The organism is Pseudomonas sp. IT-P260 (genome assembly GCF_949768395.1).
GTDB lineage: Bacteria > Pseudomonadota > Gammaproteobacteria > Pseudomonadales > Pseudomonadaceae > Aquipseudomonas > Aquipseudomonas parakoreensis.
Genome location: NZ_CATKPO010000005.1, coordinates 56,883 through 144,451, shown reverse-complemented (window position 1 = coordinate 144,451; position 87,569 = coordinate 56,883). Strand labels below are relative to the sequence as shown.

Sequence of the window (87,569 nt, the reverse complement as noted above, 5' to 3'; positions counted from 1 at the left end):
CATGCGGCTTCGCCGCATGGCGCTACGCGCCTACCCCCTGATGGACACCTCCGCTCGGCCTGCCGAAGGGGCAAAAAATCAAAAGCCAAGTCAAGATCAAAAGCCAGAGCCAGAGCCAGATCAAAAGATCGCAGCCTTCGGCAGCTCCTACATGGGATTGGGTGTTTTCAGTTGGTGATTGGTCGGCTGTCAGGCCGCCATCGCTGGCAAGCCAGCTCCCACAGTGGGATCGGGTGTCATCAGTTAGAGATTGGTCGGCTGGCAGGCCGCCATCGCTGGCAAGCCAGCTCCCACAGTGGGATCGGGTGTCATCAGTTAGAGATTGGTCGGCTGTCAGGCCGCCATCGCCAGCAGGCTCGCTCCCACAATTTTATTCGTGCACACCCCATGCGGCGAAGCCGCCCCACTCAACACAATGAGCGTTAGCTCGAGTACCGCTTTTGATCTGAGGGCCCGTCGGCAGGCTGAGTGGAGGGATTTATCCGGGGGTGGGAGCGCAGCGACCGTTTGGCGCAGCCAAACACAGCAAGAGGAGGTGCAGCGAAGCAAACCGTAGGCGCTGCCCCCCCCGGATGAATCCCGCAGCGAAGGAACCCGAGCCTAAGCGAGGGCCGAACGTCAGGGTAAAGCCTTTTGGGTTACCTTTTCGGCGTTTGGAAAAGGTGACCCGCCGTAAGGGCGGAACCCTAAGCAGCCGTTACCGCAGCAACGGATATTCACCCAAAAAACCAAACGATAAATAACAAAAAGGCGCCCGAAGGCGCCCTCTTGATCCCAGCCGTCAGGCCATCTCAGCCGTAGTCTCGAAGTCAAACGTCAACTCACCATCCTTGATGTCGATGTGTACCACACCGCCATGCTCGGCCAGCTCGCCAAACAGAATCTCCTCCGCCAGCGGACGCTTGATCTTGTCCTGGATCAGACGCGCCATCGGACGTGCGCCCATCGCCGAGTCGTAACCACCGGCCGCCAGCCAACTGCGCGCCGCATCGGTAACCTCCAGCAACACACGCTTGTCTTCCAGCTGCGCCTGCAGTTCGGTAAGGAACTTGTCCACCACACTTTTGATGACCTCATGGCTGAGGCGACCAAACTGGATAATGGTGTCCAGACGGTTACGGAACTCCGGCGTAAAGCTCTTCTTGATCACTTCCATCGCATCGGACGAGTGGTCCTGATGAGTGAAACCGATCGAAGCCCGCGCTGCCGTCTCGGCGCCGGCGTTGGTGGTCATGATGATGATCACGTTGCGGAAGTCCGCCTTGCGCCCGTTGTTGTCGGTGAGCGTACCGTGATCCATCACCTGCAACAGCAGGTTGAAGACTTCCGGATGCGCCTTTTCGATTTCATCGAGCAGCAACACGCAGTGCGGCTGCTTGGTGATCGCTTCGGTCAACAGACCGCCCTGATCAAAGCCGACATAGCCTGGAGGCGCACCGATCAGACGCGATACGGTGTGGCGCTCCATGTACTCGGACATGTCGAAGCGCACCAGTTCGATCCCCAACGCCTTGGCCAGTTGCCGCGCGGCCTCGGTCTTACCGACACCGGTAGGACCGGCGAACAGGAACGAACCCACTGGCTTGTCCGGCGACTTGAGGCCGGCGCGGGACAGCTTGATCGCGGTCGACAGCGAATCGATCGCCGCGTCCTGACCAAATACCGTCAGCTTCAGGTCACGCTCCAGATTGCGCAGCAGTTCCTTGTCGGAGCTGGTGACATGCTTCGGCGGAATCCGCGCGATTTTCGCCACGATGTCTTCAACCTGTGGCACGTCAATGCGCTTCACGCGCTTGTCGGCCGGCTGCAGACGCTGGTAGGCGCCCGCTTCGTCGATCACGTCGATGGCCTTGTCCGGCATGTGCCGGTCATTGATATAACGCGATGCCAGTTCAGCAGCGGCGCGCAACGACTCATCGCTGTATTCGATGTTGTGGTGCTGCTCGAAACGCCCCTTCAGGCCGCGCAGGATACCGATAGTGTCTTCCACCGACGGCTCGACGACATCGACTTTCTGGAAGCGTCGGGCCAGCGCACGATCCTTCTCGAAGATGCCGCGAAATTCCTGGAACGTGGTCGAGCCGATGCAGCGAATGTCGCCAGACGACAGCAGCGGCTTGAGCAGGTTCGAGGCATCCATCACGCCACCGGACGCGGCACCCGCACCGATGATGGTGTGGATCTCGTCGATGAACAGGATCGCCTGCGGACGTTTTTTCAGTTCATTGAGCAGCGCCTTGAAGCGCTTCTCGAAATCACCGCGATACTTGGTGCCCGCGAGCAGAGCACCGAGATCGAGCGAATAGACGACACTGTTGGCCAGCAAATCCGGCACCTGGTTGTCGACAATGCGCTTGGCCAGGCCTTCGGCAATCGCGGTTTTACCCACGCCTGCCTCGCCCACCAGCAGCGGATTGTTCTTGCGTCGACGCGCGAGAATCTGCGCGACACGCTCGACTTCCGTCTCACGACCGACCAGCGGATCGATCCGGCCCTGGCGCGCAAGTTCGTTGAGATTGCTGGCATAAGCATCCAGCGGATTGCCTGAAGAAGAAGACTCACCGCCCTCGTCGTCCTGCATATCTTGTTCACCTTCAGAGTGATCGCCATGCCCCGGCACCTTGGAGATGCCATGGGCGATATAGTTGACGACATCAATGCGCGCAACGCTCTGCTGTTTCAGCAGGAACACGGCCTGACTCTCTTGCTCACTGAAGATTGCAACCAGCACGTTGGCGCCAGTCACTTCGCGTTTGCCCGAGCTCTGTACATGAAAAACAGCACGTTGCAGCACACGCTGGAAGCCCAGGGTTGGCTGGGTTTCGCGATCTTCGTCGTGGACGGGGATCAATGGCGTGGTTGAGTCGATGAACTCCTGCAGGTCGTGCTTGAGTTTGTCGAGGTTTGCGCCGCAGGCACGCAATACGGTGGCGGCAGCCTCATTGTCCAATAGGGCCAGCAGCAGGTGTTCGACGGTCATGAATTCATGACGCTTCGAACGAGCCTCCTTGAAGGCAAGATTGAGGGTGACTTCGAGCTCGCGGTTTAACATAGCTTCACCTCATACCCAAGTGGTCGGCGATTAACCGTCCTTCTCGATTTCACAGAGTAGCGGATGCTGGCTTTCCCTGGCGTACTGGTTGACCTGCATGGCCTTTGTCTCGGCGATGTCGCGGGTAAACACTCCACATACTGCCCGTCCTTCTGTGTGAACGGCCAGCATGACCTTGGTCGCCAGCTCGCGATTCAGGTTAAAAAACACCTCGAGCACTTCGACGACGAAATCCATCGGTGTGTAGTCATCGTTGAACAAAACCACCTTGTACATCGGCGGCGCCTGTAACGCAGGCTTTGCTTCCTGAACAGCAACGCCTGCCGAATCGTCGTCGTGCTCCTGTGGAAGATCCTTTTGGAGAAGCGGGCGATCCTGATTGAATGTTAGTCGAATCTGGCTGATTGCATGCATGGAAAGAAAGGTTCGTCAGTTGTGCAAATACAGTGGTGGGGGCGGCTGTACACCTTTTCAACTCCGACTGCCCGGTCACCTTGACTATCGGGAAAACGGTGTTACAACCAATAGAGCCCACAGTGGGTAAAAAAGATCCGCGGAGTCAATCTTTTTAACGGATTCGATTGCGGATGAATTGGATGATACTCCAGCGATGGAGACTGTTGCAGAGGGATTTGAGCATGGCTGTCGGCAAGGTGAAATGGTTCAACAATGCCAAGGGGTTCGGTTTCATTAACACCGACTCCCGCGAGGGGAAGGACGAGGATGGCAAGGACATCGATTTCTTTGCCCACTACTCCGCCATTGAAATGGACGGGTACAAAACCCTAAAAGCCGGGCAAATCGTCAAATTCGAGATCGTGCAAGGGCCCAAAGGCCTGCACGCCACAAAAATTCAGAATGTCGAGGCCGCAAAAGATAGTGTCTCGACAGCCACTCACCACCAATCCGTGACCAGCTGAAGCCACCCGAACACCTGCCAGAAAACAAACCGCCCGGCTCGATCACTCGAGCCGGGCGGTTTTGTTGCGACTGCCGTTCTTACATGTGCTTGACGATCGCCTCACCGAAGCCCGAAGAAGACACCAGCGTGGCGCCTTCCATCAGACGTTCGAAGTCGTAAGTCACGGTTTTGGCCTTGATGGCGCCATTGGTGCCCTTGATGATCAGGTCAGCCGCTTCGGTCCAGCCCAGATGACGCAGCATCATCTCGGCCGACAGAATCACCGAGCCCGGGTTGACCTGGTCCTTGCCGGCGTACTTCGGCGCGGTACCGTGGGTCGCCTCGAACATGGCCACGGTGTCGGACAGGTTGGCGCCCGGCGCAATACCGATACCACCCACTTCAGCCGCCAGGGCATCGGAGAGGTAGTCACCGTTAAGGTTCAGCGTGGCGATCACATCGTATTCGGCCGGACGCAGCAGGATCTGCTGGAGCATGGCGTCGGCGATGGCATCCTTGACGATGACTTCACGGCCGGTTTTCGGGTTCTTGAATTTCATCCATGGGCCGCCATCGAGCAGCTCGGCGCCGAACTCTTCCTTCGCCACCTCGTAACCCCAGTCCTTGAAGGCACCTTCGGTGAATTTCATGATGTTGCCCTTGTGCACGATGGTCAGCGACTTGCGATCGTTGTCCACCACGTATTGCAGGGCCTTGCGCACCAGACGTTTGGTGCCTTCCTTGGAAACAGGCTTGATGCCGATACCGCAATCCTGGTCGAAACGGATCTTGGTGACGCCCATTTCTTCTTTCAGAAACTTGATGACCTTGGTGGCCTCAGGGGAGCCGGCCTTCCACTCGATGCCGGCATAGATGTCTTCGGAGTTCTCGCGGAAGATCACCATGTCGACGTCGCCAGGCTTTTTCACCGGGCTCGGTACGCCTTCGAACCACACCACAGGACGCAGGCAGACATAGAGATCGAGCTGCTGGCGCAGGGCAACGTTGAGGGAGCGGATGCCGCCACCGACCGGGGTGGTCAGCGGGCCCTTGATGGAGACCACGTAATCCTTGACGGCGTCCAGGGTTTCCTGGGGCAGCCAGGTATCCTGGTCATAGACCTGAGTCGCTTTTTCGCCAGCATAAACCTCCATCCAGGAAATCTTGCGCTTGCCCCCGTAGGCCTTGGCCACGGCAGCATCAACCACTTTGATCATCACCGGGCTGACGTCGACGCCAATGCCGTCACCTTCAATGAAGGGGATGATCGGGTTATCAGGAACATTGAGAGAATGGTCTGCATTGACGGTGATTTTGTCGCCGACGGCTGGAACCTGAATCTTCTTGTAACCCATGCTGAACTCCATTGTTTGGATTGAACATCTGGCTTGGTTCGAGCGTAACCCAGTTAAATCAACACGCAAACCCTCTGTTCACGACGCGGGCACATCTGGTTTCGTACAAGCCTGAAAGCAAAGGGAAAAGCGCCAAACTCAAGCATTCCCGGCGACTCTACGCCCCACCCCGCCCTGCGACCTTTAGACCAATGGACGAGACCGGTTGCATATGAACCATCGGCAGATTGCCAGCTACCTATGTATAATGCCGCCCGCTGACCAAAGGGTCACGACGGCTGGCCTCTCTAGCACGAGACTTTCCGCCTGATTGGTCGGGTTGTTACCGCAGCCTGACTGCTTGACGCTCAACGATGCACCCAACATCACCGCGAAGATTCTCGACATTCGGTTCATGGATGACTTTGAACGAACGCGCTTACCCGGCGCCCCTCGAGTTTCTGCGCACGCTTTAGCAAAGAAGAGAGAGTTAATCCGAATATGCCCACCCGCTCGAAGATCATCTATACCTTCACCGACGAAGCTCCAGCCCTCGCCACCTATTCCCTGCTGCCGATCATCGAGGCTTACACCGCCTCGGCCGATATCGCCGTGGAAACCCGCGATATCTCTCTTGCAGCACGCATCCTGGCCAGCTTCCCCGAGCAACTGGGCGACAAAGCCGTAGCCGACCACCTCGCCGAACTGGGCGCCCTGGCCGTTACGCCTGAAGCCAACATCATCAAGCTGCCGAACATCAGTGCTTCGGTACCTCAGCTGCAAGCGGCAATCAAAGAGCTGCAAGCCCAGGGTTACAACCTGCCGGACTACCCGGAAACCGTGACCAACGACGCCGAAAAAGAAGCCAAGGCGCGTTACGACAAGGTCAAGGGCAGCGCCGTGAACCCGGTTCTGCGTGAAGGCAACTCCGACCGCCGCGCCCCGCTGTCGGTCAAGAACTACGCGCGCAAGCACCCGCACAAGATGGGCGCTTGGGCCAAAGACTCCAAGTCCCACGTCGCTCACATGAGCACCGGCGATTTCTACGGCAGCGAAAAAGCTGCCCTGATCGACGCCGCTGACGCTGTGAAGATCGAGCTGATCGCCAAAGACGGCACCGCCACCGTCCTGAAAGAAAAAACCAGCGTTCAGGCCGGCGAGATCCTCGACTGCGCCGTGATGAGCAAAAACGCCCTGCGTGCGTTCATCGCTGCTGAAATCGACAGCGCCAAGGCGCAAGGCGTACTGCTCTCGGTGCACCTGAAAGCGACCATGATGAAGGTCTCTGACCCGATCATGTTCGGCCAGATTGTTGCCGAGTTCTATAAAGACGCCCTGACCAAGCACGCTGACGTGCTGGCCCAGATCGGCTTCAACCTGAACAACGGCATTGGCGATCTGTACGCGCGCATCAAGGCCCTGCCGGCCGAGCAGCAAGCGCAGATCGAAGCCGATATCGCAGCGGTCTACGCCGCGCGTCCGTCGCTGGCGATGGTCAATTCCGACAAGGGCATCACCAACCTGCACGTGCCGAGCGACGTTATCGTCGACGCCTCGATGCCGGCGATGATCCGTGACTCCGGCAAGATGTGGGGCACCGACGGTCAACTGCACGACACCAAGGCAGTGATCCCGGATCGTTGCTACGCCACCATCTACCAGGCCGTGATCGAAGATTGCAAAGCCAACGGCGCGTTCGATCCGACCACCATGGGCAGCGTGCCAAACGTTGGCCTGATGGCGAAAAAAGCCGAAGAGTACGGCTCGCACGACAAGACGTTCCAGATCAAGGCTGACGGCGTGGTTCGCGTCACCGACAGCAAGGGCAACCTGCTGATGGAACAGGCTGTTGAAGCCGGCGACATCTTCCGCATGTGCCAGACCAAAGACGCGCCGATTCAGGACTGGGTCAAACTGGCCGTCAACCGTGCTCGCGCCAGCAGCACCCCGGCGATCTTCTGGCTGGACCCGATGCGCGCCCACGACGGCGTGGTCATCGAGAAGGTTCAGGCGTACCTGAAGGATCACGACACCAGCGGTCTGGACATCCAGATCATGGCGCCGGTCGACGCCATGAAGTACACCCTGCAGCGCACCCGCGAAGGCAAGGACACCATTTCGGTGACCGGCAACGTCCTGCGCGACTACCTGACCGACCTGTTCCCGATCATGGAACTGGGCACCAGCGCCAAGATGCTGTCGATCGTGCCGCTGATGAACGGCGGTGGCCTGTTCGAAACCGGCGCCGGTGGTTCGGCGCCGAAGCACGTGCAGCAACTGGTTGAAGAGAACTTCCTGCGTTGGGACTCGCTGGGCGAATTCCTCGCGCTGGCAGCGTCCCTTGAGCATTTGGGTGTGAACTACAACAACCCGAAAGCACTGGTTCTGTCGAAAACCCTGGATCAGGCCACCGGTCAGTTCCTCGACAACAACAAGTCGCCATCGCGCAAGGTCGGCAACATCGACAACCGCGGCAGCCACTTCTACCTGGCGCTGTACTGGGCTCAGGCCCTGGCCGCCCAGACCGAAGACGCTGCACTGCAAGCGCAGTTCGCGACCCTGGCCAAAACCCTGACCGAGAACGAGGCGACCATCGTTGCCGAGCTCAACGCCGTGCAGGGCAAGCCAGTGGACATCGGTGGTTACTACCACGCCGACGCCGAGCTGATCAGCAAGGCCATGCGCCCAAGCGCAACCTTCAACGCGGCGATTGCTGCGCTGGTTTAAGGTTGTAAGGGAACATCACAAACCCCGGCCCTGCGCCGGGGTTTGTGTTTCCAGAATTCACAAAATCCCCCGTGGGAGCGAGCCTGCTCGCGAATGCGGTTTATCATTCACCACCTTCGTTGACTGACCCACCGCTTTCGCGAGCAGGCTCGCTCCCACAGTTGACCGCACTACCGTCGAGGACACTCTATGGAATGGCTCCCCCACATCACCGTCGCCACCATCGTCGAAGACAATGGCCGCTTCCTGATGGTCGAAGAACACAAGGCCGGGCGTAACGTGCTCAACCAGCCCGCCGGCCATCTCGACCCGGACGAAACCCTGATCGACGCCGCCATCCGCGAAACCCTCGAGGAAACCGGCTGGGACGTCGAACCCACCGGCGTGATCGGGATTTACCTGTACACCGCGCCGAGCAACGGCGTGACTTACCAGCGCGTGTGCTTCAGCGCCAAAGCGGTGAAACACCACCCGGACTATCAACTCGACGACGGCATCGTCGGCGCCAAGTGGTTGACCCGTAGCGAATTAATCGCTCAACGCGACAACTGGCGCAGCGAGCTGATCATCCGCTGCATCGACGACTATCTGGCCGGCCATCACTTCAGTCTCGAACTGATCCGCCCTTCTCTTTAGCCTTGAGGCCGTGAGCCTGCTAGAATCGCGTCCTTTTTCAAGACACTCATTGAATCCCTATGCGTGATCCAGCCCCTTCTGACACATCCAAGAAGCGCGTCATTGTCGGCATGTCCGGCGGCGTGGACTCTTCCGTTTCCGCTCTCCTGCTGATCGAGCAGGGTTACGAGGTGGAAGGCCTGTTCATGAAGAACTGGGAAGAAGACGACGGAACGGAATACTGCACCGCCATGGATGACCTGGCGGATGCCCAGGCCGTGTGCGACAAGATCGGCATCAAGCTGCACACCGCCAACTTCGCCGCCGAGTACTGGGACAACGTGTTCGAGCACTTCCTCGCCGAATACAAGGCCGGTCGCACGCCGAACCCGGACATCCTGTGCAACCGCGAGATCAAGTTCAAGGCATTCCTCGACTACGCCATGATGCTTGGCGCCGATCTGATCGCCACCGGCCACTACGTGCGCCGTCGCGACATCGATGGCCGCACTGAACTGCTCAAGGGCCTCGATCCGAACAAGGATCAGAGCTATTTCCTGCACGCCGTCGGCGGCGAACAGATCGCCAAGACCCTGTTCCCGGTCGGCGAACTGGAAAAACCCGAAGTGCGTGCGATTGCCGAAAAATACGAACTGGCGACCGCCAAGAAGAAAGATTCCACCGGAATCTGCTTCATCGGTGAACGACGCTTCAGCGATTTCCTCAAGCAATACCTGCCAGCGCAACCGGGCGAGATCAAGACCACCGAAGGCGAAGTCATCGGCCGTCACCACGGCTTGATGTACCACACCATCGGTCAGCGTCAGGGCCTGGGTATCGGCGGCCTGAAAGATGCCGGCGACGAGCCGTGGTACGTGTTGCGCAAGGATCTGGACACCAACGAGCTGATCGTCGGTCAGGGCAACAACCATCCGTGGCTGTTCTCCAGCGCCCTGCTCGCTTCGGAAATCTACTGGGTCAATCCGATCGACCTGAGCCAGCCACTGCGCCTCACCGCCAAAGTGCGTTATCGCCAGAGCGATCAGGCCTGCACCCTGGAAAAAACCGCCAGCGGCTACCGCGCCGTGTTCGACGAACCGCAACGTGCGGTAACCCCGGGTCAGTCCGTGGTGTTCTATGACGGTGAAATCTGCCTCGGTGGCGGCGTGATCGAAGTTGCCGAGCCGTGGAGCGGCCAGGCATGAGCCCGACTCAGGAGCAACTGACGGCGCTGGGCGGGGTGTTTCTCGCCGCGGTGCTGGTCGACCGCATCGCCAAGACCGGCCAGACCAGCGAGGCCGGCCTGAGCTGCATGCTCGGCAGCCTGCTGGTACGCGACCCGAAAGACACACTGGATGTGTACGGCGGCGACGACCTCAATCTGCGCGAGGGTTATCGGGCATTGATCGGCGCCCTCGAGCGCGACCCGAGCACCCTGCAGCGCGAGCCGCTGCGCTACGCCCTGTCGATGCTCGGCCTTGAGCGGCAACTGGCCAAGCGTGACGACATGCTCGACACCATCGGCAAGCGCTTGCCGCAGATCCAGTCACAGGTCGAACACTTCGGCCCGGCCCACGAAAACGTGATCGCGGCTTGCGGTGCGCTGTATCAGGACACCCTGAGCACCCTGCGCCAGCGGATTCAGGTGCATGGCGACATGCGCAACCTGCAACAACCGAGCAATGCCTCGAAAATCCGCGCCCTGCTGCTGGCCGGCATCCGTTCGGCACGCCTGTGGCGCCAGCTCGGCGGCCATCGCTGGCAGTTGGTGATCAGCCGGCGCAAGCTGCTTAAAGAGCTCTATCCGTTGATGCGCAGCGAGTAAATCGTCGCGCAATAAAAGTTTTGTAGTCTGTAGCGCGTAATACGCCGGTCAGTTGGCAACGGACCGGCGGATTTTTTCATGTATGATACGCGCCCCATTTCGTTGCCCGACTGTCCGAGAACACCCCATGCAGCTCTCTTCGCTCACTGCGGTTTCCCCTGTTGACGGCCGCTACGCCGGCAAAACCCAGGCCCTGCGCCCGATTTTCAGCGAGTACGGCCTGATCCGTGCCCGCGTCCTGGTTGAAGTGCGCTGGCTCCAGCGCCTGGCCGCCCACGCCGGTATCCCGGAAGTGCCAGCCTTCTCCGCCGAGGCCAACGCCGTTCTCAATGAACTGGCTGAAAACTTCTCGCTGGAGCACGCCGAGCGCGTCAAAGAGATCGAGCGCACCACCAACCACGACGTCAAGGCGATCGAATACCTGCTCAAGGAGCAGGCGGCCAAACTGCCGGAACTGGCCAAGGTCAGCGAGTTCATTCACTTCGCCTGCACCAGTGAAGACATCAACAACCTGTCCCACGCCCTGATGCTGCGCGAAGGCCGTGACGACGTGATGCTGCCGCTGATGCGTCAGACTGCCAACGCCATCCGCGAACTGGCAATCCGTTTCGCCGACGTGCCGATGCTGTCGCGCACTCACGGCCAGCCGGCCTCCCCGACCACACTGGGCAAAGAACTGGCGAACGTGGTTTACCGTCTCGAGCGCCAGATCGCTCAAGTCGCTGCCGTGCCACTGCTGGGCAAGATCAACGGCGCCGTGGGCAACTACAACGCACACCTGTCGGCTTACCCGCAGATCGACTGGGAAGCCAACGCCCGCGCGTTCATCGAAGACGAGCTGGGTCTGGGCTTCAACCCGTACACCACACAGATCGAACCGCACGACTACATCGCCGAACTGTTTGACGCCATTGCGCGCTTCAACACCATCCTGATCGACTTTGACCGTGACATCTGGGGCTACATCTCCCTGGGTTACTTCAAGCAGCGCACCATCGCTGGCGAAATCGGTTCGTCGACCATGCCGCACAAGGTCAACCCGATCGACTTCGAAAACTCCGAAGGCAACCTGGGCATCGCCAACGCACTGTTCCAGCACCTGGCGAGCAAACTGCCGATCTCCCGCTGGCAGCGCGACCTGACCGACTCCACCGTACTGCGCAACCTTGGCGTGGGCTTTGCTCACAGCGTGATTGCCTACGAAGCCAGCCTCAAAGGCATCAGCAAACTCGAGCTCAACGCCGACAAGATTGCTGCCGATCTGGACGCTTGCTGGGAAGTATTGGCCGAGCCGATCCAGACCGTAATGCGCCGCTACAACATCGAAAACCCGTACGAGAAGCTGAAAGAACTGACCCGCGGCAAGGGCATCAGCCCTGAAGCGCTGCAGACTTTCATCGACGGCCTGGACATGCCAGCCGAAGCGAAAGCCGAGCTGAAACAGCTGACCCCGGCCAACTACATCGGCAACGCTGTGGCGCAAGCAAAACGCATCTGATTCACCGCTTGACCCGTTTGAGACGCCCGGCCGCGCCGGGCGTTTTTATTCCCGTCTGAAAAATGCTTTTTTTCAATAGGTTACACATGAATCCTGATACTCCTCTTCAACTTCTGGGCGGTCTTACGGCGCGCGAATTCATGCGCGATTACTGGCAGAAAAAGCCGCTGCTGATCCGTCAGGCCATCCCTGACTTCGAAAGCCCGATCGACGCCGACGAACTGGCCGGCCTGGCCCTGGAAGAAGAGGTCGAGTCGCGCCTGGTGATCGAACACGGCGAGCGCCCGTGGGAGCTGCGTCGCGGCCCGTTCGCCGAAGACGAATTCAGCAAACTGCCGGAAAAAGAGTGGACTTTGCTCGTTCAGGCCGTTGATCAATTCGTCCCGGAAGTCAGCGAACTGCTGGAAAACTTCCGCTTCCTGCCGAGCTGGCGCGTCGATGACGTGATGATCAGCTTCGCCGCCCCGGGTGGCAGCGTCGGTCCGCACTTCGATAACTACGACGTGTTCCTGCTGCAAGGCCACGGCAAGCGCAACTGGAAGATCGGCCAGATGTGCGACTCCGAAAGCCCGCTGCTGCAACATGCGGATCTGCGCATCCTCGCCGAATTCCACGAAACCGAAGAATGGGTGCTGGAACCGGGCGACATGCTCTATCTGCCACCGCGTCTGGCCCATTGCGGCGTCGCCGTGGACAACTGCATGACCTACTCGGTCGGCTTCCGCGCGCCGAGCGCTTCTGAAGTGCTGACCCATTTCACTGACTTCCTCAGCCAGTTCCTGACTGACGAAGAACGCTACACCGACGCCGATGCGAAACCGGTCAGCGATGATCCGCATCAGATCCAGCACGACGCACTCGGCCGCCTGAAAAGCCTGCTCGCCGAGCACATGAGCGACGAGCGTCTGCTGCTGACCTGGTTCGGCCAGTACATGACCGAACCGCGCTACCCGGAACTGGTGGTCGGTCCGGAAGACGTTGAAGAAGACGACTTCCTCAACGCGCTGCAGGACGGCGCAGTGCTGATCCGCAACCCGAGCGCGCGCCTGGCCTGGTCGGAAGTCGATGACGATCTGCTGCTTTTCGCCAGCGGTCAGAGCCGTTACCTGCCGGGCAAGCTGCGCGAGCTGTTGAAGATGATCTGCGCCGCCGATGCGCTGCACGTCGACAACCTCGGCGAATGGCTGAACGACGAAGACGGTCGCGGCCTGCTGTGTGAGCTGGTCAAACAGGGCAGCCTGGGATTTGCCGATGAATAAGATTCGCGTACGTGTCGCAGACTGGCAAAAGGACAACGCCGAGATCCGGCGCATTCGTGAAACGGTGTTCATCGCCGAACAATCGGTGCCACCCGAGCTTGAATGGGACGCCGATGACGCGACCGCCGTGCATTTTCTGGCGTTCGAAGGTGACTTTCCGATCGGTACCGCGCGCCTGCTGCCCGACGGGCACATTGGCCGGGTGTCGGTACTGAAGGACTGGCGCGGGATGAAGGTGGGTGATGCGCTGATGCAGGCGGTCATCGCCGAAGCCGAAGCCCGCGGCCTGCAGCAGCAAATGCTCAGCGCGCAGGTGCAGGCCACGGCGTTCTATGAGCGCCTGGGCTTTAGCCTGGTCAGTGAGGAATTCCTCGAAGCCGGGATTCCGCATGTCGATATGGTTCGGCATTCGGCTTGAGTTGCAGTGATTCTGTGATCTCCGGAGATTTTGTGGTTTCTGGAGATCCTGTGATCTCTGGAGATCCTGTTATCTCTGGGGATTTTGTGATCTCTGGAGATCCTGTGGCGAGGGGATTTATCCCCGATGGGTCGCGGAGCGGCCCCAAAATTTCAGGTCTGCTTCGCAGCCCATCGGGGATAAATCCCCTCACCACAAAGGCCCTTGAGCGCCCTCTCAAAACGCCCCGCCATTTTCGGATGCCGGGGCGTTTTGCTGTCTACGATTCAACTTGCCCCACCCCGGGCCGACAAACTGGCACTATCAAGCCTTTCGAAAGCGGAGATAACGGACATGTCCCTACGCACCCTGCTCACCACCCTGCTGCTCGGCTGCAGTTTTTCGGTGATGGCAGCCACAGAAATCGTGCCCCTCAATTACCGCACTAGCGCCGATATGCTGCCCATGGCGCAGGACTTCATCGGCAAGGACGGCCAGGTCAGCGCCTATGGCAATCAACTGATCATCAAAGCCGAGCCGGACAAGATCCAGGAACTCAAGGCGCTGATCACTCAACTCGACACTGCGCCCAAACGCCTGCTGATCACGGTCGATACCAATGAAAACAACGACCGTGGCGATGAAGGCTACTCGGTCAACGGCGCCCAGCCGAACCAGACCCGCATCATCAGCCGCAGCACCGCCAGCCGTGATGGCGGCGTGCAACAGGTGCAAGCCACCGACGGCATGCCGGCGCTGATTCAAGTCGGTCAAAGTGTGCCGATCACCAGCAGCCAGACCAACTCCTACGGCGATTACAGCAGCCAGACGCAATACCGCAACGTCACCCAGGGTTTCTACGTGACCGCGAGCGTCACCGGCGACATCGTTCACCTGGCAATCAGTACCAACCGTGACCGCATGAGCCAGGAACGTCCCGATGTAGTGAACGTGCAAAGTACCGACACAACGGTCAGCGGACGCTTGGGCGAATGGATCACTCTCGCTGGGGTGAATCGCCAGACTCAGGCCGACAAACAGGGGCTGACCCGCAGCTACTCGACTCAAGGCCGGGATGACATGACCTTGAGGGTGAAAGTCGACGCCCTGGACTAAAGCACCGAAAACTGACTGATTAGTCGTATTAGACGAAAGATGTAGTGCTTGAAAAAAAGCACTACAAAACGTTTGACGAGCCAAAAAAGCGAAGGCATGATGGCCTCGCTCCCGCTAATCAGAGGCCCTGGCAAGGGCCTTCGAAGCGACGTCCGCACCTACCCCGCGAACCGCTTCGTGTCTGTACCGCCCACAAGGTGTGTTTGACGAGGTTGCCGACTGGAACGAAGTTGTCCCGAGGGACGGAAGCGTAATTAGGTAACCCGGCTTCACGCTGTAGAACGTATAAAGGCCCACGACGCCCGAATGCGCCCGCAGTCCGCCACTACCTGCTCACTTCCCCTCGAGCCCATCGTTCATCCCGTCGCCTACCCCGCCGAACCCGACCTGACCGCCTAAGCTTCTGGTCAGCGAGCGCAGGAATTTTCCACCGCAGAACAACTTTTCATAAAGACGCGACGAGGTTTATCTCCATGGCACTGACACGCGAACAGCAAATTGCAGCCCTTGAAAAAGACTGGGCTGAAAACCCGCGCTGGAAAGGCGTGACTCGCACTTACTCCGCTGCTGACGTCGTCCGTCTGCGTGGCTCGGTTCAACCTGAGCACACCCTTGCAAAAATGGGCGCCGAGAAGCTGTGGAACCTGGTGACTCAGGGTGCCAAGCCGTCCTTCCGCCCAGAGAAAGATTTCGTCAACTGCATGGGCGCCCTCACCGGCGGCCAGGCTGTTCAGCAGGTCAAGGCCGGTATCCAGGCGATCTACCTGTCGGGCTGGCAGGTGGCTGCAGACAACAACTCCGCAGAATCGATGTACCCGGACCAGTCGCTGTACCCGGTGGACTCGGTGCCAACCGTGGTCAAGCGCATCAACAACTCGTTCCGTCGCGCTGACCAGATCCAGTGGAAAGCCGGCAAGAACCCGGGCGACGAAGGCTATATCGACTACTTCGCGCCGATCGTGGCTGACGCCGAAGCCGGTTTCGGCGGCGTACTGAACGCCTACGAACTGATGAAGAGCATGATCGAAGCAGGCGCCGCCGGCGTGCACTTCGAAGACCAACTGGCTTCCGTGAAGAAGTGCGGCCACATGGGCGGCAAGGTGCTGGTTCCAACTCAGGAAGCCGTGCAGAAGCTGACCGCTGCTCGTCTGGCTGCCGACGTTGCCGGTGTACCGACCATTATCCTGGCCCGTACCGACGCCAACGCTGCCGACCTGCTGACTTCCGACTGCGACCCGTACGACCAGCCGTTCGTGACTGGCACCCGTACCCAGGAAGGCTTCTACAAGGTTCGCGCCGGTCTGGACCAGGCCATCGCCCGTGGCCTGGCCTACGCACCGTACGCCGACCTGATCTGGTGCGAAACCGCCAAGCCGGACCTGGAAGAAGCCCGTCGCTTCGCCGAAGCGATCAAAAAGGAATACCCGGACCAGATCCTGTCGTACAACTGCTCGCCTTCCTTCAACTGGAAGAAAAACCTGGACGACGCGACCATCGCCAAGTTCCAGCGCGAACTGTCCGCCATGGGTTACAAGCACCAGTTCATCACCCTGGCCGGCATTCACAACATGTGGCACAGCATGTTCAACCTGGCGCACGACTACGCCCGCAACGACATGACTGCCTACGTGAAGCTGCAGGAGCAGGAATTCGCTGACGCCGCCAAGGGCTACACCTTCGTGGCTCACCAGCAGGAAGTGGGCACCGGCTACTTCGACGACATGACCACCGTAATCCAGGGCGGCACGTCCTCGGTCACCGCGCTGACCGGTTCGACCGAAGAAGAACAGTTCCACTGATTCGACTTCACTGAGCAAACGGCCTTTGCGGATCGTATAAAAAGCTAACCGCAAAGCCGCAAGACTGACGCCCCGACTGGTTCGGGGCGTTTTTTTGCCCGCAGAATTCCACCGCCCGCCCTGTAGGAGCTGCCGCAGGCTGCGATTTTTTGATCTTGTCTTTTAAAAGCAAAGTCAAAAGATCGCAGCCTGCGGCAGCTCCTACAATGGGTAGATCCTGCAACGACCCTTGTGGGAGCGAGCCTGCTCGCGAAAGCGTATTGTCAGCCTGCACATGCGGCGACTGACCCACCGCATTCGCGAGCAGGCTCGCTCCCACAGGTTTCATCTTCAGCCCGCGAGACAAAACATTGACCCAGAGCGGTATAGACGTCACAAAAATCAGCTAAAACGCTCGCCACCGCTACTTGCAGTAACGGGCATATAAGACAACTTTCTGTTTACTGCACCGCTAAACAGTTACAAAACCACTCCAAACGATATTAATTATCATTTATCGACAACTATGTTCGTTACATTTCCTACAAAACATAATTGGCAGAATCCCGGCTAATGCCCGCAACGCATGGCCTGCAGGGCATCGGAGGTTCGCTATGTCCTTATTCCAATAAATAATTTCGCTATAGGAATTTTACTTGCCGGGTGTTTAGCCATAAAATCAGCGCGATTGATTGCTGCGACATATCGTCACTGCCTATTTCTTTATCAAGCTCAGAGACCTTTGCTCTCTGTTAAGGATTACCAGCATGCCCGAAGCGACAGGACTCATGGCCCACAACTGGGGCTTTGCCATTTTCCTTCTGGGTGTCGTCGGCCTGTGTGCCTTCATGCTTGGCGTCTCCAGCCTCCTCGGGTCAAAAGCCTGGGGCCGCAGCAAAAACGAACCGTTCGAGTCCGGCATGCTACCTACAGGTGGCGCCCGCTTGCGGCTCTCAGCCAAATTCTATCTGGTCGCGATGCTGTTCGTGATCTTCGATATCGAAGCCCTCTTTCTCTTTGCATGGTCTGTGTCCGTCCGCGAAAGCGGCTGGACCGGATTCGTCGAAGCTCTCGTTTTCATAGCAATTCTGTTGGCAGGTCTTGTCTACCTGTTCCGAGTGGGCGCCCTTGACTGGGCTCCGGAAGCTCGTCGCAAGCGGCAGGCGAAGCTGAAACAATGAGGCTTTGGCAATGCAATACAATCTCACCAGAATCGACCCCGATGCTCCTAACGAGCAGTATCCGATTGGCGAACGGGAAACCGTTTCCGATCCGTTAGAGGATCAAGTCCACAAAAACATTTTCATGGGCAAGCTCGAAGACGTGCTGAGTGGCGCGGTCAACTGGGGGCGTAAAAACTCCCTGTGGCCGTACAACTTCGGCCTTTCGTGCTGCTACGTGGAAATGACCACCGCCTTCACGGCGCCCCACGACATCGCGCGCTTTGGCGCCGAAGTTATCCGGGCATCACCGCGTCAGGCCGACTTCATGGTTATCGCCGGTACCTGCTTCATCAAGATGGCGCCGATCATTCAGCGTCTCTACGAGCAGATGCTCGAACCGAAGTGGGTGATCTCCATGGGTTCGTGCGCCAACTCCGGTGGCATGTACGACATCTACTCCGTGGTTCAAGGGGTGGACAAGTTCCTGCCCGTTGACGTCTACGTACCTGGCTGCCCGCCTCGTCCAGAAGCATTCCTTCAAGGCTTGATGCTGTTGCAGGAATCGATTGGACAGGAGCGTCGTCCGCTTTCCTGGGTCGTTGGCGACCAAGGCGTTTATCGCGCCGACATGCCTTCGCAAAAGGAACAGCGCCGCGAACAGCGAATCGCAGTCACCAACCTGCGCAGCCCTGACGAAGTCTGATCCAGTCTGTTTCAAAGAAACGAGAAGCTGGCTTCATTCTTTACGTTGACCGAAAGCGAAAAAATAACCATGACTACAGGCAGCGCTCTGTACATCCCGCCTTATAAGGCAGACGACCAGGATGTGGTCGTCGAATTGAACAACCGTTTTGGCGCCGAAGCGTTCACCGCTCAGTCGACCCGCACCGGCATGCCGGTGCTGTGGGTGGCGCGCGCCAGACTCGTCGAAGTCCTGACCTTCCTGCGCAACCTGCCCAAGCCGTACGTCATGCTCTATGACCTGCACGGCGTGGACGAGCGTCTGCGCACCAAGCGTCAAGGGCTGCCAAGCGGCGCCGACTTCACCGTGTTCTATCACCTCATGTCGCTTGAGCGTAATAGTGACGTGATGATCAAAGTCGCCTTGTCCGAAAGCGACCTGAGCTTGCCGACCGTCACCAGCATCTGGCCGAACGCCAACTGGTACGAGCGTGAAGTCTGGGACATGTACGGCATCGACTTCAAAGGCCACCCGCACCTGTCGCGCATCATGATGCCGCCGACCTGGGAAGGTCACCCGCTGCGCAAGGACTTCCCGGCGCGCGCCACCGAATTCGATCCGTTCAGCCTCAACCTCGCCAAGCAACAGCTTGAGGAAGAAGCCGCGCGCTTCCGTCCTGAAGACTGGGGCATGAAGCGTTCCGGGGCCAACGAGGACTACATGTTCCTCAACCTGGGTCCGAACCACCCTTCGGCGCACGGTGCGTTCCGCATCATTCTGCAGCTGGACGGTGAAGAGATCGTCGACTGCGTGCCGGACATCGGTTACCACCACCGTGGCGCCGAGAAGATGGCCGAGCGTCAGTCCTGGCACAGTTTCATCCCGTACACCGACCGTATCGACTACCTCGGCGGCGTGATGAACAACCTGCCGTACGTGCTCTCGGTCGAGAAGCTGGCCGGTATCAAGGTGCCGGAGAAGGTCGACGTCATCCGCATCATGATGGCCGAGTTCTTCCGGATCACCAGCCACCTGCTGTTCCTGGGTACCTACATCCAGGACGTCGGCGCCATGACTCCGGTGTTCTTCACCTTCACCGACCGCCAGAAGGCGTACACGGTGATCGAAGCCATCACCGGTTTCCGTCTGCACCCGGCCTGGTACCGCATCGGCGGCGTCGCCCACGACCTGCCACGCGGCTGGGAAAAACTGGTGAAAGACTTCGTTGAATGGCTGCCAAAGCGCCTCGACGAATACACCAAGGCCGCCCTGCAGAACAGCATTCTCAAGGGTCGTACCATCGGCGTTGCCCAGTACAACACCAAAGAGGCGCTGGAATGGGGCGTCACCGGTGCCGGCCTGCGTTCCACCGGTTGCGACTTCGACCTGCGTAAAGCGCGTCCATACTCCGGCTACGAGAACTTCGAGTTCGAAGTGCCGCTGGCTGCCAACGGCGATGCCTACGACCGCTGCATGGTGCGCGTCGAAGAGATGCGCCAGAGCGTCAAGATCATCGATCAGTGCCTGCGCAACATGCCGGAAGGCCCGTACAAGGCGGATCACCCGCTGACCACGCCGCCGCCGAAAGAGCGCACGCTGCAGCACATCGAAACCCTGATCACGCACTTCCTGCAGGTTTCGTGGGGCCCGGTCATGCCGGCCAACGAATCCTTCCAGATGATCGAAGCGACCAAGGGCATCAACAGTTATTACCTGACGAGCGACGGCGGCACCATGAGCTACCGTACCCGGATCCGTACTCCGAGCTTCGCGCATCTGCAACAGATCCCTTCGGTGATCAAAGGCAGCATGGTCGCGGACTTGATTGCGTACCTGGGTAGTATCGACTTCGTTATGGCCGACGTGGACCGCTAAGCATGAACAGCACGCTTATCCAGACAGACCGTTTCACCTTGAGTGAAACCGAGCGCTCGGCCATCGAGCACGAGCTGCATCACTACGAAGACCCGCGCGCGGCGTCGATCGAAGCCCTGAAGATCGTTCAGAAAGAACGCGGCTGGGTGCCGGATGGCGCCCTGTACGCGATCGGCGAGATCCTCGGCATCCCGGCCAGCGACGTTGAAGGTGTGGCGACGTTCTACAGCCAGATCTTCCGTCAGCCGGTCGGCCGCCACATCATTCGCGTCTGCGACAGCATGGTCTGCTACATCGGCGGCCACGAGTCGGTGGTCAGCGAGATCCAGAGCAATCTGGGCATCGGCCTGGGTCAGACCACCGCCGACGGTCGTTTCACCCTGCTGCCGGTCTGCTGCCTCGGCAACTGCGACAAGGCACCGGCGCTGATGATCGACGACGACACCTTTGGCGACGTACAGCCTGCCGGCGTGGCCAAACTGCTCGAGGGCTACGTATGACCCTGACATCTTTTGGTCCTGCCAACCGCATCAAGCGTTCGGCCGAGACTCACCCGCTGACCTGGCGCCTGCGTGACGACGGCGAAGCCGTATGGCTCGACGAATACCAGGCCAAGAACGGCTACGCCGCTGCGCGCAAAGCCTTCGCCGACATGGCCCAGGACGACATCGTCCAGACCGTGAAAGACGCCGGCCTCAAAGGTCGCGGCGGTGCAGGCTTCCCCACTGGCGTGAAGTGGGGCCTGATGCCCAAGGACGAATCCATCAACATCCGCTACCTGCTGTGCAACGCGGATGAAATGGAGCCGAACACCTGGAAAGACCGCATGCTGATGGAGCAACTGCCCCATCTGCTGATCGAAGGCATGCTGATCAGTGCCCGCGCACTGAAAACCTACCGTGGCTACATCTTCCTGCGTGGCGAGTACACCACCGCCGCCAAGCACTTGAATCGTGCCGTGGAAGAAGCCAAGGCTGCGGGCCTGCTGGGCAAGAACATTCTGGGCAGCGGTTTCGATTTCGAACTGTTCGTCCACACCGGCGCCGGACGTTACATCTGCGGTGAAGAAACCGCACTGATCAACTCCCTCGAAGGCCGCCGCGCCAACCCGCGCTCCAAGCCGCCCTTCCCTGCCGCTGTCGGCGTGTGGGGCAAGCCGACCTGCGTGAACAACGTCGAAACCCTGTGCAACGTGCCGGCGATCATTGCCGACGGCGTTGACTGGTACAAATCGTTGGCCCGCGAAGGCAGCGAAGACATGGGCACCAAGCTCATGGGCTTCTCCGGCAAGGTCAAGAACCCTGGCCTGTGGGAACTGCCGTTCGGCGTTACCGGCCGCGAGCTGTTCGAAGACTACGCCGGCGGCATGCGCGACGGTTACAAGCTCAAGGCCTGGCAGCCAGGTGGCGCCGGTACCGGTTTCCTGTTGCCAGAACACCTCGACGCACAAATGTACGCCGGCGGCATCGCCAAAGTGGGCACCCGGATGGGTACCGGCCTGGCGATGGCGGTGGACGACAGCGTCAACATGGTCTCCCTGCTGCGCAACATGGAGCAGTTCTTCGCCCGCGAATCCTGCGGCTTCTGCACCCCGTGCCGTGATGGCTTGCCATGGAGCGTCAAGCTCTTGATGGCCATCGAAGAAGGCCGCGGTCAGCCAGGCGACATCGAGACCCTGCTGGGTCTGGTCGGCTTCCTCGGCCCAGGCAAGACCTTCTGTGCTCACGCACCGGGTGCCGTGGAGCCGTTGGGCAGTGCCATCAAATACTTCCGTCCAGAGTTCGAAGCCGGTATTGCGCCTGCAAGCGCCGCCGTCCCGCCTCTGGCAAGGCCGATCGTAGTCGGCGCGTAAACGCTTAAAAAGGCGAAGGGTCCGTGCCCTTCGCCTTTCGTCCGATGACGCCTTTCGGGGCTGACTGGATTCGGACGGATAACAAGATTCCATTAGCCACGCCCGCTGACACCGGGCCAACGAAGACCTTTGAACCATGGCCACTATCCACGTAGACGGCAAAGCGCTCGAAGTCGACGGGGCAGACAACCTGTTACAGGCATGTCTGTCGCTGGGCCTCGACATCCCTTATTTCTGCTGGCACCCCGCGCTTGGTAGCGTCGGGGCCTGCCGCCAGTGCGCGGTCAAGCAGTACACCGACGAGAACGACACCCGTGGTCGCATCGTCATGTCCTGCATGACGCCTGCCACCGACAACACCTGGATCTCCATCGACGATGAAGAATCCAAGGCGTTCCGCGCCAGCGTTGTCGAATGGCTGATGACCAACCACCCGCACGACTGCCCTGTGTGCGAGGAAGGCGGTCACTGCCACCTGCAAGACATGACGGTGATGACCGGCCACAACGAGCGCCGTTATCGCTTCACCAAACGCACCCACCAGAACCAGCAACTGGGCCCGTTCATTTCCCACGAAATGAACCGCTGCATCGCCTGCTACCGCTGCGTGCGTTTCTACAAGGATTACGCCGGCGGCACCGACCTCGGTGTATTCGGCGCCCACGACAACGTGTACTTCGGTCGCGTCGAAGACGGCACCCTCGAAAGCGAGTTCTCCGGCAACCTCACCGAGGTCTGCCCGACCGGTGTGTTCACCGACAAGACGCACTCCGAGCGCTACAACCGTAAATGGGACATGCAGTTCTCGCCGAGCATCTGCCACGGCTGCTCCAGCGGTTGCAACATCTCCCCGGGCGAGCGTTACGGCGAACTGCGTCGCATCGAAAACCGTTTCAACGGTTCGGTGAACCAGTATTTCCTGTGCGACCGTGGCCGTTTCGGTTATGGCTACGTCAACCGCACTGATCGTCCACGTCAGCCGCTGCTGGCCGACGGCACCAAGCTGAGCGTCGACGCTGCGCTGGATAAAGCCGCTGACCTGCTGCGCGGGCGCAACATCGTCGGTATCGGTTCGCCGCGGGCCAGCCTCGAAAGCAACTACGCACTGCGCGAGCTGGTCGGCGCCGAGCACTTCTACTCCGGTATCGAAGCTTCCGAACTGGAACGCATCCGCCTGGTCCTGCAAGTGCTCAAAGACAGCCCGTTGCCCGTGCCGAACATGCGCGACATCGAAGACCACGACGCCGTGTTCGTCCTCGGTGAAGACCTGACCCAGACCGCCGCCCGTATGGCGCTGGCCCTGCGTCAGTCGGTCAAGGGCAAGGCCGAAGACATGGCCGAAGCCATGCGCGTTCAGCCATGGCTCGACGCTGCGGTGAAGAACATCGGTCAGCACGCACTGAACCCGCTGTTCATTGCCAGCCTGGCCGAAACCAAGCTCGACGACATTGCCGAAGAATGCGTTCACGCCGCTCCGGATGACCTGGCACGCCTCGGTTTCGCCGTGGCTCACGCGCTGGACGCCAGCGCCCCGGCCGTTGAAGGTCTGGACGCCGAAGCCCTTGAACTGGCCAAGCGCATCGCCGACGCCCTGCTCGCGGCCAAGCGTCCGCTGATCATCGCCGGTACTTCGCTGGGTTCCAAAGCCTTGATCGAAGCCGCGGCGAACATCGCCAAAGCCCTGAAGCTGCGCGAGAAGAACGGTTCGATCAGCCTGATCGTGCCGGAAGCCAACAGCCTCGGCCTGGCCATGCTCGGTGGCGAATCGGTCGACGCGGCGCTGCAAGCCGTGATCGATGGCAAGGCCGACGCCATCGTCGTGCTGGAAAACGATCTGTACACCCGCACCTCGAAAGCCAAGGTCGATGCCGCGCTGAACGCTGCGAAAGTAGTGATCGTTGCCGACCACCAGAAAACCGCCACCACCGATCGCGCGCAACTGGTCCTGCCAGCGGCGAGCTTCGCGGAAGGCGACGGTACGCTGGTCAGCCAGGAAGGCCGCGCCCAGCGCTTCTTCCAGGTTTTCGATCCGCAATACATGGATGCGAGCATCCTGGTTCACGAAGGCTGGCGCTGGCTGCACGCCCTGCGCTCGACCCTGCTGAACCAGCCGATCGACTGGACGCAACTCGACCACGTCACTGCTGCCGTGGCGTCGAGCACCGAGCAACTGGCGCGTATCGTCGATGCCGCGCCGTCTGCCGCGTTCCGCATCAAGGGTCTGAAACTGGCGCGTGAGCCGCTGCGTTATTCCGGTCGCACCGCGATGCGCGCCGACATCAGCGTTCACGAACCGCGAACCCCGCAAGACAAAGACACCGCGTTCGCCTTCTCCATGGAAGGTTACTCGGGCTCGGCCGAACCGCGTCAGCAGGTGCCATTCGCCTGGTCGCCGGGCTGGAACTCGCCGCAAGCCTGGAACAAGTTCCAGGACGAAGTCGGTGGTCACCTGCGTGCTGGCGACCCGGGCACTCGCCTGATCGAAAGCACCGGTGATTCGCTGAACTGGTTCGCTGCCGCACCGCGTGCGTTCAACCCGGCACCGGGCACCTGGCAAGCCGTGCCGTTCTATCACCTGTTCGGCAGCGACGAAAACTCGTCGAAAGCCGCGCCGGTACAAGAACGCATCCCGGCTCCGTACGTGGCGCTGGCCAAATCCGAAGCGGATCGCCTGGGTGTCAACGACGGTGCTCTGCTGAGCCTGAACGTGGCCGGCCAGACCCTGCGTCTGCCGCTGCGCATCAATGAAGAACTGGGCGCTGGTCTGGTGGCCTTGCCTGCGGGCATCGCCGGCATTCCACCGGCATTCGCCGGCCTGTCCGTCGACGGTCTGCAGGAGGCAGCGCAATGACCTGGTTCACCCCTGAAGTGATCGATGTGATCCTGACGGTCATCAAAGCCATCGTGATTCTGCTGGCCGTTGTGGTCGCGGGCGCGTTGCTCAGCTTTGTCGAACGTCGCCTGCTGGGCTGGTGGCAAGACCGTTACGGTCCGAATCGCGTTGGCCCGTTCGGCATGTTCCAGATCGCCGCCGACATGCTGAAGATGTTCTTCAAGGAAGACTGGACCCCGCCGTTTGCCGACAAGGTGATCTTCACCCTGGCACCGGTGGTGGCCATGTCCGCCCTGCTGATCGCCTTCGCGATCATCCCGATCACCCCGACCTGGGGCGTGGCGGATCTGAACATCGGCCTGCTGTTCTTCTTCGCCATGGCCGGTCTGTCGGTCTACGCGGTGCTGTTCGCCGGCTGGTCGAGCAACAACAAGTTCGCCCTGCTCGGCAGCTTGCGTGCTTCGGCGCAGACCGTGTCCTACGAAGTGTTCATGGGCCTGGCCCTGATGGGCATCGTGGTGCAGGTCGGCTCGTTCAACATGCGCGACATCGTCGAGTACCAGGCGCAGAACCTGTGGTTCATCATTCCGCAGTTCTTCGGCTTCTGTACCTTCTTCATCGCTGGCGTCGCCGTGACTCACCGTCACCCGTTCGACCAGCCGGAAGCGGAACAGGAACTGGCCGACGGTTACCACATTGAATACGCCGGTATGAAATGGGGCATGTTCTTCGTCGGTGAATACATCGGCATCATCCTGATCTCGGCGCTGCTGGTCACCCTGTTCTTCGGTGGCTGGCACGGTCCGTTCGGCATCCTGCCGCAACTGTCCTTCGTCTGGTTCGCACTGAAGACCGCGTTCTTCATCATGCTGTTCATCCTGCTGCGCGCATCGATCCCGCGTCCGCGTTATGACCAGGTGATGGATTTCAGCTGGAAATTCTGCCTGCCACTGACCCTGATCAATTTGCTGATAACCGCTGCGGTTGTGTTGTGGAACACACCTGCGGTTGCGGTTCAGTGAGGATTTGACCCATGTTCAAATATATTGGCGACATCGTTAAGGGTACCGGTACCCAGTTGCGCAGCCTGGTCATGGTCTTCGGCCATGGCTTTCGCAAGCGCGACACCCTGCAATACCCGGAAGAGCCGGTCTACCTGCCACCACGCTACCGTGGTCGCATCGTCCTGACCCGTGACCCCGATGGCGAAGAACGTTGCGTAGCCTGCAACCTGTGCGCCGTGGCTTGCCCGGTAGGTTGCATCTCGCTGCAGAAAGCTGAAACCGAAGACGGTCGCTGGTACCCGGACTTCTTCCGTATCAACTTCTCGCGCTGCATTTTCTGCGGTCTCTGCGAGGAAGCCTGTCCGACCACCGCGATCCAGCTGACGCCGGATTTCGAGATGGCCGAGTTCAAACGTCAGGACCTGGTGTACGAGAAAGAAGATCTTTTGATCTCCGGCCCCGGCAAAAACCCTGATTACAACTTCTATCGTGTTGCAGGTATGGCAATCGCTGGCAAGCCGAAAGGCTCCGCGCAGAACGAAGCCGAACCGATCAACGTGAAGAGCTTGCTGCCTTAAGGAAGAACGATGGAATTCGCTTTCTATTTCGCATCGGGTATCGCGGTTGTGTCCACGCTTCGTGTGGTCACCAACACCAACCCTGTGCACGCCCTGCTCTACCTGATCATCTCGTTGATCGCCGTGGCCATGACCTTCTTCGCCCTCGGCGCGCCGTTCGCCGGCGTGCTGGAAGTGATCGCCTACGCCGGCGCCATCATGGTGCTGTTCGTGTTCGTGGTGATGATGCTGAACCTGGGTCCCGCCTCGGTTCAGCAGGAACGCAGCTGGCTCAAGCCCGGCATCTGGGCAGGACCGGTGATTCTCGCCGCCCTGCTGCTGGCCGAACTGCTGTATGTGCTGTTCGCTCACCAGAGCGGTCAGGCCATCGGCCACACCACCGTCGATGCAAAAGCCGTGGGCGTCAGCCTGTTCGGCCCGTATCTGCTGGTGGTCGAACTCGCCTCGATGCTGCTGCTCGCCGCAGCCGTCACGGCGTTCCATTTGGGCCGTAACGAGGCGAAGGAGTAAGACATGCCTGCTATCCCTCTCGAGCATGGATTGGCCGTTGCCGGCATCCTGTTCTGCCTTGGTCTGGTCGGCCTGATGGTCCGCCGCAACATTTTGTTCGTGTTGATGAGTCTGGAAGTGATGATGAACGCCTCTGCCCTGGCCTTCATCGTCGCTGGCGCCCGCTGGGCGCAACCGGATGGACAGATCATGTTCATCCTGGTGATCAGCCTGGCAGCCGCCGAAGCCAGTATTGGCCTGGCGATCCTGCTGCAACTGTATCGCCGCTTCCACACGCTCGATATCGACGCTGCCAGTGAGATGCGCGGATGAACCTAATCTTTCTGACTTTTGTATTCCCTCTGATCGGTTTCCTGCTGCTGTCGTTCTCCCGTGGACGCTGGTCGGAAAACCTCTCGGCGCTGATCGGCGTGGGTTCCATTGGCTTGTCGGCGATTGTCGCCGCCTACGTCATCTGGCAATTCAACGTCGCGCCTCCCGAGGGCGGTCACTACACGCTGGTGCTGTGGAAGTGGATGGCGGTCGAAGGTTTCAAGCCTGACTTCGCCCTCTACATCGACGGCCTGTCGATCACCATGCTCGGCGTGGTGGTGGGCGTGGGTTTCCTGATCCACCTGTTCGCGTCCTGGTACATGCGCGGCGAAGCGGGTTACTCGCGCTTCTTCTCGTACACCAACCTGTTTATCGCCAGCATGCTGTTCCTGGTGCTCGGCGATAACCTGTTGTTCCTGTACTTCGGCTGGGAAGGCGTGGGCCTGTGCTCGTACCTGTTGATCGGTTTCTACTACAGCAACCGCAACAACGGTAACGCCGCACTCAAGGCCTTCATCGTGACCCGGATCGGCGACGTGTTCATGGCCATCGGCCTGTTCATCCTGTTCCAGCAAGTGGGCACGCTGAACATCCAGGAACTGCTGGTGCTGGCACCGCAGAAATTCCAGGCCGGCGACTTCTGGATCACCCTGGCGACCCTGATGCTGCTGGGTGGTGCGGTCGGTAAATCGGCGCAACTGCCGCTGCAAACCTGGCTCGCGGACGCGATGGCCGGTCCGACCCCGGTATCGGCACTGATCCACGCTGCAACCATGGTGACCGCCGGTGTCTACCTGATCGCCCGTACCCACGGTCTGTTCACCCTGGCGCCGGAAATCCTTCACCTGGTCGGCATCGTTGGCGGTGTGACGCTGGTTCTCGCAGGTTTCGCCGCCCTGGTACAGACCGACATCAAACGTATCCTCGCCTACTCGACCATGAGCCAGATCGGCTACATGTTCCTGGCGCTGGGCGTGGGTGCTTGGGATGGCGCGATTTTCCACCTGATGACCCACGCCTTCTTCAAGGCCCTGCTGTTCCTTGCTTCCGGTGCGGTGATCGTTGCCTGCCACCACGAGCAGAACATCTTCAAGATGGGCGGTCTGTGGAAAAAACTGCCACTGGCCTACGCCAGCTTCATCGTCGGTGGTGCTGCACTGGCCGCCCTGCCACTGGTCACCGCAGGCTTCTACTCCAAGGACGAAATCCTTTGGGAAGCGTTCGCCAGCGGCAACCACGGTCTGCTTTACGCCGGTCTGGTCGGTGCGTTCATGACGTCGCTGTACACCTTCCGCCTGATCTTCATCACGTTCCACGGTGAAGCCAAGACCGAAGCCCACGCCGGTCACGGCATCGCTCACTGGCTGCCGCTGTCGGTGCTGATCGTGCTGTCGACTTTCGTCGGCGCGATGATCGTACCGCCGCTGCACGGCGTACTGCCGGAGAGCGTCGGCCATGCCGGTGGCGAAGCCAAGCACAGTCTGGAAATCGCCTCGGGCGCCATCGCTCTGGCCGGTATCCTGCTGGCGGCCCTGCTGTTCCTCGGCAAGCGTCGCTTCGTGACCGCGATCGCCAACAGCGGCATCGGCCGTTTCCTTTCGGCCTGGTGGTTCGCTGCCTGGGGCTTCGACTGGATCTACGACAAACTGTTCGTCAAGCCGTACCTTGCGATCAGCCATGTACTGCGCAGAGACCCGCTCGACCAGACCATCGGTCTGATCCCGCGTATGGCCAAAGGCGGTCACACCGCCCTGAGCCGCACCGAGACCGGTCAACTGCGTTGGTATGCCGCCTCGATGGCTGCTGGTGCCGTGCTGGTGATCGGCGCCATCGTGCTGGTAGCGGTCTGATATGAACCTTGCGAATTTGCGAAAGGAAACGAGCCCGTCATGATTCTGCCTTGGCTAATCCTGATCCCCTTCATCGGCGGCCTGCTGTGCTGGATGGGTGAGCGCTTCGGCGCTACCCTCCCCCGCTGGATTGCGCTGTTGACCATGACCCTGGAACTCGCCCTCGGCCTCTGGCTGTGGGCCCACGGTGACTATTCATTTGCGCCGGCGCCTGGCGCCGATCCGACCTGGGCGCTTGAGTTCAAGCACGTCTGGATCCAGCGCTTTGGCATCAACGTGCACCTGGCTCTCGACGGCCTGTCGCTGTTGATGATCCTGCTGACCGGTCTGCTGGGTATCCTCTCGGTACTCTGCTCGTGGAAAGAGATTCAACGTCACGTTGGCTTCTTCCACCTGAACCTGATGTGGATCCTGGGCGGCGTTGTCGGCGTGTTCCTCGCCCTCGACCTGTTCATGTTCTTCTTCTTCTGGGAAATGATGCTGGTGCCGATGTACTTCCTCATCGCGCTCTGGGGTCACAGTTCTTCGGACGGCAAGAAAACCCGGATCTACGCGGCGACCAAGTTCTTCATCTTCACTCAGGCTTCCGGCCTGATCATGCTGGTGGCGATCCTCGGTCTGGTGCTGGTCAACTTCAACAACACTGGCGTGATTACCTTCAACTACGCCGACCTGTTGAAGACCAAGATGTCGATGACCACCGAGTACATCCTGATGCTCGGCTTCTTCATCGCCTTCGCGGTCAAGCTGCCAGTCGTACCGTTCCATTCTTGGCTGCCTGACGCGCACGCCCAGGCGCCGACTGCCGGTTCCGTCGACCTCGCCGGTATCCTGCTGAAAACCGCGGCCTACGGCCTGCTGCGTTTCGCCCTGCCGCTGTTCCCGAACGCCTCGGCCGAGTTCGCGCCGATCGCCATGACCCTCGGTCTGATCGGGATCTTCTACGGTGCATTCCTGGCGTTCGCGCAAACCGACATCAAGCGTCTGATCGCCTTCTCTTCCGTTTCCCACATGGGCTTCGTGTTGATCGGCATCTACTCCGGCAGCCAGCTGGCGTTGCAAGGCGCAGTGATCCAGATGCTCGCGCACGGTCTGTCGGCGGCAGCACTGTTTATCCTCAGCGGTCAACTGTACGAGCGTCTGCACACTCGTGACATGCGTGAGATGGGCGGTCTGTGGTCGCGTATCGCGTACCTGCCGGCGATCAGCCTGTTCTTCGCAGCCGCCTCTCTGGGTCTGCCGGGTACCGGTAACTTCGTCGGCGAGTTCCTGATCCTGATCGGTACGTTCGCCAGTGCGCCATGGATCACCGCGATTGCCACCTCCGGTCTGGTGTTCGGTTCGGTCTACTCGCTGATCATGATCCACCGTGCCTACTTCGGTCCGTCGAAATCGGATTCGATCCTGCACGGCATGGACGGTCGCGAACTGACCATGGTGCTGGGCCTTGCGGCGCTGCTGATTTACCTCGGCGTCTACCCGCAACCGTTCCTCGACACTTCCGCCGCCACGATGCATGGCGTGCAGCAGTGGCTCGGCACCGCCTTCACTCAACTCGCTTCGGCCCGGTAAGAGCGCTATGGAATTCACGATTCAACACTTTATTGCGCTTGCGCCACTGTTGATCACCAGCCTCACCATTATCGTGGTGATGCTGGCAATCGCCTGGCGCCGCAACCACTCGCAGACCTTCCTGATCTCGGTCGCCGGTCTGAACCTGGCCTTGCTGTCGATCCTGCCAGCCCTGAAAGTCGCGCCTCTGGCCGTGACGCCATTGCTGCAAGTCGACACCTTCGCCTGCCTGTACATGGCGCTGATCCTGGTCGCCACCCTCGCCTGTGTAACCCTCGCCCATGCCTACCTCGGCGATGGCGGCTCGGGTTACCCGGGCAACCGTGAAGAACTGTACCTGCTGATCCTGATGGCCGCCGCCGGTGGTCTGGTTCTGGTCAGCGCGCAGCACCTGGCCGGTTTGTTCATTGGCCTGGAACTGCTGTCGGTGCCGGTCTACGGTCTGGTGGCTTACGCCTTCTTCAACAAGCGTTCGCTGGAAGCCGGTATCAAGTACATGGTGCTGTCGGCCGCCGGTTCCGCGTTCCTGTTGTTCGGCATGGCCCTGCTCTACGCTGATGCCGGCACCCTGAGCTTCAACGGTATCGGTCAGGCACTGGCTACCACCAACCTGCCGAGCTCGCTGGCTCAGTTGGGTCTGGGCATGATGCTGATCGGTCTGGCGTTCAAGCTGTCGCTGGTACCGTTCCACCTGTGGACCCCGGACGTGTACGAAGGTGCTCCGGCGCCGGTGGCCGCGTTCCTCGCCACGGCGTCGAAGGTTGCCGTGTTCGCGGTGATGGTGCGTCTATTCCAGATCTCCCCTGCCGCGAGCAGTGGCGTGCTGAGCGACGTACTGACCGTCATCGCCATCGCCTCGATCCTGTTCGGTAACCTGCTGGCCCTGACCCAAAGCAACCTCAAGCGTCTGCTCGGTTACTCGTCCATCGCACACTTCGGCTACCTGCTGATCGCGCTGGTGGCGAGCAAGGGTCTGGCGGTGGAAGCCATCGGCGTGTATCTCGTGACTTATGTGATCACCAGCCTCGGCGCGTTCGGCGTGATCACCCTGATGTCCTCGCCGTACAACGGCCGTGACGCCGACGCGCTGTACGAATACCGCGGCCTGTTCTGGCGCCGTCCGTACCTGACCGCCGTCCTGACCGTGATGATGCTGTCCCTGGCCGGTATCCCGCTGACCGCGGGCTTCATCGGCAAGTTCTACATCATCGCCACCGGTGTCGAGTCGCACCAATGGTGGCTGGTCGGTTCCCTGGTACTGGGCAGCGCCATCGGCGTGTTCTACTACCTGCGCGTGATGGTCACCCTGTACCTGATCGAACCGAACCTGCGCCGCCACGACGCCCAGCTGCACTGGGAACAGAAGGCAGGCGGCGTGATGCTGCTGGCCATCGCCGTGGTTGCGTTCTTCCTCGGTGTGTACCCGCAGCCATTGCTTACGCTGGTTCAGCAGGCAGGTCTGGCGGGCTGATATCCGGCTGGCTGCACATGAAAACGGCACCTTCGGGTGCCGTTTTTGTTTTTGCGGGAATCAACATCAAAAGATCGCAGCCTTCGGCAGCTCCTACATTGGGATGGTATGCGGTCTGTAGGAGCTGCCGAAGGCTGCGATCTTTTGACTTATAACGCTCTCCCCTTTCTAGGAATTTGCCTGCAAAGCGGTGAGCAATGGCTGACATTCTGCAGAAGGTAATTGCGGTTAAATTTGAGGATCACCTATCAAGTGGAGATCTACGAACCATGAAGCGTGATATTTTTTCAGAGTTGATGGATGGCCTTGATGCGATAGCCGAAGAACGCCAAGGCAAAATTACCTTGAAGAAGACGCGTGTAAAACGGATCGGCGACACGAAGGGCAAACTCATACTTCCCGCCGAAACTGATGCCTCTCTATCACACGGTTTGCTGGATACCTTCGAACGATAAAAAGCTACATCTGCTCTCATGTGATCTATCAGACTCACTCAACCCACTGTGGGAGCGAGCCTGATCCGGGCGGCGTTCCGACGAAGGCGTCGGCACATCCCCATCTTCAGTGCCTGACACTCCGCTTTCGCGAGCAGGCTCGCTCCCACAGGTTTATGTGGCGTTCACTCAATCCATATAACCACATGACGAAATTGTAATTCCCCCATCACCTTGGCGTTATCCGCAGCCTGCAACGATGTGACCCGGCGACCAATGCCGGCGGGCCCTGCCCCGCCGAACAATAAAACCACGCCGACGCACGTTCCCGTTCTGCCGAACCCAAGGAGTGTTTGATGGTTAACAATACAAAAATGTCGATGGCCGCTTTAGCGGTGGTAGTCGGCGCCGGGCCGTCCATGGTGTTTGCAGAAGACAAGCCTGAGGGCTTTGTTGAAGGCAGCAGCCTGACGGTGCTCAACCGCAACTTCTACTTCAATCGTGATCATCGCAACGGCCAGTCCAGCCCCACCGGCAACGGTTACTCCGAGGCCTGGGCGCATGCGGTGATCAGCAAGTTCGAATCCGGTTTTACCCAAGGCACCGTCGGGGTCGGGGTCGATGCGTTTGCCATGATCGGCTTGAAACTCGACACCGGTGACGGCCGCAACGGCGGGCGCAGTTCGTTCGATGTGCTGCCAGTCAACAGTGACGGCCAGGCGCGGGATGAATACACCAAGATCGGTGGCGCCGCGAAAGTGCGGGCGTTCGACACGGTGATCAAGGTCGGGGATGTGTTTCCGGCCAACCCGGTGGTGGCGGCCGGTGACTCACGCTTGCTGCCGGAAAGCTTTCGCGGCGTGACGGCGACCAACACCAGCATCGACGGTCTGTCGATTCAGGGCGGACGGCTGCATGCGATGAGCCAGCCGGTGTCCAGCGACATGCGCGAGAACTTCGCCACGTTTTACGCCGGTCCGGTCAACTCGCCGTGGATCGCTTATGGCGGTGGCGATTATGTGCTGAACAAGAACCTCAGTTTCAGCTTGTACTCCAGCCGCCTCAAGGACGCCTGGAACCAGTATTACGCCGGCACCGCCTGGACCTATCCGCTGGCGGACGACCTGTCGCTGTTCGGGGGTCTGAACTATTACAAAGCGGTCGACGAAGGCAAACAACTGCTCGGCCAGTTCGACAACAACATCTGGAGCGGCCGCGTCGGGGTGAAACTCGGTGCGCACTCCGTCGCCCTCTCCCACCAGCGCAACAACGGCAACGACGACTTCGACTACCTGCGTCAGTCCGACTCGATCTTCCTCGACAACTCGATCCAGTACAGTGACTTCAACTCGCCGAAAGAACGTTCGTGGATGGTGCGCTACGACCTCGACATGAGCACTTACGGCATACCCGGTCTGTCGTTCATGACCCGTTACGCGCGCGGCACCGACGCCGATTATTCCAACGCCAACGCCGTGTACATGCGCCGCGATGCCGACGGCAATCCGCTGACCGACCAGAAACGCTGGGAGCGTGACGTGGAAGTCAAATACGTGGTGCAGAGCGGTTCGATGAAAGACCTGTCGCTGCGTCTGCGCCAAGCCACCACTCGCGCCACGGCATTCGAGTCGGACCTGGACGAAGTGCGAGTGATCGTCGAATACCCGCTGGCGATTCTCTGAGTTTCCCCGAGCAACACCATTCACCTTTAGAAGCTCCTTGCTCCTTTGGTCAGAGGTGAATTTTTTGGCGCCCTTCGGGGCGCCTTTTTTATCCCGTCCGAAACACACTCCTGCAGGAGCTGCCGCAGGCTGCGATCCCTTGATTTTGGTTTTTCAGATCAAGAACAAAAGATCGCAGCCTTCGGCAGCGCCTACAGAAGACATTGGTCAGGCGCTGGGTTCGACGTTATCCAGCGCTTTGTTCACCGCCAGTTCACCAAGCATGACCACCTGCGCAATCCCCAGCAGCGTCTTGCGATGCGTGCCCTCCAGCAACGCGGCGAAATCACCGAGCATCACCGTGGCCGAGGCCAGGGATTCGCAGGCGTTGGCCAGCAGGGATTCGGTGTCGGCGTTGGGGTTGACCAGGAACAGCGCGTTGGCGGTGTAAGGCGTGGCCATGATGGGCGCTGCGGGCTTGAGGTAGTAGTCGAGGGCGCGGTCGGCGGCTTCGTGGAGTTTGTGGGTGTCGATGGCGGCGTAGGGGGATGTTGGATCGGGGTCTGCAGGCGTGTCTGTTTCGGGCGGATTCGGTGTTGGCTTTTTCATAATGTTTTACTCAGCTTGACGGTGGAGCTGACCCTTTCGGTTCCACGCGAAAGGGTGGCAGCTGTACGCAGGTTGGAACCCGGGCAACTGAGCAAAACCCGACAGACTCGAAGTCTCCCGCGCACAGCCGCCATAACGGAGTGCACACATGAAAGTGCGCAAGCATACGTCATGAACGGTGCGATTTGCTTCAGTTAAGCCGAGGGGTTCCAATCCCGATCGCTGATTTGGCAGCGACCCACACAGGCTAGAGAGCGGACGTCCGAGGGACAACCTGAAAACATTGTGGGAAGGTTCTGCTTTGCCCACACAACCTTAAACATCCCGAATTGAAATACCGATCGTGATACTGAAAATGTACCCCGTGCAGGAGCTGCCGCAGGCTGCGATCTTTTGACTTTGATTTTAAGATCAAGATCAAAAGATCGCAGCCTTCGGCAGCTCCTACAGGGATCCGGTGCTGTTTAGCCACCACTGTTGCGGCACACGCCGGCCACGCTGTACTTGAGGGTGTTGAGTTGCCCTTGCGAGTCTTCGTAGGTCATGGCTGTGGGTACTACCGAGCAAGCCGGCTGCGGCTTCACCACGCTGACGATTTTCACCACGTCCAGCTTCATCCCGTATTCATATTCCTTGACCACCGGCGGCGCTTTGCCCTGCTCGGCGGCGTATTGCTCCATGGCTTTGGCGTTGGCGCTGAAGGCACGCTCGAAAGTGCGGTCACCGCCGCCTTCGGCCATGACCAGAGAAGACATCGTCATGACACCGGCGAACGCGATCAACTTGCGTATTTTCATATCCATTTCCTTCCCTTCCAGGCATAAAAAAGCCCAGCATCGATGCGCGATGACGGGCTTGATCAAGTGCTGTCGCTTACAGGCTCTTGCGGTTGTCGACTGCTTTTTCATTGACCACCACCGGGTTGCCGGCGGCTTTTTCCTTGGCCACGAACAGCTCCATGGAACGATCATTGTTGGTCATCATCCGGTCGAACGTGCGGTCGCCGCCACCTTCAGCCATGACCAGGGAAGACATCGCCAACGCCACCACAAAAGCACCCATCTGTACGATTTTCATTGTTGATTCCTCGTTTAAGTAACTGACGGGATCAAGGTAACAAGACGTACCTTTCGTGACGGTGGCGGAGGAATTACAGATTCGTAATGTCGAAAATGCGGCAACCACACACCAATTTCAGGACTGAGAAATATCTTGTGGCGAGGGGATTTATCCCCGATGGGCCGCGCAGCGGCCCCGCTCTTTATCCAAAAAAGCGGGCTTGCTGCGCAGCCCCATCGGGGATAAATCCCCTCGCCACAAAGGTAGTGCTGTTCTACCGGATGGGCACTACGTCCTCATCCCGGCGATGGGCGATCTGATACAGCGCCGGCAAGATCAGCAGCGTGAGAATCGTCGAGGACAGAATCCCGCCGATCACCACCGTCGCCAGCGGCCGCTGCACTTCAGCACCGGTGCCGGTCGCAAGGGCCATTGGAATGAAACCCAACGACGCCACCAACGCCGTCATCAATACCGGCCGCAACCGCGTGAGCGCGCCGACATTGATCGCCTCGGCCAACGACCTTCCTTCCTCACGCAAATTGCGAATGAACGCGATCATCACCAACCCGTTGAGCACCGCCACCCCGGACAGCGCAATAAACCCGACGCCTGCCGAAATCGACAACGGAATATCCCGCAGCCACAACGCCATCACCCCACCGGTCAACGCAAACGGTATCCCGGTAAACACCAGCAAGCCGTCCTTCAGATTGTTGAACATCATGAACAACAGCCCGAATACCAGCAGCAACGCCACCGGCACGACTATCTGCAAGCGCTTGGCCGCCGATTGCAGTTGCTCGAACTGCCCGCCCCAACGGGTCCAGTAACCGGCCGGCACCTGCACATCACGTTCGATCACCTCACCAGCCTCGCTGACGAACGAACCGATATCGCGCCCGCGCACGTTGGCGCTGACGATCACCAGGCGCTTGCCGTTTTCGCGGCTGACCTGATTCGGCCCGAGCACCAGATCGAGGCTGGCGACATCCTTGAGCGCGATAAAACCGATCTGATTCGCCGCACCGCTCAACGCCGGCACCGGAATCAGCAACGCCGACAAGCCGTCGATGTCCTTGCGCATGGCGTCGGACAAACGCACCACCATGTCGAAACGCCGATCACCCTCATATAACGTCCCGGCCTGACGCCCGCCTACAGCGACGGCGATGGTGTCCTGCACATCACCGACGTTGAGCCCGTAACGCGCCGCCTTGTCGCGGTCGATATTGATGGTCAACACCGGCAACCCGGTGGTCTGCTCGACCTTCACTTCAGCGGCGCCGTTGACCTTTTGCATTACCGCCGCGATCTTCGCCGCCGTGGCGTTGAGCACGTCCATGTCATCGCCGAACACTTTCACCGCGACATCGCTACGCACACCGGAGATCAGTTCGTTGAAGCGCAACTGGATCGGCTGCGACAGTTCATAGTTGCTGCCCGGCAGCGTCGCGGCAGCGGCTTGCAGCTCGGCCATCAGGGTTTCGCGGGACTTGCCTGGGTCAGGCCATTGCTCCTTGGGTTTGAGCATTACGTAGCTGTCGGAAATATTCGGCGGCATCGGATCGGAAGCGATTTCCGCCGTGCCGGTGCGAGCGAACACCCGTTCAACCTCCGGCACTTTGGCCAGGATCAGCGTCTCCAAACGCTGCTGCATGTCCACCGATTGCGTCAGGCTGGTGCCCGGTACGCGCAACGCTTGCAGGGCGAAATCGCCTTCACTGAGGCTCGGCACAAACTCGCTGCCCATGCGACTGGTGAGTACGCCGCTGAGCAAGATCACCCCCAACGCCGCGCCCACGGCCACCGCGCGATGCGCCATGACCCAGGCCAGCGCTGGCGCATAAATACGACGCGCACCGCGCATCACCGCACCCTCTTCTTCCTTGACCTTGCCGGTGACAAACAGTGCAATCGCCGCCGGGACGAAGGTCACCGACAGCAGCATCGCACCGAGCAGCGCGATGACCACGGTGAGCGCCATCGGGTGGAACATTTTCCCTTCGACGCCACTCAGGGCGAAGATCGGCAGGTACACCACCATGATGATCAACTGACCGAAAATCAGCGGGCGCCGCGCCTCTTTCGCGGCGGCGAACACTTCCTTGAAACGCTCGGCACGGCTCAACAAACGCCCGTGATGTTGCTGCGCATGCGCCAACCGGCGCAGGGTGTTTTCGACGATCACCACCGCGCCGTCAACGATGATGCCGAAGTCCAGCGCGCCGAGGCTCATCAGGTTGGCGCTGACCTTGTTGCTGAACATGCCGGTGAAGGTGAACAGCATCGACAGCGGAATCACCATCGCGGTAATCAGCGCAGCGCGAATGTTGCCGAGGAACAGGAACAGAATCGCGATCACCAGAATCGCGCCTTCGATCAGGTTCTTTTTCACCGTGGCGATGGCTTTGTCGACCAGGTGCGTGCGGTCGTACACCGGCACGGCGATCACGCCTTGCGGCAGGGATTTATTGATCTGTTCGAGCTTGCTGGCCACCGCTTGCGAGACGGTGCGGCTGTTCTCGCCGATCAACATGAACACCGTGCCGAGCACCACTTCACGACCGTTTTCGGTGGCCGCACCGCTGCGCAACTCACGGCCGATTTCCACCGTGGCGACGTTCTTCACCCGGATCGGCGTGCCGTCGACATTGGCCATGACGATGTTGGCGATGTCCTCGGTGCTCGCCACTTGCCCCGGCGCACGGATCAGCAACTGCTCGCCGCTGCGCTCGATGTACCCGGCGCCAACGTTGGCATTGTTGCGCTCAAGCGCAGTGATCAGATCGGTGAGGGTGAGCTTGTACGCGGCGAGGCGTTTCGGATCCGGCGCGATCTGGTATTCCTTGGCAAACCCGCCGATGGTGTTGATCTCGGCAACACCCGGCACATTGCGCAATTGCGGCTTGATGATCCAGTCCTGAATCACCCGCAGATCGGTCGGCGTGTACGCTGTGCCGTCGTCCTTCAACGCGCCTTCCTTCGCCTCCACCGTCCACAGAAAAATCTCGCCGAGGCCAGTGGAAATCGGCCCCATCAGCGCTTCCGCGCCTTCGGGCAATTGCTCCCTGGCGATCTGCAGGCGCTCATTGACCAGTTGGCGGGCGAAGAACAGGTCGGTGCCGTCCTTGAAGATCACCGTGACCTGCGACAGCCCGGAGCGCGACAGCGAACGAGTCTGCTCCAGCGCCGGCAAGCCGGCCATCGCGGTTTCAATCGGGAAAGTGATGCGCTGCTCGGTTTCCAGCGGCGAGAACCCGGCGGCGCCGGTGTTGATCTGCACCTGGACATTGGTGATGTCGGGCACGGCATCAATCGGCAGTTTCTGATAACTGGCGATACCGAGGCCGGCCATGAGCAGAACGGCGAGCAGCACGATGATGCGCTGCTCGATGGCAAACTGGATCAGGCGTTCGAACATGGGAACCTTCCAGAATTAATGACTGTGCTCGGCCGAGGCTTTGCCCAGCTCCGACTTGAGAACGAAGCTGCCGGCACTGGCGACTTGCACGCCCGGTTCCAGCCCTTGGGTGACTTCCACGTGGCCAGCGGCGCGGCTGCCCAGTTCCACCGCCTGCGCCTTGAAGCCGTCGTCGGTACGCACGAACACCGTGGGTTTGTCCTCGACGGTCTGGATCGCGGTTTCCGGCACGGCGACTTTGGCCTGGCGGCTCTCGGTGGCGACCCGCGCGGTGACGAACAGCCCCGGTCGCCACGAGCCTTGCGGGTTTTCCAGGGTCACGCGCACGGTCGCGGTGCGGGTCTGTTCGCCGAGCAGACTGCCGACGTAAGCCACGCTGCCGCTCACTTCTGCCTTCAGTTCAGGCGCGCTGACGGTGACCGGTTTGCCCACCTGCACCTGGGTCAGGTCCTTGGGCGAAACGCCGAAGGTCACCCACACGCGGGACAAATCCGACAGGGTGAACGCGGCGGTGGTTTCATCGACCACCTCGCCCGGCGTCAGGTGTTTTTCCACCACCACGCCGTCGAATGGCGCGCGCAGTTCGTAGCGATTGCCGCCGGTAGCGACCACGCTGCCGCTGAGCACGCTGATTTTCTGCCGGGCGTTGTTCATGGCGATTTCCGCTTCTTCCAACGCTTGCTTTGCCTGGAGGAAATCCTGTTCGGCGGAGATCTTGTCCTGCCAGAGCTTTTTCTCGCGCTCGTAGGTGGTACGTGCCAACGCCAAGCGACGTTGCGCGGCGGCCTGCTCGCTACGCTGATCGGAGATCTGTTGACTGGCGATCACCGCCAGCAACTGGCCCTTCTTCACCGCTTGCCCGAGGTTGACCGCCACCGACTCGACCACCCCCGGCACGCGGGGCACCACGTGCGCCGTGCGGTCCTCGTCGAAGCGCACTTCGCCGGGAAACGACAAGCCGAGACTGATGCTTTGCGCCCGCGCTTCGACCAGTTGAATGCCTGCGGCGGCGATCTGCTCGGTGCTCAATTCAATGTGGCCTTCTTCGGCCTGTTCGCCTTCGGCGGCAGCGCCCTCCTCGGCGTGGACAGCATGTTCGGAAGCCTCATCGGCATGCGCGTCGATGTTGCTCGTGGCCGGCCACATCGAACCGATGCCAATACCCAGCGCCAGAGTCGCCACCGCGACCACCATCAGTTTTTTATCCATGGAAACTCCTCTGCGCCGTGCCATCGCGCAGTTGTCTGAAAGTGAAATTCAAGGGCTGACGCTGAGGTCGCCGAAGATCCGTTCGAGGCGCACGCGGGCGTCGGTCGCCTCGCTGACGGCCTGGATGTATTGGCCACGCGCGGCAATCAGGGTGCGCTGCGCGTCGAGCACGTCGAGGAAGCCGAACTTGCCCATTTCGAAACCACGGGTGGCGCTGTCCACCGCACTTTGTGCGGCAGGCAGGATGGTCTGGTTGAGCGCGTTGACTTCGCCGTTGGCGGTCTGCCATTGCTCAAGGCTGGTCTGGACTTCAGTGCGCAAACGCAGCTCGGTGGCGTTGCGCAGATCCCGCGCCTGATCGCTGCGGCGTGCGGCGGCGAGCACGTTGCCCTGATTGCGGTTGAACAGCGGAATCGGCATCGACAGCCCGACCACGTTGACCCGTTCGCGCTCAGTTTCGCTGTACTGGCTGCCGATGCTGACGGTCAGATCGGGAATGCGCTGGGACTTTTCCAGGCCCAATGAGGCTTCGCGTTGATCGATCTGCAGTTTCGCCAGACGCAGCTCGGCGGTCTGGTTCAGACGCTCGAGCAAGCGGCCGGGCGGCGGCAGCGTGGCGAGGTTTTGCGTGGCGGCTTGCACGTTGGTCGAGGTCGGCAACGGTGCGCCCATGACTTGCGCCAGTTGCTGATAGGCGTTGGCCTGATCGCGCTCGGCGCGGCTCACCTCCAGGCGCACGTCCGAGAGCTGGACCTGTGCCCGGGTGCCTTCGACCGGCGACGATTTACCGGCCTCGATCCGCCCTTGGGCCACGCGCAAACCGTGCTCGGCCAGTTGCAGTGACTGACGCGACAGCTGCAAGCGTTGCTGCGCGGTTTGCGCACTGTTGAACGCCTGAATCACATCGGCGCGCAAGGCATTGCGCTTGCGCTCCAGCTCGATGCTGGCAGCGTCCTGCGCGCGGCTGGCAACATCGATCCGCGCTGCGCGTTTACCGCCCAGCTCAATCGGCTGACTGAGCATCAGCGTGGTGGTGCGCGAGTCGCGCCGGGTGTCTTCGGCTTCCCACGACACTTCGGGGTTTGGAATCAGGCCAGCCTGTTGGCGATCGCCCTCGGCAATGCCGATTTCCCACTGCGCGGCGGCGAGATCGGGGTTGCCGGCGAAGGCACTTTGCAGCGCCTGATCAAGCGTCAGGGTCGAGGCGCTGGCAAGGCTGCTGCACGCCAACCACAAGAGGCCGCTGGCAGTTATGTTCAGGCGTGATCGCGCCGTCAGTTTTATTAAACCGGGCAATTGGAAGACTTCCTTTATTCAAGAATCTTTGATGCCGCCACGGTAGGGTTTTGAACTTATCGTCAAGGTGACTGGAACATTACAAATCCGTTATCAACGGTTAGCGAAAGTTGTTTTGCTCTAGGATGCGAAGTGCAAACGGCGTTGTCGTAATACATCGAAACACACGCACGGGTTATCTGCCAAACAGCACTTGCCGAAATCGAAGTCTCGGAAATTTGCTTTTTTAGCTGCGACAGGGTGTCGCGCAACGCCGGTTTAAAGGCTCCGCTCGTTGACCCTGTAGCCACTTCAGCCTTTACCGTGCCTGGCATCAAGTGATTGAAACGTACGCAAGGCCCTACAAAAACAACAACTTTCCCGACCGCCTTAATTAAACATCCATTAAATGAAAGTGGTGAAAGATCATGCGAATCCTTGTCGTCGAGGACGAGCTTAAAGCTGCCGAATACTTGCATCAGGGTTTGACCGAAAGTGGTTATATCGTTGACCACGCCGCCACCGGTGCCGATGGCTTGCATCTGGCGCAACAGCAGACGTACGACCTGATCATTCTCGACGTGAACTTGCCGGAACTGGACGGCTGGGGCGTCCTGGAACAACTGCGCCGCACCCACTCGACGCGGGTGATGATGCTTACCGCGCGCGGGCGGCTGGCGGACAAGATTCGTGGTCTGGACCTGGGCGCCGACGACTATCTGGTCAAGCCGTTCGAGTTTCCCGAACTGCTGGCGCGGGTCCGCACCTTGATGCGTCGCAGTGAAAACATCCCAGTGCCACAGGTGTTGAAAGTCGCTGATCTCGAACTGGATCCGGGCCGGCATCGGGCTTTTCGTGGCAAGCAGCGCATCGACCTGACCACCAAGGAGTTCGCCCTGCTGCACTTGCTGATGCGCCAGTCCGGCGAGGTGCTGACGCGCACACAAATCATCTCGCTGGTGTGGGACATGAATTTCGACTGCGACACCAACGTGGTCGAAGTCTCGATCCGGCGTTTGCGGGCGAAGATCGACGACCCGTTCGCCAACAAGCTGATCCACACCCTGCGCGGTGTCGGCTACGTGCTGGAGGCGCGGGAATGAAGCCGGCCAGCCTGTCGATGCGCCTCGGGTTGACGGTGAGTATTCTCGGCGCGCTGTTGGTGGTGTTTCTGGCGATCCTTGCGTATTTCGCCTTGACCCATGAGCTCAATGCCCTGTCCCGCGACAGCCTGCAAAAGAAGATGGCGCAGGTGGAGCACAGCCTGTCGCTGTACGTCGACGCCAATGAAGTCAGCGGCAAACCGCACATTCTGCTCGATCAGGTCATGGGCCATGACAACCTGACGCTGACGATTTATGACCATTCGAACCTGCGTTCGCCGCTGCTCAAATCCGGCTCGGGACTCACCGATCCACGGGTGGAACTCAGAGCGGTTCGCGGGACCACCGATCAACTGACCTACAGCGACAGCAGCGATGCCGAAGGCGCGCGGTTCCTCACCGCGTCGAAGCTGATTCGCCTCAAGGACGGCAGCAGCGTGCCGGTGCTGCTGTCGATGGACAACGCGCATGATCAAGCGCTGCTCAGTGCTTATCTGCGCTCGACGCTGATCGCGTTGCCGTTGCTGCTGATGTTCATCGGCCTCACAGCCTGGGGCGCGGTGCAGCGCGGACTGGCGCCGCTGCGCGAGTTTCGCAAAGTGGCGGCGATGGTTTCGACTCAGGATCTGGAACATCGGCTGTCGGTGGTCAACATGCCGCAGGAGCTGAGCGAACTGGCGCAGGGCATCAACTTCATGCTGCACCGCCTCGATGCCGGGGTGCAGCAGTTGTCACAGTTCTCCGATGACCTGGCGCACGAGCTGCGCACACCGATCAACAACCTGATGGGCAAGGCCCAGGTGACGCTGTCCCGCGAGCGTACGACCGAGGAGTACAAGGACGTGCTGGTGTCCTGCACCGAGGAGCTGGAGCGCGTGGCGCGGATTGTCTCGGACATGCTGTTTCTGGCGCAGGTCAGTCATCCGTCGGCACTGGCGCCGTTTGAAGCGGTGGCGCTGGAGGCGGAAGCGGCGAAGGTTGCGGAGATGTTTTCGCTGGCGGCGCAGGACAAGCAGATTCACTTGAATGTTGTGGGCAGCGCCTCGGTGTTGGGCGACCGGTTGATGATTCAGCGGGCGATTTCCAACCTGCTGTCCAATGCGCTGCGTCATTGCCCGAGCGGTAAAACCATCACCTTGCTGATCGAGCAAGGCGCGACGCAGACGTCACTGCTGGTGAGCAATCCCGGCGTCGGCATCGAAGCACAGCATCTGCCGCACTTGTTCGACCGCTTCTACCGCGTCGACAGCGCCCGCTCGCGCTCGCAGGGCAGCACCGGGCTGGGCCTGGCAATCGTGCGCTCGATCATGAGCCTGCATCAGGGTGTGGCGCAGGTGAAGAGCTTGCCCGGCGTCATGACCGTATTCCGCCTCGGTTTTCCTGCGGCGGCACCCAAGGCCCCATCGCTTGCAGGCAAGCTCCCACAGTGATTTGCGGTGTACCCGGGCCTGACGCCATGCTTGATACCAAGCATGAAGCTGGCATTGACCGGTGTCCTGTAGGAGCTGCCGCAGGCTGCGATCTTTTGCCTTAGCCTTTGAAGATCAGAATCAAAAGATCGCAGCCTGCGGCAGCTCCTACAGGGATCGGGGTGTTTTTGAGTTTTTTGGACGACACGCAAACTTGTGGGAGCTGGCTTGCCAGCGATGACGGCGGGTCAGTCACATCCTTATTTTTTTGACACACCGCTATCGCTGGCAAGCCAGCTCCCACAGTGAATCGCGGTGTACCCGGGCCTGACGCCACGCTTGATACCTTTGAAGAAATTCAAGCATGAAGCTGGCATTGACCGATGTCCCTGTAGTAGCTGCCGCAGGCTGCGATCTTTTGCTTTGGCCTTTGAAGATCAGGATCAAAAGATCGCAGCCTGCGGCAGCTCCTACAGGGATCGGGGTGTTTTTAAGTTTTGTGGACACCACGAAAACCTTTGAGAACTTGCCTGCAAGCGATGGCGGCAGGTCATTCACATCCTTGTTATTTGACACACCGCTATCGCTGGCAAGCCAGCTCCCACAAGAGTTTGTGGTGTGCCCGGATTGTGTAAGCAACACAGAACCCTGTGGGAGCGTGGCTTGCCCGCGATAGCGGTAGATCAGGCAACAAAAAAAACGGCACCTTACAGTGCCGTTTGCTTTTCACACATCAACCATCACTTGCGCGCATCCGCCCACGATTTCAGCAGTTCGTTGTAGCTCACGGTCTCGCCCTTCGGCTTCTCGTTGGCCAGTTTCGGTTTCGGTGCGCCCGGTTGGTCGAACCAGTATTGCGCGTCGCGTTCCGGGTTCATTTTCGGGGCGCACGTGGCTTGCGCTTTGGAGCGTTCCAGACGCGTCATGATCGCGTCCTGATCCTTGGCCAGGCCATCCAGCGCCTGTTGCGGAGTCTTCTCGCCGCTGGCCGCTTCGGCGATGTGGCTCCACCACAATTGCGCCAGGCGCGGATAGTCCGGCACGTTGGTCCCGGTCGGGGTCCATTGCACACGGGCCGGGCTGCGGTAGAACTCGACCAGACCGCCGAGTTTCGGCGCCAGATCGGTCATCGCCTGCGAGTTGATGTCCGACTCGCGGATCGGCGTCAGGCCGACGATGGTTTTCTTCAGCGACACGGTTTTCGAGGTGACGAATTGCGCGTAGAGCCACGCCGCCAGCTTCTGTTTCTCCGGCGTGGATTTCATGAACGTCCACGAACCCACATCCTGATAGCCGAGTTTCATGCCCTCTTCCCAATACGGCCCGCGCGGCGACGGCGCCATGCGCCATTTCGGCGTGCCGTCGGCGTTGACCACCGGCAGGCCCGGTTTGGTCATGTCGGCTGTGAACGCGGTGTACCAGAAAATCTGCTGAGCAATGTTGCCTTGCGACGGCACCGGGCCGGACTCGGAGAAAGTCATGCCCGCCGCTTCCGGTGGCGCGTACTTCTTCAGCCAGTCGACATACTTGGTGGTGGCGAACACCGCCGCCGGGCCGTTGGTGTCGCCGCCGCGGGTCACGCTGGAACCGACCGGATGGCAGTCTTCGACGCGAATCCCCCACTCGTCCACCGGCAGACCGTTAGGCAAGCCCTTGTCGCCGCCACCGGCCATGGAGAACCAGGCATCGGTGAAACGCCAGCCCAGCGACGGATCTTTCTTGCCGTAGTCCATGTGCCCGTAGACGCGTTTGCCGTCGATTTCCTTTACGTCTTCGCTGAAGAATTTGGCGATGTCTTCATAGGCCGACCAGTTCACCGGCACGCCGAGTTCGTAGCCGTACTTTTCCTTGAACTTGGCTTTCAGGTCGGCCCGTTCGAACCAGTCGGCGCGGAACCAGTACAGGTTGGCGAACTGCTGATCGGGCAACTGATAAATCTTGCCGTCCGGCGCGGTGGTGAACGAGATGCCGATGAAGTCCTTGATGTCGAGGGTCGGCGAGGTGAAGTTCTTGCCTTCGTTGGCCATCAGGTCGGTGATCGATTCGGTCTTGCCGTAGCGAAAGTGCGTACCGATCAGGTCCGAGTCGTTGACCCAGCCGTCGTAGATGTTCTTGTCCGACTGCATCACCGTCTGCATTTTTTCCACCACATCGCCTTCTTGCAGCAGGTCGTGGGTGAGTTTGATCCCGGTGATTTCGCTGAACGCCTTGGCCAGCACCTTGGACTCGTATTCGTGGGTGGTCAGGGTCTCGGAAACCACTTTGATTTCCATGCCGCGAAACGGCTCGGCGGCCTTGATGAACCACTTCAGTTCTTCGAGCTGCTGATCCGCCGTCAGGGTTGACGGTTTGAATTCGCTGCCGATCCACTTTTTCGCAGCGTCTTCGTAGGCATCGGCCCAGGCCGAAGCGCTCAAACCGCTGAGTGCGAGCATGGCTGCCAATGAAATGCTATGTCGCAGCTTATTGTTTTTATCGAACATAGAGACCTCCAGTTAGAGTTTCGGAGCACGATTGCCGAGCGACTCGACTAGCCCCAGCGCATCACAACCAACAGCCACACCAGAGACAGCGCGGACGCCACCCAGATGCTCCAGTCGGTGACGCCGATTACCAGCAGATGCAGGTAGGCGCTGCCGAGAAGACCGATGAACAAGCGATCGCCACGGGTGGTGGCAATCGGCAGAAAACCGCGGCGCAGGATGCTCGGCGAGCGCAGTTCCCAGGTGGTCATGCCCACCAGCAACAGGCCGATGGCAATAAAGAACCCCGCCGTGGGGGTGGTCCAGCTCATCCATTCCATCATGCGTTCCTCAGACCCGACCCAGGGCAAAGCCCTTGGCCACGTGGTTGCGAACAAACCAGATCACCAGCATGCCCGGCAGGATGGTCAAGACCCCCGCCGCTGCCAGCACGCCCCAGTCGATGCCCGAGGCCGACACGGTGCGCGTCATCACCGCCGCAATCGGCTTGGCGTTGACCGACGTCAGCGTGCGCGCCAGCAGCAGTTCGACCCAGGAAAACATGAAGCAGAAGAACGCCGTGACGCCGATCCCGGAGCCGATCAGCGGGATGAAAATCTTCACGAAGAACTTGGGAAAACTGTAGCCGTCGATGTACGCGGTTTCGTCGATTTCTTTCGGCACCCCGGACATGAAGCCCTCAAGAATCCACACCGCCAGCGGCACGTTGAACAGACAGTGCGCGAGTGCCACGGCGATGTGCGTATCGAACAGCCCGATCGACGAATACAACTGAAAGAACGGCAACAGAAACACCGCCGGCGGCGCCATGCGGTTGGTCAGCAGCCAGAAGAACAGGTGCTTGTCGCCAAGAAAGCGATAGCGCGAAAACGCGTACGCCGCCGGCAACGCCACGCTCAGCGAGATCACCGTGTTCAGGCTGACGTAATACAGCGAATTGAGATAACCGGTGTACCAGCTCGGGTCGGTGAAAATCACCTTGTAGTTGTGCCAGGTGAAATCCTGCGGAAACAGGGTCAACCCGCCGAGAATTTCGGTGTTGCTCTTGAACGACATATTCAGCAGCCAGTAGATCGGCACCAGCAGAAACAGGATGTACACCAGCAACGGAATCAGCTTTCTTTTGTGCATGGCCGGGCCCTCAGCGATTGGCGTCGGAATGGGTCATGGCGGTGTAGAACAGCCACGAGACCAGCAGGATGATCAGGAAATACACCAGCGAAAACGCCGCTGCCGGGCCCAGATCGAATTGGCCGACCGCCATCTGCGTCAAGGTCTGACTGAGGAAGGTCGTGGCATTACCCGGCCCGCCGCCGGTGAGCACGAACGGCTCGGTGTAGATCATGAAACTGTCCATGAAGCGCAGCATCACCGCGATCAGCAGCACGCTTTTCAGCTTGGGCAACTGGATGTGCCTGAACACTGCCCAGGCCGAGGCGCGGTCGATGCGCGCCGCCTGGTAGTACACGTCAGGAATCGCCCGCAACCCGGAGAAGCACAGCAGTGCCACCAGCGAAGTCCAGTGCCAGACGTCCATCACCAGCACCGTGACCCAGGCGTCCATGGTGTTGGCCGCGTAGTTGTAACTGATGCCCAGCGCATTCAGGCTCGAACCGAGCAGACCGATGTCGGCGCGACCGAAGATCTGCCAGATGGTGCCGACCACGTTCCACGGGATCAGCAGCGGAATCGCCAGGATGATCAGCACCACTGACGACCAGCGGCCCTTGGTCGGCATGGTCAGGGCGACGGCAATACCCAGCGGGATTTCGATCAACAGTACGCAGGCCGAGTAAATGAACTGGCGCAGCAGCGAGTCATGCAGACGCGGATCGAGCAGCACCTGCTTGTACCAATCAGCGCCGACGAAGTAGCGGCTGGACTGGTCGAAAATGTCCTGCACCGAATAGTTGACCACGGTCATCATCGGGATCACCGCACTGAACGCCACCAGCAGAAATACCGGCAACACCAGCCACCAGGCCTTGTTGTTCTGCACCTTGTTCATGGCTGCACCTCGGTAGAGTCGGTGTCTTCAAGAAGAAACTCGTCGGCGTAGACCATCAGCCACTGCGCCGGAAAACTGATGTACGCGGTGCCCTGCGGCACCGGTTTGTCTTCGGCCAGACGCACCTTCAACGGCGCGCCGTCGAGGTCGAGGGTGAGGATCTTGTAGGTACCCAGGTCTTCGACGTGAACCACCCGCGCCTGCATCGCCTCGTCAAACGGCTCATCCCAGACATGGATGAACTCGGGGCGGATGCCGACCTTCAGATTTTTCCACTGGCCGTGTTCGATATGCCGTTGCAAGGCGTCGGATAACGGCAGGTGCGTGGAGGCGAAACCGACCCCGCCCGGCTGCGGCTGCACCTCGATCAGGTTCATCCCCGGGCTGCCGATGAAGTAGCCGACAAAGGTGTGGCTCGGCCGCTCGAACAATTCCCGCGGGGTGCCGAACTGCACGATCTGGCCGCCGTACATCACCGCGATCTTGTCGGCGAAGGTCGAGGCCTCCAGTTGATCGTGGGTGACGTAGACCATGGTGATGTTGAACTGCTCGTGGATCTGCTTGAGCTTGCGCCGCAGCTTCCACTTCAGGTGCGGGTCGATCACCGTCAGCGGCTCGTCGAAGAGGATTGCCGAGACGTCGTCACGCACCAGGCCACGGCCCATGGAGACTTTCTGCTTTTCGTCAGCGGTGAGGTTGCGCGCCTTCTTGCTCAGCAAGTTTTGCAGGTCGAGGACTTCGGCGATTTCCTGCACCTTGCTGTGCACTTTCGCCTCGGCCATGCCCTGATTTCTCAGAGGGAAAGCCAGGTTATCGAACACGGTCATGGTGTCGTAGACCACCGGGAACTGGAACACCTGGGCGATGTTGCGCTTCTCCGGGGTCAGGTCATTGACCGCTTTGCCGTCGAACAGCACATGCCCCTGCGAGGGGCTGAGCAGGCCGGAAATGATGTTGAGCAAGGTCGATTTGCCGCAACCCGAAGGGCCGAGCAAGGCATACGCGCCGCCCTGCTCCCAAATGTGGTCCATCTCGCGGATCGCGTAATCGTCAGGCCCGCTCGGCTGCTTGCTGTAGCTGTGGGCCAGGTGCTGCAAACGGATTTCGGCCATCAGGCAACCCTCGCGACACGCCGGCCCGGTGCCTGCACCAGACGGCCCTGCGCATCGAACACGAACAGTTTGTGGGTCGGGATGTAAATGCGGATCGGCGCATCGACGTCGTATTCGTGCACCCCGGGCAGGTGCAGTACCAGCAGGAAATGTTCGTTGCGTACGTGCAGGAAGGTTTCCGAGCCGCTGATCTCCGCCACTTCGACGGTGACCGCCAGTTCCAGATCGTCATCGTTGCTCGGCACCAGCGAAATGTGGCTGGGGCGCACGCCGAAGCGGAATTCGCCCTCGCCCACCGGCCGTAGATCGACGTTCAACGGGAAGTGCACGAAGTTGGCAAAGCTGACTTCGTTGCCGGCAATGCGCCCGGGCATCAGGTTGATCGGCGGTTCGGAGAACAACTCCGCTGCCAGCACGGTTTGCGGCTGGTGATACACCGAAGTCGACGGGCCGCTCTGGATCACCCGGCCTTCGTGAAGAATGGTCGTGGTGCCGCCCAAGGCCAACGCTTCGTTGGGCTCGGTGGTGGCGTAGATCGCGATGGTGTGGCGGGCCTTGAACAGTTCGCGCATTTCCTGACGCAATTCTTCGCGCAGCTTGTAGTCGAGGTTGACCAGCGGCTCGTCGAACAGGATCAGTTCGGCATCCTTGACCAGCGCCCGGGCCATCGCCGTGCGCTGCTGCTGACCGCCGGACAGCTCCAGCGGATGGCGCTGCAGGAACTTCTCGATGCGCAGCATCCGTGCGGTTTCCTGCACCTTGCTGTGGATGATGTCCTTGGCGACACCGGCCTGACGCAGCGGCGAGGCGATGTTCTCGAACACGGTCATGGTCGGGTAATTGATGAACTGCTGATAGACCATCGACACGTTGCGCAGGCGCACTGGGCGCTGAGTGACGTCGACGCCGTTCATCAGGACGCGGCCGCTGTCGGGCTTGTCCAGGCCGGCCATCAAACGCATCAGGCTGGTCTTGCCGGACAGCGTGCGGCCGAGCAGAACGTTGAAGGATCCGGGTTCGAAGGTCAGGCAGGCATCGTCGATCCAGGTCTGGCCCTCGACGGTACGGCTGACGTGCTCCAGGGTGAGTGACATGGCTCGGCCTTTTTTATTATTGGAGTCAAGCGACCTGTGCAGCAGAGCGACATTCGTGCCAGAAATGGCAAGTGGTTGATTTATCGTGAAAAGCGCCAAAAACACGGGGAATGGGCGTTCATTGCTGAACACATTTGAACAGTTGGGCGATTGACAATGAACAATTGTGAACAACACTCTATGAACGATTTTTGCCCGATCTTGAATGCGATAGAGATCCCCTGTGGGAGCGAGCCTGCTCGCGAAAGTGGTGTGTCAGTCGATGCAATGGTGTCTGATAGACCGCTTTCGCGAGCAGGCTCGCTCCCACAGGGGGATCTGTGTTTTGCTCAGGATTTGGGTTCATAACAACAATAAAAAACGCTGCATCAGAGGCCCACCACCATGGCCGCACCTGCTCCGCCGCTGTCCCATGACGCGATTGTCCAGACCTCTTGGCAACGTTGCCGCGCCTTCGGCCTCGACCATCAAAGTGCCCCGGCCTTCGACCAACTGCCTGCCGCCGGCATTGCGCAATTGCTCGAACGTCACCACTCACTGGTGCAAACCACCCATCAGGAAGTCCTGCCGTACTATGAGAACATCCTGAGCAACTCCAATTGCCTGATCATGCTCGCCGACCACCACGGCCAGGTGCTGACATCGTGGGGCACCCAGCGCTTTATCGAGCCGAACCTGGCCCGGGGCTTTCGCGCCGGGGCGAGCTGGATGGAACGCTGCAGCGGCACCAATGCCATCGGCACCGCGCTGGCCTGCGAGCAAGCGGTGCACATCGAGCACGATGAACACTTCCTCAAGGCCAACCGCTTCATGACCGGTTCTGCCGCGCCGATTTTCGATGCCGAGCGCAAGGTCATCGCCGTGCTTGACGTGTCCAGCGACAGCTACCTGCCGCCCTCGCACACCTTGGGCATGGTCAAGATGATGAGCCAGACCGTGGAGAACCGTCTGATTCTCAACCTGTTCCACGGTCAGCACTTTCAACTGACCTTCAACACCGGGTTGAACAACCTCGACAGTCAATGGGCCGGTTTGCTGATTTTCGATGAGAGCGGTCAAGTGCTGTCAGCCAATCGTCGCGCGGACAATCTGCTTGGCGTGCGCCTGTCGCGGGTCAGCGTCGAAAGCCTGTTCAACGTGTCGCTGCTGGAGCTGCTGAATCAGCCGGACGGCTTGCCGTTTGCCTTGCAGACCTCAGGGCGCAACCGTTTCCAGTGCCTGTTGAAGCGACCGCAACAGGCGCCGATTCAGCCTCGGGTATTTGCCGAACCGAAAACGGCGCCGATCAAAGCGCCAGGCGTGATCAGCCTTAACTCTCTGCATTTTGGTGACAGCCGCGTAGAAAAAGCCGTGCGCCAGGCCGAACGCCTGCTGGAGAAAGACATTCCGCTGCTGATCCACGGCGAAACCGGGGTCGGCAAGGAAGTCTTCGTCAAAGCCCTGCACCAAGCCAGCTCACGCAGCAAACAGGCATTTATCGCCGTCAACTGCGCGGCGATCCCCGCCGAACTGGTGGAATCAGAACTGTTCGGCTATGAAAAAGGCGCGTTCACCGGCGCCAACCAGAAAGGCAGCATCGGCCTGATCCGCAAAGCCGACAAAGGCACGCTGTTCCTCGACGAAATCGGTGACATGCCGTTGCCGACTCAGGCGCGGTTGTTGCGGGTGTTGCAGGAGCGCTGCGTACAACCGGTGGGCAGCAGCGAGTTGTTCCCGGTGGATCTGCGGATCATCTCGGCGACCAACCGCTCTTTGCGCGAACAAGTGCAACTGGGGCGGTTTCGCGAGGACTTGTACTACCGAATTGGCGGTTTGACACTGGAACTGCCGCCGCTCAGAGAGCGCAGTGATAAAGAGGCGCTGTTCAAACGCCTGTGGGAGCAGCATCGCGAACCGGCACAATGGGCCGGGCTCAGCCGCGAAGTGCTGGAGCTGTTCGAGCGGCACCCGTGGCCGGGCAATCTGCGTCAGGTCAGCAGTGTGATGCAGGTAGCGCTGGCAATGGCCGAGGAGCAACCGGTGCGGCCGGAGCATCTGCCGGATGATTTTTTTGTCGATCTGGAGATGGAGCCGGTGGAGAGCGTGCAGCCGCTGGGGCTGGATCTGAATGATGTGGAGGCGTTGAACCGGGAGTTGAAAGCGGCCGGGGGGAATATTTCGCACCTGGCGCGGCGGTTGGGGGTGAGTCGGAATACGCTGTACAAGCGGTTGCGGCAGGCTGAATGACAACTCAGCCTTGAGGGCCTCTTCGCGAGCAGGCTCGCTCCCACAGGGGATTCGTATCGTGCACGGAAAACGGACATGACGAAAGTCCACTGTGGGAGCGAGCCTGCTCGCGAAGGCGTTAGCCCGGTCAACACTGGTCCTGAGGAAGAAAAAACAAAACCCGCACAAGGCGGGTTTTGTCTGTCACAGGTCAGGCAATCAATCAGCCAGACGCCAGGTCGTGCCGCCCTTGCCGTCTTCCAGCACCACGCCCATGGCGGTGAGCTGGTCGCGGATGCGGTCGGATTCGGCCCAGTCCTTGCCGGCGCGTGCCGCCAGACGTGCAGCAATCAGCGCGTCGACTTCAGCCGCATCGACACGCCCTTCGGCGCCCGCTTGCAGGAAGTCATCGGCTTCCAGCTGCAACACGCCCAGCACGCTCGCCAGTTCTTTCAGACGTGCCGCCAGACCGGCCGCCGCGTCGAGATCGCTCTCGCGCAGACGGTTGATCTCGCGCACCATCTCGAACAGCACCGCGCAGGCTTCCGGCGTGCCGAAGTCGTCGTTCATCACCGTGGTGAAACGCTCGACGAAGGCTTCGCCGCCAGCCGGGGCAACACTCGGCAAGCCTTTCAACGCGTGGTAGAAACGCTCGAGTGCGCCCTTGGCGTCCTTGAGGTTGTCTTCCGAGTAGTTGATCGCGCTGCGGTAGTGGCTCGACACCAGTAGGTAACGCACGACTTCCGGGTGGTACTTGTCGAGCACGTCGCGAATGGTGAAGAAGTTGTTCAAGGACTTGGACATCTTCTCGCCATTGATGCGGATCATGCCGCAGTGCATCCACGCATTGGCGTAGGTCTTGCCGGTGGCTGCTTCGCTCTGGGCGATTTCGTTTTCATGGTGCGGGAACTCCAGGTCGCTGCCGCCGCCATGAATGTCGAAGGTCTCACCGAGGCAGCAGGTGGACATCACCGAGCACTCGATGTGCCAGCCCGGACGCCCGGCGCCCCACGGCGATTCCCAGCTCGGCTCGCCCGGCTTGGCGGCCTTCCACAGCACGAAGTCCAGCGGGTCTTCTTTCGACTCGTCGACTTCGATGCGCGCGCCGATGCGCAGGTCTTCAATCTTCTTGCGCGACAGCTTGCCGTAGCCCATGAATTTGGCAACGCGGTAGTACACGTCGCCATTGCCCGGAGCATAAGCGAAGCCCTTGTCGATCAGGGTCTGGATCATCGCATGCATGCCCGGAATGTGATCCGTAGCGCGCGGCTCCATGTCCGGCTTCTTGATGTTCAGGCGCGCTTCGTCTTCGTGCATCGCGGCGATCATGCGTTCGGTCAGCGCTTCGAACGACTCACCGTTCTCGCGGGCACGATTGATGATCTTGTCGTCGATGTCGGTGATGTTGCGCACGTAGGTCAGGTCGTAACCGCTGAACCGCAACCAGCGGGTCACCAGGTCGAACGCGACCATGCTGCGGCCGTGGCCGAGGTGGCAGTAGTCGTACACGGTCATGCCGCACACGTACATGCGCACCTTGTTGCCATCCAGCGGCTTGAAGACTTCTTTGCTCTTGGTGAGCGTGTTGTAGATCGTCAGCACTTTATATTTCCTTGACGCGAATCACTGGCCCCACGAATCACGCAGGGTCACGGTACGGTTGAATACCGGCTGACCTGGTTTCGAGTCCTTGATGTCGGCAACGAAGTAGCCTTCGCGCTCGAACTGGAAACGGTCCTCCGGCTGTGCGTTGCCAAGCGATGGCTCAGCACGACAACCGGTCAGCACTTGCAGTGAGTCAGGGTTGATGTTGTCAAGGAAACTCGCGCTGTCTTCGGCCTTCTCCGGGTTCGGAGAACGGAACAGGCGATCGTACAGGCGCACTTCGCACTCGATGCTGGCAGCCGCCGGCACCCAGTGGATCACGCCCTTGACCTTGCGGCCTTCAGGGTTCTTGCCGAGGGTGTCCGGGTCGTACGAGCAACGCAGTTCGACGATGTTGCCGTCGGCGTCCTTGATCGCTTCGTCGGCACGGATCACGTAGCTGCCGCGCAGACGCACTTCGCCGTTCGGCTCCAGGCGCTTGTAGCCCTTTGGCGGTTCTTCCATGAAATCATCGCGGTCGATGTAGATTTCACGGGCGAACGGCAGCTGGCGCACGCCGAGTTCTTCTTTCTGCGGATGACGCGGCAGTTCGAGGTTTTCGACCTGACCTTCCGGGTAGTTGGTGATCACGACTTTCAGCGGGCGCAGCACGCACATGGCGCGCGGGGCGTTCGCGTCCAGGTCCTGACGGATGCTGAACTCGAGCATGCCGAAGTCGACCACGCCGTCGGAACGGTTGGTGCCGATCATGTCGCAGAAGTTGCGGATCGACGCCGGCGTGTAGCCACGGCGACGGAAGCCCGACAAGGTCGACATGCGCGGGTCGTCCCAGCCATTGACGTGCTTTTCATCGACCAGTTGCTTGAGCTTGCGCTTGCTGGTGATGGTGTAGTTCAGGTTCAGGCGGCTGAACTCGTACTGGCGCGGGTTGGCCGGCACCGGCAGGTTTTCCAGGAACCACTCGTACAGCGGACGATGGCTTTCGAATTCCAGGGTGCAGATCGAGTGGGTGATGCCTTCGATGGCGTCCGACTGACCGTGGGTGAAGTCGTAGTTCGGGTAAATGCACCACTTGTCACCGGTCTGGTGGTGATGGGCGTGGCGGATGCGGTACATGATCGGGTCGCGCAGGTTCATGTTCGGCGAGGCCATGTCGATCTTCGCGCGCAGCACGCGGGCACCGTCCGGGAACTCACCGGCGCGCATGCGCGCAAACCAGTCGAGGTTCTCTTCCACCGAACGGTCGCGGAACGGGCTGTTCTTGCCCGGCTCGGTCAGGCTGCCACGGTATTCCTTGGCCTGCTCAGGGGTCAGATCGTCGACGTAGGCCTTGCCGGCCTTGATCAGCTCCACCGCCCAGTCGTGCAACTGGTCGAAATACTGCGAGGCGTAACGCACTTCGCCGGACCACTCGAAGCCCAGCCACTTGACGTCGGATTCGATGGCGTCGATGTATTCCTGGTCTTCCTTGGCCGGGTTGGTGTCGTCGAAACGCAGGTGCGTGACGCCGCCGAACTCCTGGGCCAGGCCGAAGTTCACACAGATCGACTTGGCGTGGCCGATGTGCAGGTAGCCGTTGGGCTCAGGCGGAAAACGGGTGACGATCTGGGTGTGCTTGCCCGAGTCCAGGTCTGCCTGGATGATCGGCCGCAGGAAATTGACCGGCACGGCAGGGCCGGACTTGGCATTCGAGGTAGGGTCGACAGTGGGCTTGCTCATAGGATCCTTGACTTACATGTGCGCGGCCGCAAAGGGGGCCAGACAAAACAAAGCCGCTATCATAGCCGATGCTGTCAAGGGGCTGACAGAGCGCGGCCTATAAAGGCGTGCATTTAATCGACGGGTTTTGGAAAAACAGCCTCGAAATTCGCGCCTGTCACGCTAAACTGCGCACCTTGGCCGATGCAGGCTGAACCGGTTGCGGGGCTGAATGTCCCAGAACCACGAATTCCTTATAAAGAGTAGCGATCATGACTCAAGTCAAACTGACCACCAACTACGGCGACATCGTCATCGAACTGGACGCTGAAAAAGCGCCGATCACCGTTGCCAACTTCCTTGAATACGTTAAGGCCGGTCACTACGAAAACGTAGTCTTTCACCGTGTGATCAAGGGTTTCATGATACAGGGCGGCGGTTTCCAGCCTGGCATGCAGGAAAAGAAAGACAAGCGCGCCAGCATCCAGAACGAAGCCGACAACGGCCTGAAGAACGAGAAGTACACCCTGGCCATGGCCCGCACCATGGACCCGCATTCGGCCTCGGCGCAGTTCTTCATCAACGCCACCAACAACAGCTTCCTCAACCACACCGCCAAGACCGCTCAGGGCTGGGGTTATGCCGTGTTCGGTAAAGTGGTTGCCGGTACCGACGTCGTCGACAAGATCGAAGGCGTGGCCACCACTTCCAAGGCCGGTCACCAGGACGTGCCGAAAGACGACGTGATCATCGAGAAAGCCGAGATCATCGAAGCGTGATATTGCTGATTTCAGATTTGCATCTGGAAGAGGAGCGCCCGGACATCACCCGGGCGTTTCTGGATTTGCTCGCCGGACGCGCCCGCTCGGCGAGTGCGTTGTACATTCTCGGCGACTTCTTCGAAGCGTGGATTGGCGACGACGCCATGACGCCCTTCCAGCGTTCCATCTGCCAGGCCCTGCGCCAATTGAGCGACAGCGGCACGGCGATCTTTCTGATGCACGGCAATCGCGACTTCCTGCTCGGCAAGGCCTTCTGCAAAGAAGCCGGCTGCACGCTGTTGAAGGACCCGAGTGTCGTGCAGTTCTACGGCGAGCCGGTGCTGCTGATGCACGGCGACAGCCTGTGCACCCGCGACGTTGGCTACATGAAGCTGCGGCGCTACCTGCGCAACCCGATCACGCTGTTTATCCTGCGCCACCTGCCACTGAGTACCCGCCACAAACTGGCGCGCAAGCTGCGCAGCGAAAGCCGTGCGCAGACGCGGATGAAGGCCAACGACATTGTCGATGTCACGCCGGACGAAGTTCCGCGGATCATGCAGGAATATGGGGTGAAAACCCTGATTCACGGCCACACCCATCGTCCGGCAATCCACAAGCTGCAGCTTGGTGAGCAGGCGGCGAAGCGGATTGTGCTGGGGGATTGGGATCGTCAGGGCTGGGCGCTGCAGGTGGATGAGAACGGGTTTGCCTTGGCGCCGTTCGACTTCGCCCCGCCGCCGGCCCTGCCGGCCCCCACCATCTAAAGACCAAACAAAAAACCAATGTGGGAGCGAGCCTGCTCGCGAAAGCGGTGTATCAGACACCTCAGTGCTGAATGACACACTGCATTCGCGAGCAGGCTCGCTCCCACATTGAATCGCGTTGCAGATCAGTGACCGCTGGCGGCCGGCCCTGCTTTTGCGGCAAACGGCGGCTTCGCCAGCCACACAATCAGAATCAGCCCCATGAACCCCCAGCCCAGCAACGTGAAGTAATCCACGGTGGAGAGCATGTACGCCTGGCTGGTGAGGATCTGATCCATCTGCGCGTACGCCGATTGGCTCGCGCCGCCCAAATGATTCAAGGTCTCGCGGGTCGCCGGCTCATAGGTGCTGATGCTTTCGCTCATGTATGCATGATGCTGATCGGCGCGGCGGATCCAGATCCACGTGGTCAACGATGCCGCAAAGCTGCCGCCCAAGGTGCGCAGGAAGGTCGCCAGGCCTGCGCCGTCGGCGATCTGGCTCGGTGGCAGGTCGGACATGAGGATGCTCAGGGTCGGCATGAAGAACAGCGCCACGCCGATACCCATGAACAGCTGCACCAGGGCGATGTGCTGGAAGTCCACCTCGTTGGTGAACTCGGCGCGCATGAAGCAGCTCAAGCCAATCGCGAGGAACGCCAGACCGGCCAGCAGGCGCAGGTCGAACTTGTTCGCGTACTTGCCGACAAACGGCGACAGCAGCACCGGCAGAATACCGATCGGCGCCACGGCCAGACCGGCCCAGGTCGCGGTGTAGCCCATCTGGGTTTGCAGCCACTGCGGCAGGATCAGGTTGATGCCGAAGAACCCGGCGTAACCCAGCACCAGCACCAGCGTACCGATGCGGAAGTTGCGATGGGCGAACAGGCGCAGGTTGACCACCGGGTGCTGGTCGGTCATTTCCCAGATGACGAACACCGCCAGGGCGATCAGCGAAATCGCCGCGCCGATGATGATGAAGTTCGACTCGAACCAGTCCAGGTCATTGCCCTTGTCGAGGATGACCTGCAACGCGCCGACGCCGATGATCAGCGTGATCAGACCGACGTAGTCCATCGGCTGCCGACTGGTTTCCACCGGACGCTTGGCCAGCTGCGAACGCACCACCATCACCGCAAAGATGCCGATCGGTACGTTGATGAAGAAGATCCACGGCCAGCTGTAGCTGTCCGTGATCCAGCCACCGAGAATAGGCCCGGCAATCGGCGCGACCACCGTGACCATCGCCAGCAATGCCAGAGCCATGCCGCGCCTCGCGGGCGGATACACGGCAATCAACAACGTCTGCGTCATTGGGTACAGCGGGCCGGCCACTAGGCCTTGCAGCACGCGAAAGCCGATCAGTTCCGGCATCGACGTCGAGATACCGCAGAGAAACGAGGCCAGCACGAACAGAATGGTGGCCCACAAAAACAGCTTCACCTCGCCAAAACGCCGACTGAGCCAGCCGGTCAGCGGCAGCGCGATGGCGTTGCTTACGGCAAACGAGGTGATCACCCAGGTGCCCTGCTCCGAACTCACGCCGAGGTTGCCGGAGATCGTCGGCAGCGCCACGTTGGCGATGGTGGTGTCGAGCACTTGCATGAACGTCGCCAGCGACAGGCCAATGGTGCTGAGCAACAGGCTGGGCGGCGTGAAAGAGGCGTTATTGCTCATTGTGAATCCTATGAAACCGGGTTGACGCCTTGTCTGTTACAGACACAGCAGCCCTTGTGGGAGCGAGCCTGCTCGCGAATGCTGACTGACATTCAACATAGAAGTTGTCTGACACACCGCTTTCGCGAGCAGGCTCGCTCCCACAGGGGAAAGATTCAGCGTTGCGCGGTCTTGCTCACCGCAGCGCTGTTGTCGTGGATCAGTTGCGCAATCATCGCGTCGGCTTCAGCCAGTTGGCGGTCGTAGACGTTAGTGCTGAAGGAGGCCTTTTGCGGCGGTTGCTGGGCCAGCACCGGACCGCTCTGGTCGTGCAGGTTCACTTCAACGTTGGTCGACAGCCCGACCCGCAGCGGGTGCTTGGCCAGTTCTTTGGCGTTGATGTGAATCCGCACCGGCACACGCTGCACGATCTTGATCCAGTTACCGGTGGCGTTCTGCGCTGGCAACAGAGCGAACGCGCTGCCGGTACCGGCGCCGAGGCTGTCGACGGTGCCGCTGTATTTCACGCTGCTGCCGTAGATGTCGGACTCGATGTCCACCGGTTGACCAATGCGCATGTCACGCAGTTGGGTTTCCTTGAAGTTGGCGTCGATCCACAGTTGATCCAGCGGAATCACCGCCATCAGTGCGGTGCCCGGCTGTACGCGCTGACCGAGCTGCACAGTGCGCTTGGCGACGTAACCGGTAACCGGCGCGATCAGGGTGCTGCGGGCGTTGGTCAGGTAAGCCTGACGCAGTTCAGCAGCGGCCTGCATCACGTCCGGATGCGACGAGACCACGGTGTCATCGACCAGCGCGCTGGTGGTTTTCAGTTGCTGCTTGGCGTTGGCCAGGGCGTTTTGCGCCGAGGTCAGGTCGTCGCGAGCGTGGGACAGCTCTTCCTGGGAAATCGCCCCGCCAGCAGCGAGGTTTTTCCGACGGTTGTAGTTGTCCTGGGCCTTCTGCACTTCGGCCTGTTGCGCGTTGACCTGGGCTTTCATGCCATCGACGTTGCTGTACAGCCCGCGCACCTGACGCACGGTGCGCGCCAGTTTCGCCTGGGCACTTTGCAGGCCGACTTCAGCGTCGTTCGGGTCGAAGTTGATCAGCACCTGCCCTTCGTGAACCAGATCGCCATCGTCGGCGCCGATGCTGACCACGGTGCCGGTCACCAGCGGCGTGATCTCAACGACGTTGCCGTTGACGTAGGCGTCGTCGGTGCTCTCGTTGAAGCGCCCGATGAATTCGTGATACGCCCAGACGCCAGCCCCGGCGAGCAGGACCACGATGGCCAGCACCAGCAGCATGAATTTGCGCTTGCGTGGATTGCCAGTGTCGGGCGTGTTGGCTTGAGTTTGGGTGTTTTCGGCAGTGGCCATGACAAATACCTGAATTAGTTGTGCGACGTGGCTGGGGTGGCGTTGGCTGCGGTCAGGGTTTCACCCTGAAAGCCGCCGCCCAGCGCTTGCATCAGTTGAATCGACAGGTCGATCTGCTCGGCATTGAGGTTGGCCAGCTGACGCTGGGCCTGCAGCAGTTGCTGCTCGATGCTGAGCACGTCCAGGTAGTTGCCGATGCCGGAACCGTAACGCTGGACGACGGTGTTGTAAGAATCCTGGGCAATCTCGGTAGCGTGTTGTTGCGCGCCGATCTGCCGGCCGATGTCACGCAACTGGTTGATCGTGTCGCTGACATCACCCAGGGCTTTCACCAGGCTTTTGTTGTACTGCGCCACTGCCAGATCGTAATCGGCGTCACGCGCATCGAGGTTGGCGCGCAGGCGCCCGCCGTCGAAGATCGGCACCGAAATGGTCGGGGCGATGCTGAAGAAACGACTGGCCGACCCGAACATCGCGTCACCCAACAAAGATTCGGCACCGGCCGAGGCCGTGAGGTTCAAGTTGGGATAAAAGCGGGTTTTCGCCGAGTCGATGTCCTTGCTCGCAGCCTCCACGCGCCAACGCGCAGCGACCAGATCCGGACGCCGACCCAGCAGCTCCGCCGGCAGCACCGACGGCACCGCCACGGCGCTGGCTTGCAAGACTTTCGGCCGAGCAATTTCATTGCCGCGATCCGGGCCTTTGCCGAGCAACACGGCCAAGGCGATTTTCGCGCTGTTCAAGCGTTTTTCCGCGTCGATCAGGCTGGCTTCGGAGCTGGCCTCAAGGCTTTGGGTTTGCTGGAACTGGTACTGGCTGTCGATACCGGCACTCAAGCGACGCTGGCTCAGATCGAGCATCTGTTTGGTGCGCTTGAGATCGTCGCTGGCCAGGTCGTAGACGATGTGCGCCTGACCCAGATCGCTGTAGGCGCGGGCCACATCGGCAGCAAGAGTCAATTGCGCTGCCTGACGATCGACTTCAGCGGCGCGGGCCTGACCGAGTGCAGCTTCCCAGGCATCACGCTGGCCGCCCCACAGGTCGAAGTTGTAGTTGAAGCCGGCGCTGACGTTACGCACCGTCGCGTAGGCATCGCCCTGCCCTCGCGGGTCCTGATCCTTGGCCAGGCGTGAACGGCTGATGCCGGCGCTGGCGTCGAGGGTCGGATAGCGTTCGGCATCGGCGGCATACGCGGCGGCGCTGGCCTGATGCGCGCGGGCGGCAGCGATCTGCATGTCCGGGCTGTCGTGCAGCGCTTCGCGGATCAGCCCGTCGAGTTGTGGATCGCCGAGGCTGGTCCACCAGTCGCTTTTCGGCCAGGCGGCCGGCGACAGGGTCACGCCGTTGAGGGATTGGCTGGCGTTGAGGCTTTTCGCATCAAGGCGTTGGCCTTGAGTGTCGAGGCCGCTGTAGTTGGCGCAACCGGCGAGGATCATCGCCGACAGCAGCAGGGTCAGGCTGCTGCGCAAGGTTTTACCGCTCATTATGTTCACCTAAGCGCTGGATAGTGATCGGGTCACCGGCTGCCAGCAGGATTTTCTTGAGGATGTATTCCAGGGTTTTCAGCTCTTCGCGAGAGATGGCGCCGGCCAGTTCATTCATCGCATCGGCGCCGATATAGGGCAGGCGATCGGCCAGTTGCTGGCCCTGCTCGGTGAGCTTGAGCTGCACCTGACGGCGATCGCCTTCGCTGCGTTGGCGAACCAGGAAGCCTTTCTGCTCCAGACGATCGAGCATGCGCGTCATCGAACCGCTGTCCAGCGACAGGTGCCGGCACAGCTCGGCCGGCGTGTCGACGCCGTACTGGGCCATGATGATCAACACCTTGAACTGCGCGGCGGTGATGCCGTGGGGTTCCATGTGGGTGTCGATGATCCGGTCCTTGAGCAACGCGGCGCGGCCCAGCAACAGGCCGAGATGGCAATGTTTGAATTCGTCCGGGGTGAAATGCTTCATGTGCTCACCTAATAACTGCCTAGGCAGTGAATGTATGTCGAGATGTTACTGCCTAGGCAGCGAATGTCAACGCAATAGTTAGGTTGCTTTGTAATTAGTTGACCAACGGACTGGGTTTTTGTGTTGCACAGGCGGACGCCTCCGCGAGCAAGCTCGCTCCCACAGGATCTCCGCGCGACGCAAATTTCGCGTCTGATGGAAATCCCCTGTGGGAGTGAGCCTGCTCGCGAAGGCCGCGCCTTGGTTCAAATAAACAGGTGCGCTCTAGAAATCGCGCTTGTAGAAAATATCCAGCGAACTCGCCACGCCACTGGCCGCTTCGACATAGACCTTCTTGCTCAGCTTGTAGCGCAGCGCAATGGTGTTGGCCGGCTCGAACACGCCAACACCGTAACGCAAACTGAGCTTCTCGGAGATGTTGCCGCTGGCGACCACGCTGGTGGTGTTGCCGCTGCCTTGGGTGTCGAGCTGGAAATCCTGAATCCCCAGGTCCTTGGCCAGGCCGCTGGTGACCCCGGAACTGCCCATCAAGCCCAGCCCCAATGCTGCTTGCGCGAGCATGTTGTTGTCTTCGCCGTTGGTGCTCAGCGGACGCCCCAGTACCAGGTAGGACAAGGCCTGTTCCTGACTCATCGCCGGTTCGGAGAAGATTTGCGTGGTCGGTTGCTCGGCGCTGCCGCTCAGGCGAATACCGGCAATCACGTCGTCGGTCTGGCGGATCGCTTCGATGTCCAGATACGGCTGATCGATCGGGCCGGCAAACAAAAGTCGCGCACGGCGCACGTTCAGGCGCTGGCCGTAGGCGCGGTAACGACCGTCGTTGAGCCACAGCTCGCCACGGGTGTCCATGTTGTCGCCGATGTGCACGTGACCTTGCAGGTTGGCGGTCAGGCCGAACCCGGCGAAGCTCAGTTTGTCTTCGCCGACCACCACGTCGATGTCCATCTTCATGGCCAGCGGCGGTTTGCCCTCTTCGGTCTGTGCCCCGACGATGATCGTGTCATCGGAGACTTTCACCGTCGATGGCGGCAGTTCGCGCACAGTGATTTCGCCTCTGGGCACCTGGACCTTGCCGGCAATTTTCAGCTCGTCGCCGGCCATGGAAATCTTCAGGTCCGGCGCCACTTCGAGTTTAGCGTATGGCTCGACAGTGACTGGCAGTTGCGTGCCCTTGAGCGCCAGATCAACCATCAGCGCCTGCCCCCAGGCGACATTGCCGTTGAGGCTGCCCTGGCCGGTCTGGCCGCTTTTCCAGCCGCCGTCCAGCCGTACCGATTCCCCGGCAATCACCGCTTGCAGTTGCAGGTCCTTGAGCTCCATCGGCAGCTCGGCGCCGGACACTTCACCGTCACTGAGTTTGACCGTGCCGTTGACCAGCGGCGCCAGCAGCCCGCCGGAAATCGTGCCGCTGCCGTTGAGGCGTCCGGTGAGTTTTTCGACCATCGGCACAAACGGCCGCGCCACCGACAGGTCCAGTCCGCTCAGGCGGAAAGAGCCGCTCAACGGTTTGTTTTTCGGCAGCGGATTGAGCTGCGCCTGCACCATCAACTCACCGAGTTTGCCGCCGACGAAGTTGAGTTCGGTGTCCACGCGCTTGGGTGTGAGTTTGCTGGTGAGCTTCAGGGTCTGGTACGGGAAGTCCAGCCACTGATCCTTTTCCTTCATGCGCAAGGTGCCGCCGCTGGCGTCGATGCTGACCACGCCGTTCGGGCCGCTGGCTGGCAGGTCCAGTTGCAGATCGGCGTTGAGCTTGCCCTGCCAGGCAAAGTCTTTCGGCAACCATTGCGCGAGGCTTTCGATCGGGAACTGCTTGAGGTGGTAACGCAGTTTCGGCTCCGGCAGCAGGCGCTGATCTTCGCCGCACAGGCTGGCATTGCCGGACATCCAGCAATGCGCGCCGAAGTTGATCCTGCCGTCAGCGAGGCGTTCGAGTCTGGCCGGGTTCTGCAGTTTCCAATCCTGGCCGCCGGCCTGAATGTCGCCACTGGCCAAACGTCCGCGCCAGTTGCCCTGATCCAGATTGCCGTCCAGACCGAGGGCCAGTTTCAGCTTCGGCCCGAGCAGGTCGAGGTTGAGTTTCTGGTGCTTGATGTCGCCTTGGGCGCTGGCGGTCAACACACCGAGGTTGGTGTCACCGGCCTGAATGCCGCTGCCCTTGAGGTCGATCTTTGCCCGTTGCGCACTGTCGAGCGTGGCGTCGAGATTGAGGCTTTGCAGACGATTGTCCTGAAACGCCAGTTGCGAACCTTGCAAGCCTAGCTTGCCTTGCGGTGCCTTCAGCGTACCGGCGACATTGACCAGCCCCGTGACCTGCCCGCGCAACTGCGGCCAGAGCTGGGCCAGGCGCGTCAGCTTGATGTCGATCTGCCCGGTGAGTTTCTGTAGCAGGCTGCCCTTGCCGCTGATGCTGTTGTCGCCGAGGCGGATTTGCAGGGCGTTGAGGTTCCATTGCTCACCGGCACCGTCAGCCTTGGCCTGGAGGACGGCCGGTTGCCCGCGCAGTTTGCCCTTGAGGTCGAGGTCGGCGGTGAGGCTCAGGCGTTCGTTCTTCATCTCGCCTTGGCTTTTCAGCGGCCCGGCCAGGGTGCCAGGCAGTTCCGCGACCCAGTACGCCGGGTTCAGCGCCGAGAGCTCCAGCGCGGTGTCCCAGGCGATGCCATCGGCGAACTGCACATTCACATGCCCTTCAGCCTTGCCCTGCCCGGCTTCCATCTTCAATTGCGGCAAGGCGATCTGTTTCAGGCTGCCGCTGAACGGACTGCTGAGGCTGAATGCGCCCGCCGGACCGTCCAGTGCGGCGGCGAAGTTACCGATGTATTGACCGTCGGTGTAGGAGACTTCGCCAGTGAAGGTGCGCAAGGCGACTTGTGGCTCGTCGATTTCGTTATAGAGCCGATGCCACGGAAAGTCCTGCCAGTTGATGTTGGCTTGCGCCGTGAGGCCTTTGCTCCAGTCAACACTGCCGGTGAGTTTGAGGCTTTGTTTGTCGTTAGCCGTCAGGTCGAGGCCGGCAATCTGCGCGCCACTGGCGTCGACCTTGCCTTTGAGCAGCAGCGCCACCGGGCCTTTATCGGCGGGCAGCGTGGCATTGCCGTTTAACTGGTAACCGTTTTTCAGGTCACCTTCGCCGGTCAAAACCAGTTGATTGAGTTGCAGGGTGTCCGGCAGATCGGCGCTGGGTTTGAACGCCTCGGAGGTGATGCGCACCTTGGCCGGCAGGTTTTCTGCCAGCGGTTGCAGTTCGCCGCTCAACTGGCCGTCGAGGTAGCCGTGGCTATCGGCGTGCAGATTGAGGGTTTTCAGCAGATCGCCGTCAACCTTCAGCGCCAGCGTCCAGGGGCCGGTGCCCGGTGACGGCAGGGTCAAGTCGCCAACAATGTTCAGCGGCCAGTTGCCGGTCGGTTGCAGCAGGCCGGAGAGGTTCAGGCTGAGGTCGTCGCGCTGCAATTTCACGCTGTCGATCTGCAGGCCTTTGGCGGTCCAGTGCGCCGCCAATTGCAAGCCCTTGAGCTGTTCGCTGCCGTTGAACAGCAGGCTGCCAACCTGCACGTCGCCCAGTTCGATGGCCACCGGCAATTGCAGATCCGGCAGTTGAATCGGGCCGCTGTCGGTGGTTTCCTCACTCGGCGGGAATTGCAGGATGACCTGATCAGCCTTGAGCTGTTCGATGCACAGGGTCATACGCGTCAGGCACAGCGGCGACCAGGCGAAGATTGCCTTGTTCAGCTCGACGCGACTGCTGTCCTGCTGCCACAGCAGATGATCGGCGCTCCATTGGCCACCGAGACGACCCTGGAAATTCTCCACGCTCAAACCCGGCACCAGGCTCAGCGCCCAACGGCTGCCTGCTTGCGTCCCGAGTAGAGTGGCGATGCTCAATACAACCAACAGCACCAGCGCCAACAACGCCAGTGCCGATATTTTCAAACCACGCTTCACAGCTCAGGCCCCATGGAAAAGTGCAGCCGGATGCCGCCGTCGTCGTCCAGCGCGTGGGCCAGGTCGAGGCGGATCGGCCCCACCGGCGAGACCCAGCGCACACCGATACCGACCCCGGTCTTGAGGTTCGGCAGTTCGAGTTTGTTGAAGGAGTTGCCCTGGTCGACGAAAGTCGCGACCCGCCATTTCTCGGCAATCGAATACTGGTACTCGACGCTGCCGGCGACCATGTAGCGTCCACCGATGCGGTCGCCATCGGAGTTTTCCGGAGACAGACTCTGGTAGTCGTAACCGCGCACGCTCTGATCGCCACCGGCGAAGAAACGCAGCGACGGCGGTACCGAGTTGTAACCGTTGGTGGCGCTGCCGCCGACCTGCACCCGACCGAGGAAGCGGTGGTTGTCGAACACCGTGGTCAGGCCTTTGATCAACGCCGTGCCATATAAAAGGTTGTTGTCCGAACCGAGGCCCTCCTTCGCCACTTTGCTTTCGAAGGTCAGGCGGTAACCGTTGTGCGGGTCGATGCGGTTGTCGCTTTTCAGGTACGAATAGCTGATGCCAGGCATCAACAAGGTGCTCAGGCCGGAGTCGTCGCCGAGTTCATATTCTTCGCGCTGCCATTTCAGCGAGATCACTCGCTGCCAGCCGCTGGGCAACTTGCTGTGCCATTCCGGGCCGAAGGTCAGCAGCTTGCTCAGGGTGTCCGAGCCGTCGATGTTTTCAAATTGATAACCACCGGCCCAGCGCAGTTTGTCGGTCAGCGGTGGGTCGAGCGGGATGTCGTAGAACAACCCGACGTTCTGCCGTGGCGCCGACAACTCGGCCTCCCAGCCGTAACTGTCGCCCTGCGGGTTGACCCAGTGGCGCGTCCAGTTGGCCTTGATCCGTGGGCCGACGTCGGTCGAATAACCGAGGCCCAGGCCCATGGTGCGTGGCTTGCGCGTGTCGAGTTTGACGTCGACCGGGATCACGTCGTTTTTCGCCGCCGTCGGCGCCGCATCGACGCGCACGCCTTCGAAATAGCCGCTCGATTGCAAGTCGCGGTTGAGTTCGGCGATCAGCTCGGAGTCATACGGATCGCCAGCCTTGAACGGCACCATGCGTTGCAGCAGGTCTTCGTCGAACGGCGTGTCGCCCTCGAAACTGACGCTGCCCAGCGCATAACGCGGGCCGCTGTCGTAGATCAATTCAACGTCGGCCACCCCGGCACGCGGGTCGACCAAAAGTTTCTGGCTGGTGAAATGGCCACTGAAAAAGCCGAAGCGCGAGGCCTGGTTCTGGATCAGGCGTTTGGCGTCTTCATAACGCCCATGGTTGAGCACGGCGCCGGACTTGAGCGTGTCACTGCTCGGCACACGAAAGGATTTGAGGGAGGCAGCAGGCCCGTCGACGCGGATGGTCACATTGCGCAGACGAATAGGCTCGCCAGGATCGATGTTCAGCACCAGGCGCGGTTTATCACCGCCCTTCACATCGCTGTCGATCTGCGGCTGGTAATAACCCAAGGCTTGCGCGGCTTTGCGCGCCTGCTCCTCGGCCCCGCGACTGAAGCGCAGCAAGGCTTGCTCGTCACGATCGCCGAGGCTGCCGATATAGCCTTCTATATTGGCCTTGAGTTCGTCGTTGGACGGTTTGATCCGCACGTCCAATTCACTTTGCGCCAGCGCCGCGCAGCTGGTTAACAGCAGGAGCACGCCACTGGTAAATCTTCCTGGAAACTTCATAGGCGCGGATGCTATCACGGGCTTGGGAGCGTGATAGAACAGGAAATTTCCGAAGAAGTTCGATTGCTATGCTGTTGCAGTTTGTAACACCTGCGGATTGGCGTGGAAAAATACATGTTCGCGCACCGGGCCGACGGCCACTTCGCCAATCTCTTCGTAGCCCTGGCGTTTATAGAATTCCAGGTAACGCGGGTTGCCGGTGTCGAGTACGACGCCTTGCGAGGTTTCGTCCACCGCGCACCAGTTGTGCACCGCCGTCAGCAACTGCTCACCGAAATGTTTACCTTGAAACTGCGGGTGGATTCCCAGCAGCGGCAACATGTGCACCGAGTCGCTGGGCACGCACGCCGCCACCGCATCGTGATAGGCCAGATAACGCCGGGTGCAACGGAAACCGGTGCTGAGCACCATGCGCAGGCGCCACGCCCAGCTCTCGGTGATCCCCAGACGCCGTTGCGGCGGCGCAATCAGGGCAATCCCGATCAGGCGGTCGTTGACCAGCAGACCGATGGCCGGCAGGTCCTGCAGAAAATGCTGCTTGACCAGCTCACGCACCGTGGCCCGCACGCGCTGCTCGTAGCCCGGCCGCTCGGCCTCGAACAAGTAACCGAAGGTCGGCTCGTGGCGGTAGGCCTGATACAGCAACGATCGGGCTTCGCGCGAGTAACCGCGGTCGAGCATGTGGATGTCGGCGATGGCAGTCTGGGTTTCAGGCATGGCGGTGATTCTCCCCCGGGGCGCAGCGCGAATGACTGCGCTCTTGTTGGTACGAACCTGTTGCAGGTGGCGCAGTTCCCCACAGGTATAGACCAACTCGGGATCTTCATCGACTGCGCGGGCCTCTTCGCGAGCAGGCTCGCTCCCACATTTGAATGAATGCCCCCGTGGGAGCGAGCCTGCTCGCGAAGTCGCTCGTCCAGGCACTACACATCCCACAGATGAAAATGATTTCTCCCACCCCACACTGGCCCCCATCCCACATGTCAGCTAGCATCGCCCTTTTGCCAGGACTGCCGACCATGAAGATCGTTTCCTTCAACATCAACGGACTGCGCGCCCGTCCGCATCAGCTGGCAGCGCTGATCGAAAAGCATCAGCCGGACGTGATCGGCCTGCAGGAAACCAAGGTCCACGACGACCAGTTCCCGCTGGAAGAAGTGCGTGCGCTGGGTTATCACGTTTATTTCCACGGTCAGAAAGGCCATTACGGCGTTGCCCTGCTTTCGCGCAGTGAGCCGATCGCGATTCACAAAGGCTTCGCCAGCGATGAAGAAGACGCCCAGCGGCGCTTCATCTGGGGCACCTTCGCCGACGCCAATGGCGTGCCGGTGACCATCATGAACGGCTACTTCCCGCAGGGCGAAAGCCGCGACCATCCAACCAAATTCCCGGCCAAGCAACGCTTCTACAGCGACCTGCAAACCCTGCTGGAAAGCCAGTTCCACAACGAACAGCCGCTGGTGGTGATGGGCGATGTGAACATTTCCCCGGAGGACAGCGACATCGGCATCGGCCCGGACAACATGAAGCGCTGGCTGAAAACCGGCAAATGCAGCTTCCTGCCGGAAGAACGTGAATGGATGGCCCGCCTGAAAAACTGGGGCCTGACTGACAGCTTCCGCCACCTCAACCCGGACGTGACCGACATGTTCAGCTGGTTCGACTACCGCAGCCGCGGGTTTGAGGATGAACCGAAACGTGGCCTGCGCATCGACGTGATCCTCGCCTCCCATGGCTTGCTGCCACGGGTCAAGGATGCGGGCGTGGACTACGAACTGCGCGGCATGGAAAAGCCGTCGGATCATGCGCCGATCTGGCTTGAGTTGAGCTGATTCACAACGCTTTTCCCTGTAGGAGTGAGCCTGTGGTGAGGGGATTGATCCCCGATGGTTGGCGAAACCGCCCCCCCAAAACCGGCATGTCGATTTGTCAGGTACAACCGGGGCCGCTTCGCAGCCCATCGGGGATAAATCCCCTCACCACAGACTCACTCCTACATTGGATCCCTGTCATGTTTTGGTCATGCACCTGACTTAATCTCCCCGGCAATCCCCTTGGCCTGATTCGGTGCCGGCATGACCCTGCGTGTTCTGTTCGCTTTTCTGTCGAGTGCATGGCTGACGGTCAGTGCCGCCACCCTGCCCGCCCCCGAAAACGGCCCGGCATTGCGCATTCAGGGTTCCAACACCATCGGCGCCGATCTCGGCCCGGCGCTGGTCGAAGGTTTTCTGCAAGAGCAGGGTCTGCTGAAGATTCACCGCGAAAACCCCGACAACGCCAACGAACAACACATCGTGGCTCAAACTGCGCAAGGCCAACGGGTGGTGATTGAAGTCGCCGCCCACGGTTCCAGCACCGGGTTCACCGCACTGAAAACCGCCAGCGCCGACCTCGCCGCCTCCTCACGCCCGATCAAGGACAGCGAACTGCTCGACCTGCAAACGCTCGGCGACCTGAAAAGCGCTGAGGCCGAGCAAGTGATCGCCATCGACGGCCTGGCGATCATCCTTCACCCCGGCAACCCCCTGCAGCAACTGGACACCGAGCAACTGGCGCGGATCTTCAGCGGTGAGGTGAAAACCTGGGAAGACCTCGGCGGGCACGGCGGATCGATTCATCTATATGCACGGGATGATCAGTCCGGCACCTACGACACGTTCAAGGAACTGGTACTGGGTCGCCGTGGGAAACACCTGAGTTCCAGTGCAAAACGCTTCGAATCCAGCGAGCAATTGTCCGATGCGGTGAGCCGCGATCCGCAGGGTATCGGTTTCATCGGCCTGCCGTATGTGCGCCAGGCCAAAGCCGTGGCCATCGCTGACGGCGCATCGCAGTCGATGTTGCCGCTCAACAGCCTGATTGCCACCGAGGACTATCCGCTGTCGCGGCGCCTGTTCTTTTATCTGCCGCCCAGCAACCAGAATCCGTGGGCATCGGCACTGGTGGCGTTTGCGCAAAGCCCACAGGGCCAGAAGCTTGTCGCGGCCACCGGTTTCATCAGCCAGACCGTGCACGCCATGACCGTCACCCCGAATGCGCTGATGCCCGAGGGTTATCAATCCCTCAGCCGCCACGCCCAGCGTCTGACGGTGAACTTCCGTTTCGAGGAAGGCAGCGCCAGCCTCGACAACAAGGCGCGGCAGGACCTGGCGCGGGTGCTCGACTATATAAAGCGCCACGACAAGACCGAGCGCGCGGTGACGCTGGTGGGGTTTGGCGACGAGAAAGATGACCCGGCACGCGCCGACCTGCTGTCGAAACTGCGGGCGATGGCGGTGCGTCGCGAGTTGGTGAAGAACGGCGTGGTGATGCGCGAGGTGCGCGGTTTTGGCGCGCTGATGCCGGTGGCGGCGAACAGTGCGGATGAAGGCAGGATCAAGAATCGGCGGGTTGAGGTTTGGGTTTATTGACGGTCTCAGACCTGTCCAACGGCCCCCGCATACTGTCAGAGTTGACAGGTGTGTGAGCGATTGCTTCGTGCCTAAAATCGGCATCACTTACTGACCTGTTAAAACCCGCCAAGCAGGTGCCGTCAGTGCCAAGGGTGATATTCAAGGATAAGTCATGAACACTGAAAGCTCGATGCCAAAAAAACCTGGCGATCTGGACACAGGCTTCGGTACAAACGGGATCATTTTTGGCCCGACAAACGCAGTCACCTACTGCGTAGTCGATCAACTCGACGGAAATCTGGTCTACGCAGTACACACTCAGAATTCTTATCACATCCACCGAATATTCCCAGACGGACAGCCCGACACCTCCTTCGGCAACGAAGGCATGGTCATCGGGCAGTTCAAAGAGAATCAAAATTCCGAACCCGTTCGTCTGGTGGCGCGCGACAAAAAAATAACGATCTTCGGCGATGCACTGACAGGCGCCGAGGGAACACCTGCCGCCAAGCGGCTAAACGAGAACGGAAGTCCGGATCTGGTGTTCCAACCTGTTCTGGTACCTCGCCCGGCCATATCCTCCAACGGCGACCCCAGCGATGGAGGTGTGCTTGAAGATGGACGGATCCTGATCCTCAGCCAGCGAACCAAGGACAACCTGATGCACGACAAGGGTCAGTTGACCTGTTTTCATGCAGACGGCAGCCTCGACACAAGCTTTGGCGACCAAGGCCACATCAATATCAACTGGGGAAACGACATCAACCGCATGGTGAGTATCGCCATTCAACCGGATGACAAGATCGTTGTGGGTGCCAACTACGTGAAACTGCCAGCGGGCTCGCGTATCGTCCTGACGCGTTACTTGAGCAATGGCAAACTGGACAAGACTTTCGGTGATGACGGACTTGTATCTCTAGGACCTGAAGGCGGTTCGTACGACCTTCAAAAGCTTATCGCCCTCCCGGACGGCAAACTGCTGTGTGCAGGACGCATCGGAAATTACCAAGCATTGATAATGCGTTTTGAAACGGACGGTCGTCCCGACCCGACATTTAATGGCGGCAAGGAAGTTCTGATTGAAGTCGCGTCTTACAATGGGACGTTATCCGCAGTGGCCGTACAACCTGAAGACGGAAAAATCATTGCTGCGGGTTGGGACGTAAGTTCTCCGCTGCAAATGTTTTGGGGAAGACTGAATGAAGACGGTTCGTTCGATACCCGTTTTGGCAATAACGGCTGGTCCAGGGGACTTACCGGAATTCCCTACGATATCGTGATGCAACCTGAGCGCTTCATCATCGCAGGGAAATCCTCAACACCTTCGAACTCGGTGCTCTACGGCATACAGCGCTGACAGCGTTTTTGACTCTCAAGAACATTGCGCCAGTTACATCCCTGTACTGGCGCAATTTCATTAACCACCCGTGCGCAGCATCTCCTTCGGCACATACTTGCCGATCTCGAACTTGCCGATCGCTGCGCGGTGCACTTCGTCCGGGCCATCGGCCAGGCGCAGGGTGCGCTGCATGGCGTACATATAGGCCAGCGGGAAATCGTTCGACACCCCGGCCCCGCCATGGATCTGGATCGCCCGGTCGATCACCCGCAGCGCGACATTCGGCGCGACAACCTTGATCTGCGCGATCTCGCTCTTCGCCACCTTGTTACCGACGGTGTCCATCATGTACGCGGCTTTCAGGGTCAGCAGGCGCGCCATGTCGATTTCCATCCGCGAGTCGGCAATCTTGTCGATGTTGCCGCCCAGACGCGCCAACGGCTTGCCGAACGCGGTGCGGCTCACCGAACGTTTGCACATCAATTCCAGTGCGCGCTCGGCCATGCCGATCGAACGCATGCAGTGGTGAATCCGGCCCGGGCCAAGGCGACCCTGAGCGATTTCGAAGCCTCGTCCCTCACCGAGCAGGACGTTTTCGTACGGCACGCGCACGTTGTCGAACAGCACTTCGGCGTGGCCGTGCGGTGCATCGTCGTAACCGAACACCGGCAGCGGACGGACGATTTTCACTCCGGGGGTGTCGACCGGCACGAGGATCATCGAGTGCTGGGCATGGCGCGGTGCGTCGGGGTTGCTCAGGCCCATGAAGATCAGGATCTTGCAACGCGGATCACAAGCGCCGGAGGTCCACCACTTCTTGCCGTTGATCACCCACTCGTCGCCATCACGCACGGCACGGGCGGCCATGTTGGTCGCGTCAGACGAGGCCACGTCCGGTTCGGTCATGGCGAACGCCGAGCGGATCTCGCCGCGCAGCAGCGGTTCGAGCCAGCGCTGTTTCTGTTCTTCGTTGGCGTAGCGCACCAGCACTTCCATGTTGCCGGTGTCCGGCGCCGAGCAGTTGAACGGCTCCGGCCCGAGCAGCGAACGGCCCATGATCTCGGCCAGCGGTGCGTATTCCAGGTTGGTCAGGCCGGCGCCAAGTTCCGACTCCGGCAGGAACAGGTTCCACAGACCTTCGGCTTTAGCCTTGGCTTTGAGTTCTTCCATGATCGCGGTCGGCTGCCAGCGATCGCCCTCGGCAACCTGGCGTTCGAACACGGCTTCGGCCGGGTAAACGTAAGTGTCCATGAACGCGGTCACGCGCTCACGCAGTTCTTGCACCTTGGGCGAATAAGCGAAATCCATGAGCAATTACCTTCTATGGGCAGAGGTTGTTCAGATCATGCAATCGATGCTAGAACAGCGCTGATAATTTACCTAGCCTATTCTCGGCGTGTATAAACATTCATCACCGATATATGATCCGCTGATCGTCAGCCCCTAGAACAAGAGAAGCCGCGTAATGAATCTGAGTAAGGTCGACCTCAACCTTTTCATCGTCTTCGACGCGATCTACACCGAAGCCAACCTGACCCGCGCCGGGCAGATTGTCGGCATCACCCAGCCGGCGGTATCCAACGCACTGGCGCGGTTGCGCGAAACCTTCAATGACCCGCTGTTCGTGCGCACCGCTCAGGGCATGGTGCCGACGCCGATGGCGCAGAACATCATCGGCCCGGTGCGCAACGCGCTGTCGTTACTGCGGGTGTCGGTCCAAGAGAGCCGAATTTTCAACCCGGCGCAGGCGGTGAAGACTTACCGCATCAGCATGACCGACCTGACGGAGGCGGTGATTCTGCCGCCGCTGTTCCAGCGTTTGCGGCGTCTGGCGCCGACGGTGATCATCGAGAGCTTCCTGTCCAAACGCCGTGAAACCACCAAGGAACTGGCGGCCGGACGTCTGGATTTCGCCGTCGACGCGCCACTCAATACCGATCCGCAAGTGCGTCACGTCAAGCTGATGGAAGACCGTTACGTCTGTGCGATGCGCAAGGGCCATCCGCTGGCGGGCAAGGAAAAACTCAGCCTCGACGATTACCTGTCGCTGACGCATATCCACATCTCCAGTCGCCGCAGCGGTCTGGGCTATGTCGATCTGTCCCTGGGGAAAATGGGCATTCAGCGCAAGATCGCCCTGCGCTCGCAGCATTATTTGATGGCATCGCAGGTCATGCAGCAGACCGATATGGTCATGACCGTGCCCGAGCGTTTTGCCCGGCGCAACGATTTGCATGCGTTCAACCTTCCAGTCAACGATGTGCCGCCGGTGGAGACTCACCTTTACTGGCATGAGAGCACCGACCAAGACCCAGCCAACCGCTGGATGCGCGAGCAGATCATCGAGTTGTGCCAGCAAGTGGCGGCGCAGGAGAAGAAGCTCGATAAGGTGTAAGGCTGGCTACCGCGTTTTCGTTCTTCGCGAGCAGGCTCGCTCCCACATGGACTTGTGCACGCCACTGATCCTGTGGGAGCGAGCCTGCTCGCGAAGAGGCCAGCGCTAGCGCCACACATTTTGAACCTTGACGTAAACGTCAACTCGCCATTAGCTTAGCGCCAAGACCTTCTTTCGAGCGCTTTCATGAGCAGCCAGACCTACAGCATTTCCGACCTCGCCCGCGAGCTGGACATCACCACCCGGGCGATCCGCTTTTATGAAGAGCAAGGCCTGCTCAGCCCTGAGCGCCGTGGCCAGGAACGCATCTATTCACCCCGCGACAAGGTCAGTCTGAAGCTGATCCTGCGCGGCAAGCGCATTGGTTTCTCGCTCGCCGAATGCCGCGAGTTGATCGAACTTTACGACCCGTCCAGCGGCAACACCAAACAGCTCAACAGCATGCTGGCGAAAATCAGCGAGCGCCGCGAACAGCTCGAGCAGCAGTTGCTCGACATCGAACAGATGAAGCTGGAACTCGACACCGCGGAAGAACGCTGCGTGCAGGCGTTGGAACAGACGCTCAAGGGCCAGCAGGCTATTTAACGGAAAAAACCTATCCCCTGTGGGAGCGAGCTCGCTCGCGAATACGGTCCGACTCAAATCTTTCGTCGACTGATCCACCGCTTTCGCGAGCAAGCTCGCTCCCACAAGGGGGCATCCGCAGTCTTCAGATAATTACAGGTCAACCCCATGCCCCTCCCCTCCCAAGTACGCCTGATCGAAGTCGGCCCGCGCGATGGTCTGCAGAACGAAGCTCAACCGATCAGCGTGGCTGACAAGGTACAACTGGTCGACGCCCTGAGCGCCGCCGGTCTTGGCTACATCGAAGTCGGCAGTTTCGTTTCGCCCAAGTGGGTGCCGCAGATGGCCGGTTCCGCCGAGGTGTTCGCGCAGATCCAGCGCAAACCCGGCGTGACCTACGGCGCACTGGCGCCGAACCTGCGCGGCTTTGAAGACGCGCTGGCTGCCGGTGTGAAAGAAGTCGCGGTGTTCGCTGCGGCGTCCGAGGCATTCTCGCAGCGCAACATCAATTGCTCGATCAGCGAAAGCCTGGCGCGCTTCGCACCGATCATGGAATCGGCGAAACAGCATGGCGTTACCGTGCGCGGTTACGTGTCCTGCGTGCTGGGTTGCCCTTATGAAGGCGAGGTCGCGCCGGAACAAGTGGCGATGGTTGCGCGCGAACTGTACGCGATGGGCTGCTACGAAGTGTCCCTCGGCGACACCATTGGCACCGGTACTGCCGGCGCCACGCGGCGGCTGTTCGAAGTGGTTTCGGCGCAAGTCCCACGGGACAAACTCGCCGGGCACTTCCACGACACCTACGGCCAGGCGATGTCCAACATCTATGCCAGTCTGCTGGAAGGCATTGCGGTGTTCGACAGCTCAATCGCCGGCCTCGGCGGCTGCCCGTACGCCAAAGGCGCGAGCGGTAACGTCGCCACCGAAGACGTGGTGTACCTGCTCAACGGCCTGGGTATCAAGACCGGTATCGATCTCGACGCCTTGATCGCCGCGGGTCAGCAGATCAGTGCGGTGCTCGGTCGCCCGAGCGGTTCGCGTGTGGCCAAGGCCCGTAACGCCCAGTGAGGGCGAAGGTGTTACCGCGGTGTCTGAAACGTGGGCATAGTCGAGTAACACGGAAACAAATTGTCTGGTTTTGCCTGAAGGAAAAATCCTTCAAAAATCCCAAGTCATTGATTTAAAAGGGTTTTAAAAAGTTGGCACGGCTTCTGCTATCTCTATGGCATAACAAGAATAAAAAGCAGCAAACCAATAAAAATAAGACGTACCGACTCTGACATAACAAAAACAACACGGCAGAGACGCAGCTAACAGATTTTTTTGGAGAAGGTGTGCTTTTCAGGGTGTTCCTCGGAATGACCCGCAACCGGGCAGAGAACAATAAAACTACCTTCAGGTAGCGCCCGAATCGGTTGGATCGTTTAACGAGAAAGCAGATCAGCGCTCAAAAAAATACGTTTGCTCTTGACCCCGGATGGGGGTCGCCAAAAACAGCGGTAAAGGGCCACGGTTGCCAAAAACAACAACAGACCGCCCCTCAATAATAAAAAAGAGCACGCGACGACAAAATTAAAGGGGAGCTTCGGCTCCCCTTTGTGCTTTCTGCAAATCCCGAATTCCCGAACATCCCTGTGGGAGCTGGCTTGCCAGCTCCCACAGGGATGGTGGTTACCGTTCGATTGTTTTTAACTCTTCGATACTGATCTCGCGCATCCGGAATTTCTGGATCTTGCCCGTCACCGTCATCGGAAACTCTTCGACGAACTTGAAATGACGCGGTGTTTTGAAGTGCGCGATGCGCTCCTTGCACCACGCTTGCAGCTCTTGTTCGGTGGCATTGTGGCCGGGGTGGAACTTGATCCAGGCGACAATCTCCTCGCCGTAACGCAAGCACGGAATGCCGATCACTTGTACGTCCGCCACCGCCGGGTGGGTGAAGAAAAACTCTTCCAGCTCGCGCGGATAAACGTTCTCGCCACCGCGAATGATCATGTCCTTGTTACGCCCGGCGATGTTCACGTAACCCTCATCGTTCATGCTCGCCAGATCGCCGGTGTGCATCCAGCCCGCCTCGTCGATGGCTTCGGCCGTGGCTTGCGGGTTGCTCCAGTAACCGAGCATCACACTGTAACCGCGGGTGCACAGCTCACCGATGGTGCCGCGCGGCACCAGGTTGCCCGCCTCGTCGATGATCTTGCTTTCCAGTTGCGGCTGGGTACGACCGACGGTGGTCACGCGCAGTTCCAGCTCATCGTTTGGCCCGGTCTGCAGGGACACCGGGCTGGTTTCGGTCATGCCGTAGGCAATCTGCACTTCGCTCATGTGCATCTCACTGATGACCCGCCGCATCACTTCGATCGGGCAGGTGGCACCGGCCATGATCCCGGTGCGCAGGGTCGACAGATCGAACTCGGCGCGCTGCGGCTGATCGAGCATGGCGATGAACATGGTCGGCACGCCGTACAACCCGGTGGCTTGTTCTTCAGCGACGGTTTGCAGGGTCAGTAGCGGATCGAACGCGTCATTGGGGTAAATCATCGTACTGGCGTGAGTGATGCAGCCGAGGTTACCCATGACCATGCCGAAGCAGTGATACAGCGGCACCGGGATCACCAGGCGATCGTCCGGGGTCAGACCGATGCTCTCGCCGACCATGTAACCGTTGTTGAGGATGTTGTAGTGACTGAGGGTCGCGCCCTTGGGGAAACCGGTGGTGCCGGAGGTGTACTGGATGTTGACGGGTTGGTCGAAGTGCAGGCTGTCGCTGCGTTCACGCAATTGTTCTGCAGAGACACTGGCGGCCAGATCTGCCAGTTGCGACCACGGGAGAAAACCCGAAGGCGGCTGTGCATCAAGGCTGATCAACCCGCGCAATTCCGGCAGGCGCTCGCTGCGCAGTTCGCCGATGGATTGCTCGGCCAGTTCTGGCAGCAAGCCTTGCAACATGCCGTGATAGTTGGAGCTCTTGAACGCTCCCGCACAGACCAGCCACTGACAACCGGATTGCTTGAGTACGTATTCGAGTTCGGAGCTGCGGTAGGCCGGGTTGATGTTGACCAGGATCACGCCGAGCTTCGCGGTGGCGAACTGTGTGATGCACCACTGCGCGCAGTTCGGCGCCCAGATGCCGAGCCGGTCGCCGGCCTGCAACCCCAACGCCAGCAGCGCTCTGGCATGCACGTCCACCGCGTCGGCCAGTTGCCGCCAGGTGTAACGCAACTGCTGGTGGCGCACCACCAGCGCCTCGCCGTCCGGGTACTGCGCGACGGTCTCGTCGAACTTCTGCCCGATGGTCATCGCCAGCAAGGTTTTGCTCTGGGAACCACGGGTGTAGCTGCGCTGCGGGTTTGCACTGGGTTGATCCATGACGACCCCTATTGTCTTTATTAGTGGGTTTACTGGAGCTCACTTTTTTGCGGGTGGCCTTTGTGGCGAGGGGGTTTATCCCCGATGGTGTGCGAAGCGTACCCTCAGCTTTTCCTGTCGAACCGCATTCGCAGGTTTTGGGTCGGCTTCGCCAACCATCGGGGATAAATCCCCTCGCCACGCAAGCTCGCGCCCATAAAAAAGCAGTCCGCTTTCAATCCTGAGATGCCCTTACTCTCGCTCAAGTTGACGTTAACGTAAAGGGTGATTGACAGCCAACCAGCGCAGGCTTACGTTAACGTAAAGGTGAGAGCCGTTCGACTGCCCTCCCCACCCTACAAAAAAGCCAAAAGGTGACCCATGAGCTACCCATCCCTGAACTTCGCCCTCGGTGAAACCATCGACATGCTGCGCGATCAGGTTCAGTCCTTCGTCGCCGATCAGATCGCCCCACGCGCCGCGCAGATCGACCACGACAATCTGTTTCCGGCCGATATGTGGCGCAAGTTCGGCGACATGGGCCTGCTGGGCATCACCGTGCCGGAAGAGTACGGCGGTGCAGGTCTGGGTTACCTGGCGCATGTGGTGGCGATGGAAGAAATCAGCCGCGGTTCGGCCTCGGTGGCGCTGTCCTACGGCGCGCATTCCAACCTTTGCGTCAACCAGATCAACCGCAACGGCAACCACGAACAAAAAAGCAAATACCTGCCCAAGCTGATCAGCGGCGAACATGTCGGCGCCCTCGCCATGAGCGAGCCGAACGCCGGTTCCGACGTGGTCTCGATGAAACTGCGTGCCGATAAACGCGGCGACCGCTTCGTGCTCAACGGCAGCAAGACCTGGATCACCAACGGCCCTGACGCCAACACCTACGTGATCTACGCCAAGACCGACCTGGAAAAAGGGCCGCACGGTATCACTGCATTCATCGTCGAACGCGACTGGAAAGGCTTCAGCCGCAGCAACAAGTTCGACAAGCTCGGCATGCGCGGCTCCAACACTTGCGAGCTGTTTTTCGATGACGTCGAAGTGCCGGAAGAAAACATCCTCGGCGTGCTCAACGGTGGCGTGAAAGTGCTGATGAGTGGCCTCGATTACGAGCGCGTCGTGCTGTCCGGCGGCCCGACCGGGATCATGCAGTCGTGCATGGACCTGATCGTGCCGTACATCCACGACCGCAAGCAGTTCGGTCAGAGCATTGGCGAATTCCAGCTGATCCAGGGCAAAGTCGCCGACATGTACACCCAGCTCAACGCCAGTCGCGCCTACCTGTATGCAGTGGCCCAGGCCTGCGAGCGCGGCGAAACCACGCGCAAGGACGCCGCCGGCGTGATCCTCTACACCGCCGAACGCGCGACACAAATGGCCCTCGACGCGATCCAGATTCTCGGCGGCAACGGCTACATCAACGAATTCCCGGCCGGGCGCCTGCTGCGTGATGCCAAGCTCTACGAAATCGGCGCTGGCACCAGTGAGATCCGGCGCATGCTGATCGGCCGCGAACTGTTCAACGAAACCCGCTAAAACGGAGCTGTCCATGGCTATCCTGCATACCCAGCTCAATCCCCGTTCAGCGGAGTTCGCCGCCAACAGCGCGGCGATGCTCGAACAGGTCGACGCCCTGCATACCCTGCTCGCCCAAGTGGCGCAGGGCGGCGGCGCGAAAGCCCAGGAACGTCACACCTCGCGCGGTAAATTGCTGCCGCGCGAACGCATCAACCGCCTGCTCGATCCGGGCTCGCCGTTTCTGGAAATCAGCCAGCTCGCCGCGCACGCGGTGTATGGCGAAGACGTTCCCGCCGCCGGCGTGATTGCCGGGATCGGCCGGGTCGAAGGCGTTGAGTGCATGATCGTCGCCAACGACGCGACCGTGAAAGGTGGTTCGTACTACCCGCTGACCGTGAAGAAACACCTGCGCGCGCAGACCATCGCCCAGCAGAACCGCTTGCCGTGCATCTATCTGGTGGACTCGGGCGGCGCCAACCTGCCACGTCAGGACGAGGTGTTCCCGGATCGCGAGCACTTCGGCCGGATCTTCTTCAACCAGGCCAACATGAGCGCGATGGGCATTCCGCAGATCGCCGTGGTCATGGGCTCGTGCACCGCTGGCGGCGCCTATGTGCCGGCGATGGCGGACGAAGCGATCATGGTGCGCAACCAGGCAACCATCTTCCTCGCCGGCCCGCCGCTGGTGAAAGCCGCGACCGGAGAAGTGGTCAGCGCTGAAGACCTTGGCGGAGCCGATGTGCACTGCAAGATTTCCGGGGTCGCCGACCATTACGCCGAGAGCGACGAACACGCCCTCGCCCTCGCTCGCCGAAGTGTCGCCAACCTCAACTGGCGCAAGCTCGGTGAAGTGCAGCAGCACACGCCGATTGCGCCTCTGTACGCCAGCGATGAGTTGTACGGTGTGGTTTCCGCCGACGCCAAACAGCCGTTCGACGTGCGCGAAGTGATTGCGCGACTGGTCGACGGATCGGTGTTCGATGAATTCAAGGCGCTGTTCGGCACCACGCTGGTGTGCGGCTTCGCTCACCTGCACGGCTACCCGATCGCGATCCTCGCCAACAACGGCATTCTCTTTGCCGAAGCCGCGCAAAAAGGCGCGCACTTCATCGAACTGGCCTGCCAGCGCGGCATTCCGCTGCTGTTCCTGCAGAACATCACCGGCTTCATGGTCGGGCAGAAATACGAGGCCGGCGGCATCGCCAAGCACGGCGCGAAGCTGGTAACGGCGGTGGCCTGCGCCAAGGTGCCGAAATTCACCGTGATCATCGGCGGCAGCTTCGGCGCCGGTAACTACGGCATGTGCGGGCGCGCTTACGATCCGCGCTTCCTGTGGATGTGGCCGAATGCGCGCATCGGCGTGATGGGCGCCGAACAAGCCGCGGGCGTGCTGGTGCAGGTCAAACGCGAGCAGGCCGAGCGCAGCGGGCAGGCCTTCAGTGCGGAACAGGAAGCCGAGATCAAGCAACCGATCCTCGACCAATACGAAGAGCAGGGTCACCCTTACTATTCCAGCGCACGACTGTGGGACGACGGCGTCATCGACCCGGCGCAGACTCGTGACGTGCTGGCTCTGGCCTTGTCCGCGTCGTTGAACGCGCCTATCGAACCGAGCCGCTTCGGCGTGTTCCGGATGTGATGCTTTTTGTGGGAACGAGCCTGCTCACGAAGACGGTCTGTCAGCTCCGGATACTTCGACTGATACACCGCTTTCGCGAGCAGGCTCGCTCCCACAAGAACCGTGGAGACGGAAGAATATGAGCGACTTCAACACCCTCGAACTGCACAACGACCCACGGGGCTTTGCCACCCTGTGGCTCAACCGTGCGGAAAAGAACAACGCGTTCAACGCCGAAATGATCCGCGAACTGATTCTGGCGCTGGACAAGGTGGCCAGCGATGCCAGCCTGCGTTTCCTGCTGGTGCGCGGGCGTGGCAAGCATTTCAGCGCCGGCGCCGATCTGGCGTGGATGCAGCAATCGGCCGAGCTCGATTACCACACCAACCTCGACGACGCCCGGGAACTGGCGGAGCTGATGTACAACCTCGCCAAGCTGAAAATCCCGACCTTGGCCGTGGTGCAAGGGGCGGCGTTCGGTGGCGCGTTGGGTCTGATCAGTTGCTGCGACATGGCGATTGGCAGCGATGACGCGCAGTTCTGTCTGTCGGAAGTGCGCATCGGCCTGGCCCCGGCGGTGATCAGTCCGTTCGTGGTGCAGGCCATCGGCGAACGGGCTGCGCGTCGCTACGCCCTGACCGCTGAACGTTTCGGCGGGCAGCGTGCGCGGGAAATCGGTTTGTTGTCCGAGAGCTACCCGGCCGCCGAGCTTGATCAAGCGGTCGAACAATGGATCGACAACCTGCTGCTCAACAGTCCCGCCGCGATGCGCGCCAGCAAGGATCTGCTGCGCGAAGTCGGTAACGGCGCGCTGACCCCGGCGCTGCGCCGTTACACCGAAAACGCTATCGCACGTATCCGCGTCAGCCCTGAAGGCCAGGAAGGCTTGCGCGCCTTTCTGCAAAAACGTCCGCCAAGCTGGCAAGCTACAACCACCCCCAAGGAGCCGCGTTGATGAGCGCACCTGTTCTCACCACCCTGCTGGTGGCCAACCGTGGCGAAATCGCTTGCCGGGTCATGCGTACCGCCAAGGCGCTGGGCCTGACCACCGTCGCCGTGCACAGCGCCACCGACCGCGAAGCGCGGCACACCCGGGAAGCGGATGTCCGCGTTGATCTCGGTGGCAGCAAAGCCGCTGACAGCTATTTGCAAATCGACAAACTGATCGCGGCGGCCAAGGCCAGCGGCGCGCAGGCGATTCATCCGGGTTATGGCTTTCTGTCGGAGAATGCCGGCTTTGCCCGCGCCATTGAACAAGCCGGGCTGATTTTCCTCGGTCCACCCGCCTCGGCCATCGACGCGATGGGCAGCAAATCGGCGGCCAAGGCGTTGATGGAAACCGCCGGTGTGCCGCTGGTGCCGGGCTATCACGGCGAGGCGCAGGATCTCGATACCTTCCGCGATGCCTGCGCACGTATTGGCTATCCGGTGCTGCTCAAGGCCACGGCCGGTGGCGGTGGCAAAGGCATGAAAGTGGTCGAGGACGTCAGCCAATTGGCCGAAGCCCTGGCCTCGGCGCAGCGTGAGGCGCAGTCGTCATTCGGCGATTCGCGAATGCTGGTGGAGAAATACCTGCTCAAACCGCGCCACGTGGAAATTCAGGTGTTCGCCGATCAGCATGGCAACTGCCTGTACCTCAACGAGCGTGATTGTTCGATTCAACGCCGGCACCAGAAAGTCGTCGAAGAAGCCCCGGCCCCGGGCCTGACCCCGGAGCTGCGCCGCGCCATGGGCGAAGCGGCGGTGCGTTCGGCGCAGGCGATCGGTTACGTCGGCGCGGGGACCGTGGAGTTCCTGCTGGATGCGCGTGGCGAATTTTTCTTCATGGAGATGAACACGCGCCTGCAAGTCGAGCACCCGGTCACCGAAGCGATCACCGGACTCGATCTGGTGGCGTGGCAGATCCGTGTGGCTCGCGGCGAAGCGTTGCCGATCACCCAGGATCAAGTGCCGCTCAATGGCCATGCGATTGAAGTGCGCCTGTATGCCGAAGACCCGTCGAATGATTTCCTGCCGGCTACCGGGCGTCTGGAGCTTTACCGTGAATCGGCCGCCGGACCGGGGCGTCGGGTCGATAGCGGTGTCGAGCAAGGCGATGAAATTTCGCCGTTCTACGACCCGATGCTCGGCAAGCTGATCGCCTGGGGCGAGGATCGCGAGCAGGCGCGGTTGCGGCTGTTGAGCATGCTCGACGAGTTCGCGATCGGCGGTTTGAAGACCAACATCAACTTCCTGCGGCGGATCATCGCGCATCCAGCGTTTGCTGCTGCGGAGCTGGATACCGGGTTTATTCCGCGTTATCAGGAAACGCTGCTACCTGCTCCGGGTGAACTGAGCGATGAATTCTGGCAGACCGCAGCACAGGCTTTCGCACAGGGTTTGCCGAGCGCTGTTCGGGAAGATGATCCGGGGTCGCCGTGGGCCTTGAACCGAGGTTTGCGCGCGGGCCTGCCGGCGGAAATCACTCTGCACTTGAGCTGCGAGGGTCAGGATCGGGCACTGACGCTGAATAGCGCCAGCAACGCTACGCTGTCCGATGAAGCGCTGGTGGTCGAGCGCGACGGCGTGCGCCGCACCTTGCGCGCCATTCGCCAGGGCGATTCGCTGTACCTGCAATGGGACGGCGAGTTACGGCGTATTCAGACGTATGACCCGATCAGCGCCGTCGACGCCAGCCACAGCCATCAGGGCGGTCTGACTGCGCCCATGAACGGCAGCATCGTGCGGGTGTTGGTGGAGGCCGGGCAATCGGTCGAGGCCGGTGCGCAACTGGTGGTGCTGGAGGCGATGAAGATGGAGCACAGCATTCGCGCGCCCCATGCGGGAGTGATCAAAGCGCTGTATTGCCAGGAAGGCGAAATGGTCAGCGAAGGCAGCGCTTTGGTTGAACTGGAAGCCGTGTAGCCAGAGGATCGATCCTGCGCCGAGCGAGGATCGATCTGACTAGAAACGCGCTGTGGCCTGAACCACTACACCGATGATTCGACACTCATCGGTGAACAAGGCTTTGGGCCAGGTCGGATTGAGCGGTACCAGATAACGCTGGCCGCCCTCTTCGTCCAGCTTGCGAAAGATCGCTTCATCGCAGCCTTGCCACTGGGCGATCACCAGTTTGCCTGGCAGCGCTTCCACCTCCGGGTCAACCAGAATCAGCATGCCCTCGGCAATGCTCTGGCCGGTCGGTGCGGTCATGGAATCCCCCGCCACCGTCAGCCAGAACGCCGCACCACGGGCGTGATAATCCGTCAGTTCGAAGCGCTGCTTGTCCTGCGTCGGAGCATAGGTTGTGGCTGCACTCTCGCGGATTTCGCACGAGGTGGACCAGTCACTGACCGGGTAGCGGAAGTACGGGTTGTACTTCTGTGCCAATGGCATTTCGTCATCCGCCGCTTCCTGCGGTTCACGGATCACCAGCACGACTTCGAGGAAGTCCATGCCCAGCGCCTGCAACACGCGGTTCATTTGGGTGATGCCCGGTTCGCGGCGTTTGTTCAGCCAATGGCCGATGCCGCCCTGGGACATGCCGACGCGCTCTCCGAGCTCTGTTTGAGTGATTTTGAGTTCACTCATCTTGGCCTTGACCAACTCAATCCATTTATCCATGTGCGGCACCTTACTTGCCCCGCCTTCGGCCGGCAAAACACATATTGTAGTATTTAAATTCTGGTCACAACTACGCATCGTACTATCCTGAAAGCACGGACTTCCAATCGAACAAGGAGTGACCCTTCACCATGAATATCAGCAGCAAAGACTTGCCCGATCTGCAAATGGACACCACGCTTACCTCCCCTCAAGGCAACGCAGCAGCGCAGCGAGCGCTGGACTATTACTTGAAACCAGCTGTGTCAGAACCCGAGGTCGATGAGCGTTTTTTTGATGTGAAACGCCATCTGAGCGGCGAGGAGGCGCTGGTGCATGCGTCGGATCTGTTGCGTTGCGCAGCGGCCACCGCCTTCAAGGCAGCCGAAAACCTGCAGGGCGCAAGCCGTGACCTGGCCTTTTCGGTGGTGCATATGGTGGATATGGCGCGAGCGATGGTCGACCATTCGATTGATGGCGAGCAGCTCTGACGAACACGGGAAGTGAGCGGACAGGAAAGAATTTTCCAATCGCGCAGATAAAAACGTTTGACTTGCAAATGATAATGATTATTATTGCAAGCAGCTGGTCGCGAGATCAGTCGATGGACCAGAGACCTTAGGTCGGTCTTCTGGACTATCTCCTCATCAGGCTAATCACGGTTTTTGACCCGGCTTTTTGCCGGGTCTTTTTTTGCCCGTTTTTCGGGCTTATGGCTTCAGGCTAATGAAGTCTTTGGGTGCAGCAAATTCGATGGCGCGGATAATATCAAAAGAATATCGCTTGGCAAGCTTGGCCCGGCCAGATTGGGGCAAACCAATGACAATTAGCACTTGAGAATCAATCGCACAGTCTCTAAGCTGCTTGCGCGTCACGGAAGACGCCCCCCTACCGCAAGCCGCAATTTCCCTCGGTTTCACCTCAGCCTTGCGTGTAAAGTAGCCGCCATAAAAATCATATTCAGGAATCGATTATGACCGTGGCCAAATCTTCGTTCGACATCAGCGCCAACTTCGACAGCGGCAACATCCAAGTCATCGACATCTCCAATC

Annotated in this window: 69 protein-coding genes and 1 pseudogene (1 of these 70 only partly in view); 42 read left to right on the top strand and 28 right to left on the bottom strand. The window is 60.2% G+C overall.

What is annotated here, in order from left to right:
- Window positions 1-781: 781 nt before the first annotated feature.
- Window positions 782-3,052: an ATP-dependent Clp protease ATP-binding subunit ClpA gene (gene clpA / locus ACM6HV_RS04420; protein ID WP_041073244.1), complete on the bottom strand. Its 2,271-nt coding sequence runs from the start codon at window positions 3,050-3,052 to the stop codon at window positions 782-784.
- A gap of 30 nt (window positions 3,053-3,082) precedes the next feature.
- On the bottom strand, window positions 3,083-3,466 hold the full coding sequence (clpS, locus tag ACM6HV_RS04415; RefSeq protein WP_011334948.1) for an ATP-dependent Clp protease adapter ClpS: 384 nt from the start codon (window positions 3,464-3,466) through the stop codon (window positions 3,083-3,085).
- A gap of 224 nt (window positions 3,467-3,690) precedes the next feature.
- On the opposite strand from clpS, the gene ACM6HV_RS04410 reads away from it, so the two are divergent.
- Complete coding sequence (locus ACM6HV_RS04410; protein ID WP_414903598.1) at window positions 3,691-3,972, top strand: cold shock domain-containing protein; 282 nt, start codon at window positions 3,691-3,693, stop codon at window positions 3,970-3,972.
- A 79-nt stretch (window positions 3,973-4,051) separates the two neighbouring features.
- On the opposite strand, the gene icd is transcribed toward ACM6HV_RS04410, so the two are convergent.
- Window positions 4,052-5,308 (bottom strand): NADP-dependent isocitrate dehydrogenase, encoded by a 1,257-nt coding sequence (icd, locus tag ACM6HV_RS04405; RefSeq protein WP_041073239.1) that lies wholly within the window; start codon window positions 5,306-5,308, stop codon window positions 4,052-4,054.
- 480 nt (window positions 5,309-5,788) lie between these two features.
- Between icd and ACM6HV_RS04400 the strand changes: the two genes are divergently transcribed.
- The 24 genes and pseudogenes from ACM6HV_RS04400 to ACM6HV_RS04285 all read left to right on the top strand — a co-directional run bounded on the left by ACM6HV_RS04400 (window position 5,789) and on the right by ACM6HV_RS04285 (window position 34,320).
- The gene (locus tag ACM6HV_RS04400) at window positions 5,789-8,014 is read left to right on the top strand and encodes an NADP-dependent isocitrate dehydrogenase (RefSeq protein WP_041073238.1); all 2,226 of its coding nucleotides are present in this window, start codon (window positions 5,789-5,791) and stop codon (window positions 8,012-8,014) included.
- 189 nt (window positions 8,015-8,203) lie between these two features.
- Complete coding sequence (locus tag ACM6HV_RS04395) at window positions 8,204-8,650, top strand: NUDIX hydrolase (protein ID WP_041073236.1); 447 nt, start codon at window positions 8,204-8,206, stop codon at window positions 8,648-8,650.
- A 59-nt stretch (window positions 8,651-8,709) separates the two neighbouring features.
- On the top strand, window positions 8,710-9,834 hold the full coding sequence (gene mnmA / locus ACM6HV_RS04390) for a tRNA 2-thiouridine(34) synthase MnmA (protein WP_003223826.1): 1,125 nt from the start codon (window positions 8,710-8,712) through the stop codon (window positions 9,832-9,834).
- Window positions 9,831-10,454: a high frequency lysogenization protein HflD gene (gene hflD / locus ACM6HV_RS04385; protein ID WP_003223824.1), complete on the top strand. Its 624-nt coding sequence runs from the start codon at window positions 9,831-9,833 to the stop codon at window positions 10,452-10,454. Before mnmA ends, hflD begins: the two co-directional genes overlap by 4 nt.
- A gap of 127 nt (window positions 10,455-10,581) precedes the next feature.
- Window positions 10,582-11,952 carry an adenylosuccinate lyase gene (gene purB / locus ACM6HV_RS04380; RefSeq protein WP_027614666.1) on the top strand — a complete coding sequence of 457 codons (1,371 nt, stop codon included), beginning with the start codon at window positions 10,582-10,584 and terminating at the stop codon, window positions 11,950-11,952.
- A gap of 86 nt (window positions 11,953-12,038) precedes the next feature.
- Window positions 12,039-13,211: a cupin domain-containing protein gene (locus ACM6HV_RS04375; RefSeq protein WP_041073232.1), complete on the top strand. Its 1,173-nt coding sequence runs from the start codon at window positions 12,039-12,041 to the stop codon at window positions 13,209-13,211.
- Complete coding sequence (locus ACM6HV_RS04370) at window positions 13,204-13,629, top strand: GNAT family N-acetyltransferase (RefSeq protein WP_003223818.1); 426 nt, start codon at window positions 13,204-13,206, stop codon at window positions 13,627-13,629. Before ACM6HV_RS04375 ends, ACM6HV_RS04370 begins: the two co-directional genes overlap by 8 nt.
- 333 nt (window positions 13,630-13,962) lie before the next feature.
- Window positions 13,963-14,724, top strand: coding sequence for a secretin N-terminal domain-containing protein (locus tag ACM6HV_RS04365; protein WP_041073230.1), 762 nt, complete (start codon window positions 13,963-13,965; stop codon window positions 14,722-14,724).
- A 473-nt stretch (window positions 14,725-15,197) separates the two neighbouring features.
- The gene (gene aceA / locus ACM6HV_RS04360) at window positions 15,198-16,523 is read left to right on the top strand and encodes an isocitrate lyase (RefSeq protein WP_145596671.1); all 1,326 of its coding nucleotides are present in this window, start codon (window positions 15,198-15,200) and stop codon (window positions 16,521-16,523) included.
- A 746-nt stretch (window positions 16,524-17,269) separates the two neighbouring features.
- Window positions 17,270-17,683 (top strand): NADH-quinone oxidoreductase subunit A, encoded by a 414-nt coding sequence (locus ACM6HV_RS04355; RefSeq protein WP_003223812.1) that lies wholly within the window; start codon window positions 17,270-17,272, stop codon window positions 17,681-17,683.
- A gap of 10 nt (window positions 17,684-17,693) precedes the next feature.
- Window positions 17,694-18,368: a NuoB/complex I 20 kDa subunit family protein gene (locus ACM6HV_RS04350; protein WP_003223809.1), complete on the top strand. Its 675-nt coding sequence runs from the start codon at window positions 17,694-17,696 to the stop codon at window positions 18,366-18,368.
- A gap of 69 nt (window positions 18,369-18,437) precedes the next feature.
- A complete protein-coding gene (nuoC, locus tag ACM6HV_RS04345) occupies window positions 18,438-20,222 on the top strand; it encodes an NADH-quinone oxidoreductase subunit C/D (protein WP_041073225.1) in 1,785 nt (594 codons plus the stop codon).
- A 2-nt stretch (window positions 20,223-20,224) separates the two neighbouring features.
- The gene (gene nuoE / locus ACM6HV_RS04340; RefSeq protein WP_007946422.1) at window positions 20,225-20,722 is read left to right on the top strand and encodes an NADH-quinone oxidoreductase subunit NuoE; all 498 of its coding nucleotides are present in this window, start codon (window positions 20,225-20,227) and stop codon (window positions 20,720-20,722) included.
- Window positions 20,719-22,074, top strand: coding sequence for an NADH-quinone oxidoreductase subunit NuoF (gene nuoF / locus ACM6HV_RS04335; RefSeq protein ID WP_027614663.1), 1,356 nt, complete (start codon window positions 20,719-20,721; stop codon window positions 22,072-22,074). The genes nuoE and nuoF overlap by 4 nt, the downstream gene beginning before the upstream one ends.
- Before the next feature lie 136 nt (window positions 22,075-22,210).
- Window positions 22,211-24,925, top strand: coding sequence for an NADH-quinone oxidoreductase subunit NuoG (gene nuoG, locus ACM6HV_RS04330; protein WP_145596669.1), 2,715 nt, complete (start codon window positions 22,211-22,213; stop codon window positions 24,923-24,925).
- Window positions 24,922-25,929: an NADH-quinone oxidoreductase subunit NuoH gene (nuoH, locus tag ACM6HV_RS04325; RefSeq protein WP_007964859.1), complete on the top strand. Its 1,008-nt coding sequence runs from the start codon at window positions 24,922-24,924 to the stop codon at window positions 25,927-25,929. The genes nuoG and nuoH overlap by 4 nt, the downstream gene beginning before the upstream one ends.
- 11 nt (window positions 25,930-25,940) lie before the next feature.
- Window positions 25,941-26,489 (top strand): NADH-quinone oxidoreductase subunit NuoI, encoded by a 549-nt coding sequence (nuoI, locus tag ACM6HV_RS04320; protein WP_003223795.1) that lies wholly within the window; start codon window positions 25,941-25,943, stop codon window positions 26,487-26,489.
- 9 nt (window positions 26,490-26,498) lie between these two features.
- On the top strand, window positions 26,499-26,999 hold the full coding sequence (nuoJ, locus tag ACM6HV_RS04315; RefSeq protein ID WP_041073216.1) for an NADH-quinone oxidoreductase subunit J: 501 nt from the start codon (window positions 26,499-26,501) through the stop codon (window positions 26,997-26,999).
- 3 nt (window positions 27,000-27,002) lie between these two features.
- Window positions 27,003-27,311, top strand: a complete 309-nt coding sequence (gene nuoK, locus ACM6HV_RS04310) for an NADH-quinone oxidoreductase subunit NuoK (RefSeq protein WP_003180046.1) — start codon at window positions 27,003-27,005, stop codon at window positions 27,309-27,311.
- Window positions 27,308-29,161, top strand: coding sequence for an NADH-quinone oxidoreductase subunit L (gene nuoL, locus ACM6HV_RS04305; RefSeq protein ID WP_095666946.1), 1,854 nt, complete (start codon window positions 27,308-27,310; stop codon window positions 29,159-29,161). The genes nuoK and nuoL overlap by 4 nt, the downstream gene beginning before the upstream one ends.
- A 39-nt stretch (window positions 29,162-29,200) precedes the next feature.
- Window positions 29,201-30,733, top strand: a complete 1,533-nt coding sequence (gene nuoM / locus ACM6HV_RS04300) for an NADH-quinone oxidoreductase subunit M (RefSeq protein ID WP_027614661.1) — start codon at window positions 29,201-29,203, stop codon at window positions 30,731-30,733.
- 7 nt (window positions 30,734-30,740) lie between these two features.
- On the top strand, window positions 30,741-32,204 hold the full coding sequence (nuoN, locus tag ACM6HV_RS04295) for an NADH-quinone oxidoreductase subunit NuoN (RefSeq protein ID WP_095666947.1): 1,464 nt from the start codon (window positions 30,741-30,743) through the stop codon (window positions 32,202-32,204).
- A gap of 269 nt (window positions 32,205-32,473) precedes the next feature.
- Window positions 32,474-32,569, top strand: a pseudogene (locus ACM6HV_RS04290) (transcriptional regulator); the annotation flags it as partial.
- A gap of 425 nt (window positions 32,570-32,994) precedes the next feature.
- Window positions 32,995-34,320 (top strand): OprD family porin, encoded by a 1,326-nt coding sequence (locus ACM6HV_RS04285; RefSeq protein ID WP_414903597.1) that lies wholly within the window; start codon window positions 32,995-32,997, stop codon window positions 34,318-34,320.
- A gap of 207 nt (window positions 34,321-34,527) precedes the next feature.
- On the opposite strand, the gene ACM6HV_RS04280 is transcribed toward ACM6HV_RS04285, so the two are convergent.
- The 6 genes from ACM6HV_RS04280 to ACM6HV_RS04255 form a co-directional block, all read right to left on the bottom strand.
- A complete protein-coding gene (locus ACM6HV_RS04280) occupies window positions 34,528-34,908 on the bottom strand; it encodes a DUF6124 family protein (RefSeq protein WP_414903596.1) in 381 nt (126 codons plus the stop codon).
- Window positions 34,909-35,372: 464 nt separating this feature from the next.
- Window positions 35,373-35,705, bottom strand: a complete 333-nt coding sequence (locus ACM6HV_RS04275; protein WP_145596659.1) for a DUF2790 domain-containing protein — start codon at window positions 35,703-35,705, stop codon at window positions 35,373-35,375.
- Window positions 35,706-35,781: 76 nt separating this feature from the next.
- Complete coding sequence (locus ACM6HV_RS04270) at window positions 35,782-35,985, bottom strand: co-regulatory protein PtrA N-terminal domain-containing protein (protein WP_182404272.1); 204 nt, start codon at window positions 35,983-35,985, stop codon at window positions 35,782-35,784.
- Between the two features lie 256 nt (window positions 35,986-36,241).
- Window positions 36,242-39,391: a CusA/CzcA family heavy metal efflux RND transporter gene (locus ACM6HV_RS04265; RefSeq protein WP_414903595.1), complete on the bottom strand. Its 3,150-nt coding sequence runs from the start codon at window positions 39,389-39,391 to the stop codon at window positions 36,242-36,244.
- Window positions 39,392-39,406: 15 nt separating this feature from the next.
- Entirely contained in the window at window positions 39,407-40,600 is a 1,194-nt protein-coding gene (locus ACM6HV_RS04260; RefSeq protein ID WP_414903594.1) for an efflux RND transporter periplasmic adaptor subunit, read from the bottom strand.
- A 48-nt stretch (window positions 40,601-40,648) separates the two neighbouring features.
- Window positions 40,649-41,896 (bottom strand): TolC family protein, encoded by a 1,248-nt coding sequence (locus tag ACM6HV_RS04255; RefSeq protein WP_414903593.1) that lies wholly within the window; start codon window positions 41,894-41,896, stop codon window positions 40,649-40,651.
- A gap of 407 nt (window positions 41,897-42,303) precedes the next feature.
- Between ACM6HV_RS04255 and ACM6HV_RS04250 the strand changes: the two genes are divergently transcribed.
- Together ACM6HV_RS04250 and ACM6HV_RS04245 are read left to right on the top strand one after the other, a co-directional pair.
- Window positions 42,304-42,978, top strand: coding sequence for a heavy metal response regulator transcription factor (locus ACM6HV_RS04250; RefSeq protein WP_145596650.1), 675 nt, complete (start codon window positions 42,304-42,306; stop codon window positions 42,976-42,978).
- On the top strand, window positions 42,975-44,408 hold the full coding sequence (locus tag ACM6HV_RS04245) for a heavy metal sensor histidine kinase (RefSeq protein ID WP_414903592.1): 1,434 nt from the start codon (window positions 42,975-42,977) through the stop codon (window positions 44,406-44,408). Before ACM6HV_RS04250 ends, ACM6HV_RS04245 begins: the two co-directional genes overlap by 4 nt.
- A gap of 719 nt (window positions 44,409-45,127) precedes the next feature.
- On the opposite strand, the gene ACM6HV_RS04240 is transcribed toward ACM6HV_RS04245, so the two are convergent.
- From ACM6HV_RS04240 to ACM6HV_RS04215, 6 genes are read right to left on the bottom strand one after another with little or no spacing between them, the layout of a single operon-like run.
- The gene (locus ACM6HV_RS04240; protein ID WP_414903591.1) at window positions 45,128-46,870 is read right to left on the bottom strand and encodes a carbohydrate ABC transporter substrate-binding protein; all 1,743 of its coding nucleotides are present in this window, start codon (window positions 46,868-46,870) and stop codon (window positions 45,128-45,130) included.
- 47 nt (window positions 46,871-46,917) lie between these two features.
- Window positions 46,918-47,190, bottom strand: a complete 273-nt coding sequence (locus tag ACM6HV_RS04235) for a DUF2160 domain-containing protein (RefSeq protein WP_027614647.1) — start codon at window positions 47,188-47,190, stop codon at window positions 46,918-46,920.
- A 10-nt stretch (window positions 47,191-47,200) separates the two neighbouring features.
- Window positions 47,201-48,001: a carbohydrate ABC transporter permease gene (locus ACM6HV_RS04230; RefSeq protein ID WP_041073277.1), complete on the bottom strand. Its 801-nt coding sequence runs from the start codon at window positions 47,999-48,001 to the stop codon at window positions 47,201-47,203.
- Window positions 48,002-48,011: 10 nt separating this feature from the next.
- Window positions 48,012-48,878 (bottom strand): carbohydrate ABC transporter permease, encoded by an 867-nt coding sequence (locus ACM6HV_RS04225; RefSeq protein ID WP_007961995.1) that lies wholly within the window; start codon window positions 48,876-48,878, stop codon window positions 48,012-48,014.
- On the bottom strand, window positions 48,875-49,990 hold the full coding sequence (locus ACM6HV_RS04220; RefSeq protein WP_041073275.1) for an ABC transporter ATP-binding protein: 1,116 nt from the start codon (window positions 49,988-49,990) through the stop codon (window positions 48,875-48,877). The genes ACM6HV_RS04225 and ACM6HV_RS04220 overlap by 4 nt, the downstream gene beginning before the upstream one ends.
- On the bottom strand, window positions 49,990-51,084 hold the full coding sequence (locus tag ACM6HV_RS04215; protein ID WP_041073274.1) for an ABC transporter ATP-binding protein: 1,095 nt from the start codon (window positions 51,082-51,084) through the stop codon (window positions 49,990-49,992). The genes ACM6HV_RS04220 and ACM6HV_RS04215 overlap by 1 nt, the downstream gene beginning before the upstream one ends.
- 384 nt (window positions 51,085-51,468) lie before the next feature.
- On the opposite strand from ACM6HV_RS04215, the gene ACM6HV_RS04210 reads away from it, so the two are divergent.
- Window positions 51,469-53,310 (top strand): sigma-54-dependent Fis family transcriptional regulator, encoded by a 1,842-nt coding sequence (locus ACM6HV_RS04210; RefSeq protein ID WP_414903590.1) that lies wholly within the window; start codon window positions 51,469-51,471, stop codon window positions 53,308-53,310.
- Window positions 53,311-53,508: 198 nt separating this feature from the next.
- Here the strand turns inward: ACM6HV_RS04210 and cysS are convergent, their stop codons facing one another.
- Both cysS and ACM6HV_RS04200 read right to left on the bottom strand, forming a co-directional pair.
- Window positions 53,509-54,891 carry a cysteine--tRNA ligase gene (gene cysS, locus ACM6HV_RS04205; RefSeq protein ID WP_047291685.1) on the bottom strand — a complete coding sequence of 461 codons (1,383 nt, stop codon included), beginning with the start codon at window positions 54,889-54,891 and terminating at the stop codon, window positions 53,509-53,511.
- 21 nt (window positions 54,892-54,912) lie between these two features.
- Entirely contained in the window at window positions 54,913-56,613 is a 1,701-nt protein-coding gene (locus ACM6HV_RS04200) for a glutamine--tRNA ligase/YqeY domain fusion protein (protein WP_047291683.1), read from the bottom strand.
- A 251-nt stretch (window positions 56,614-56,864) separates the two neighbouring features.
- Here ACM6HV_RS04200 and ACM6HV_RS04195 point away from each other — a divergent pair, with 251 nt between their 5' ends.
- Window positions 56,865-57,371 (top strand): peptidylprolyl isomerase, encoded by a 507-nt coding sequence (locus tag ACM6HV_RS04195; protein ID WP_134785991.1) that lies wholly within the window; start codon window positions 56,865-56,867, stop codon window positions 57,369-57,371.
- Entirely contained in the window at window positions 57,368-58,120 is a 753-nt protein-coding gene (lpxH, locus tag ACM6HV_RS04190) for a UDP-2,3-diacylglucosamine diphosphatase (protein WP_414903589.1), read from the top strand. Before ACM6HV_RS04195 ends, lpxH begins: the two co-directional genes overlap by 4 nt.
- Window positions 58,121-58,245: 125 nt before the next feature.
- On the opposite strand, the gene ACM6HV_RS04185 is transcribed toward lpxH, so the two are convergent.
- From ACM6HV_RS04185 to ACM6HV_RS04155, 7 genes are all read right to left on the bottom strand, one after another.
- Complete coding sequence (locus tag ACM6HV_RS04185) at window positions 58,246-59,775, bottom strand: DHA2 family efflux MFS transporter permease subunit (RefSeq protein WP_414903588.1); 1,530 nt, start codon at window positions 59,773-59,775, stop codon at window positions 58,246-58,248.
- 155 nt (window positions 59,776-59,930) lie between these two features.
- Entirely contained in the window at window positions 59,931-61,133 is a 1,203-nt protein-coding gene (locus ACM6HV_RS04180) for an efflux RND transporter periplasmic adaptor subunit (RefSeq protein WP_414903587.1), read from the bottom strand.
- Between the two features lie 14 nt (window positions 61,134-61,147).
- Window positions 61,148-62,617, bottom strand: a complete 1,470-nt coding sequence (locus tag ACM6HV_RS04175; protein WP_414903586.1) for an efflux transporter outer membrane subunit — start codon at window positions 62,615-62,617, stop codon at window positions 61,148-61,150.
- Window positions 62,607-63,089, bottom strand: coding sequence for a MarR family winged helix-turn-helix transcriptional regulator (locus ACM6HV_RS04170; RefSeq protein ID WP_041073261.1), 483 nt, complete (start codon window positions 63,087-63,089; stop codon window positions 62,607-62,609). The genes ACM6HV_RS04175 and ACM6HV_RS04170 overlap by 11 nt, the downstream gene beginning before the upstream one ends.
- Window positions 63,090-63,353: 264 nt before the next feature.
- Window positions 63,354-67,028, bottom strand: coding sequence for a translocation/assembly module TamB domain-containing protein (locus ACM6HV_RS04165; RefSeq protein ID WP_414903585.1), 3,675 nt, complete (start codon window positions 67,026-67,028; stop codon window positions 63,354-63,356).
- Complete coding sequence (locus tag ACM6HV_RS04160; RefSeq protein WP_414903584.1) at window positions 67,025-68,752, bottom strand: autotransporter assembly complex protein TamA; 1,728 nt, start codon at window positions 68,750-68,752, stop codon at window positions 67,025-67,027. Before ACM6HV_RS04160 ends, ACM6HV_RS04165 begins: the two co-directional genes overlap by 4 nt.
- A 66-nt stretch (window positions 68,753-68,818) precedes the next feature.
- Window positions 68,819-69,469 (bottom strand): GNAT family N-acetyltransferase, encoded by a 651-nt coding sequence (locus tag ACM6HV_RS04155; RefSeq protein ID WP_086794616.1) that lies wholly within the window; start codon window positions 69,467-69,469, stop codon window positions 68,819-68,821.
- 302 nt (window positions 69,470-69,771) lie between these two features.
- Here ACM6HV_RS04155 and xthA point away from each other — a divergent pair, with 302 nt between their 5' ends.
- From xthA to ACM6HV_RS04140, 3 genes are all read left to right on the top strand, one after another.
- Window positions 69,772-70,584, top strand: coding sequence for an exodeoxyribonuclease III (gene xthA, locus ACM6HV_RS04150; protein WP_131670132.1), 813 nt, complete (start codon window positions 69,772-69,774; stop codon window positions 70,582-70,584).
- 243 nt (window positions 70,585-70,827) lie between these two features.
- On the top strand, window positions 70,828-72,162 hold the full coding sequence (locus tag ACM6HV_RS04145) for a substrate-binding domain-containing protein (protein WP_414903583.1): 1,335 nt from the start codon (window positions 70,828-70,830) through the stop codon (window positions 72,160-72,162).
- 154 nt (window positions 72,163-72,316) lie between these two features.
- Entirely contained in the window at window positions 72,317-73,501 is a 1,185-nt protein-coding gene (locus ACM6HV_RS04140; RefSeq protein ID WP_145596610.1) for a delta-60 repeat domain-containing protein, read from the top strand.
- Window positions 73,502-73,561: 60 nt separating this feature from the next.
- Here ACM6HV_RS04140 and ACM6HV_RS04135 read toward each other — a convergent pair whose 3' ends face one another.
- On the bottom strand, window positions 73,562-74,791 hold the full coding sequence (locus ACM6HV_RS04135) for an acyl-CoA dehydrogenase (RefSeq protein WP_414903582.1): 1,230 nt from the start codon (window positions 74,789-74,791) through the stop codon (window positions 73,562-73,564).
- Window positions 74,792-74,948: 157 nt separating this feature from the next.
- On the opposite strand from ACM6HV_RS04135, the gene ACM6HV_RS04130 reads away from it, so the two are divergent.
- The 3 genes from ACM6HV_RS04130 (at window position 74,949) to ACM6HV_RS04120 (ending at window position 77,510) form a co-directional block, all read left to right on the top strand.
- On the top strand, window positions 74,949-75,878 hold the full coding sequence (locus ACM6HV_RS04130) for a LysR family transcriptional regulator (protein ID WP_041075049.1): 930 nt from the start codon (window positions 74,949-74,951) through the stop codon (window positions 75,876-75,878).
- A gap of 186 nt (window positions 75,879-76,064) precedes the next feature.
- Window positions 76,065-76,463 (top strand): MerR family transcriptional regulator, encoded by a 399-nt coding sequence (locus ACM6HV_RS04125; RefSeq protein ID WP_041075047.1) that lies wholly within the window; start codon window positions 76,065-76,067, stop codon window positions 76,461-76,463.
- A gap of 147 nt (window positions 76,464-76,610) precedes the next feature.
- The gene (locus ACM6HV_RS04120) at window positions 76,611-77,510 is read left to right on the top strand and encodes a hydroxymethylglutaryl-CoA lyase (protein WP_414903581.1); all 900 of its coding nucleotides are present in this window, start codon (window positions 76,611-76,613) and stop codon (window positions 77,508-77,510) included.
- A 603-nt stretch (window positions 77,511-78,113) separates the two neighbouring features.
- Here the strand turns inward: ACM6HV_RS04120 and ACM6HV_RS04115 are convergent.
- Complete coding sequence (locus tag ACM6HV_RS04115; protein ID WP_414903580.1) at window positions 78,114-79,811, bottom strand: AMP-binding protein; 1,698 nt, start codon at window positions 79,809-79,811, stop codon at window positions 78,114-78,116.
- 360 nt (window positions 79,812-80,171) lie between these two features.
- Between ACM6HV_RS04115 and ACM6HV_RS04110 the strand changes: the two genes are divergently transcribed.
- The 4 genes from ACM6HV_RS04110 (at window position 80,172) to ACM6HV_RS04095 (ending at window position 85,839) form a co-directional block, all read left to right on the top strand.
- Window positions 80,172-81,335, top strand: a complete 1,164-nt coding sequence (locus ACM6HV_RS04110; protein WP_041068789.1) for an isovaleryl-CoA dehydrogenase — start codon at window positions 80,172-80,174, stop codon at window positions 81,333-81,335.
- Window positions 81,336-81,348: 13 nt separating this feature from the next.
- Window positions 81,349-82,956, top strand: a complete 1,608-nt coding sequence (locus tag ACM6HV_RS04105) for a carboxyl transferase domain-containing protein (RefSeq protein ID WP_414903579.1) — start codon at window positions 81,349-81,351, stop codon at window positions 82,954-82,956.
- 118 nt (window positions 82,957-83,074) lie between these two features.
- Window positions 83,075-83,890 carry a gamma-carboxygeranoyl-CoA hydratase gene (locus tag ACM6HV_RS04100; RefSeq protein ID WP_414903578.1) on the top strand — a complete coding sequence of 272 codons (816 nt, stop codon included), beginning with the start codon at window positions 83,075-83,077 and terminating at the stop codon, window positions 83,888-83,890.
- Window positions 83,890-85,839 carry an acetyl/propionyl/methylcrotonyl-CoA carboxylase subunit alpha gene (locus ACM6HV_RS04095; RefSeq protein WP_414903577.1) on the top strand — a complete coding sequence of 650 codons (1,950 nt, stop codon included), beginning with the start codon at window positions 83,890-83,892 and terminating at the stop codon, window positions 85,837-85,839. Before ACM6HV_RS04100 ends, ACM6HV_RS04095 begins: the two co-directional genes overlap by 1 nt.
- A gap of 39 nt (window positions 85,840-85,878) precedes the next feature.
- Here the strand turns inward: ACM6HV_RS04095 and ACM6HV_RS04090 are convergent, their stop codons facing one another.
- Window positions 85,879-86,538 (bottom strand): LexA family protein, encoded by a 660-nt coding sequence (locus ACM6HV_RS04090; protein ID WP_086794635.1) that lies wholly within the window; start codon window positions 86,536-86,538, stop codon window positions 85,879-85,881.
- Between the two features lie 131 nt (window positions 86,539-86,669).
- On the opposite strand from ACM6HV_RS04090, the gene ACM6HV_RS04085 reads away from it, so the two are divergent.
- Window positions 86,670-87,008 carry a DUF6124 family protein gene (locus ACM6HV_RS04085; protein ID WP_414903576.1) on the top strand — a complete coding sequence of 113 codons (339 nt, stop codon included), beginning with the start codon at window positions 86,670-86,672 and terminating at the stop codon, window positions 87,006-87,008.
- A 219-nt stretch (window positions 87,009-87,227) separates the two neighbouring features.
- Here ACM6HV_RS04085 and ACM6HV_RS04080 read toward each other — a convergent pair whose 3' ends face one another.
- The gene (locus ACM6HV_RS04080) at window positions 87,228-87,392 is read right to left on the bottom strand and encodes a hypothetical protein (protein ID WP_186448491.1); all 165 of its coding nucleotides are present in this window, start codon (window positions 87,390-87,392) and stop codon (window positions 87,228-87,230) included.
- Window positions 87,393-87,490: 98 nt separating this feature from the next.
- Here ACM6HV_RS04080 and ACM6HV_RS04075 point away from each other — a divergent pair, with 98 nt between their 5' ends.
- Window positions 87,491-87,569, top strand: partial view of a M14-type cytosolic carboxypeptidase gene (locus tag ACM6HV_RS04075; protein ID WP_414903575.1) — the start only. It continues 1,073 nt past the right edge of the window; only the first 79 of its 1,152 coding nucleotides appear in the window; its start codon is at window positions 87,491-87,493; its stop codon lies beyond the right edge, outside the window.

What these genes read in the sequence shown, in the direction of transcription:
- clpA (WP_041073244.1), bottom strand. Translation starts at nt 3,052, where the DNA reads ATGTTAAACCGCGAGCTCGAAGTCACCCTCAATCTTGCCTTCAAGGAG.
- clpS (WP_011334948.1), bottom strand. Translation starts at nt 3,466, where the DNA reads ATGCATGCAATCAGCCAGATTCGACTAACATTCAATCAGGATCGCCCG.
- ACM6HV_RS04410 (WP_414903598.1), top strand. Translation starts at nt 3,691, where the DNA reads ATGGCTGTCGGCAAGGTGAAATGGTTCAACAATGCCAAGGGGTTCGGT.
- icd (WP_041073239.1), bottom strand. Translation starts at nt 5,308, where the DNA reads ATGGGTTACAAGAAGATTCAGGTTCCAGCCGTCGGCGACAAAATCACC.
- ACM6HV_RS04400 (WP_041073238.1), top strand. Translation starts at nt 5,789, where the DNA reads ATGCCCACCCGCTCGAAGATCATCTATACCTTCACCGACGAAGCTCCA.
- ACM6HV_RS04395 (WP_041073236.1), top strand. Translation starts at nt 8,204, where the DNA reads ATGGAATGGCTCCCCCACATCACCGTCGCCACCATCGTCGAAGACAAT.
- mnmA (WP_003223826.1), top strand. Translation starts at nt 8,710, where the DNA reads ATGCGTGATCCAGCCCCTTCTGACACATCCAAGAAGCGCGTCATTGTC.
- hflD (WP_003223824.1), top strand. Translation starts at nt 9,831, where the DNA reads ATGAGCCCGACTCAGGAGCAACTGACGGCGCTGGGCGGGGTGTTTCTC.
- purB (WP_027614666.1), top strand. Translation starts at nt 10,582, where the DNA reads ATGCAGCTCTCTTCGCTCACTGCGGTTTCCCCTGTTGACGGCCGCTAC.
- ACM6HV_RS04375 (WP_041073232.1), top strand. Translation starts at nt 12,039, where the DNA reads ATGAATCCTGATACTCCTCTTCAACTTCTGGGCGGTCTTACGGCGCGC.
- ACM6HV_RS04370 (WP_003223818.1), top strand. Translation starts at nt 13,204, where the DNA reads ATGAATAAGATTCGCGTACGTGTCGCAGACTGGCAAAAGGACAACGCC.
- ACM6HV_RS04365 (WP_041073230.1), top strand. Translation starts at nt 13,963, where the DNA reads ATGTCCCTACGCACCCTGCTCACCACCCTGCTGCTCGGCTGCAGTTTT.
- aceA (WP_145596671.1), top strand. Translation starts at nt 15,198, where the DNA reads ATGGCACTGACACGCGAACAGCAAATTGCAGCCCTTGAAAAAGACTGG.
- ACM6HV_RS04355 (WP_003223812.1), top strand. Translation starts at nt 17,270, where the DNA reads ATGCCCGAAGCGACAGGACTCATGGCCCACAACTGGGGCTTTGCCATT.
- ACM6HV_RS04350 (WP_003223809.1), top strand. Translation starts at nt 17,694, where the DNA reads ATGCAATACAATCTCACCAGAATCGACCCCGATGCTCCTAACGAGCAG.
- nuoC (WP_041073225.1), top strand. Translation starts at nt 18,438, where the DNA reads ATGACTACAGGCAGCGCTCTGTACATCCCGCCTTATAAGGCAGACGAC.
- nuoE (WP_007946422.1), top strand. Translation starts at nt 20,225, where the DNA reads ATGAACAGCACGCTTATCCAGACAGACCGTTTCACCTTGAGTGAAACC.
- nuoF (WP_027614663.1), top strand. Translation starts at nt 20,719, where the DNA reads ATGACCCTGACATCTTTTGGTCCTGCCAACCGCATCAAGCGTTCGGCC.
- nuoG (WP_145596669.1), top strand. Translation starts at nt 22,211, where the DNA reads ATGGCCACTATCCACGTAGACGGCAAAGCGCTCGAAGTCGACGGGGCA.
- nuoH (WP_007964859.1), top strand. Translation starts at nt 24,922, where the DNA reads ATGACCTGGTTCACCCCTGAAGTGATCGATGTGATCCTGACGGTCATC.
- nuoI (WP_003223795.1), top strand. Translation starts at nt 25,941, where the DNA reads ATGTTCAAATATATTGGCGACATCGTTAAGGGTACCGGTACCCAGTTG.
- nuoJ (WP_041073216.1), top strand. Translation starts at nt 26,499, where the DNA reads ATGGAATTCGCTTTCTATTTCGCATCGGGTATCGCGGTTGTGTCCACG.
- nuoK (WP_003180046.1), top strand. Translation starts at nt 27,003, where the DNA reads ATGCCTGCTATCCCTCTCGAGCATGGATTGGCCGTTGCCGGCATCCTG.
- nuoL (WP_095666946.1), top strand. Translation starts at nt 27,308, where the DNA reads ATGAACCTAATCTTTCTGACTTTTGTATTCCCTCTGATCGGTTTCCTG.
- nuoM (WP_027614661.1), top strand. Translation starts at nt 29,201, where the DNA reads ATGATTCTGCCTTGGCTAATCCTGATCCCCTTCATCGGCGGCCTGCTG.
- nuoN (WP_095666947.1), top strand. Translation starts at nt 30,741, where the DNA reads ATGGAATTCACGATTCAACACTTTATTGCGCTTGCGCCACTGTTGATC.
- ACM6HV_RS04285 (WP_414903597.1), top strand. Translation starts at nt 32,995, where the DNA reads ATGGTTAACAATACAAAAATGTCGATGGCCGCTTTAGCGGTGGTAGTC.
- ACM6HV_RS04280 (WP_414903596.1), bottom strand. Translation starts at nt 34,908, where the DNA reads ATGAAAAAGCCAACACCGAATCCGCCCGAAACAGACACGCCTGCAGAC.
- ACM6HV_RS04275 (WP_145596659.1), bottom strand. Translation starts at nt 35,705, where the DNA reads ATGAAAATACGCAAGTTGATCGCGTTCGCCGGTGTCATGACGATGTCT.
- ACM6HV_RS04270 (WP_182404272.1), bottom strand. Translation starts at nt 35,985, where the DNA reads ATGAAAATCGTACAGATGGGTGCTTTTGTGGTGGCGTTGGCGATGTCT.
- ACM6HV_RS04265 (WP_414903595.1), bottom strand. Translation starts at nt 39,391, where the DNA reads ATGTTCGAACGCCTGATCCAGTTTGCCATCGAGCAGCGCATCATCGTG.
- ACM6HV_RS04260 (WP_414903594.1), bottom strand. Translation starts at nt 40,600, where the DNA reads ATGGATAAAAAACTGATGGTGGTCGCGGTGGCGACTCTGGCGCTGGGT.
- ACM6HV_RS04250 (WP_145596650.1), top strand. Translation starts at nt 42,304, where the DNA reads ATGCGAATCCTTGTCGTCGAGGACGAGCTTAAAGCTGCCGAATACTTG.
- ACM6HV_RS04245 (WP_414903592.1), top strand. Translation starts at nt 42,975, where the DNA reads ATGAAGCCGGCCAGCCTGTCGATGCGCCTCGGGTTGACGGTGAGTATT.
- ACM6HV_RS04240 (WP_414903591.1), bottom strand. Translation starts at nt 46,870, where the DNA reads ATGTTCGATAAAAACAATAAGCTGCGACATAGCATTTCATTGGCAGCC.
- ACM6HV_RS04235 (WP_027614647.1), bottom strand. Translation starts at nt 47,190, where the DNA reads ATGGAATGGATGAGCTGGACCACCCCCACGGCGGGGTTCTTTATTGCC.
- ACM6HV_RS04230 (WP_041073277.1), bottom strand. Translation starts at nt 48,001, where the DNA reads ATGCACAAAAGAAAGCTGATTCCGTTGCTGGTGTACATCCTGTTTCTG.
- ACM6HV_RS04225 (WP_007961995.1), bottom strand. Translation starts at nt 48,878, where the DNA reads ATGAACAAGGTGCAGAACAACAAGGCCTGGTGGCTGGTGTTGCCGGTA.
- ACM6HV_RS04220 (WP_041073275.1), bottom strand. Translation starts at nt 49,990, where the DNA reads ATGGCCGAAATCCGTTTGCAGCACCTGGCCCACAGCTACAGCAAGCAG.
- ACM6HV_RS04215 (WP_041073274.1), bottom strand. Translation starts at nt 51,084, where the DNA reads ATGTCACTCACCCTGGAGCACGTCAGCCGTACCGTCGAGGGCCAGACC.
- ACM6HV_RS04210 (WP_414903590.1), top strand. Translation starts at nt 51,469, where the DNA reads ATGGCCGCACCTGCTCCGCCGCTGTCCCATGACGCGATTGTCCAGACC.
- ACM6HV_RS04200 (WP_047291683.1), bottom strand. Translation starts at nt 56,613, where the DNA reads ATGAGCAAGCCCACTGTCGACCCTACCTCGAATGCCAAGTCCGGCCCT.
- ACM6HV_RS04195 (WP_134785991.1), top strand. Translation starts at nt 56,865, where the DNA reads ATGACTCAAGTCAAACTGACCACCAACTACGGCGACATCGTCATCGAA.
- ACM6HV_RS04185 (WP_414903588.1), bottom strand. Translation starts at nt 59,775, where the DNA reads ATGAGCAATAACGCCTCTTTCACGCCGCCCAGCCTGTTGCTCAGCACC.
- ACM6HV_RS04180 (WP_414903587.1), bottom strand. Translation starts at nt 61,133, where the DNA reads ATGGCCACTGCCGAAAACACCCAAACTCAAGCCAACACGCCCGACACT.
- ACM6HV_RS04175 (WP_414903586.1), bottom strand. Translation starts at nt 62,617, where the DNA reads ATGAGCGGTAAAACCTTGCGCAGCAGCCTGACCCTGCTGCTGTCGGCG.
- ACM6HV_RS04170 (WP_041073261.1), bottom strand. Translation starts at nt 63,089, where the DNA reads ATGAAGCATTTCACCCCGGACGAATTCAAACATTGCCATCTCGGCCTG.
- ACM6HV_RS04160 (WP_414903584.1), bottom strand. Translation starts at nt 68,752, where the DNA reads ATGAAGTTTCCAGGAAGATTTACCAGTGGCGTGCTCCTGCTGTTAACC.
- ACM6HV_RS04155 (WP_086794616.1), bottom strand. Translation starts at nt 69,469, where the DNA reads ATGCCTGAAACCCAGACTGCCATCGCCGACATCCACATGCTCGACCGC.
- xthA (WP_131670132.1), top strand. Translation starts at nt 69,772, where the DNA reads ATGAAGATCGTTTCCTTCAACATCAACGGACTGCGCGCCCGTCCGCAT.
- ACM6HV_RS04145 (WP_414903583.1), top strand. Translation starts at nt 70,828, where the DNA reads ATGACCCTGCGTGTTCTGTTCGCTTTTCTGTCGAGTGCATGGCTGACG.
- ACM6HV_RS04140 (WP_145596610.1), top strand. Translation starts at nt 72,317, where the DNA reads ATGAACACTGAAAGCTCGATGCCAAAAAAACCTGGCGATCTGGACACA.
- ACM6HV_RS04135 (WP_414903582.1), bottom strand. Translation starts at nt 74,791, where the DNA reads ATGGATTTCGCTTATTCGCCCAAGGTGCAAGAACTGCGTGAGCGCGTG.
- ACM6HV_RS04130 (WP_041075049.1), top strand. Translation starts at nt 74,949, where the DNA reads ATGAATCTGAGTAAGGTCGACCTCAACCTTTTCATCGTCTTCGACGCG.
- ACM6HV_RS04125 (WP_041075047.1), top strand. Translation starts at nt 76,065, where the DNA reads ATGAGCAGCCAGACCTACAGCATTTCCGACCTCGCCCGCGAGCTGGAC.
- ACM6HV_RS04120 (WP_414903581.1), top strand. Translation starts at nt 76,611, where the DNA reads ATGCCCCTCCCCTCCCAAGTACGCCTGATCGAAGTCGGCCCGCGCGAT.
- ACM6HV_RS04115 (WP_414903580.1), bottom strand. Translation starts at nt 79,811, where the DNA reads ATGGATCAACCCAGTGCAAACCCGCAGCGCAGCTACACCCGTGGTTCC.
- ACM6HV_RS04110 (WP_041068789.1), top strand. Translation starts at nt 80,172, where the DNA reads ATGAGCTACCCATCCCTGAACTTCGCCCTCGGTGAAACCATCGACATG.
- ACM6HV_RS04105 (WP_414903579.1), top strand. Translation starts at nt 81,349, where the DNA reads ATGGCTATCCTGCATACCCAGCTCAATCCCCGTTCAGCGGAGTTCGCC.
- ACM6HV_RS04100 (WP_414903578.1), top strand. Translation starts at nt 83,075, where the DNA reads ATGAGCGACTTCAACACCCTCGAACTGCACAACGACCCACGGGGCTTT.
- ACM6HV_RS04095 (WP_414903577.1), top strand. Translation starts at nt 83,890, where the DNA reads ATGAGCGCACCTGTTCTCACCACCCTGCTGGTGGCCAACCGTGGCGAA.
- ACM6HV_RS04090 (WP_086794635.1), bottom strand. Translation starts at nt 86,538, where the DNA reads ATGGATAAATGGATTGAGTTGGTCAAGGCCAAGATGAGTGAACTCAAA.
- ACM6HV_RS04085 (WP_414903576.1), top strand. Translation starts at nt 86,670, where the DNA reads ATGAATATCAGCAGCAAAGACTTGCCCGATCTGCAAATGGACACCACG.